78 protein-coding genes and 1 other RNA gene (1 of these 79 only partly in view) are annotated in these 94,886 nt (G+C 45.0%); 53 read left to right on the top strand and 26 right to left on the bottom strand.

Annotated elements, in window-relative coordinates; all coding sequences use genetic code 11:
* The coding region (locus HW45_RS01150; RefSeq protein ID WP_038224062.1) for an RpiB/LacA/LacB family sugar-phosphate isomerase at nucleotides 1–149 on the bottom strand (149 nt) is incomplete at its 3' end.
* 215 nt (nucleotides 150–364) lie between these two features.
* On the opposite strand from HW45_RS01150, the gene HW45_RS01145 reads away from it, so the two are divergent.
* From HW45_RS01145 to arsB, 9 genes are all read left to right on the top strand, one after another.
* On the top strand, nucleotides 365–1,801 hold the full coding sequence (locus tag HW45_RS01145) for a sucrose-specific PTS transporter subunit IIBC (RefSeq protein ID WP_231892981.1): 1,437 nt from the start codon (nucleotides 365–367) through the stop codon (nucleotides 1,799–1,801).
* 46 nt (nucleotides 1,802–1,847) lie between these two features.
* The gene (locus tag HW45_RS01140; protein ID WP_038224058.1) at nucleotides 1,848–3,257 is read left to right on the top strand and encodes a glycoside hydrolase family 32 protein; all 1,410 of its coding nucleotides are present in this window, start codon (nucleotides 1,848–1,850) and stop codon (nucleotides 3,255–3,257) included.
* Between the two features lie 83 nt (nucleotides 3,258–3,340).
* Nucleotides 3,341–4,201 (top strand): SIS domain-containing protein, encoded by an 861-nt coding sequence (locus tag HW45_RS01135; RefSeq protein ID WP_231892984.1) that lies wholly within the window; start codon nucleotides 3,341–3,343, stop codon nucleotides 4,199–4,201.
* Between the two features lie 181 nt (nucleotides 4,202–4,382).
* The gene (locus HW45_RS01130; RefSeq protein ID WP_006072614.1) at nucleotides 4,383–4,706 is read left to right on the top strand and encodes a metalloregulator ArsR/SmtB family transcription factor; all 324 of its coding nucleotides are present in this window, start codon (nucleotides 4,383–4,385) and stop codon (nucleotides 4,704–4,706) included.
* Between the two features lie 53 nt (nucleotides 4,707–4,759).
* Nucleotides 4,760–5,764, top strand: a complete 1,005-nt coding sequence (locus HW45_RS01125; protein WP_038224056.1) for an ArsJ-associated glyceraldehyde-3-phosphate dehydrogenase — start codon at nucleotides 4,760–4,762, stop codon at nucleotides 5,762–5,764.
* A gap of 2 nt (nucleotides 5,765–5,766) precedes the next feature.
* Nucleotides 5,767–6,261, top strand: a complete 495-nt coding sequence (locus HW45_RS01120; RefSeq protein WP_038224076.1) for a phosphatase domain-containing putative toxin — start codon at nucleotides 5,767–5,769, stop codon at nucleotides 6,259–6,261.
* 169 nt (nucleotides 6,262–6,430) lie between these two features.
* Complete coding sequence (gene arsJ / locus HW45_RS01115) at nucleotides 6,431–7,651, top strand: organoarsenical effux MFS transporter ArsJ (RefSeq protein ID WP_038224054.1); 1,221 nt, start codon at nucleotides 6,431–6,433, stop codon at nucleotides 7,649–7,651.
* A 131-nt stretch (nucleotides 7,652–7,782) separates the two neighbouring features.
* A complete protein-coding gene (locus tag HW45_RS01110) occupies nucleotides 7,783–8,091 on the top strand; it encodes an ArsR/SmtB family transcription factor (protein ID WP_051867636.1) in 309 nt (102 codons plus the stop codon).
* Nucleotides 8,092–8,190: 99 nt separating this feature from the next.
* On the top strand, nucleotides 8,191–9,240 hold the full coding sequence (arsB, locus tag HW45_RS01105; protein ID WP_038224051.1) for an ACR3 family arsenite efflux transporter: 1,050 nt from the start codon (nucleotides 8,191–8,193) through the stop codon (nucleotides 9,238–9,240).
* A 43-nt stretch (nucleotides 9,241–9,283) separates the two neighbouring features.
* Here the strand turns inward: arsB and HW45_RS01100 are convergent, their stop codons facing one another.
* The 3 genes from HW45_RS01100 to HW45_RS01090 form a co-directional block, all read right to left on the bottom strand.
* A complete protein-coding gene (locus tag HW45_RS01100) occupies nucleotides 9,284–10,132 on the bottom strand; it encodes a GGDEF domain-containing protein (RefSeq protein ID WP_038224050.1) in 849 nt (282 codons plus the stop codon).
* Nucleotides 10,133–10,353: 221 nt separating this feature from the next.
* Nucleotides 10,354–12,123: a lysophospholipid acyltransferase family protein gene (locus HW45_RS01095; protein WP_038224049.1), complete on the bottom strand. Its 1,770-nt coding sequence runs from the start codon at nucleotides 12,121–12,123 to the stop codon at nucleotides 10,354–10,356.
* Nucleotides 12,124–12,311: 188 nt separating this feature from the next.
* The gene (locus HW45_RS01090) at nucleotides 12,312–14,444 is read right to left on the bottom strand and encodes a TonB-dependent siderophore receptor (RefSeq protein ID WP_038224048.1); all 2,133 of its coding nucleotides are present in this window, start codon (nucleotides 14,442–14,444) and stop codon (nucleotides 12,312–12,314) included.
* Between the two features lie 220 nt (nucleotides 14,445–14,664).
* Between HW45_RS01090 and HW45_RS01085 the strand changes: the two genes are divergently transcribed.
* From HW45_RS01085 to rpoS, 9 genes are all read left to right on the top strand, one after another.
* Nucleotides 14,665–15,318 carry a PilZ domain-containing protein gene (locus tag HW45_RS01085; protein WP_051867634.1) on the top strand — a complete coding sequence of 218 codons (654 nt, stop codon included), beginning with the start codon at nucleotides 14,665–14,667 and terminating at the stop codon, nucleotides 15,316–15,318.
* 116 nt (nucleotides 15,319–15,434) lie between these two features.
* The gene (gene ftsB / locus HW45_RS01080) at nucleotides 15,435–15,716 is read left to right on the top strand and encodes a cell division protein FtsB (protein ID WP_006072631.1); all 282 of its coding nucleotides are present in this window, start codon (nucleotides 15,435–15,437) and stop codon (nucleotides 15,714–15,716) included.
* The gene (gene ispD, locus HW45_RS01075; RefSeq protein ID WP_038224046.1) at nucleotides 15,713–16,423 is read left to right on the top strand and encodes a 2-C-methyl-D-erythritol 4-phosphate cytidylyltransferase; all 711 of its coding nucleotides are present in this window, start codon (nucleotides 15,713–15,715) and stop codon (nucleotides 16,421–16,423) included. Before ftsB ends, ispD begins: the two co-directional genes overlap by 4 nt.
* A complete protein-coding gene (ispF, locus tag HW45_RS01070) occupies nucleotides 16,420–16,899 on the top strand; it encodes a 2-C-methyl-D-erythritol 2,4-cyclodiphosphate synthase (RefSeq protein WP_038224043.1) in 480 nt (159 codons plus the stop codon). Before ispD ends, ispF begins: the two co-directional genes overlap by 4 nt.
* Nucleotides 16,900–16,911: 12 nt before the next feature.
* Nucleotides 16,912–17,889 (top strand): tRNA pseudouridine(13) synthase TruD, encoded by a 978-nt coding sequence (gene truD, locus HW45_RS01065; protein ID WP_038224041.1) that lies wholly within the window; start codon nucleotides 16,912–16,914, stop codon nucleotides 17,887–17,889.
* A 4-nt stretch (nucleotides 17,890–17,893) separates the two neighbouring features.
* Entirely contained in the window at nucleotides 17,894–18,658 is a 765-nt protein-coding gene (gene surE, locus HW45_RS01060) for a 5'/3'-nucleotidase SurE (protein WP_006072638.1), read from the top strand.
* Between the two features lie 4 nt (nucleotides 18,659–18,662).
* On the top strand, nucleotides 18,663–19,286 hold the full coding sequence (locus HW45_RS01055) for a protein-L-isoaspartate(D-aspartate) O-methyltransferase (protein ID WP_038224039.1): 624 nt from the start codon (nucleotides 18,663–18,665) through the stop codon (nucleotides 19,284–19,286).
* Entirely contained in the window at nucleotides 19,287–20,243 is a 957-nt protein-coding gene (gene nlpD, locus HW45_RS01050; RefSeq protein WP_038224037.1) for a murein hydrolase activator NlpD, read from the top strand.
* Nucleotides 20,244–20,358: 115 nt separating this feature from the next.
* Nucleotides 20,359–21,336, top strand: coding sequence for an RNA polymerase sigma factor RpoS (rpoS, locus tag HW45_RS01045; RefSeq protein WP_038224035.1), 978 nt, complete (start codon nucleotides 20,359–20,361; stop codon nucleotides 21,334–21,336).
* Nucleotides 21,337–21,410: 74 nt separating this feature from the next.
* Here the strand turns inward: rpoS and HW45_RS01040 are convergent, their stop codons facing one another.
* The 3 genes from HW45_RS01040 to HW45_RS01030 all read right to left on the bottom strand — a co-directional run bounded on the left by HW45_RS01040 (nucleotide 21,411) and on the right by HW45_RS01030 (nucleotide 24,311).
* Nucleotides 21,411–22,022, bottom strand: coding sequence for a TIGR04211 family SH3 domain-containing protein (locus HW45_RS01040; RefSeq protein WP_006072646.1), 612 nt, complete (start codon nucleotides 22,020–22,022; stop codon nucleotides 21,411–21,413).
* A 221-nt stretch (nucleotides 22,023–22,243) separates the two neighbouring features.
* A complete protein-coding gene (locus tag HW45_RS01035) occupies nucleotides 22,244–23,506 on the bottom strand; it encodes an inorganic phosphate transporter (protein WP_038224033.1) in 1,263 nt (420 codons plus the stop codon).
* Between the two features lie 124 nt (nucleotides 23,507–23,630).
* Complete coding sequence (locus tag HW45_RS01030) at nucleotides 23,631–24,311, bottom strand: TIGR00153 family protein (RefSeq protein ID WP_038222611.1); 681 nt, start codon at nucleotides 24,309–24,311, stop codon at nucleotides 23,631–23,633.
* Nucleotides 24,312–24,516: 205 nt separating this feature from the next.
* Between HW45_RS01030 and HW45_RS01025 the strand changes: the two genes are divergently transcribed.
* Nucleotides 24,517–26,034 carry a CYTH and CHAD domain-containing protein gene (locus tag HW45_RS01025; RefSeq protein ID WP_038224031.1) on the top strand — a complete coding sequence of 506 codons (1,518 nt, stop codon included), beginning with the start codon at nucleotides 24,517–24,519 and terminating at the stop codon, nucleotides 26,032–26,034.
* A gap of 46 nt (nucleotides 26,035–26,080) precedes the next feature.
* Here the strand turns inward: HW45_RS01025 and HW45_RS01020 are convergent, their stop codons facing one another.
* A complete protein-coding gene (locus HW45_RS01020) occupies nucleotides 26,081–26,848 on the bottom strand; it encodes a potassium channel family protein (protein WP_038224029.1) in 768 nt (255 codons plus the stop codon).
* 134 nt (nucleotides 26,849–26,982) lie between these two features.
* Between HW45_RS01020 and HW45_RS01015 the strand changes: the two genes are divergently transcribed.
* Nucleotides 26,983–28,239 carry a methyl-accepting chemotaxis protein gene (locus HW45_RS01015; RefSeq protein WP_038224027.1) on the top strand — a complete coding sequence of 419 codons (1,257 nt, stop codon included), beginning with the start codon at nucleotides 26,983–26,985 and terminating at the stop codon, nucleotides 28,237–28,239.
* 89 nt (nucleotides 28,240–28,328) lie between these two features.
* On the opposite strand, the gene panC is transcribed toward HW45_RS01015, so the two are convergent.
* The 7 genes from panC to sfsA all read right to left on the bottom strand — a co-directional run bounded on the left by panC (nucleotide 28,329) and on the right by sfsA (nucleotide 34,211).
* Entirely contained in the window at nucleotides 28,329–29,216 is an 888-nt protein-coding gene (gene panC / locus HW45_RS01010; protein ID WP_038224025.1) for a pantoate--beta-alanine ligase, read from the bottom strand.
* Nucleotides 29,217–29,224: 8 nt separating this feature from the next.
* On the bottom strand, nucleotides 29,225–30,019 hold the full coding sequence (gene panB / locus HW45_RS01005) for a 3-methyl-2-oxobutanoate hydroxymethyltransferase (RefSeq protein ID WP_006072660.1): 795 nt from the start codon (nucleotides 30,017–30,019) through the stop codon (nucleotides 29,225–29,227).
* Between the two features lie 9 nt (nucleotides 30,020–30,028).
* On the bottom strand, nucleotides 30,029–30,529 hold the full coding sequence (folK, locus tag HW45_RS01000) for a 2-amino-4-hydroxy-6-hydroxymethyldihydropteridine diphosphokinase (RefSeq protein ID WP_038224022.1): 501 nt from the start codon (nucleotides 30,527–30,529) through the stop codon (nucleotides 30,029–30,031).
* On the bottom strand, nucleotides 30,529–31,878 hold the full coding sequence (pcnB, locus tag HW45_RS00995) for a polynucleotide adenylyltransferase PcnB (protein ID WP_038224020.1): 1,350 nt from the start codon (nucleotides 31,876–31,878) through the stop codon (nucleotides 30,529–30,531). The genes folK and pcnB overlap by 1 nt, the downstream gene beginning before the upstream one ends.
* 87 nt (nucleotides 31,879–31,965) lie before the next feature.
* A complete protein-coding gene (gene gluQRS / locus HW45_RS00990; protein ID WP_038224019.1) occupies nucleotides 31,966–32,853 on the bottom strand; it encodes a tRNA glutamyl-Q(34) synthetase GluQRS in 888 nt (295 codons plus the stop codon).
* Nucleotides 32,854–32,919: 66 nt separating this feature from the next.
* Complete coding sequence (gene dksA, locus HW45_RS00985; protein WP_006072667.1) at nucleotides 32,920–33,366, bottom strand: RNA polymerase-binding protein DksA; 447 nt, start codon at nucleotides 33,364–33,366, stop codon at nucleotides 32,920–32,922.
* Between the two features lie 131 nt (nucleotides 33,367–33,497).
* Entirely contained in the window at nucleotides 33,498–34,211 is a 714-nt protein-coding gene (gene sfsA / locus HW45_RS00980; protein ID WP_038224073.1) for a DNA/RNA nuclease SfsA, read from the bottom strand.
* Nucleotides 34,212–34,267: 56 nt separating this feature from the next.
* Here sfsA and hrpB point away from each other — a divergent pair, with 56 nt between their 5' ends.
* From hrpB to acnB, 4 genes are all read left to right on the top strand, one after another.
* A complete protein-coding gene (hrpB, locus tag HW45_RS00975; protein ID WP_038224071.1) occupies nucleotides 34,268–36,733 on the top strand; it encodes an ATP-dependent helicase HrpB in 2,466 nt (821 codons plus the stop codon).
* Complete coding sequence (gene mrcB, locus HW45_RS00970) at nucleotides 36,730–39,120, top strand: penicillin-binding protein 1B (RefSeq protein WP_038224016.1); 2,391 nt, start codon at nucleotides 36,730–36,732, stop codon at nucleotides 39,118–39,120. The genes hrpB and mrcB overlap by 4 nt, the downstream gene beginning before the upstream one ends.
* Before the next feature lie 81 nt (nucleotides 39,121–39,201).
* The gene (locus HW45_RS00965) at nucleotides 39,202–41,520 is read left to right on the top strand and encodes a patatin-like phospholipase family protein (protein ID WP_038224013.1); all 2,319 of its coding nucleotides are present in this window, start codon (nucleotides 39,202–39,204) and stop codon (nucleotides 41,518–41,520) included.
* 302 nt (nucleotides 41,521–41,822) lie between these two features.
* On the top strand, nucleotides 41,823–44,420 hold the full coding sequence (gene acnB, locus HW45_RS00960; RefSeq protein WP_038224012.1) for a bifunctional aconitate hydratase 2/2-methylisocitrate dehydratase: 2,598 nt from the start codon (nucleotides 41,823–41,825) through the stop codon (nucleotides 44,418–44,420).
* A gap of 100 nt (nucleotides 44,421–44,520) precedes the next feature.
* Here the strand turns inward: acnB and HW45_RS00955 are convergent, their stop codons facing one another.
* From HW45_RS00955 to HW45_RS00945, 3 genes are all read right to left on the bottom strand, one after another.
* Nucleotides 44,521–47,907 carry a response regulator gene (locus HW45_RS00955; RefSeq protein ID WP_038224010.1) on the bottom strand — a complete coding sequence of 1,129 codons (3,387 nt, stop codon included), beginning with the start codon at nucleotides 47,905–47,907 and terminating at the stop codon, nucleotides 44,521–44,523.
* Nucleotides 47,908–48,140: 233 nt separating this feature from the next.
* The gene (rsmC, locus tag HW45_RS00950) at nucleotides 48,141–49,163 is read right to left on the bottom strand and encodes a 16S rRNA (guanine(1207)-N(2))-methyltransferase RsmC (RefSeq protein ID WP_038224008.1); all 1,023 of its coding nucleotides are present in this window, start codon (nucleotides 49,161–49,163) and stop codon (nucleotides 48,141–48,143) included.
* A gap of 66 nt (nucleotides 49,164–49,229) precedes the next feature.
* Nucleotides 49,230–50,303, bottom strand: coding sequence for an AI-2E family transporter (locus HW45_RS00945; RefSeq protein ID WP_006072681.1), 1,074 nt, complete (start codon nucleotides 50,301–50,303; stop codon nucleotides 49,230–49,232).
* Nucleotides 50,304–50,473: 170 nt separating this feature from the next.
* On the opposite strand from HW45_RS00945, the gene HW45_RS30150 reads away from it, so the two are divergent.
* Nucleotides 50,474–50,596, top strand: coding sequence for a hypothetical protein (locus tag HW45_RS30150; protein WP_261359919.1), 123 nt, complete (start codon nucleotides 50,474–50,476; stop codon nucleotides 50,594–50,596).
* Between the two features lie 45 nt (nucleotides 50,597–50,641).
* On the opposite strand, the gene hemL is transcribed toward HW45_RS30150, so the two are convergent.
* Nucleotides 50,642–51,934, bottom strand: coding sequence for a glutamate-1-semialdehyde 2,1-aminomutase (gene hemL / locus HW45_RS00940; protein WP_038224068.1), 1,293 nt, complete (start codon nucleotides 51,932–51,934; stop codon nucleotides 50,642–50,644).
* Between the two features lie 303 nt (nucleotides 51,935–52,237).
* On the opposite strand from hemL, the gene erpA reads away from it, so the two are divergent.
* From erpA to ilvN, 5 genes are all read left to right on the top strand, one after another.
* Nucleotides 52,238–52,579, top strand: coding sequence for an iron-sulfur cluster insertion protein ErpA (erpA, locus tag HW45_RS00935; RefSeq protein WP_006072684.1), 342 nt, complete (start codon nucleotides 52,238–52,240; stop codon nucleotides 52,577–52,579).
* 252 nt (nucleotides 52,580–52,831) lie between these two features.
* Nucleotides 52,832–53,947 (top strand): efflux RND transporter periplasmic adaptor subunit, encoded by a 1,116-nt coding sequence (locus HW45_RS00930; protein ID WP_038224006.1) that lies wholly within the window; start codon nucleotides 52,832–52,834, stop codon nucleotides 53,945–53,947.
* A gap of 9 nt (nucleotides 53,948–53,956) precedes the next feature.
* Complete coding sequence (locus HW45_RS00925; protein WP_038224004.1) at nucleotides 53,957–57,106, top strand: efflux RND transporter permease subunit; 3,150 nt, start codon at nucleotides 53,957–53,959, stop codon at nucleotides 57,104–57,106.
* A 424-nt stretch (nucleotides 57,107–57,530) separates the two neighbouring features.
* Entirely contained in the window at nucleotides 57,531–59,267 is a 1,737-nt protein-coding gene (locus HW45_RS00920) for an acetolactate synthase 3 large subunit (RefSeq protein WP_038224002.1), read from the top strand.
* A 1-nt stretch (nucleotide 59,268) separates the two neighbouring features.
* Nucleotides 59,269–59,763, top strand: coding sequence for an acetolactate synthase small subunit (ilvN, locus tag HW45_RS00915; RefSeq protein ID WP_006072691.1), 495 nt, complete (start codon nucleotides 59,269–59,271; stop codon nucleotides 59,761–59,763).
* Nucleotides 59,764–59,830: 67 nt separating this feature from the next.
* On the opposite strand, the gene HW45_RS00910 is transcribed toward ilvN, so the two are convergent.
* Genes HW45_RS00910 through HW45_RS00895 form a run of 4 tightly spaced genes read right to left on the bottom strand, consistent with a single transcriptional unit; the run spans nucleotide 59,831 to nucleotide 63,389 of the window.
* A complete protein-coding gene (locus HW45_RS00910; protein ID WP_171392134.1) occupies nucleotides 59,831–60,529 on the bottom strand; it encodes a BON domain-containing protein in 699 nt (232 codons plus the stop codon).
* Between the two features lie 10 nt (nucleotides 60,530–60,539).
* Entirely contained in the window at nucleotides 60,540–61,130 is a 591-nt protein-coding gene (locus HW45_RS00905; protein WP_006072694.1) for a phosphoheptose isomerase, read from the bottom strand.
* A 2-nt stretch (nucleotides 61,131–61,132) separates the two neighbouring features.
* Nucleotides 61,133–61,522, bottom strand: a complete 390-nt coding sequence (locus tag HW45_RS00900; protein WP_038224001.1) for a YraN family protein — start codon at nucleotides 61,520–61,522, stop codon at nucleotides 61,133–61,135.
* Nucleotides 61,485–63,389 (bottom strand): penicillin-binding protein activator, encoded by a 1,905-nt coding sequence (locus tag HW45_RS00895; RefSeq protein WP_235225328.1) that lies wholly within the window; start codon nucleotides 63,387–63,389, stop codon nucleotides 61,485–61,487. Before HW45_RS00895 ends, HW45_RS00900 begins: the two co-directional genes overlap by 38 nt.
* Before the next feature lie 62 nt (nucleotides 63,390–63,451).
* Here HW45_RS00895 and rsmI point away from each other — a divergent pair, with 62 nt between their 5' ends.
* The 23 genes from rsmI (at nucleotide 63,452) to HW45_RS00785 (ending at nucleotide 92,738) form a co-directional block, all read left to right on the top strand.
* Nucleotides 63,452–64,315, top strand: a complete 864-nt coding sequence (gene rsmI / locus HW45_RS00890; protein ID WP_006072698.1) for a 16S rRNA (cytidine(1402)-2'-O)-methyltransferase — start codon at nucleotides 63,452–63,454, stop codon at nucleotides 64,313–64,315.
* A 30-nt stretch (nucleotides 64,316–64,345) separates the two neighbouring features.
* An RNA gene (gene rnpB / locus HW45_RS28155) (RNase P RNA component class A) lies at nucleotides 64,346–64,752 on the top strand.
* Between the two features lie 153 nt (nucleotides 64,753–64,905).
* A complete protein-coding gene (gene rsmH, locus HW45_RS00885) occupies nucleotides 64,906–65,856 on the top strand; it encodes a 16S rRNA (cytosine(1402)-N(4))-methyltransferase RsmH (protein ID WP_006072702.1) in 951 nt (316 codons plus the stop codon).
* Between the two features lie 11 nt (nucleotides 65,857–65,867).
* Nucleotides 65,868–66,188, top strand: coding sequence for a cell division protein FtsL (gene ftsL / locus HW45_RS00880; RefSeq protein ID WP_006072704.1), 321 nt, complete (start codon nucleotides 65,868–65,870; stop codon nucleotides 66,186–66,188).
* Entirely contained in the window at nucleotides 66,185–67,921 is a 1,737-nt protein-coding gene (locus HW45_RS00875) for a peptidoglycan glycosyltransferase FtsI (RefSeq protein ID WP_006072706.1), read from the top strand. The genes ftsL and HW45_RS00875 overlap by 4 nt, the downstream gene beginning before the upstream one ends.
* Nucleotides 67,922–67,930: 9 nt before the next feature.
* Nucleotides 67,931–69,430 (top strand): UDP-N-acetylmuramoyl-L-alanyl-D-glutamate--2,6-diaminopimelate ligase, encoded by a 1,500-nt coding sequence (gene murE / locus HW45_RS00870; protein ID WP_038223999.1) that lies wholly within the window; start codon nucleotides 67,931–67,933, stop codon nucleotides 69,428–69,430.
* A complete protein-coding gene (locus HW45_RS00865) occupies nucleotides 69,427–70,791 on the top strand; it encodes a UDP-N-acetylmuramoyl-tripeptide--D-alanyl-D-alanine ligase (RefSeq protein ID WP_038223997.1) in 1,365 nt (454 codons plus the stop codon). The genes murE and HW45_RS00865 overlap by 4 nt, the downstream gene beginning before the upstream one ends.
* Nucleotides 70,788–71,870, top strand: a complete 1,083-nt coding sequence (mraY, locus tag HW45_RS00860; RefSeq protein WP_006072711.1) for a phospho-N-acetylmuramoyl-pentapeptide-transferase — start codon at nucleotides 70,788–70,790, stop codon at nucleotides 71,868–71,870. The genes HW45_RS00865 and mraY overlap by 4 nt, the downstream gene beginning before the upstream one ends.
* A 23-nt stretch (nucleotides 71,871–71,893) precedes the next feature.
* Entirely contained in the window at nucleotides 71,894–73,222 is a 1,329-nt protein-coding gene (gene murD, locus HW45_RS00855; RefSeq protein ID WP_038223995.1) for a UDP-N-acetylmuramoyl-L-alanine--D-glutamate ligase, read from the top strand.
* 14 nt (nucleotides 73,223–73,236) lie between these two features.
* The gene (gene ftsW / locus HW45_RS00850; RefSeq protein WP_038223992.1) at nucleotides 73,237–74,463 is read left to right on the top strand and encodes a cell division protein FtsW; all 1,227 of its coding nucleotides are present in this window, start codon (nucleotides 73,237–73,239) and stop codon (nucleotides 74,461–74,463) included.
* Nucleotides 74,450–75,511 carry an undecaprenyldiphospho-muramoylpentapeptide beta-N-acetylglucosaminyltransferase gene (gene murG, locus HW45_RS00845; RefSeq protein WP_038223990.1) on the top strand — a complete coding sequence of 354 codons (1,062 nt, stop codon included), beginning with the start codon at nucleotides 74,450–74,452 and terminating at the stop codon, nucleotides 75,509–75,511. The genes ftsW and murG overlap by 14 nt, the downstream gene beginning before the upstream one ends.
* Before the next feature lie 18 nt (nucleotides 75,512–75,529).
* A complete protein-coding gene (murC, locus tag HW45_RS00840; protein WP_038223988.1) occupies nucleotides 75,530–76,990 on the top strand; it encodes a UDP-N-acetylmuramate--L-alanine ligase in 1,461 nt (486 codons plus the stop codon).
* A 233-nt stretch (nucleotides 76,991–77,223) separates the two neighbouring features.
* Complete coding sequence (locus HW45_RS00835) at nucleotides 77,224–78,018, top strand: cell division protein FtsQ/DivIB (RefSeq protein ID WP_038223986.1); 795 nt, start codon at nucleotides 77,224–77,226, stop codon at nucleotides 78,016–78,018.
* Between the two features lie 110 nt (nucleotides 78,019–78,128).
* On the top strand, nucleotides 78,129–79,391 hold the full coding sequence (gene ftsA, locus HW45_RS00830) for a cell division protein FtsA (RefSeq protein ID WP_038223983.1): 1,263 nt from the start codon (nucleotides 78,129–78,131) through the stop codon (nucleotides 79,389–79,391).
* A 29-nt stretch (nucleotides 79,392–79,420) separates the two neighbouring features.
* Nucleotides 79,421–80,650 carry a cell division protein FtsZ gene (ftsZ, locus tag HW45_RS00825; protein ID WP_031495612.1) on the top strand — a complete coding sequence of 410 codons (1,230 nt, stop codon included), beginning with the start codon at nucleotides 79,421–79,423 and terminating at the stop codon, nucleotides 80,648–80,650.
* A 99-nt stretch (nucleotides 80,651–80,749) separates the two neighbouring features.
* Nucleotides 80,750–81,667 (top strand): UDP-3-O-acyl-N-acetylglucosamine deacetylase, encoded by a 918-nt coding sequence (lpxC, locus tag HW45_RS00820; RefSeq protein ID WP_031494089.1) that lies wholly within the window; start codon nucleotides 80,750–80,752, stop codon nucleotides 81,665–81,667.
* Between the two features lie 495 nt (nucleotides 81,668–82,162).
* On the top strand, nucleotides 82,163–84,895 hold the full coding sequence (secA, locus tag HW45_RS00815; RefSeq protein WP_031494088.1) for a preprotein translocase subunit SecA: 2,733 nt from the start codon (nucleotides 82,163–82,165) through the stop codon (nucleotides 84,893–84,895).
* An 88-nt stretch (nucleotides 84,896–84,983) separates the two neighbouring features.
* Nucleotides 84,984–85,382: an 8-oxo-dGTP diphosphatase MutT gene (gene mutT, locus HW45_RS00810; protein ID WP_038223981.1), complete on the top strand. Its 399-nt coding sequence runs from the start codon at nucleotides 84,984–84,986 to the stop codon at nucleotides 85,380–85,382.
* Between the two features lie 75 nt (nucleotides 85,383–85,457).
* Complete coding sequence (gene dapB, locus HW45_RS00805; RefSeq protein WP_006075634.1) at nucleotides 85,458–86,267, top strand: 4-hydroxy-tetrahydrodipicolinate reductase; 810 nt, start codon at nucleotides 85,458–85,460, stop codon at nucleotides 86,265–86,267.
* Between the two features lie 545 nt (nucleotides 86,268–86,812).
* Entirely contained in the window at nucleotides 86,813–87,952 is a 1,140-nt protein-coding gene (carA, locus tag HW45_RS00800) for a glutamine-hydrolyzing carbamoyl-phosphate synthase small subunit (protein ID WP_038223980.1), read from the top strand.
* 16 nt (nucleotides 87,953–87,968) lie between these two features.
* Nucleotides 87,969–91,193: a carbamoyl-phosphate synthase large subunit gene (gene carB, locus HW45_RS00795; RefSeq protein WP_038223978.1), complete on the top strand. Its 3,225-nt coding sequence runs from the start codon at nucleotides 87,969–87,971 to the stop codon at nucleotides 91,191–91,193.
* 170 nt (nucleotides 91,194–91,363) lie between these two features.
* Nucleotides 91,364–91,861, top strand: coding sequence for a porin family protein (locus HW45_RS00790; RefSeq protein ID WP_038223976.1), 498 nt, complete (start codon nucleotides 91,364–91,366; stop codon nucleotides 91,859–91,861).
* Between the two features lie 97 nt (nucleotides 91,862–91,958).
* Nucleotides 91,959–92,738, top strand: coding sequence for a TSUP family transporter (locus HW45_RS00785; RefSeq protein WP_006072885.1), 780 nt, complete (start codon nucleotides 91,959–91,961; stop codon nucleotides 92,736–92,738).
* On the opposite strand, the gene HW45_RS00780 is transcribed toward HW45_RS00785, so the two are convergent.
* The 3 genes in view from HW45_RS00780 to HW45_RS00770 are tightly spaced (at most 31 nt apart) and all read right to left on the bottom strand, a layout consistent with a single transcriptional unit that may run on beyond the window.
* Nucleotides 92,680–93,534, bottom strand: a complete 855-nt coding sequence (locus HW45_RS00780; protein WP_038223974.1) for a LysR family transcriptional regulator — start codon at nucleotides 93,532–93,534, stop codon at nucleotides 92,680–92,682. The genes HW45_RS00785 and HW45_RS00780 overlap by 59 nt on opposite strands.
* A gap of 31 nt (nucleotides 93,535–93,565) precedes the next feature.
* Entirely contained in the window at nucleotides 93,566–94,150 is a 585-nt protein-coding gene (locus tag HW45_RS00775; RefSeq protein WP_174522830.1) for a flavodoxin family protein, read from the bottom strand.
* 3 nt (nucleotides 94,151–94,153) lie between these two features.
* Nucleotides 94,154–94,886 carry the 3' portion of an ATP-binding cassette domain-containing protein gene (locus tag HW45_RS00770; RefSeq protein ID WP_006072888.1) on the bottom strand. Its footprint extends 722 nt past the window's final position, so only the last 733 of its 1,455 coding nucleotides appear in the window; the start codon falls outside the window, past its right edge; it ends in the stop codon at nucleotides 94,154–94,156.

Here is a 94,886-nt window from a genome sequence, read left to right as displayed (position 1 = left end):
TCAACCGCTTTGCCATATTGAGGGTAGTCTGTTCGCTCGGCAGATTGAGCACCTAAGTCGATCACTTGATGACCTTTTTGTTCTAAGTGACTAATAACGAGAGCTTTGTGTTCGAAACCTACGTGGTCACAACCAATAGAAATGATCATGTTTGTCTGTACCTTAACCGATGAATATGGCTTTAATTTTACGATAAAATTCACGTCTGTAAATATTTAAATTTCATTGAAATCGCCAATAATCATATAAGTAATTGAAAAATAGCGGATAAAAAATTCACAATAAAATTCACAATAGTGCAAATTTCATAAAATAATTTATTTTGTGATGAGGATCGTCGTCTAGCACGTAAAGGGGTGATAGATTGAAAAGCAATTACTCAATAAACAAATCGCAGGATGAAATGATGTCTTATTCGTTGATTGCAGAAGAGTTGGTTAACTCGTTAGGCGGTGAACAAAACATAGTATCGGTTGCGCACTGTGCAACACGCTTACGTGTGATGGTGGCGGATGAAGCCAAAATCGATAAAGAGAGGATTGAAGATACAGACAAGGTAAAGGGCGCGTTCTTTAACAGTGGTCAGTACCAAATTATCTTCGGAACTGGGACGGTTAACCGTGTGTTTGAAGCGGTTCAGAATCTCGATTTATCGACGTCTTCAAAGTCAGAAATTAAACAAGCAGCAAACCAACAAGGTACGGCGCTACAACGAGCGATTCGCACATTCAGTGATGTATTCGTCCCACTGATACCTGCCTTGGTAGCAACAGGATTGTTCATGGGGCTTCGTGGACTTGTGACGCGACCTGAAGTGTTGGCTATATTTGGCCTAACGCCTGATTCTATCCCTGCAAACTTTATCCTTTATACCCAAATTCTCACGGATACGGCGTTTATTTTCTTACCTGCGATGGTGGCTTGGTCGGCAAGCCGCGTATTCGGAGGGACTCCATTGATAGGTTTGGTGCTTGGCCTAATGCTGGTTTCTCCTGCATTACCTAATGCATGGGCGGTTGGTTTCGGTGAAGCAAATCCATTGATGTTCTTTGGCTTTATTCCAGTCGTTGGTTACCAAGGTTCTGTTATTCCAGCATTTATTGCAGGTTTCCTAACCGCGAAGTTGGAACGCCGCATTCGCTCAATCATGCCAGAAGCGTTTGATTTGGTGATGACTCCATTCCTAACGCTGCTTATTATGAGTGCTGTTGCGCTTCTTGCTGTAGGTCCATTGTTCCACATCGTTGAAGTGACTATGGTAGAGGCAACTAAGTACTTGCTTGACCTACCATTTGGCTTGAGTGGTCTGATTATCGGTTTCGTGTGGGATTTGATTGTTATCACTGGTGTTCACCACGTGTTTAACCTGCTAGAAATCCAGCTACTAGCGAACGAAGGCAGCAACGTTTTCAACGCACTTATTACTGGTGCTATCTCAGCTCAGGGTGCAGCGTGTCTAGCGGTTGGTATGAAGACGCAAAGTAAGAAGCTTAAAGCGCTGTGTTTCCCATCAACGGTATCTGCTTTCCTCGGCATTATTGAACCAGCAATCTTTGGTGTGAACCTTCGTTACTATCGTCCATTCGTGTTCGCCCTAGTCGGTGGTGCTGCTGGTGGTTTTGTGGCGCAAATTCTTGGTCTAGCAGCGAGCGGTATGGCAGTAACCGTTATCCCAGGCACGCTACTTTATTTAGATGGTCAGATTCTCTCTTACTTACTCGTTCACGCGGTAAGTTGTGGTGTGGCGTTCTCGTTGACTTATACCATGGGCTTCTCTGACAAGATGCTTGAAAAGAAATAAGCGATTTAATGATAAGCCTCCCTTAATGGGAGGCTTTGGAGTTTTTATGACAGATTCTCAATATTTCCTGCGAACCATCCAATCTTTGCTTAATGCCCCTAAACATGGAGAGCATGATCCATATCGTCCAGTGTGGCACTTCGCTCCACGTGTTGGTTTATTGAATGATCCCAACGGCTTGTCGTTTTTTAATGGTGAATACCATTTGTTTTATCAGTGGAACCCACTCAAATGTGAACATGGTGCAAAGGCTTGGGGGCTAGCAACGTCTTCAGACCTTATCCATTGGCAACATAAACCCTTAGCCTTGGCACCGACTGAAGACTATGAGATATCGGGTTGTTATTCCGGTTCCGCTATTGAAGTCGATGGTAAGCTTGAGCTGTTTTACACCGGTAATGTTAAATACCCAGAGGGTGGTCGAACTGCCTATCAATGTAGAGCACAGCTAGATGAGCAGGGCACGGTAACTAAACTAGGGCCGGTATTGTCATTGCCTGATGGTTATAGCGGTCATGTTCGCGATCCTAAAGTTTGGAAACGTGGCAATCATTATTACATGGTGCTTGGAGCAGAAGATCTGCAGCGGCGTGGCGTGGTGATTCTGTATCGTTCTACTGACCTGCATCAGTGGGAGAAATGTGGTGACATTTACGGTACTGACATTAACGGCAAGCAAGATGCTAACTTTATGCTGGAGTGTCCAGATCTCTTTGCTCTTGATGGTTGCGATGTCATGATTACTTGTCCAAAGACTTGGATAGATATAGAAGGCAAAGCGACAGAAACATTTGATGTTGAGGTCACTTTGGGTGAGCTCGATTACCATCAAGCGCTTTACAACGCTACTGGCAGCCGTTTGATGGACCACGGGTTCGATTTCTATGCGCCCCAAACCTTCGAAGATAACAAGGGACGTCGTATTTTGTTTGGTTGGATGGGCAAACCGGATGAGTTTGAACCTTATCAACCAACTATTGAATATGGTTGGATTCACCAAATGACCTGCCCGCGCAGATTAACCATTCTCAACGGTGAGCTGTTACAACAACCTGTTGAAGAATTGACGACGTTGCGCCGCAACCCACAATCGGGCACCTGCTTATCCACCGCTTTGGTTGGATTAAGTGCAGAATTGTTGCTGCAAGATATTGACGGAGCCACTATCACGATTGAGCTGTCCGACGACTTATCACTGTTAGTCACGCCTTCGAGTATCACAACTCGACGAAAGAACCTTAAAACAGGTTTATGGGAAGATAGAGCATGGAAGGGAAAAGCCTCTTCGTTGCAGCTGATGCGTGACCACTCATGCGTTGAAGTCTTTATCAATGATGGAAAAGCTGTAATGACCAGTCGATTGTTTGGACAAGCAAGTAGCAGTGAGCTGCAATGTGGTTTCCGGTTCGAAAGTGATAAAGCAGTCAGCTACCAGCATTGGACATTAGAAGTTTAGCGATTCAAGTGCACACTCGTCACCGACAGGTGCAGAAAATCCAGTAGTTTTAGGGTTATAATGAAGGAAATACTTTGAGAGCTGTGTTGAAAGTTGTGAACTCGAATCAGGTAATCCCCAATATACGTATGATGATGCCGTCGCTGACTAAGACGGAACAGTCGATAGCGGAAAACTTTTTGCAGCCGCATTTTTTGCAAAAGTCGACCTCGATAAATGAGGTTGCCGAACGATTAAGCGTCTCTCCGGCGCTGATTGTCAAAGTATCGAAGAAGTTGGGGTTTAGCGGCTTTAAACAGCTGAAAGAGTCGTTATATGCGCAGAGCGAAACTCAGTCCTATGCGCCAAGTGAGCGTTTGTTGCCTGATGATAGCGCCGAGAAGATTGTGTCAAAGGTACTGCAAAACTCCATAAATGCCCTAACTGAGATCCTCAATTTTGTGGATGTAAGCATGGTCGATGCGGCTGCAGAGGCCCTGCTAAAGGCTCGAAATATCGAGCTTTTTGCAGTTGGTGGTTCAAGCATCATCTGTGAAGATTTTCAGCATAAGCTGCTACGTATTGGTATTAAATCATCGGTGCCTAAAGATCGTCACTTAATGCTGATGTCAGCGAGCATTATGACAGACCAAGACGTTGTATTGGTGGTATCTCACTCTGGCCAGACGGTTGATCTCATGGATGCTGTGCGTCAGGCAAAACAGTCTGGTGCGACCGTGATTTCTATTACCAATAACTATCACGCAGAGCTGTCATCCTTGTCGGATATCCCACTTTATGCCCCAGCGTCGCCTGAACCTGTACTTGGCAAAAACGGCACTGCACGTTTGGTTAAATTGGCGATGATCGACAGCTTGTATGCCACCATGGCAAGCAAAATGCCATCTTTAGCGGAAGAGAGCTTGAGCAAAACCATCAGAGCAGTAGAACGGCTACATCGCTAAATTTTTGTTAAATAAATAGTTTATTCTGCCAACTGAGCTCATCGACCGTAAGAAGTTGATGGGCTTTTCTATGTATCCCTATCCATTTAATTATGAAGGTTTTATGACAGGTCAAAAAGATCCTTGACTCTTAGTATGTAAAAATTAATATATACGCATATCCATATATGAGTATTTAACTATGCTTCCACATGAGTTTTTCAAATTGATGTCTGATGAAACACGTATCCGAACCTTGTTGTGGGTGTCTGCGAATGAATCAGTCTGTGTGAATAGTCTTGTTGAGGCCTTGGAAGAGAGCCAACCAAAAGTCTCAAGACATTTGGCAATGTTAAGGCAAGCTGGTGTACTAAAAGATACTCGTAAAGGGCAGCATGTTTTTTATAGCTTGGCGGAAGGGCTGCCAGGCTGGTTATACAGAACCTTGAAAGGGCTTGAGCAATCGAACTGCTTGCAAAGCGCTTATCAACTAAACTTTAACGAACTTGTGCCACCTTCTAAGTAGGTATTAGGCGTTAGTTCATCACCGAATGTATTAAGTAATTAAGAGATTGAGTTATGGCTATTAAAGTAGGTATTAACGGATTTGGTCGAATTGGTCGTTTGGCGCTGCGTGCTGCTTTCGATTGGCAAGAATTAGAATTTGTATTGATCAACGATGTCGCAGGCGATGCAACCACACTAGGTCACCTGCTTGAATTCGATTCAGTTCAAGGTACCTGGCATCATGGTGTTACAGTCGAAGGTAATGAGCTTGTCATCGATGGTAAACGCATTAAAACCACGCAAGAGCGCGATATCGACGCGATCGATTGGTCTGACTGTGATGTGGTGATTGAAGCAACAGGTGTGCACCGCAAAACTGAATTCTTGAACAAATACTTAGATCAAGGCGTTAAGCGTGTTGTGGTTTCTGCGCCAGTGAAAGAAGCCGGTATTGCTAATATTGTCGTCGGTGTTAACGACGATATTTTCGACGCTGAAGCACATCGTATTGTTACGGCAGCATCGTGTACGACTAACTGTATTGCACCAGTTGTGAAAGTGATTCACGAAAAATTGGGTATTGAGCAGTCATCATTTACTACGATTCATGACCTGACTAATACGCAAACTATCCTAGATGCACCACACAAAGATCTACGTCGTGCTCGCGCCTGTGGTATGAGCCTTATTCCAACAACGACAGGTAGTGCAACTGCTATCGTTGAGATTTTCCCAGAGCTTAAGGGCAAGATTAATGGCCACGCTGTTCGTGTCCCGTTAGCGAATGCATCTTTGACTGACATTATATTTGACGTTAAACGTGACACCACTGCAGAAGAGGTTAACGCGCTACTGAAAGAAGCGTCAGAGGGTGAGCTGAAGGGAATTCTTGGCTTTGAAGAACGACCATTGGTGTCCATCGATTATAAAGGTGACCAGCGTTCAACGATTGTCGATGCTCAATCTACAATGGTGGTCGGCTCTCGTATGGTGAAAATCTATGCGTGGTATGACAATGAAATGGGCTATGCAACGCGCACTGCAGAATTGGTTCGTAAAGTCGGTCTAGCGGGGTAATGATGATGCATCCAACATGGGAACTTAAAGTAGATAACGCAGCGCTTGTATTAACGCCTTGTCCCGGTACTAAAGATGTGTCTCTGGATGATTCATTAGCGCAACTTAAAACTCAAGGTGTGACTGTGATCGTGACGGCTCTCGATAATCACGAGATGGCGGAAGCAGGAGTTGCAGAGCTTGGTGCAAAAGCAAGGTCATTAGGAATCAAATGGTTTCAAACTGCGATTGAAGATGATCGCGCGCCAAGTGTTGAATTTGCAGCGGATTGGAAAGCAATTTCGCCAGAATTACATCAAGCGGTTGAGGCGGGTGAAAAGATTGCAATGCACTGCATGGGTGGTTCCGGACGTACTGGTCTTCTAGTGGCCAATTTGCTGCTAGAAAAAGGTTGGGATCTTGAGACGATTCGCCGTGAAGTGCAGGCATTACGTCCAGGCGCATTTACCAAACAGCCACAAATCGACTATGTAGAGAAGTTAGCGGCGACGTTCTAGTTGTCGCTCATTTAACTTCCATCACAATTACCGCGTGTCTGTGAAAACGGGAGTCTCGTTTAGATACGCACGCAGGTTGAGTAGACCCCTGCCTTCGCAGGGGTGACGATGCTTTACTGAGTAACTCAACTTTACACGAGTAATTAAACCCTACTCAGGCAGAAGAATTATGTTGTCTAACCTTAGCAAAAGCGTTCGCCAGTATATGCTGGTCACTTTTAACTACTGGAATTTCACTATTACTGATGGTGCGCTACGCATGTTGGTGGTGCTGTATTTCCATGATCTAGGTTATAGCACCTTAGCTATTGCTTCTCTGTTTTTGTTCTATGAGTTCTTTGGTGTTGTCACTAACTTAATTGGTGGCTGGCTTGGGGCCCGCTTGGGGCTAAATCGAACCATGAATATCGGCCTTGGGATGCAGATCTTCGCTTTGTTGATGTTGGCCGTGCCGAGTGTCTGGCTAACCATCCCTTGGGTGATGGCTGCACAAGCGCTATCTGGAATCGCCAAAGATCTGAATAAAATGAGTGCGAAGAGTGCCATTAAGACGTTAGTGCCCGACGAACAGCAAGGTGCGCTCTACAAGTGGGTGGCGATTCTAACTGGCTCTAAGAATGCACTGAAAGGGGCTGGCTTCTTTATCGGTGGTCTACTGCTCTCTGTGCTCGGTTTCCAATATGCGGTTGCTGCCATGGCAGCTGTGCTTAGTTTGGTGTTTATCGGCAGTGTACTTAGCTTAGAAAGTGATATGGGTAAAGCGAAAGCGAAGCCTAAGTTTAAGCAGATTTTCTCTAAATCGGAGAGCATTAATATTCTGTCTGCGGCACGCATGTTCCTATTTGGCGCTCGCGATGTGTGGTTTGTCGTGGCACTGCCTATTTACCTTGGTTCGGTGTTCGGTTGGGACCATACATTAGTCGGTGGGTTTCTGGCTACGTGGGTAATTGCTTATGGCTTTGTTCAAGGCATTGCCCCCAAAATTACCGGTAAAGCTCAAGGGAAGGTACCCGATGGCAGCGCAGCAATGTGGTGGGCATTAGCGCTTGCGGCCGTGACTGGCATAATCGCTTATTGTGTTCAAATGCAGTGGTACCCACAGGCTGTGATTGTGGTTGGATTATTGATTTTCGGTGCTATCTTCGCAGTAAACTCCTCGCTCCATAGCTATTTGATAGTTAGCTATGCCAAAGGTGATGGGGTTTCCATGGATGTAGGCTTTTACTACATGGCTAATGCGATGGGACGTTTAATTGGCACTGTGTTGTCTGGCTGGGTATTCCAAGTTGCTGGTCTTGCAGCATGTATGTGGGTCTCTTTTGCCTTCCTTGTGCTGACGACCATTATTTCGATACGCCTGCCTGGTGCGCCGAAAGCGATGGCTCAGTAAGCCATAAAATATCCACTTTAAAGAGTTAATCGTTAAAAGGCGATTGACTCTTTTTTATGTCAGGCGTATATTTATCGTCAAAATACGATAGAGGGTAGAATGTGACGAATTGTACAGTGGATAATACTGAAATGTTTATTGCATCAGATGAGCAACTGGCTCAAGAGAAAACGCTGGCGGCACAAGCTAAGGCATTGTCCCATCCTGCTCGTATTCGTATCTTACGAATTCTGTCAGACCTAGAACGAGCCGGTGGTTGTTTAAACAGCGATCTGGTTTCTCAATTGGGTCTCGCTCAATCAACGGTATCTGAGCATTTACGTATACTCAAAGTCGCCGGTTTTATTAGTGCTGAGCCGATGCCACCGAAAGTGTGTTATCGAATCCAGAGAGAGGCGCTCAGTGACTTTGCGCGTCTAACACAATCAGCCTTTGATTAAGCAAGCTTCTATCATTCTTTGATTATTGAGTCGGCATTGCCGACTTTTATTACTATAATTTAATCGTTATTCGACGATTGACGATATTGGAGAGTTAACATGTCTGAGTTAGCTATTGAACAACCGAAAAAGCTGGGCTTCCTTGATCGCTTTCTTACTTTATGGATCTTTTTGGCGATGGGAATTGGGGTGGTTCTGGGAGTTGCATTTCCGAGCCAGATTGAGAACTTGAATGAGTCAATGACGGTGGGTAGCACTAATATCCCTCTCGCCATTGGCTTGATACTGATGATGTACCCGCCATTGGCGAAAGTGAACTACGGCCTGATGGGCAACGTGCTCCAAGACAAAAAGGCCGTGACACTTTCATTGGTTATGAACTGGCTGGTTGGCCCAATTCTTATGTTTGTGCTGGCACTGACATTTCTGGGTGATGAACCCAGCTTAATGACAGGTGTCATTTTAATTGGTCTAGCTCGTTGTATTGCTATGGTGCTGGTATGGAATGACATTGGTGGTGGTAACAAAGAATACGGCGCAGCCTTAGTCGCACTGAACAGCGTATTCCAGATTATCACGTATAGCTTTCTTGCTTGGTTATTCATTACGGTGTTGCCACCAAAATTTGGTTTCCAGGGGCAGGTCGTGGATATCTCAATGGGTGATATCGCTGAAAGTGTAATGATTTACCTAGGTATTCCTTTCTTAGCTGGATTTTTAAGTCGCAAGATCTTAGTCGCGAAGAAAGGAGAGCAATGGTACAACGAGACCTTTATTCCTAAGGTTTCACCGATGACGTTAATCGCACTACTGGCTACCATCGTACTCATGTTCAGCCTTAAAGGTGAGATGATAGTTGAACTACCAATGCAAGTAGTACGCGTAGCGATTCCACTTACGATCTACTTCTTTATGATGTTCTTTGTGAGTTTCTTTGTTGCTAAGAAGATGGGTGTCCCTTTCGATAAGAATGCGTCAATTGCCTATACCGCGACGGGTAATAACTTTGAACTGGCTATCGCCGTGGCTATTGCCGTATTTGGCTTGAATTCACCTGAAGCATTCGCGGGGGTTATTGGTCCTCTAATTGAGGTGCCAGTGCTGATCGCCTTAGTGAACTTCACATTGAAAATGAAAAAGCGTTACTAGCGCTCAAATAAAAGTGAAAAGCTGAGCATTGGGCTCAGCTTTTTTATAATAGGACTTTAGGCTTTTTCGCGCGTTTATCGTGCTTACTTTGGTACATAGCAAGGTCGGCTTTCTTCAAAGTGATTCGCAAACTGGACTGGAATGCCGAATAGCCAATACTGTGGCAAAGTTCAGGGTAGGCTTGGAAGTCATCAATAAATAACCGATGCAGTTTGCCAATAGCTTGCTTTAATGTGTCTTCATTTTCATAGTGCGTTAAAACTACAAATTCATCCCCACCATATCGGACAATCACATCCTTATCAGAAAAGCTCTGTCGCAAGCAACGCGCGAACCTAAGTAGAACCAAATCGCCTTCACTGTGACCCAAATTATCGTTAATTTGCTTAAAGTTATCGAGATCAATAACGACGCAGAATCCTTTTTTCCAGCGAATCGAGCTGAGATAAGTCAGGTTTCGCAGTTTAGTTAATGGATCGGTATACGCTTTCTTTTCGAAGAACTTTGCTTCTTGATGCAGTTCAGAAACATCGAAGCTGGTGGTATAGATGAAAGACTCGCCTTCAATGTCGACTTTAAACTTCAACACATTGTAGTAAAAAGTGGAATGTAAGCTTTGAAACTTAACGATTTTTGGAATGCATTGGCCGGACTCAATATAATCGATACTCGCGTCATGACATTCTTGAAGCATATTGGCTACATTTTCAGGAACCACTTGAGCCAGTGCGGTTGCCGTCATCCCTATTGGATTGATGTCGGTATACTGGCGCAGCCAGACATTAAATTTATCATTGATATAGACGTATTCGTGGGACGAATTTCTAATCGACAGAAACCCCGGAAAATGGCGAAATAGTTCATTCGCTTGGTGATATGTCAAATCTGTCACTGCTAAATCTCACTCAAGTAAGTCCGATCTTCCTACAGCTGAAAAGCGGTCGATGTCGTTATCGTTTTTTCAGCCGTTTCTAGCATGCTCCTACCATAAGAACTGTGATGCACATCCTCTTGTTGATAGTTATTGTAAAAGAATGACTTAGTTCTCAAGGATGAGACGGTTTGAGAGAGGATAAAGCAGCCTAAGCTGCTTTGAAGAAGGTAACGTAGGCACTAAATGGACAGAGCATTGTGCTTGTTTAGATACTGTTTAGCGTATTCAGATCCCATATAGCGAGCTAAGGATTTGTGAGGTACCGAGGTGAGATCGACGACGATCAAACCATCCAATGCGTCATTGAAATTGGGGTCTACGTTAAAACAGACCAACTTGCCGTTTAAGTTTAGGTATTGTCGTAATAAGACCGGTACGCTTTTTCCAGTGTCCAGTCTTGAGATAACGCGCGATAACAGTTGAACGTCCGCTAGAGCACTCAGTGTTTGAGGGCACCACTGTCTATGGCGATTTTGTTTAGGAGGATTAGACGCACTTACATATCGTGCACTGTCATTATCGTAATGGTGCAAGGTCATTGTGTCGGTGAGGAGCTGGCGAGCGATGTCGCTATAGTCATTGCTAATACTCACCGGACCAAATAGATGAGTGTAGTTGGGATGTCGACGTACAAATTCCGCAATACCTTTCCACAGCAGTAGTAGCGCGCTCATGCTTTTTTGGTATTCTTCAGCGACGACACTGCGTCCCATTTCAATGGATTTGCCCATTGTATTTAAGAAGGAGTGCTCGAAGTTAAACAGGGTGCGAGAGTATAGGGCGCGTATATCCCCTTGCTTAATGAGCTCGTCAACGAGACCTAGACGATAAGCGCCGACCAACTTTTGTTTTTCTTTGTCCCAAACAAATAGATGTTGATAGAGCTGATCAAACTGATCGATGTCTAAAGATTGCCCCGTTCCTTCTCCAACTTGTCGAAAGTTTATTTCCCTTATTCGTCCAATTTCTCGCATCACCGCAGGAATGTAATCCATGGAGGTACAGTAAACCTCAAACTCACCGCTAGTAAGGAGTAAGTGCTCTTGAGGGAGGAGTTCGATGTCCTCAAGCAGTTCGCTGAGGTGAGTTTCTGAGGCTATGGCTTGATCACGTTGATGAGAAGAAAGCGAGCTATGGTTTCTTTCAGGATGTTGCTGATTGAGCAAATAGGTATTAAGGCGCAGATAACTAACAAGCTGCTGGCTGTCTAGCGAACTCACTTCTTTAAACTTGATTTTGTTGCCAATTGAAATTCGGATGGCGGTGTTCTTTTTATTGAGAAGCTCGCGACCTAACATAGCAGTTCTTAGCATCGGGTGGACTTTTCCTGCCAAGTAGAAGTGTTTGGAGTTAACGCCGCCGATATGCACTGGCACCGTTGTTGCCTGATTTCTTTTGATAAGGGTACTTACGGAGCGGCTCCACTGCTTATCCTCCAGTTGAAGCGATTTTCTGTCAACCAGTTGTGACACTTCGCCTGCAGGAAATACAAGCAGAAGGCCGCCAAGTTCTAAATGCTGGTTGGCTTGTCGCAATGCTTTGGAGTTTGATCGATGTGCATTGGTTCCGTTGAACACATCGACACCGATAAACAAAGGCTCCAGCTCCGGAACCAGTTTAAGAAATTCATTGGCAAGAATTTTCACGTCCTTGCGAATCTGCAGTAGCACCTCGGCCAAAATGACACCTTCAACACAACCTAGGGGATGATTCGCTACAATGATGGTTGCTCCAGTTTTAGGTATCGTCTCACTACTGCCTGCTTCGATGTGATAATCAATACCTAGGATATCCAACGTGAAACGCAAGAAAGACTCGGTATCACAATCTGCAGGACGTTGAGCGTATAATCTGTCTAAAACTGACAGGCCAGTAGCCCACTCAGTAACGTTTTCGGCTAGGCCTAGTGGAGACCTGCGCGGCAGACGAAAAGGACTGGTAGTATCCATAGCAACCTCTGAATATAAGCCAAATTGATGTGGCTAAAATGCTATGACGTTGATATGTCAAAATGGCGAACAACAGATGGAAGATGGATGACGTGTTGATGTCAAAATCGTGACATCGAATTAGAGGGAAATGAGACTGTGAGAAGAAAAAGCCCAGCGATGAGATCGCTGGGCTCGATTTAGTTAGCTTAGAATGTTGCGTTCACGGACAGTTTGAAGCGGCGTTCATTCCCGAAATGAACATCGTTGATCACGCCTGTCGAGCTACCTGATTTAGTGATATATTCGCCACCACCACCTGTGCCAGCAACATACTCTTTGTCAAAGAGGTTTTCGATATTGAATCGGAAATCCCATACGACATAATCGCTCTTAATTTTGTGAGATGCTCCAGCATCAAAGCGCACGTAACCATCCAGTTTTACGGTGTTAGCATTATCAGCCCAGCGCTCACCTTGATAGAACATACCAAGATTAAATGCCGTTGTATCAGTCATCGCATAGCGAGTCCATGCAGAGCCACTCCACTCTGGAACGTTAGCTGGACGCTTATCTTGGTACTTATCATGTTTGTCGAAGTTTGCATCTAAGTACATACCTGTTGCCATCACAAACCATTTATCGGCGATTTGACCTTGTGCACCAGCTTCCACACCTTTATGACGCTGAGTACCATTTTGCGTGGTGATACCGTTTTCTGTGATACTGATATTTTCCTTCTCAATGTCAAATAGGGCTCCAGTAAGCAGTAGGCGATTATCCATTAGCTCCCACTTTGTACCTAACTCGTATTGACGACTTTTCTCAGGTTCGCGTTCTGTCACTGAGTTGTCATCGTTAACCACGTTTGAGACTGGATTGAAGCTCTCCGAGTAGTTAGCATAAATGCTGCCGTTGTAGCTTGGATGGAAGATTAAGCCAGCTTTTGGTGAAAATGATTGGCTGTCATTAGCACCACTGATGATTTCGCCTTTTGAGTTTTTTCCATCGGCAAAGTACATATCATATCGACCGCCTACAAGTGCTTGCCATTGGTCATTGAAGGTGATGAGGTCTTGAGCATAAAAACCGTAGAAATGGTTGTTGCTCTCATAGGTAGACGTGGCATTGTTGTAGTCTAGACCCGGGTTTGTAGGGTTCTCACCAGGTTGCACACTAATTGAGCTGCCTTTCACTCTCTGCTGAGCATAGTCATAGAACTGGCCGTTAGTACCAAGCAAGACTTGGTGATCCACATTGAGAGCAGTGAAGTTACCGTGAAGATCTGCATGGAAAGCTTGAGTTTTCCAATGATCATGACGATCAAATGGGCTCATGGTGTAACTGCCATCAACGAGCGTATTAGAGTCTGGTGTCGGCATCGAATCATAGCGATGACGCTTCATGTCTTGTAAGTTGTAGCTTAGTTTGGCTTCCCATTGTGTATTGATATACAGATTAAGATCAGCACCAAAGTTTTCTACATCGTTGTTGATGAATGACCAGTGAGCGTCTCTGATGGTTTCTTTATCGCCAATTCGATTTCCATTTAGATCCAACCAAGAGCCTGAGTCGATCGGTGCATTATCTTGAGTCTTTTCGTAGTTGAAGGAGAGTAGGCCCCAGTCGTAAAGATCGGCTTCAATGACGCCATAACCTAGAAAACGATCGCGTTCTCGGTTATCACCCGTTGCGTACTTTCTACTTTCAACACTGTCTTGTTTTACTAGGACAGTACGGCCACGAAGTGTCCCTGATTCATTCAATTTACCGGATGCATCAACGTGATAGCGCGTGCTACCTAGATCGTCAAAATCTGCACCTACGTTGACTTTTGGAGTCGCAGTCGGCTTTTTTGACACCATATTAATCATTCCGCCTGGCGCTGAGTTACCGTATAAAAGGCTGGATGGACCCTTTATAACTTCAATGCGATCTAAGGTTTCAATTGGCAGCATGTAGTGAGTGAATAGCGAGTGACCATTGCGCAAGTAACCATTGGTTGATGACAACTCAAATCCACGCAAGTAGAACGTTTCTCTATTCCATTTCTGTGAGCCTGCGCTGACACTAGCATCGTTTTGCAACGCTTCACCTAATGTGGTTGCCAGTTGTTCATCCAAAACAATCTCAGGAATCACGTTTACAGATTGAGGGGTTTCTAACATAGAGGCATCGGTGCGCATAGCACCTGAAGCACTGTCAACTTTATAGTCATCAAAGCTTTGCGCATGTACGACGAGTGTTTCATCCACACTCGATTTGTTTTGTTCGGCAAATGCTGGAGAGGTGTTAAGTGCGAGTACCACGGCACTGCAAAGTGTGGTCACTTGAAATTTCATTCTGGGCTTTCCTTGCTCGTAAAAATCGAGACAAATTGAATAATTTATTATTGGTATATGACATCATATTAGTAGCGGGGTGAATGCTAATGCTATTTATTATCATTTACAATATTGCTAAGTGTAACAATCTGTATCTTTTGAAATTTAAGCTGATGGATTGCATCAAACAGGTAAATAAGGTGTAATTAATTTGTTGATAAACAAAAGGATAACGTCAGTGGAATGGGGACAACAAAAACAATATGAATGCTATCGTTACCTTAAAACAGGCATGAAACTCAGTCTTTCTGTTACAGGTGAGGAATCGCTCAAAGGGCTACCTGCATCTTTAATCGGCTTTAAATTTGATAACTATCTGGTTGTGGATGCGCAAGAACTGGAACAAGAGACGATTTGTGCCTTGAGAGAAAAAGAAGTGATTGTCAGAGGATTGACGGATACGGGATACGGACATGTGGTGGCTTTTACTTGTCAGTGTATTGCCGATTATAACGTACCTAGTAAACAGGTTTATCTTTCACCTCCTAATAACTTCGTGACTAAGCCCATTCGAGAGCATTCGCGTTATAAGCTTGCAATTCCTTGCTCTCTTTCGCTGGGTAAAGCGCAAACCGAAGCAACGATGGTGGATTTCTCGTTGTCTGGTTGTGGTATTTTTATCGCTTCCGAACATGATTTTTGCAAAGGGCTAGAGGTAAAAATAGATTGTGAGTTGAATCGATTTTTACCCGCAGGAATTACCTTCGAAATTGCGAGTATTAAAAAGCATGGCGTAGGTTCGTTAATCGGAATTCAATTCAACCAGCAGGTGTTAATGTCAAATAACCTAAAAATGACACTTGCCGAATGGTCTCTTCAAGCCAGTCATTAGGGCGAGTAGGCACTTACTTTTCACCTTAGTCGCGAACAAGGCTTTCTCTTCGCTTATTTCAAGGTGTAAACTGTGCTATATAAAGAGCAGATTTTTTCGATGGAACGTGCCAGTTTATGCGTATCTTTACCCTAGTGTTGTTAGTTGTTTTTTCTTGGTTGCAATATACTCTCTGGTTTGGAAAAAACGGTATCGTCGACTTCAATCAAGTTGAATCAGAAATCCAAGTGCAACAGCAAGTGAATCAAAACCTACAGACACGTAATAATGAGATGTTTGCGGAAATTGATGACCTTCGACAAGGGCTTGATGCCATTGAAGAAAGAGCACGACATGAACTTGGAATGATTCAAGACGGAGAGACGTTCTATCGCATCATAGGTGAGGACAACCAATGATACCTGAACACCATCCTATCATCGCTATTGTGCCAGCTGCTGGCGTGGGCAGTCGTATGCAAGCTGACGTCCCAAAGCAATACCTTAAGATTAATGACAAAACTATTTTAGAGCATACGGTTGATAAGTTGCTGTCACACCCAAGTGTCGAAAGCGTCATTGTCGCTGTTAGTGAAAATGACCCTTATTATTCTGGACTGTCATTTTTATCGGAAAAGCCAGTAGTGCGTGTTGCTGGTGGCAATGAACGTGCCGACTCGGTACTCGCTGCCATCGACTACGTTAAACAGCGTATCCCTAATGCGTGGTGTTTGGTTCATGATGCCGCTCGCCCTTGTATCACCTTGGCAGACATCAGTAAGCTGATTTATGAAGTGTCCGTGCACCCGGTTGGCGGAATTTTAGCTTCGCCCGTGAAAGACACCATGAAGCGAGCCGATGACGTCAATGGTATTGACCATACTGTAGAGCGAGTGGGTTTGTGGCATGCGTTGACGCCACAAATGTTCAAAGTAGAGCTACTTCATAGTGCACTTACTAATGCACTAGAGGAAGGGGTTTCAATTACCGATGAAGCGTCTGCTGTTGAGTGGACCGGGCTTTCTCCATTGCTAGTTGAAGGGCGTGGAGACAACATCAAAATTACTAGGCCAGAAGATTTAGCTCTGGCTGAATTTTATTTAATGAAAGAGGAAGTACAACAATGAGAATAGGCCATGGCTTTGACGTTCATAAGTTTGGTGGCGAAGGTCCTGTAATCATTGGCGGTGTGGCCATTCCTTACGAGCAAGGATTGATCGCACACTCTGATGGTGATGTTGCACTTCACGCTTTATGTGATGCCTTACTTGGGGCTATCGCCGCAGGAGATATTGGTCGTCACTTCCCAGATACTGATGCCGAGTGGGAAGGAGCGGATAGTCGCGCTCTACTTCGTGATGTGTACAGTAAAGTGAAAGCGGAAGGCTACGAACTGGTTAATGCGGATATCACCATCATGGCGCAAGCTCCTAAAATGGCTCCTCACATTGACAGCATGTGCCAAGTCATTGCACAAGACTTAGATACCGATATTGGTAACGTCAATGTGAAGGCAACGACAACTGAAAGATTAGGCTTTACAGGACGTAAAGAAGGAATTGCCACTGAAGCAGTGGTATTGATTAGCAAAATTACGTCTTAATAGGCAGCGATGATGACTGATGTTTTACAACACTTAGCCTACCTATACGGTAAGCCAACCACGACAGCCAAATTTAAAGCGACCAATGAAGATTTTGTGGTTCGCGAAGTACTTGGCTTCGAGTTCACAGGAGAAGGCGAGCATTTGATGCTACGCGTTCGCAAAAATGGTGAGAATACCAGCTTTGTTGGCAACGAACTGGCAAGGTTTTGTGGGGTCAAGTCCAAAGATATAGGTTGGGCAGGTCTTAAAGACAGACATGCTGTGACAGAGCAGTGGTTGAGTGTGCATCTGCCGAAAAAGAATGTCCCTGACTTTGCCGACTTTCATAAGCAATATCCTAGTATTGAGATAGTAGCAACTGACTGGCATAACAAGAAGTTAAGGCCTGGTGATTTGGCCGGGAACGAGTTTGATATTCGTCTTACGGATGTTTCTGATATAACGGAATTGAGCGCGAGATTACAGCAAGTCGAAGCAAGTGGTGTTCCTAACTATTTTGGTCAGCAACGATTTGGTAGAGATGGCGGCAATGTCACCGAAGCAAGACGTTGGGGACGTGAAAATGTACGAACTCGTAACCAAAATAAGCGCAGCCTATATTTATCGGCGGCTCGCTCTTGGGTTTTCAACGAGATTGTCTCTAAGCGCATCGAAGCTCAGTGTTTCGAGAGTGCAATCGCGGGTGATATTCTGGACGATAATGGCGTGATTACCGCTGCGCTAGCTGGTGATAACGCACTGCCGACAGAGCAAGATGCTTTAACACTTGAGCAAAACGCGGTAGATCAAGAGCCTGACCTCATGATGCTGATGCGTGGTAATCGTATGCGACACGATCGCCGAGCTATCTTACTGAAGCCTGAATCATTAAAAAGTCAGCTAGAAGATGATGCCGTGACGCTTTCTTTCTTTTTAGACTCAGGTAGCTTTGCAACATCAATCTTACGAGAGCTGGCTCAAATAGAAGAAGTGGAACGACAATTCTAAACACATGGATATGAGTAAAAAACTTAGCATTTTAATCAGCAATGATGATGGGGTGCATGCCGAAGGCATTCGAGCACTAGCGAAAGAACTTAGTGATATTGCGCAAGTAACCATTGTTGCACCAGATCGCAACCGATCTGGTGCCTCCAACTCATTGACGCTAGAACAGCCTCTGCGCGTTAATCAAATTGAGCCGGGTGTGTACTCTGTGCAAGGCACACCTACGGACTGTGTGCATTTTGCACTTAATGAGTTGATGAAAGATGACCTGCCCGATCTCGTGCTATCTGGTATTAATCATGGCGCAAACCTTGGTGACGATGTTCTGTATTCCGGAACGGTTGCCGCAGCTATGGAAGGGCACTTTCTTGGAGTTCAATCCATTGCATTTAGCTTGGTAGGCAAACAGAACTTTACCGCTGCGGCGATTATCGCTCGTCAGTTTGTGGAGCGACATCTTAAGCAAAGAGTCCCAACTAATCGCTTGTTGAATATCAATATTCCAGATTTTCCATTAGCGCAATTAGGTCAGGTTGAGGTGACTCGATTAGGCGCGCGCCATCATGCTGAGAGTATGATTAAACAGAAGGATCCACGTGGTCACGATATCTATTGGCTAGGTCCTCCGGGGAAAGAGCAAGATGCGGGTATAGGAACGGATTTCTATGCAATAGAGCATGGCCATATTTCCATCACTCCACTTCAGGTGGATTTGACCGCGCATGAATCAATTGGTGCAATGGAACGTTGGATAGCAGGGAGAGATTAAGGTAATGAATCCGCAAGCGGAACGACTCGTTGAGTTTATCAAAGGGCATGGCATTACCAATGGTGCAGTATTGGAGGCGATTCAATCTGTACCGAGAGAACAGTTCGTGTCTCAAGCGATGATACATCAAGCGTATGATAACAATGCGTTGCCTATTGGCGCTGGCCAAACAATATCTCAACCTTATATTGTCGCCAAAATGACCGAGCTTTTAGAGCTATCAAGAGAAACTAAAGTACTCGAGATAGGAACGGGTTCTGGCTACCAAACTGCAGTTTTAGCTCAAATAGTTGAGCACGTCTTCTCGGTAGAAAGAATCAAATCTCTTCAATGGGATGCTAAACGTCGCCTAAAGAGACTCGATATTTACAATGTCTCGACTAAACATGGTGATGGTTGGCAAGGGTGGAAAGCAAAAGGTCCTTTTGATGCGATTATTGTGACAGCGGCAGCGGCGACAGTCCCTGACGCGTTACTGTCTCAGCTCACAGAAGGTGGGCGACTTGTAATTCCTGTTGGTGATGATGAACAACAACTATTAAAAATTACTCGAAAAGGTGATAGTTTTAATAGCGAAGTTATTGAATTAGTAAGGTTTGTTCCTTTGATTGCAGGTGAATTAGCGTAAATGCAAAGCCGTTTGAAGGCCGTGGGTTCCGTAATTATGTTGTCCAGTGCACTTGTTGGGTGTGCTGGGCGTTCGCCTGCACCTGTCTCAGATTTGGGAGGCAGGTACGATAATGTCTCTCGAGGGAGCTATCGCGGTAGTTATTACGAAGTGCAAAAGGGTGACACCCTCTATTTCATCGCCTACAAAACGGATAAAGATGTTAAGGAACTGATTCGACTTAATAATCTTCGTTCTCCTTACACCATTCATCCTGGTCAGCGCCTCAATTTGTGGCGACCTGTTTATACTCCTCCTGCGTACGCTGGCTCTGGTGCTGGGGAAGTGGCTGCGGCTTCTACTGCAACAGCTGCCGCGGGTTCTACCACCGCTAAAGCTAAGTCTTCAAACTCGCAATCCTCCAAAGCGAAGACGGGTAGTTCATCAACGCAAAATAGTCAAAAAACAGCCACTAAGAAGGTTGATCAATCAAAAACAAAGGAGTATGGTGACTCTAAAGGTAAACAAAATGTTAATAACACAAAACCCAATACGGCAAAACAGAGTACTGCTCAAACTAAGCCGAAGCCACCACCTAGCTCTAGCGGCAAAGTAACGAGCTGGCAATGGCCAACCAAGGGACGTGTAATAAAGAACTTTTCTGCAGGGGACCAAGGAAATAAAGGTATCGACATTGCAGGCCAAAGAGGCCAAGCAATTGTTGCCACTGCAAAAGGAACCGTAGTTTATTCGGGTAATGCACTCAGAGGTTATGGAAATTTGGTTATTGTTAAGCATAACGATAGCTACCTCAGTGCCTACGCACATAACGATCGGTTATTGGTATCAGAAGGGCAAAGTGTAAAAGCCGGACAAAAAATCGCAACAATGGGAAGCTCCGGAACCAATAGTGTAAGACTGCACTTTGAAATTCGTTACCAAGGTAAATCGGTAAATCCTAAGCGTTACTTACCGTAATTACCGTATACGTATTTACAATACGAAAGCTACTTGCAATTTGATTGACGTTATCAGAGAAGGTTAGCGACATAGTTTGTAGTCATGTTTTGCTAACTCGCCAGGGGGAGGCGCTATGAGTATCAGCAATGCAGTAACCAAAAATGAAAACTTCGACGTTGAAACGGAATCAACGGAGGTTGTCGAAAACGCACTTACCAACGATGAATCCATTTCTGAAGATAAAGATATGTATGACGCATCGGCGAAAAGCCTGGATGCGACTCAGCTTTACTTAGGCGAAATTGGTTTCTCTCCATTACTTACCGCGGAAGAAGAAGTCCTGTATGCGCGACGTGCCCTAAAGGGTGACGAAGCCGCTCGTAAACGTATGATCGAAAGTAACCTACGTCTGGTGGTGAAGATCTCTCGACGTTACAGTAATCGTGGGCTGGCGCTGCTTGATCTTATTGAGGAAGGAAACCTTGGTTTGATTCGAGCAGTCGAAAAGTTTGACCCAGAACGAGGCTTCCGTTTTTCTACTTACGCCACTTGGTGGATTCGACAAACGATTGAACGTGCGTTAATGAACCAGACTCGCACCATTCGTCTTCCGATTCATGTAGTGAAAGAACTCAATATCTATTTGCGTACTGCTCGTGAGTTATCACAGAAGCTAGACCATGAGCCTACAGCAGAAGAGATTGCACAAAAGCTTGATAAGCCAGTCAGTGATGTGTCTAAGATGCTACGTCTAAATGAACGTATTAGCTCAGTAGATACACCGATTGGCGGTGATGGTGAAAAAGCACTCCTAGATATTATTCCTGACTCAACGCATTCAGACCCTGAAGTATCGACTCAAGATGATGATATCAAGTCTTCGCTGATTCACTGGCTTGACGAGCTAAACCCTAAGCAGAAAGAAGTACTAGCACGACGTTTTGGTCTGCTCGGTTATGAGCCATCGACACTAGAAGAAGTAGGACGTGAGATTAATCTGACCCGTGAACGCGTGAGACAGATTCAAGTTGAAGGCTTACGTCGACTTCGCGATATCCTGATCAAACAAGGGTTGAATATGGAGTCACTGTTCAATTTCGATGACGATTAAACTTTTCGTCTCATGAACAAAAAAATACCGCCAAATGAGGCGGTATTTTTGTCTGTGCGTAATGCTGAACTGTCTTATGCCCAGCCGTTTGGACTCTTCTTACGACGAGGAATGATGTGTGGAAGAATCAAACCAAACAACAGACCTGCTCCAGCAACACCACCGCCATACATAAAGTAGCGCAGCAGTAGGTCTTCTTTCTGTGTATCCAGTTTTGCGCGCAGCTCACGGATTTCAGTTTGAGATGAGGTTAGCTGCGAGCTGATATCTGAGTAGTTTTGCTCCAGTTCAGCAATTTGCTTGTTACGTGCTTCTAGAGAGCTCACTAGACCATCTTTTTCGCTGTTCGCTGTTTCACGAGCGTTAGCCAGTAGTGATTTCGCTTCAGTCAGTTCTTTCTCAAGACGCGGAAGACGCACTGCCATGCTCTCTTGAGTGGTCACATACTTAGTTTCAACCCAGCCTTTGCGGCCACGGCTATCTTGAACTTGAGAGTAACCATTCTCTCTGTTAGTGGAGAGTAGTCGAACTTTGTCACCAGCATTGATGCTGCCAATGATTCGATATTGGCTGCTAGGGCCAGAATGCATGTAAGTAAATAGCTTGTCAGCAATATAACGATCCTGCGCCAATGCAGCAGGGGCTGCCAATAATGACACCATGATCATGCAGATCAGTTTTTTCACAGTAAGTCCCTTAAGTGTTTCAATGGGGAATGAACAAGAAAGTATCGTTCGCTTTGGTCGCGGAGACGTACTCTCAATTTGTAAATTTTTAAGAATGGGCAAATAGTATGAAGTTTCTTAACGGGGTGCAACAAAGAAGGGAGGCAAAGCCTCCCTTTATTTGAATTTGAGTCAAATATGACGTGAGCTTCACATCTCTCTGACTTTATTGCACATCGTGCTTATGCACCAAAGATGGCTTGCATAGCGTAGAAGAATACGACCGCTAGTAGTGCACCTGCTGGTAACGTCACAATCCAAGAAGCTACGATGTTACGAACAACACCTAAGTTTAGTGCAGCAATACCGCGAGCAAAACCAACACCTAAAACCGCACCTACAAGTGTTTGCGTGGTCGAAATAGGAAGACCTGTACCTGAGGCCAAAACAACCGTACAAGCTGTTGCTAGCTGTGCAGCAAAGCCACGGCTTGGTGTTAGTTCGGTAATACCGGTACCAACAGTCGCCATTACTTTGTGGCCCATTGTTGCAAGACCAACAACGATACCGATACCACCTAATGGAAGAATCCACCAAGCGATAGAGCTTTTCGCTGTAATTTCGCCCATGTGTTCAACGGTAGATACTACCGCAGACAGTGGACCAATTGCGTTAGCTACGTCGTTCGAACCGTGTGCGAATGCCATTGCACAAGCTGTGATAACCATTAGAACACTGAAGATACCTTCAACGCCGCTAAAACCATGATCTTCCTCACGGTCAGCAAACTTACGTTGGATATAGATGTAACCACCGATCATAACGAGTGCAGAAACACCTGCAGCCCAGAACCACGCTTCCATACCTTCTAGGTGCAGACCTACGTGCTTAAGACCTTTTTTAATCGTTACCAGGGCGATAACCATGGTAGTAATGAACATGTAAACTGGCACAAAGCGCTTTGCGTTAAACAGTGGTTTTTCAGTATCAAATATCAGTCGTTGTGCACTGATAAATATTACGTAAGCAAAAAAGCCAGAAATAACAGGGGTAATAACCCAGCTACCTACGATGCCTTTAACTGAGCCCCAGTCTACCGCTTCAGTACCGACTGACACACATGCGAAACCAATGATGGCACCGATGATTGAGTGTGTCGTTGATACTGGCCAGCCCATGTAAGAAGCTAGAAGTAGCCATGTACCTGCGGCAAGTAGAGAGGACATCATACCGTAGACAAGAATGTCAGGTTGATGGGCGAACAGTGACGTTTCAATAACACCTTTACGAATCGTGTCAGTCACTTCACCGCCGGCAAGGTATGCGCCAGCAAATTCAAAGATCATCGCGATGATGATCGCTTGCTTAACTGTTAGAGCTTTAGAGCCAACAGAAGTACCCATTGCATTGGCAACATCATTTGCACCAATACCGATTGCCATAAGGAAACCGAATACTGCTGCAACAATAATTAGGATAGTGCCGTAGTTTGCAAGAATATCCATTGTAATACCTAGTTTTGTTTCATAACAAGCGGAGCAATTCTTTAGGCGCAGGGCAAACTCTTAAGCATTGTCTGTGCTCAACGCCTAATTCATCCTTGCTCTTTGTTACTTAGTTAACGTTCGATTAAGACCTAGACAGCATCACTTCAAGACGAGCGCCTACACGCTGTGCTTGATCTGCAATACCGCCGACCCATTCAAAAATCTTGTAGAGGAACATGACATCAATTGGATTCATGTCGTGCTCAATCGTCATCAATTGCTGACGAAGTTGGATCTGCATTGCATCAGTGTCATCTTCGATGATGTCTAGCTGATGAATCATTTCTGCTACAAGCGTGACTTCGCGGCCTTTAAAGCCAGTCTCTAACAGTTCATCAAGCTCGTTAATTACTTTTTGAGCTTGGTTAGCTGCATCAAGACAACGCTTCACATATGCGATGAAGTTTTCTTGCAGTGGAGCTGGAATGACGAGTTGTCGACCGTATACACGCCCGGCAATGTCTTTTGATAGGTTCGCTAACTTATCTTGCTGTGTAAGTAGCTCAAGCATGTCGCTACGATCCACAGGCATGAATAAACCGCGTGGTAGTTTTAGGCGTATTTCACGCTTAAGTACGTCCGCCTCTTTCTCTAGGTGAGAAATCTGCGCACGGATCTCTGCTGCTTTCTCCCAATCGCCTTGAGCACTAGTCTCAAAGAAGTTGATAAGATGAGAACAACATTCTGTTACGCACACTACGTGGCGCTGCAAAGGCTTAATAGGGGACTTTGCAAATAACCCCATAATTGTATTTACTGGCATGGTCATTCAACCTAATTAATATAACCTGAAATAAACATACACCAATTCATGGTGAAATGTTGAGCGATGGCTATAAAGGCGCGCATGGTAACCCATTAAAAGTCTGATTTAAACTGTTTTAGATCATCATTTGGGTGATATTTGTCACTTGCTGAACGCATCGATTGCTCATATCCTGTTGTGAGTGTCCCCGAAAGGTAAAACTATGGAAACCGAGATAGAACTGAAGTTTTTTGTTTCTCCTGAATTTTCAGAAACTTTGCGTAACAAAATTTCTGAAACAAAAGTACTTCAGCACAGTTGTCGTGAGTTAGGAAACACTTACTTCGATACTCCTGATAATTGGTTACGCCAACATGATATTGGCTTAAGAATTCGCCGTTTTGATGATGTTTTTGTTCAAACTGTAAAAACATCTGGACGCGTGGTTGCAGGTTTGCACCAACGTCCAGAATTTAATGCAGAACACACTTCCAACTCTCCATTGCTCACTCTTCATCCAGTCGATATCTATCCTCAAGGAAAAGATATCGATGTATTGCAAGCAGAACTGACACCTATTTTTGCGACAGACTTTACGCGTGAACAGTGGTTGATTGGTATGGCTGATGGTAGCCAAGTGGAAGTGGCCTTCGATCAAGGAGTGGTCTCTTCGGGTGATAAAACTTATCCCATTTGCGAAGTGGAGCTGGAGTTAAAATCAGGTCAGACCGATGCGCTATTCACATTGGCTCGCTCATTTATTGAAAACGGTGGTATTCGTTTAGGTAACTTAAGTAAAGCGGCGAGAGGTTATCGCTTGGCAATGGATTACGAAGGTGATCCCGTCAAGACAATGGATCTAGTCGACACAGTAGAAAGCGATAATGTTGAAACCTGCTTTATCCAGTCTCTCGAACATGCTCTAGCTCACTGGCACTATCATGAGCAAATTTACGTTGAGCATGAGTCCATAGAAGCGCTGCATGAAATTAGTCATGCACTAAGCTTTATTCGCCAGATTCTTACTGTTTACGGTGGTATTGTTCCTCGCCGTGCTAGTGCAATTGTACGACAGGAATTGAAGTGGTTAGAAGAGGAGCTAAGTTGGCTTAAGAGTTATGATCATTTCGAAACGTTACTTGAAGATAAAGGGCATGTTCTAAGAAAACTGGATGCAAGAAAGTATTTGGTTGCTGAGCTCAAAGAAATGGAGCAAGAGCTACCTGATCGTGAAGACATGCTGAAATTGATTCACTCGGCACGCTATGCAGGTCTATTATTAGACTTAAGTCGCTGGATTTTATCGCGAGGCTGGCAGCCGTTTCTTGATGACAAAGCTCGCGATAAGATGGCGCAAAATATTAAGCCGTTTTCCATCAAACAGCTTGCACGCACTTGGGCTGAATTGATTGAGGCTTTCCCGCCTGAGAAACTTCTCACTCGACAGGATTACATCGACCAACAATATCGTTTGATGAGGAATCTCTACACCGGTGTTGGCTTTGCTAGCCTTTATAATACGGATGAGCGCAATAGTTTCCGGCTTCCTTGGGCTGATTTACTTCAGGGAATTGACGACTTACTGATGTTGGAGCCTTTGGAGCGCTTAGTCACAAAATTAGAAGGCGAAGAACAACAGCAACTAGAACGTTGGTTGAAACGCCAGGAGAGCTCCATACTACATGCGATGGAGCAAACGCGACAAATCAGTATTGAAGCCCAGCCTTACTGGCAGGATTAGTGGCTAATTAACTGCTACAAAAAAGAGGCGTGCTGCCTCTTTTTTGTTATTTATTGGAGTCCAGTGAATCCATTTTCTTTTCGATTTTCTCTAGCTTATGTAAGATGATTTCTTGTTGGTTTAATACCTTCTGTAGCATCACTTCTTTATGTTTAGAACGCCTTTCATCCATTGAGCTTGGTGAAGAAAGCAGCGAGGTAATCAAACCTGATGTCATACCAAACAAACCAACACCACAGATGATAATCACCCCAGCTAGTGCTTTCCCCAAACCCGTAACAGGGTAATGATCACCATAACCCACCGTTGAAACGGTAACAAAAGCCCACCAAACGGCATCACCGATATGCTGAATATTTGCTTCGGGATCATCTCCTTCCGCCCAGAGCATAAGCCCGGCACCTGCGGTTATCAGCAAGATCAGTAGCAATAAAATAGAGGCAATGGTGGTTTCGTGCTTATTTCGCGCCAGTTGTCTTAGTAGGGCTTCACCAGAACGGATAACCAAGATAACTCGAAAGATATGAAACACTCTGGCAAAACGTAGCGGCTCGATCATAGGTACACTAGCGACAAAATCGATCCAGTGGGTTTTCATAAATTGCAGACGATCTGTGGAGCGGATCAGATCTATGAAAAGCTGCAGCAGAAATAAACTACAGATTATAAAGTCTAGGCCGATAAGGACGGTACGCTCATCGCTATTGATAGGCGCAAACAACAAGGCTGAGATCACAAATAGTGCCATAAACGACAGAAAAAGTGACAATAAACTCAGAGGCTTAGTTTCAGTTTTGGTATCATTTGCTTTCATACGAGGCTCGAAATAAATAACTTGGGCTCATGCGTGCCATTTCCTTTAGCGAAGGTAACGTACAAGTAAATGACGTTGGCATCAAAGTTAGGTAAAGACACCCTAACTATATAATAAATAATGGAGAACGGATAATGACCACACTGGCATTTAAACCTTGGGAGCGTGTAATAACGGACGTGCGCTTAGTTCCTAAGATGTTGATGTTAATGATATTTAGTACGGTTCTGTTGGTTAGCAAGCAATTATGGGATGCCAGTACATTTTATGATTCATTGCTTGCTGCGACGCAAAGTGCAGAGGTCGCGCAACAGCATTATGAAGCCTACTTAGTTCAAGTGGTTTGGCAAACAGCATTGATGATTGTGCTTTTTGTCGCGCTCTTGTTATTCGCCGCTAAAACGATGTTAAAGCAAACTACATATCTTAGCGATGCTATCAAACGTATGGCGGACAAAGATCTTACCGTACCGGTCAATATGGATTGTAAAGACGAGTACGGTGACGTTGCTAGAGAGCTAGAACGCACTCGCGTTCAGCTACAAGATATCATTAAGACTCAAGTGGTTACTTCTCAAGAACTCGCGACACTCACTGAAGTGATGACATTAAGCATGTCTGAGACCAAAGAGTCTTCTCAAGAAGAGTTTAACGAAATCGATCAGCTTGCCACGGCAATGAGTGAAATGAGTTCAACGGTCCAGACGGTTGCAGATCACGCTCAGAATGCTTCTCAGCTAACAGAACAAGCTTCAGGGCAGGCATCGACAGGTCAACGTTTTGTTCAAGGCACTGTGACTAAAATGAGTGAGTTGTCGGATGATATCGCAGCTTCTGCGCAAGCGGTAAACCAAGTTGAAGAACGTGTTGAGTCAATCGGCAGTGTTGTGGGCACCATTCAAGGTATTTCAGAGCAGACTAACCTTCTAGCGCTTAATGCCGCTATTGAAGCTGCACGTGCAGGAGAGGCAGGCCGAGGCTTTGCTGTTGTTGCGGATGAAGTGCGCAATCTCGCTCAACGCACACAGCAGGCGACAGTAGAAATCCAAGAGATGATTTCTCAACTGCAATCAAGCGCCAATTCAGCGGTTGAATTAATGGAAAAGAGCGTGGTCGAAGCGGCCGACGGTGTAGAACTTGTCACCAACGCCGGTGTAGAGCTTGATGGCATTGTGAATCAAGTCAATCAGATAAATGACATGAACTTCCAAATTGCCACAGCAGCGGGTCAGCAAAGCAGCGTTGCCGAAGAGATGAATCAAAACCTGACCAATGTTAGAGAGCTGGTTGAAGCATCGGTTGTGGTAGTTACTGAGCTGTTGGAAACGTCGGAAATGATGCAGAATAACGCAACGGAACTCGATGGTAAGATTCAATCGTTTAGAGTTTAATACGCAATAATAGAAAAGGGGTCACTGATGACAGTGACCCCTTTTTGTATCCAATGAATGTGTGCTCTGTAGCAACAAAAACTACAGTGCTAGCTTTCTTCTGCTGATTCGGTTTCCGCTTGTTGCTGCTGTAATTCTAAGACTTGGTTGTCAATTAGACGCGCTTTTCCTAAGAAAGCCGACATCAAAATAACCGCGTGCGTTGAATCACTGCTAATCGGTTGCAAGCTGTGTGCGTCACGAATGAAAATTTCGTCTGGCTGAAGACCAGCTGCACGTAATTGATCACTTGCGTCTTCAACAATGGAAGCGTAATCATCACGACCACCGCGAATTGCACTGTTAATCCAACGCATGGTTTTTGCTAATACAGGCGCACGCTGACGTTCATCCATAGTCAGATAGCCATTGCGTGAGCTCATTGCCAAGCCATCCATCTCACGCACTGTCGGGACACCGACAATGTCAATATTCATGGCAAGATCGCTCACCATTTGACGGATAAGCGCCAATTGCTGGTAATCTTTTTCACCAAAGCAAGCTACGTCTGGCTGAACGATATTGAACAGCTTAGTGACGATAGTTGATACGCCTCTAAAGTGCCCTGGACGTGAAGCACCTTCAAGCATGTGAGAAATGCCTGGAACCTCAACAAAGCTCTGTTTATCCAAGCCTTGTGGGTACATAACTTCTGGTGTTGGCGTGAATAATAAGTCGACACCTTCAGCCGTCAACTTCGCAATATCTTCGTCAAGCGTGCGTGGATAGTTGTTTAAGTCATCTGCACGATCAAATTGCATCGGATTAACAAAAATGCTCGCGACGACGACATCAGCATGTTCGCGTGCTTTGCGCATTAAAGTAAGATGGCCTTCGTGCAAATTACCCATCGTAGGAACAAAGGCAATTCGACGCTGTTCACGCTTAAGTAGTGCAATTTGCTCTCTAAGTTCAGCAATATCAGCTAAAGTTTGCATGATTCCCCCTAGGCAATCGTATGAGCGTCATCAGGGAAAGCGCCGCTTTCCACATCAGCGATGTACTTCGCGACAGCACTGCGCATATCACCAGTTTCTGCGAGGAAGTTTTTCGAGAACTTAGGCATGTAGTTCGCCGAAATACCAAACATGTCATGCATCACTAAGATTTGGCCATCAGTAGTGTTACCTGCACCGATACCAATAACAGGGACATCGAGCGCTTCTGTGATACGTTTTGCGAGCTCTTGAGGAACGCATTCCAATAGAACGATTTGAGCGCCAGCTTCTTGAAGAGCCAGTGCGTCACGTACCATTTTGTCTGCATTCTTCTGATCGCGACCTTGAACTTTATAACCACCAAAAATATTGACGCTTTGCGGCGTTAAACCTAGGTGAGCACAAACTGGAACAGCACGTTCAGTCAGCATTCTTACGGTATCAACGAGCCAATCACTGCCTTCAATTTTAACCATGTTAGCGCCTGCACGCATCAGCTTTGCCGCATTCTCACAAGCTTGCTCTGGAGTGGCATAGCTCATGAAAGGCATGTCGGCCATAAGAAGACAGTTTGGGCTGCCTGCACGTACACTACGAGTATGATAAACAACGTCTTCTACTGTTACAGGAAGTGTGTCGTTGCGGCCTTGAAGCACCATACCTAGTGAATCACCCACTAGTAGAACTGGCATTTCTTGGCTTTCAAATAAACCTGCAAAGCTCGCATCATACGCGGTTGACGTTGCAAATTTACGACCTTCTTGTTTCCATTTAACAAGATCGTTGATGGTGATTTTTTTCATTTTTAATCCTTACTTAGGGGTTGGCTGCGATTGCCAAACTCTGAGCCCATTACGTGACACATTGTCCACCAGTGTTTTGAGCTCAGTCCCGTCAGGGAGTTGTAAATTTGGTGCGATTTCCAGAAGCGGATAGAGAACAAATTCTCTCTCTTTCATCCCATAATGAGGAACGGTTAGGCGCTCGGAATCGATCACCTCATTGCCATAAAGAATAATATCGAGATCAAGAGTTCTTGGGCCCCATCTCTCATCTTTACGGACACGCCCTTGTTCCAGTTCGATCGCTTGTGTGCAATCGAGGAGCTCAAGTGGCGTTAATTCGGTAGAAACTTGCGCGACAGCATTAATATAATCAGGCTGATTTTGTGGTCCCATTGGTGTGCTGCTATAAAGCGAGGAGCAAATCGTGAGCTTACTCTTTGGTAAGTCCTTAAGTGCTTCAATCGCTTCGTTAGCTTGAGCTACGGGATCTGACAGATTGCTGCCAATCGCTATAAAACAAGTAATCATTACTCAGCGCTCTTAGATTTCTTCGGTGTTCTTCTGCGACGAGAACCAGAACGAGAGCTTGAACCACCAAGGTCATTGACCATGGCTTGACGCATATTACGACCCGCTGATTGGAACGTTGCCCACCATTTTGCCAAAGCAGCTACTTCACCGCCTTCAATTTCACCACGCATTTCGAGGAAATCAAAGCCCGCTCGGAACTTGTTAAGCTCCATCAGTCGGTAAGCTCGCTTGCCTGAACGACGAGGCAGTCGCAATTGCAGTTGCCATATCTCGCGAATCGTTGCGGTATGACGGCGCGGGATCGCTGTCGATTTGACTTGCTCATCGAGAATGCTATTGCTAGCTTCCATGATGGCGTCGTACTCAGACATGCCTTTTGACATTAATCGAGTGGCGTATTCCATCATTGGGTACCAAAGCATTGCGGCAAACATAAACGCTGGGTTTACGCGTTTACCTTCTTCGATGCGCTCATCGGTAGCGTCCAACACCAAGTCTAAGACTTGTTCAGTGCGAGAAGAATACTCTTCTGTAAAGTGCGGCGCTATGATTGGGAACAATTGTTGGAATAAATTGTATTCCCTTAATAGGTGATAGGTTTCTAGCCCATACCCAGACTGTAATAGCTTTAATGACTCTTCATATAAGCGAGCAGACGGGATATCACGCAATAATGGTGCAAGTTCTTCAATCGGCGCTGCTGTGTCTTCTTCAATGTCAAAATCTAATTTGGCAGCAAAGCGTATAGCGCGCAGCATACGAACAGGATCTTCGCGGTAGCGAACTTCAGGCTCACCGATAAGACGAATTAAACGATCTTCTAGATCTTCCATTCCACCTGCATAGTCGTGAATGGAGTAGTCGCCGATGTTGTAATACATTGCATTGATTGAGAAATCACGACGTTCTGCATCTTCATCAATAGAACCATAGACATTGTCGCGCAGTAGCATGCCTTCTTTGCTCTGTTGAGAAACGTTTTTCTCTTGTTCTTGATGGTGTCCACGGAAGGTAGCGACTTCAATAATATCGCGACCGAACATAATGTGTGCAAGACGAAAACGTCGACCAATGAGACGACAATTCCTAAATAGTTTTTTGATCTGCTCTGGCGTTGCGTTAGTGGCTATATCAAAATCTTTAGGTTGTTCTCCAAGCAGCAGATCGCGCACGCCGCCGCCAACGAGATACGCGTCATATCCTGCACCATTAAGGCGATATAAGACTTTTAACGCATTTTCGCTGATCTGCTTGCGCGAGATGTTGTGTTCGTCTCGGCTATAAGTCTGCAATGAAAGCTCGTGATAGACCGGTTGAACTTTTTGGGAATTTTCTTTTTTATTCATAATATTAACGCAATTTAGGTTCGCGAAATGACGCGGTTTTGGCGTACATTTCGTGCCTGACGCATGAAATTTGCCGCTTATGATAGCTTAGAGAGCCTCATTTGAGAATGGTGGTTTGATTTTGAGCTCATTTGGAAGTTGTAAAAGCTGCCAGTTTTCCACGCCCCACTGGATGATAGTCTCTATGTTTTCTGTTTCAATATGGCTATCAATGTTGAAACCAAGAAAACGCATTGCATTGAGTAATGTGGGTCTTGGATTGCCTAAATCAATAGCTGTGGCATGATTTTGTTTGGATAACTTGTTGCCATTATCATCAATTGCCAGCGGAAGATGCAGGTAGCTCACTGGTTCCACGTCTAATGTCTTATATAAGCTGATTTGACGACCTGTCGGTTCAATAAGATCAGCACCGCGAACGACTTCGGTGATGTTCTGATAAATATCATCGAGCACCACCGCAAGGTTGTAGGCAAACAACCCGTCACGACGCTTAATAATGAAGTCTTCTTCAGCTAGCGCTTTAGGGATATCCAGTTGGCCATATCGTTGGTCGATAAAGGATTCAACCGGGTGGTGCATTTTGAGGCGGACCGCGCACTGATTGCTTGAACTCAGTGCTTTATCTCGACACGTACCTTGATAGTAGCCACCCAGTGCTTTTATTTGCTTTCTGGTGCACTCACATAAATAAGCTTGCCCTTGATGAAGCCAATGGTCGATTTGAGCCTGATAAGCGTCCAACCGAGAACTTTGATAAAGAACATCACCATCCCAGTGCAATTGATAGGCTTCCAGTGTTTTTAAGATAAGCGAGGCTGCTCCAGCCACTTCACGAGGAGGATCAATGTCTTCTATTCGAACTAACCACTGGCCTGAATGGCTTTTGGCTTGGAAATAACTTCCCAAAGCGGCAATTAAGGAACCAAAATGGAGTGGACCTGAAGGAGAGGGGGCAAATCGACCTATGTACATAGTATTTGTTTCGTATGAAGTAGTGGATCAAAAAAGGGAGCGCTTGCTCCCTTTTCTTATCGCTTATTAGCCTTGCATTTGTCTTTCTTTGATTTCTGCAAGAGTCTTACAGTCGATACATAAATCGGCAGTAGGACGAGCTTCTAAACGACGGATACCGATTTCGATACCACAAGATTCACAGAAGCCAAACTCATCTTCTTCAATCTTGTTTAGTGTCTTCTCAATCTTTTTGATTAAGCGACGTTCGCGGTCACGATTGCGAAGCTCAAGACTGAACTCTTCTTCTTGTGAAGCGCGGTCAACGGGATCAGGAAAGTTAGCTGCTTCGTCTTGCATGTGGTGCACAGTTCGATCAACTTCTTCCCTAAGTTGGTTGCGCCAAGCGCTCAAAATTTTTGTAAAGTGATCCATTTGAGCTTGTGACATGTATTCTTCACCAGCTTTCTCTTGATATGGTTCAACACCTGCAATGGCTAGGATGCCTAGCGCTTTTTTCTTAGTTTCTGGCATGCAGCATCTCCTACTTACACCTAGTCAACTGTGCGTACAGTTAATTTTAAGGCGGGTATCTATAGCAAAAAGAAATGCTGGTGGCAAATGAAGTTTGTTAAAGTTCTTATCAATGTGAAGTGAAATCACTTTTAGCTGTAATCGACCTTCGATAAGAGCGTAATTTCATTATCAAAAAACGCTGCCTTGTAACAAATTACCTCTACCCCTGCTTCCTCTGCTTGCTTGAGTAATTGTGAATATTTCGCATCTATATGGTGTGCCGCTGACACTTTTTCAATCCCTGAATGCAAAACAGCGAAAAATAATACAGCTCGATGTCCGGTTTGAACCATTTCTGTGAGCTCTCGCAAATGCTTTTGTCCTCTTGTGGTTTGTGCATCTGGAAAGTAGCCCTGACCGGTGGTGCTTGCATCATCAAACAGTGTGACACTTTTTACTTCAATGTAGCAATCTGCGCGATCACTATCTTGTAATAAAATGTCGATTCTGCTGTTTTCTTGACCATACTTCACCTCGGTTCTCAACGATTGATAACCATTAAGCTCCTCAACAATGCCATTTTCTATTGCTTCAACAACTAAAGTATTAGCCCTAACTGTATTAACGCAAATTTTATGACCTGAGACGGTTTCCGTTAGCTCCCAACTATTAGGGTATTTTCGCTTTGCATTGTCAGAGGTGGAGTACCAAACGGTAGAGTCTGGGTCGGCGCAACCAGTCATTGCCCCGGTGTTTGCGCAGTGGATAGTGAGCTGTTCTTTGTTGCTTAAATGGATATCAGCAAGAAAGCGTTTGTATCGTTTTATTAGCTTTCCTTGCTTTAAAGGAGGATCAAAGTGCATTTCGAGGCCATTTTTTATTAGAATGAGTGGCCACATTACAACATAAGGTCAAAGCGTTGTCACAGCTCCCTATAGAACAAGTGTTGCCTTCAATATTTGAAGCGATTTCCTCATCGAATCAGATCATACTTAAGGCGGCGACTGGTGCCGGTAAGTCAACGTACTTTCCTGAAAAGCTTGTTGAAAGTGGACTGATAGATGGCAAAATTATTATGCTCGAACCGCGACGTATTGCGGCGAGAAATATTGCCATGTACGTAGCATCGCAGCGTAATGAAACGGTTGGTCAAACTGTAGGCTACCGAGTACGTGGCGAGAGCAAGGTGAGCAAGGGTACAAAGTTAGAAGTTGTGACAGAAGGTATCCTAACTCGTATGCTGCAAGACGACCCTGAGTTGACGGGCGTTGGAGCGATTATTTTTGACGAGTTTCATGAGCGTAGCCTCCATGCAGATACTGCTCTAGCTTTTACTCTTGAAAGCCAAGAGGCGCTGCGAGATGACTTGAAGCTGATAGTGATGTCTGCAACGTTGGAGGCCAATGACCTTCAACGTGTTTTACCGACGGCGACCTTTATAGAATCCAGTGGACGCTCTTTCCCAGTGGAAACCCATTATGTGCCAATAAGCCGCAATGATAATCTGCCAATATTTATGGCAAAACAAATAGAGAACCTGATGTTACGTGAATCAGGCTCTTTGCTGGCTTTCTTACCAGGCGTTGGCGCCATCAAAAGAGTTGAAGAGCTTTTGCTACAAGCTGGTATCGAAGCAGATGTTTGTCCTTTATATGGGCAATTGGATTTTAAAGCGCAGCAAAAGGCTATCCAGCCAGCTAAATCCGGAACACGAAAAGTCGTTCTTGCAACCAATATTGCTGAAACTTCCCTGACCATTGAAGGTATTCGCCTCGTCGTGGATTCTGGATTAGAAAACCAATCTTGGTTTGATTTAAAAACGGGTGTTTCGAGACTTGAGCAAACCCGCATTGCACAGTCCTCCGCGATTCAAAGGGCAGGACGTGCAGGTCGAATTGAGCCAGGGCTTTGTGTACGTTTATATAGTGAAACTCAGTTCAACTCACAACCTGAGCAAAGTACGCCAGAAATTTTACGTAGTGACTTGTCCGCATTGCAATTAGAACTGACCAAATGGGGCTGCTCTGATGCATTGGATTTAGCTTGGATAGACCCTCCAAAGTCCACGCATCTACAGCAAGCCCAGTCGCTTCTTATCAAGCTGCAACTTATTGATGAGAAGGGCAAACAAACCGCACTTGGACATCAAGCTCATGAGTTAGGTGTCGAGCCTCGCCTTGCTAGCATGTTGCTACAGGCTAAGCAGTTAGGGTCTGAGATGCTCAATGTGGCAATAGCCGTATGCTGCCTAATTGAAGAGCCCGAACGCAATGAGCTGGATCTTACCCATTCATTAACGCGCTGGCAGCAAGGCACTCACTCTCGCCGTGGTTCTCTTTCCCAAAGAGCTTCTGTCTTGGCGCAACGTTTATCGCATCGTTTTGTATTAGAGGTGACGAATGAATCTTTACTCGGATTTGTCGCAGTGCTCGCATTCCCAGATAGAATAGCGGCAAGTCGCAGTGCTGCATCGGGACACTATTTGTTAGCGAATGGGCATGGAGCGAGTGTCGATAATCAGCAACCATTAGCGAAGTCACCTTACTTGGCCGTTGTTGATTTAATGAAAACCGGTCAGGGAAGTAGTCAGATTTTTAAGGCGTTGCCGCTGGATATTGAGCTGCTTTCGACAACAGCACCGCAATTAATTGATGAACTCTCTGTGGTGGATTGGGATGATCAGAAAGGTCGCTTAGTTGCCAGTGAACAACGAAAAATTGGCGCGATTGTTTTGCATCACAAAGAGATTCCCGTTCCAGAAAAAGCGGATGTTGAAGCTGCGCTGCTTGGCTATGTTAAGCGTAAAGGTTTAGTTGCGTTAGACTGGAACTCTGACGCGCAAGCACTTTGTACGCGCGTCATATGTGCTTCGGACTGGCTCCCAGATGAAGGTTGGCCGGATATGTCTGAGCAAGCATTGTTCGACGAGCTTGAGACGTGGTTATTACCCTTCATGACTGGCATCAAGAATGCCAAACAACTTAAGAAGTTGGATGTAATGGCCGCATTACAAGCCCGCTTAGGTTGGGATAAACAACAACGACTCAATGAGTGGCTCCCGACGCATTTGGTAGTTGCCTCTGGCGGAAGAAAGAAAATACATTACCAAGTTGGTGAAGCTCCGACGTTGTCGGTGAAGCTGCAAGAAATGTTTGGCGAAAAGTCGTCACCTACTATTGCGCTAGGGAAACAAGCGATTGTGTTAGAACTGTTATCTCCAGCTCAACGTCCGTTGCAGATAACCAGAGACTTGGCGGCATTTTGGCAAGGTGCCTACAAAGAAGTACAGAAAGAGATGAAGGGGCGTTACCCGAAACATCCTTGGCCTGATGACCCAATGAATCATCAGGCAACGAGTAAAACTAAAAGACAATTGAATTCATGACAGTAACGAAAAAGTTGGCACCTAGTGGTAAAAAGCCAGCACCAAGAAAGACCACCACAAAATCGGCTCCTAAATCGAAAGCCAAAAGCACCAAACCTAAGCGTAAACCGAGCCGGAAAAAAGCGAAACAAGGGTGGGGGAAACGTCTGCTCTCAATCGGTTGGAAACTAGCTCTGGTTGGCGTGGTCGCCCTTGGCGCGGTGTTTTACTATCTCGATCAAGTGGTTAAAGAGCGCTTTGAAGGTAATTTATTCGAGTTGCCAACAGTGGTTTACGCTCGTGTGCTCAATCTGTCTGTCGGCGACAATATTACGATAGCTCAGTTACGTAATGAACTGGACGTATTAAACTATCGTAAGGTATCTCAACCGCGCCATCCAGGAGAGTACTCCTCGTCTTCCACCAAGATAGAACTGATTCGTCGTCCCTTCGAATTTGCCGACGGTCCAGAACCCGATCGTCATGTGATGTTGTATTTTAACGATGGGTCATTGTCTAGAATTCAGTCGTTGGAAAAGAAAGGCGATCTTGGCTTTCTAAGAATTGAACCTAAGATGCTTGGGATGCTCGAGAAAAAAGCCGATGAACAACGCTTGTTTTTAAGGCGTGATCAATTTCCAGAAATCATGATCGACGCGTTATTAGCAACGGAAGATCGTGATTTTTACCAACATGATGGCATCTCTCCTACTGCCATAGCTCGTGCGTTTTTTGCTAACATTCGTGCAGGCCGCACGGTACAAGGGGGCAGTACGTTAACACAACAGTTGGCTAAAAACCTGTTCCTCACCAGTGATAGAACCTTATGGCGTAAAGTAAGAGAAGTGTTTATCGCACTCATCCTTGACTATCGCTATAGCAAAGACCAAATCTTAGAAGCATATTTAAATGAAGTTTACCTTGGCCAAAGCCGCGGTGAGGCTATTCATGGTTTTGGGCTAGCGTCTCGTTTGTATTTTGGTCAGCCATTACAAGAGTTGAGAATTGACCAGCTTGCGTTATTGGTGGGCATGGTAAAAGGACCATCGTACTACAACCCTATTCGTCATCCAGAGCGAGCTAAGCAGCGCAGAGACTTAGTGCTGCGTTTAATGATGGATCAGAACATGCTGACCGGACGTGAGTTTGAAATGGCAGCCTCTCGTGATCTCGACTTGCAGAACAATCCACAAATTGCGAGCCGCCAACCAGCGTATTTTCAGCAGCTTAACCGTGAGCTGAATAGCAAGCTAGGCGATAAGCTACGTGGTGGCAAAGGCATTCGAATCTACACCTCTCTGGATCCTGTTTCACAGGACAAGTTAGAAAAGGCCATTGCTAAGCGGGTACCTCAGTTAGAGAAAACATCCGGTAAAGGTCTTGAAGCGGCTGCCGTCGCGGTGGACAGAAATACTGGCGAGATCCGCGCTATGGTGGGCGGTAAGCGTACTGGTTACAGTGGTTTCAACCGAGCGTTGAATGCGAGTAGGCCAATTGGTTCGTTAGTCAAGCCTGCTGTCTATCTTACTGCGTTGGAACAGCCGCAGAGCTATGATTTGGCATCGACACTTCAAGACACTCCGATAACTTTGAAAGGCAGTCAAGGTAATGTTTGGCAGCCACGAAACTACGACCGTAAGTTCCGTGGTGATGTGCCGCTCTATCAAGCGCTTGCAAAATCTCTTAATGTCCCGACTGTGCGTTTAGGTATGTCTCTCGGCATTAAACCGGTTTCCGAGACATTAGTGCGCTTAGGTGTAGATGCGAATGAGATCAGGCCTGTTCCATCCATGTTCCTTGGTTCGCTATCGTTGACGCCGTATCAAGTCGCTCAGATGTTCCAAACCATCGCCAACTCTGGACGACAAGCCGAGCTATCGGCTTTACGCTCAGTCGTTACTGTGGACGGAGAGGTGCTCTATCGATCTCTACCTAAAGCGCAGCAGAAGGTCCCTCAACAAGCAGCATGGCTTACCACCTTTGCGATGAAAAAAGGGGTAGCTGAAGGAACGGGACGTTACCTGAATAGTCAGTTTGCATGGGCAGCACTGGCAGGAAAAACGGGTACCAGTAATGATACTCGTGATAGTTGGTTTGTTGGTGTTGATGGACGAGAGGTGACGACAATTTGGGTTGGGCGTGACGATAACAAGTCGACTAAACTCACAGGCTCAAGCGGTGCGTTGCGAGTGTATTCAGACTATTTGAAAGCTCGAATTCCAGAGAAGTTAACATTGCCTTGGCCTAAAAACATCAGCATGATTGGTTTCTCTAAGCAGCGTAGTGGTGCACTGGAGCTTGATTGCGGTAGCCAATTTGAATTACCCGTCTGGGATGAAGGTGGAAAACTGAAAGCTTCCTGTGACAACCAACCCAAACAGTGGATAAAAAACCTATTTGACTGGTGATTTCAACTACGTTTAATTATGAAGAGAATTTGCTAATTACCTGATATATTGGATTAACCATAGTAAAAAGTGCTTTTAGGGATGAATGTGAAACGCCTGATTCAGTGGCTAGTAGCCGTCGCTCTCCTGTCCTGCAGTGGACGGGTGTTAGCAACCGAAAATACCGATAACAACGCAAAGGAACTTGACCGTCCTAAAATAGGATTGGTTCTGGCAGGTGGCGGCGCGAAAGGGGCTGCACACATCGGTGTTCTAAAAGCACTAGAAGAAATGCAGATTCCTGTTGATATCATCACGGGCACGAGCATGGGGGCCTATGTGGGTGGCCTTTATGCGACCGGAATGAGTGCTGACGAGATAGAAAGCTTCATCTATACCGTGGATTGGAATAATGGATATCGCGACCGCGTCAGCCGCAGTCAACGCAGGGTTCGCGATAAGGAGTCGGAAGATCGCTACCAAATCCGCACCGATATCGGTTTACATTTTGGATCGATAGAAGCCCCAAAAGGGGTGGTACAAGGCCAGAATATGTTACGCATTCTGCGCAAAACTACGGGCAACCTTCCTGAGTTCAAATCGTTTGATGATTTGGCCATTCCTTATCGTTCGGTGGCGACGGACATATTAAAACTTGAGCCTGTTGTACTGGATAAAGGTTATCTCGTGGACGCGATGATGGCGAGTATGTCGGTACCGGGCGCACTGCCACCTTACGAGCTAGACGGCTATTTACTGGTTGATGGTGGGGTGACTAATAACATGCCTGTCGAGCTGGCTAAGCAGATGGGTGCGGATATTATCATCGCGGTTGATATCAGTAGCGACTACAAAACCCGAGAAGATTTCAGTAGCTTCTTGACCGTTGGCGAACAGCTATCCAATTATTTGGTACGTCGCAGTACAGAAGAACAGATGCAAGCTTTAGATGACAATGACATCCTTATGCATCCAAACGTGGGACAGATCGCCACCACCGATTTTTCAGCGATGCCGAAAGCGTATGATTTGGGTTATCAAGCGGCTTATCGTAATGAGAAACAGCTTAAGGCGCTCACCGTAAACAGTGCTAAGTTCCAACATTATATCGATGCTAAACAGCTAGCACGTAAAAAGCTAGTGTACGGTGATGAGAACGTAATCGATAAGATAGTGATCAATAACCAAAGCCACTACAGTGATGAGCTAATCAAAAGCCGCTTAGGGTTGGAAGCGGGCGAGATCCTAGAAACTGATGAGATAGAAAAGCATATCGAGGAGCTCTATGCTCTCGATCGTTTCGAATTGATCACATACCATTATGATGACAGTAAGGGAGATACCGAGCTCGTCGTTAATGTTAAAGAGAAATCTTGGGGTCCAAATTATATGGACTTTCGTTTCTATCTTGAAGAAGACTTCAATGCGAACAGCTTCTATTCGATAGGTGTTACTACCAACTTTACCGATTTAAACGATCGCGGTGCTGAACTGAGAGTGAATGCTGACTTTGGTACCGATAAACGTGTGGAAGGTGAGCTTTACTCACCGTTCATGTTCAATCAGGACTTTTTCTTATTGGCAGGTCTGCGTTACAACAGTGATAAGCGTAACGTACTTTGTCAGTTAAACAGCAGCGAAGATGGCTGTGTTGACCCAGCTCTTGAAGGTAGTGATGACTTTGTTCCGGTGACCTACAGAGAATGGGAAGGTGAACTTGCTGTTGGGTATCAACCCACATTGTGGCAAGAAGTAAAAATTGGTGCGCGTTATACCACTGGAGAATCATTCGTATCACCGCTCCCATCATCTGGAACGTTTGATTTTGATCGTCGAGGCTTTTTTGCCAGCTATAAACTGGATACGTTAGATGATTACAGCTTGCCAACCAAAGGCTGGTTGGTGAGCATGGAGTATTTGCTATCGAGAGACAGTGGCGACCAAAACATCCAAACTGAACCCTCAGAATTTTCTGATAATGCCTATGAAATTAGCCTTGCTACTAAATATGCAAAAACCTTCAATCGCAACACTTTTGTAGGCTCATTCGATTATGAAATGATCGAGACGGAAAACGACTCGTTACCTGTAAGTCCAAGAGAGCTGGGTGGCTTTTTGAATATGTCGGGGATTCCTCGTAATAGTTTGATTGGCCAGAACAAGCTCTATGGCAGCCTGGTGTATCGCTATCGCTGGTTCGACAACGACTTTGGTATGTTCCAATCACCGGTTTACTTAGGAGCAAGTGCTGAGTATGGCGGTGTCTGGAATGGCGACCGCACTTTGTCTAATGCACCATTGTATTTAGCGGGGTCAGTATTTGCTGGTATAGACTCCCCTGTCGGGCCTATTATGCTGTCTTATGGTCAAGTAGAAACAGGGTTACGCTCGTTCTATTTGATTATTGGAGCCGCTTACTAAACGACATTATCACTCCAGATTATGTTGAATATAAATACTCTAAATGAAGGGTAGTATTGCAGCGACCTGCTGCAACTTTAGTCGCAAAATGCTTGTTTTTACTCAAACTTGCAATGTTGGTCAAAATGATAAGATTTTAATCTAACGTTAAATTTGCTATCCTTCGCCCCACAGTTTGGCCTCTCTGGCACTGCTGATTCAGTTACTTGATGACGAGATAAGGCGAGGGAGAGCCAAGTTTCCAAGGATGTCCACTCCTAATTCTAATTATTAAGGAGGGACCGCAATGAGAGGAAAAAGTCGTGCTTGAAGCCTACCGTAAACACGTCGAAGAGCGTGCTGCCGAAGGAGTTGTCCCAAGACCCCTAGACGCCGAACAAGTTGCTGGACTTGTTGAGCTATTAAAGAACCCACCTCAGGGTGAAGAAGAGTTTATTCTAGACCTCCTCGAGAACCGTATTCCACCTGGTGTTGATGAAGCTGCTTATGTTAAAGCAGGTTTTCTGACGGCTGTAACTAAGGGCGAAGTAGAATCGCCACTAGTGAGCCGTGAAAAAGCAGCTGAACTCCTAGGCACTATGCAAGGTGGTTATAACATTGAATCACTGATTGCCTTGCTGGACGATGCAGCGCTAGCGCCAATTGCCGTTAAAGCACTGTCTCATACGCTACTAATGTTTGACGCTTTCTATGATGTAGAAGAGAAAGCAAAAGCGGGTAATGCCTACGCAAAACAAGTTCTAACCTCTTGGGCTGAAGCGGAATGGTTCCTGTCTAAACCAGAGCTACAAGAGAAAATTACGTTGACAGTATTCAAGGTGACGGGTGAAACCAACACTGATGATCTGTCGCCTGCACCTGATGCTTGGTCTCGTCCAGATATTCCAGTACACGCCCTAGCGATGTTGAAAAACGTACGCGATGGCATTGAGCCGGATCAACCAGGTTCAATCGGCCCAATCAAACAAATTGAAGCACTTAAAGGCAAAGGTCATCAACTTGTTTATGTTGGTGACGTGGTCGGTACAGGTTCTTCTCGTAAATCAGCAACCAACTCTGTGTTGTGGTTTATGGGTGATGACATTCCAAACGTACCAAATAAGCGTGCTGGTGGTTATGTATTGGGTGGCAAGATTGCGCCAATCTTCTTCAACACAATGGAAGATGCAGGGGCACTGCCAATCGAAGTGGATGTAACTAAGCTGAACATGGGTGACGTGATTGACGTGTATCCATACCAAGGCAAAGTATGTAACCACGACTCAGGTGAAACCCTAGCAGAGTTTGCACTAAAAACAGACGTACTGATTGATGAAGTTCGTGCAGGTGGTCGTATTCCACTTATCATTGGTCGTGGTCTAACAGATCGTGCTCGCCAATCTTTAGGTCTTGAGCCGTCAGAAGTTTTCCGCCGCCCAGTAGCCGTTGAAGAGTCAGATGCTGGCTATACATTGGCTCAGAAGATGGTTGGTAAAGCGTGTGGCGTTGAAGGTGTTCGTCCGGGGACTTACTGTGAGCCTAAGATGACGACGGTTGGTTCTCAAGATACGACAGGCCCAATGACACGTGATGAGCTAAAAGACTTAGCATGTTTAGGCTTCTCTGCAGACCTAGTAATGCAGTCATTCTGTCACACCTCAGCGTATCCAAAACCAGTCGATGTGAATACTCATCATACATTGCCTGATTTCATCATGAACCGTGCCGGTGTTTCACTGCGTCCAGGTGATGGTGTTATCCACTCTTGGTTAAACCGTATGCTTCTACCTGATACCGTTGGTACAGGTGGTGACTCACATACTCGTTTCCCTCTAGGTATTTCTTTCCCAGCAGGTTCTGGCCTGGTCGCGTTTGCTGCGGCAACCGGTGTTATGCCTCTTGATATGCCAGAATCTATCCTTGTTCGCTTTAAAGGTGAAATGCAACCAGGCATCACACTTCGTGACCTTGTTCATGCGATTCCTTACTATGCGATTCAGCAAGGTCTATTGACGGTTGAGAAAGCCGGTAAGATCAACGAGTTCTCTGGTCGTATCCTAGAGATTGAGGGCGTTGAACATCTAACTGTTGAACAAGCATTCGAACTTTCTGATGCTTCGGCTGAGCGTAGTGCTGCAGGTTGTACCGTTAAACTGTCTCAAGAGTCCATCGAAGAGTACTTGAACTCAAACATCACTATGCTTAAGTGGATGATTTCAGAAGGCTATGGTGACCGTCGTACTATCGAACGTCGTATTGTTGCAATGCAAGAGTGGCTTGCTAATCCAGAACTGATGCAAGCGGATAGCGATGCAGAATACGCACATGTTATCGAGATTGACCTTGCAGACGTGACGCAGCCAATTCTTTGTGCACCAAATGACCCAGATGATGCTCGCCTACTTTCTGAGGTGCAAGGAACAGAAATCAACGAAGTCTTCATTGGTTCTTGTATGACTAACATTGGTCACTTCCGCGCTGCTGGTAAGTTACTTGATAAGTACAATGGTCAACTAGATACTCGTCTATGGATTGCTCCGCCAACGAAAATGGACCGTGACCAGCTAACAGAAGAAGGCTACTACGGTATCTTTGGTCGCGCTGGGGTTCGTATCGAAACACCGGGATGTTCTTTGTGTATGGGTAACCAAGCGCGTGTGGCTGACGAAGCGACAGTTATGTCTACGTCGACTCGTAACTTCCCGAACCGTCTTGGTACTGGTGCTAATGTATACCTTGCGTCAGCTGAGCTTTCTTCAGTCGGTGCAATCCTAGGTAAGATTCCAACGAAAGAAGAATACCTAGAGTACATGAAGCAGATTGACCCAACGGCTGCAGATACTTACCGCTATCTAAACTTCCACCGTATGGGGCAGTACACAGAGAAAGCAGACACAGTCATCTTTCAAGAGCCTGCTTAATGGTGAATTATAGGGCTCGATAAGAGCTCTATGCTGAATAGCAAAACGGCCACTTTGAGTGGCCGTTTTTTTATGCGCTGAGTTAGTGATTTGATCTAGGCTAATTGGTCAGCAACTTTTGTAGCTTGTCGCGTAGAGCAATAATATGGTCGCGCTCTGGGCCTTGGCGGTGACAATGGTCGAGTATGTATTCTACTGAGCTTAGTACTGTACGCCAACGAGGTGTTTTGGGTAACGTCTCTAAGCGCAAATATTTATCCAATGTGCGCGTTTGCAAGGTGCTGCGGTCTAAGTAAACACGCCACAAGCCACTTTGTTCAGCAAAGGCAAACTTGGTTTGTCCAGTAACACCTTCCCAATACTCCAACGCATTGGTCATGGTATCTACCAATAACTCGCGCATCAATTCAGGACGAGACTTCTCTTCATCGACGGCTTTATCCGCCAATTGAGTAAATTCTCCGCCCAGCTCTTTGAGCTCGAGCAGTTTCGCCTTATCACCTTCAATCGCATATCGAGAAAGCGCATCAATAGCGGTCTCTAGGTTTTTCACGCGCGTTTGATCGAGAGACTGCCCTTGTTCGAATATGTAGATGCTCTTTAACCCCGAACCTTCAGGTAAGGTGAGAATGTCAGTATTTATATGTTGGCGTACATCATCGACAAAAATATCGATATCTCCGCAATAATGCTCTTGAGACAAGTGAATAAATTTAGGCGCAATAAGCTCTTCAACATTGGAGCGTTTGAGTTGCTCAACACTACGTTTAAACATACGTCCGGCACTTTGGTTAGCAAACTGTACCTTCAAGTCTTCTCGTATACACAGAATGGCTTCTGGCGCACTATCGAGTTGCTCGATCAAACGCCCTTGTGTTTCTAACAAACTTGCTTCAACCAACGCACGTTGCTTGATTTCATACTTGAGAAGTTGATTTTCAGCGCGTCTCTCTTCAGCTTTGCTTGCTTGAAGGTGAGCGGCGATACGTGCTGCCAGCTCCGGTTTACTGAACGGTTTTGCAAGATAGTCATTGGCACCGAGCTCAAAACCACGAACTCTGTCTTCTGATTGATTCAAAGCGGTGAGCATTATGATAGGCAGCGCGGCATGATCATATTGTTCACGAATGGTTTCACACACTTCAAAGCCACTCATTCCAGGCATCATAATATCGAGCAGCAGTAAGTCTGGTTTTTCATGCTCAATAATATCCAGTGTTTCTAAGCCATCTTTGGCCAGTTTCACTTGATAGCCTTCTAGTCTTAAAAAGCTCTCTAGGATACGTAAATTCACTGGCTCATCATCCGCGACAAGCAGTACTGGTCCATCTGGATTCTCAGGAAGGACTTCCTCTTCTTCGGGATTGATCTCAGTCGGCTCGGCGATATGGAAGTGACTATTCTGTCCTAATTGAGACATATGCTCTATTTCTTCCTGTGTCGCTAAAGGAAGAGTGAAGCTGAACGTGGTGCCAACATGAGGCTGACTACTGACATATAGAGAACCGCCCATTAACTCAATAAGCTGTCGACTTATCGATAAGCCAAGCCCTGCACCTTGGCGATAATGACCTGAATCATGACCCGCTTGAACTAACGGCTCGAAAATATGTTCAAGCTGCTGAGCAGGAATCCCTTGGCCAGTATCTACTACTTGTACACGAATATGATCATCCATGGCGGTGGCCGATAATACGATCTTACCTTCATTGGTGTATTTGATGGCATTACCTACAAGGTTATAAAGTACCTGTTCTAAGCGCTGTGGATCGGCTGAGACATAAGGCAATGGCTCGAGGACTTGATTGATAATTCGAATCTTCTTTTCACCAAGCAAGTGATGTGACAGCTCCAAGACCAGCTGTGTTGCACCAGTTAAGCTGATAGCAGAACGTTCAATATCTAAGTTGCCGTAACGCATCTTGTGATAATCGAGAAGATCATCCACCAATCCAGCAAGGCGCTGGCCACTGTTAACGATGATATCAAGCTGATATTTATGGTTAGCGCCGATTGGCCCATTGGCACCTGAGATCATTGCCTCTGCAATCCCAATCATGCCGTGAAGTGGAGTGCGGAGTTCGTGAGAGGTGGTTGCAAGGAATTCATCTTTCAGCTTGTTTGCTAGCTGTAATTCTTCATTTTGCTTTTTAATCGTGACTAAATTCTGCTCTAGCTCTTGATTCTGACTCTTAATGAGCTCGATTTTCTCTTTTATTGAGCGCCTCATACGCTCGAAACTCAGAGCTAATCGGCCAATCTCATCTTTACGGTCTGCGCTAATAATCGAAGGTTCTAAGTCTCCACCAGAGGCTCTTTCGGCTGCCCAAGTAAGCTTAAGCAGTGGCGACGTAATAAAGTTAGAAAGGTAGTGTGAAGCAATGACAACCAGCACAATCGCGGTCAGCATTGCAATAACAAACAGTTTTTCTAGTTGCTTAACGCTAGCAAAAGCGATGGCTTCTGGTGTTTCTGCAACCAGTGCCCAATTTGTTTCATTGAGTTGAATAGGAGTGAATGCCGCAAAGTAGTCTTCGCCTTTGGTATTGGTGTAGCTACCCACCATGGTGAGACCCGATAAGGCTTGTGAGATAACTTCGTTGCTGTTGTCTATGGTGTCTTGTTCAAGCCCAAGTATCTTGGCGGCATGGTCACTACCGACCAGCAACAGCTTAATATCATCTGGTTTGCCGTCAGTGATGAGTTTAGTGATTCCCTTGATGGGAAGCCTGAACATGGCATAACTGTGAAGATAACCTTGCTGGATAATCGGTGCACCAAGCCACGCGTACTGTTGGTCATCTTGTAGGGCAAAATCGGAAATAACCACCGGGGTGTACTCTTCGTTTTCTTTGCGCTTGTGAGTGACTTCAGATTTCAAACGATCAAAGGTTTCGCCAAGGATCTGAGTTGAAAACTCGCCCGTTTCTAAATTTGTGCCGTAATAGCGATTTTTATAGACGGAGTAGGTGACGTTGCCTGCAAGATCGACCAGTATGATGTCATCAAAATCTGAGCGTTTCAGGTGCTCCATAAACGCCCTATGATAGCGCTTGTGTAGAAGACGGTAGCGCTCACTTCCTACATAACTACTAGAGTCTGGAAGGATTGCTGTTTTTACTTGATTGCCTGAACCTTGAATATAGCGTTCTTGCGCATGTTCTCTTGCTTGTTCTATATCGTCACCGAGGCGCTGGAACGCATTTACCAGTCCATAGAATCGTCCTCCACTGGCATAAGCGAGTTCTGAACGTACGAATCCCATGACTTCAGACTCTTGAGCTTGAAAGTAGTTGATCAACTGTTGTTTTTTAGTATCTCTTATCGATACCAGATGAGAGGTACTTTGATCTTTTAGATCCTGACTGTGTGCGTTGAGAAAGAATAGCGCGATGACCGTCAAGGGTGTAATGCTGAGCACCAAAAAAGCCATCATCAAGGTGTTTTGCAGTCGCTTGAATTTCTGTTTTCGATACAACTTGAACATATTTATCGCTTAGCTCTCGGTATGACGAATTAAGAAAGAGTTAACCTTAGCAATTTAATGACTTTTTTTTCTTTGACAAGTAAGTTGGCGATAAACCGTGTTGAGTAACACAAAAATAACGTATGCAAGCAGCTTTGCTGTGTAAGAAAGGGCCTAGTGAAGCGAGTTATTTAAATGAATTCAATTGGTTGGTAAAAGGCTTGAGAACACCAACCAATTGGATTCTTGATGACTTATTTTGTTGCGTGATAGATAGCAAACTTACGATTTTTATCGACTGTATGACAGTGACCAAATTGCTGCTCAATAATAGGGGGGTATTTGAGGAAGCTATTAGCAACAATCATTAACTGCCCGTTGTTATTCATATAGTTAGGTGCCTCAGACAATAAGGTTTCTGTTGCTGAATAACTGGTATCTAAGCCAGCGTGAAACGGAGGATTACTGATAATAAAGTCGAGTCCCGGCGTGACATCTGAGTAGACGTCTGACGCAAATACCTGACCTTCTAAATTATTTGCTAATAGAGTTTGCTTGCTCGATTCAATGGCAAAGGCATTGATATCACACATATTGAGTTCAATATCGTTATATTTTAGCCCCATGTAAGCGCCAATAACACCGGCACCACAACCAAAGTCGAGCACTTTACCTTTCAGTTCAGGTAGGTTGTTCAGGAGCAACTGACTACCACCATCAAATTCACCGTGACTGAAGACGCCTGGCAGGCTTTTAACTGTGATGGGTAATCCATTGAGCTCTACGTGGTAGCTTTTAAACCAGTTTTCAAGCTCAAATGACTCAGGCGCTGATTGACACATGCCCCAGTAAAAAGAGCAACGTCGAGCTGAGTCATATTTGTTCATTGGTCCGTAAGGCTTGAACATTTTTTCGATGCTCTTTACGCCAGAGCGATTTTCACCTACAACAGCAATCTCAGTGTCGTTGCCAAGTTTTGCTAGTGCCATTTCCAGTAGCATTTGCGCTTCGGCTTTCGCTTTTGGCCAGTAGAGTAAAATCATATCGGCATCAATGTCACTCGATAATAAAGCGCCGAACAACGTCGTGATTTTACTTGAAGAGCTTAACATGCGGTAGGTGATGTAATTACTGGTAAATACTGTCACCTTGTCGCAGTGTTTACTAAGCTCGATAGGGAACTGATCTTCTATTTCGCCGATGACCAATACACGCTTTTGTGCGAAGTATTCGAGTTGCCTTTCCGCGATTTGACTAGGTGCGATGTAGGTTGCCATGACGAGTTATCTCTGGAAGTAAAAAGGGAGGGGATTCTCTCACAAAGCCCTCCCTGAAAAAAGTGTCTAGCTGTTATCTTGTCCGTCTAAGAAGTCTTTAAATTCTTCTTCGTACATATTGAACAGAACCATAGTGATGGCAAAGATAAGAGGGCCGTAAATTAATCCAATTAAGCCAAATAGATGAATACCACCTAAGAGAGAGAAGAATATCATCAGAGTATTCATACCCGCACTTCCCTGCATTAGCAGCGGGCGTAGTACGTTATCAATAGAGCCGACGACAGCGATGCTCCAGACAGCTAAGAACAAGCCCCATGTGGTATCGCCAGTAATGAGCAAGTAAGCGGTAGCTGGTATCCATATAAGTGCGGTCCCTACAACAGGAATAAAGGACGCAAAGCCCATCATTGTGCCCCAAAACAGCCCAGGGAACCCTGCCATCCACATACCAAAACCACCTGCAGCTCCTTGAGCTATCGCGGTCAAGAATGATCCCATGACCGCTGATTTAGACACTTTTTCAATCTCATTTAATAGGCGATCTTCTTGACTGCGCGAGAACGGCAGAATATGGCGAATCGCAGCGATGATTTTGTCGTGGTCACGCAATAGGAAAAACAGAACAAATAACATCAAGAAGAAGTTCATCAGGAAGTTTGTTGCGTCACCAAGAATTTTTGCACTAGTCGCAACTAAATTCGAACCTAGCGAAGTCGCAAATTCAGCCGCTTTCTGAGCAATATCTTGTGCGTTAATTGCGTCAAAAGGTAGGTAGTCATTGATAAAAGACAACCCTTTCTTTACCCAAGGGTGCGCGATAACCTCTTGAATACCACCGCCAGTGACCCATTGATACATGTTTTGAGAGAACACGGAACCCTGTTGAACGATAGCACTAAACACCAAAAGTAGAGGCATAACGATAATAAACGTCAATACAATACATGAGAGCAAGGCGACGACGTTCTTGTGCTTCGGCATTTTGCTCTCAATCCACTCATGAATTGGGAACATCAACAGAGAAAGGATGAACGCCATAACAATGGAGTTCATATAGGGTTCAACTAATAAATAACAAGCAAACGCTGCAAACAGAAGGGCAAGGATCAGTACCCAGTGGCTAGCAGTCACATTCATTTTATTTTTCACAACGTTTCCTCAGACCTTCTTAAAGAAGGGGTAATGACTTTATGACAAACACCTACAGACGAGGCGTTTTTACTTAGTTATAGTGGTCATATAATGGACGCAAAATGTTGATCGATCAACGTTAATTACTTTTCATTCATTGGCTTTACGGAGGGGATATGGGGTGTTGTAGCGACGACAAGAAGTGTCAATCGAATAAGCGTCAAAAACGTGCTATTCCTTGGTTTTCTCTGACCATTGCAGTGCTCATTATTCTGGCGCTGTTTAATTGGCAGGCATAAAAAAGGGCTGATTAATCAGCCCTTAAGATATTTTTCAATGCTTGCTTATGCTTCGCTAGCAATGATGGCGAAACTGCGATCAGCTGCTTCTAATGTCGCATCGATTTCTTTAGAGCCGTGTGCCAACGATGTGAAGCTGGCTTCAAATGCTGATGGGGCTAGGTAAACACCGTGGTCTAGCATTAAGTGGAAGAAGCGTTTGAAACGTTCAACATCACACTTAGCCACCTCTTCATAGCAAGTGATAGTTTCTTGCTCAGTGAAGAAGAAGCCGAACATGCCACCTACTTGGTTCACGACTAGTGGTACACCGTGTTTGTCAGCAAGTTGCTTAAAGCCATCAGCAAGTTGTTTGGTCTTGTTCGCTAGGCGTTTTTCATTACCTTCTTCAGAAAGTAGCGTCAAACAAGCGTAACCTGCCGCCATCGCAATTGGGTTACCTGACAGCGTACCTGCTTGATAAACAGGACCTGTCGGTGCGATGTATTGCATCACTTCTTTACGACCACCGAAAGCACCAACTGGCATACCGCCACCAATGATTTTACCGAGCGTGGTTAGGTCTGGCTTAATGTTGTAATGTGCTTGTGCGCCACCTTGAGCAACACGGAAACCTGTCATTACTTCATCAAAAATAAGTAGAGCACCTTCGTCATCGCAAATCTGACGTAGACCTTCATGGAAACCCTCCACTGGCGGAATACAGTTCATATTGCCTGCAACAGGCTCTACGATAATACAAGCGATTTCGCCTTTGTTTGCTTCAAACAGAGCTTTAACGGAATCTAGATCGTTGAAACGTGCAGTCAGTGTGTATTTAGCAAAGTCAGCTGGTACACCTGGAGAGCTTGGTTGTCCAAGTGTTAGTGCACCTGAACCAGCTTTAACCAATAGACTATCTGCATGACCGTGGTAGCAACCTTCGAATTTAAGAATTTTGTCACGACCAGTGTAGCCACGCGCTAGACGAATCGCACTCATGGTTGCTTCTGTACCAGAACTTACCATGCGCAGTTGTTCCATTGATGGAACCAACTTGCGAACTAATTCCGCCATGTTGATTTCCATTTCAGTTGGTGCACCGAAACTTAATCCACGTTGCGCTGCATCAATCACTGCATCACGAATTGCAGCGTGGTTATGGCCTAGAATCATAGGACCCCATGAACCTACGTAATCAATGTACGCTTTACCATCAGCATCAAAAATCAATGGACCATCGGCACGTTCGATAAAAATAGGTGAACCACCTACGCCGTTGAAGGCACGAACCGGAGAGTTAACACCGCCCGGGATGGTCTGTTGCGCTTTTTCATACAGCTCAGCTGATTTGGTCATGGAAAGTTCCTCTTTGCTTGTTCGGACCAAGTTGAGCAGCATTGTACATCTCCGCACAGATTCTAGTAGTGTTTTGAGCACATTTTCGTAAATTAGCGTTTGAATCTGCTGTAAAGCTAATTTGCTTTTGCGTAATACTTGAACGAAGCAGTCAGGTATTAGATAATCTGGTGCAATAACTTTAAAAATTATATGCAAGGTCTGGTGAGCAACTGGGCCGTCGTTTTTCATCGCAGGGGATATCTGCCCATCATTAGGTTGTGGTAGGGTGTTATTTGCGATTGAGTAGCAAGAGAGGTTCCCGTGAGTGATGTAGCTATTCCTTTAGATTTTTCAGATGCCGCGGCAACGCGTGTACAGACCCTAATTGCAGAAGAAGAAAACCCACAGCTTAAGCTTCGTGTTTATATTACGGGTGGCGGTTGTAGTGGCTTTCAATATGGCTTTACGTTTGATGAGAACGTGAACGAAGGGGACACGACTATTGAGAAATGTGGTGTAACTCTAGTGGTTGATCCAATGAGCCTGCAATATTTAGTCGGTGGTGTGGTTGATTATACTGAGGGACTAGAAGGTTCTCGTTTCTTCGTGAATAACCCAAATGCGACAACAACCTGTGGATGTGGCGCATCGTTTAGCGTATAGCAGATAAAAAGGCGAACCATGTGTTCGCCTTTTTTGATCTAGCTTTCAACACTGTGAAAATTCCCCCATCAAGAACAGATTAGGAGAGAAGTTTAGTTGTCTATTTCTCTAGGCTGAGTAAAGTAGTTCAGTCACCACATTAAACATAGGATGTCGTTTAATGTTTGATTGCTAATAATTTTTTAGAACTAGTTGCCCTAGAGCAACGTACCTAACCGTTAGCGTCAAAAACACAATTATAAGGAAATGATTATGCCAATCAGTCAATCTGGCAGTTTTTTTTCGAAACGTCCTTGGCTTATTTCTCTGCTCTGTATCTTCATACTTAGTGTGTGGCTAGGTTTAGGCGTGTTAAAAGCTGAAGAAAATCAATCTACCGCACCTTCCGATGATCCTGCGCCTCTAGCTCGCGTCGTATATCAAACTTTTAATGCTCAACAAGTCGAGAAGAAAATCGATCTCTACGGCCGAACAGCGCCAGATCGTACCGCGAAATTGGGTGCTGAGATTGCAGGTAAGATCACTAAACTGAATGTACGAAAAGGTGATTCAGTTAAAGCAGGTCAGTCAATCGCTCAAATCGATCTCGGTGATTTGCAGATACGCTTAGAGCGTGCTCAAGCGATGCTAAATGTCAGACAGCAAGAATTCAATGCCTCTAAATCTTTAAAAAGCAAAGGACTTCAAGGAGAAGTGGCTTACTCAACCGCTGCCGCAAATTTAACTGAAGCGAAAGCTATGGTGAGTGCGGCGAAATTGGCATTACGCAATACATCAGTCAAAGCTCCATTTACCGGTATTGTCGACCATCTATATATTGAACTTGGTGATTTTGTTTCGGTTGGTGATCCTGTGGCGACGCTGATTGATTTAAAAACGTTGATCATCGAAGCGGATGTTAGTGAGAGACATATTCAGCAATTGGTCACTAGCCAGCCATCGCAAATCCGCTTTATTAGCGGTGATGAAGTGACCGGAAAATTGCGTTATATCTCTCGAGTCTCTTCTGAGTCGACGAATACTTTCCCGATTGAAATTGAAGTGCCAAATCCTAATCAACGTATTCCTGCTGGTGTCAGTGCAGAGGTTGAACTTGCGTTAGATGAGCAACTAGCGATCAAGATTACGCCTGCAATGTTGGCGCTAGATGAAAGCGGCAACCTAGGGGTGAAAACTCTCAAGGAAAATAGAGTCGCCTTTATACCGATTCAGCTTGTTAAAGCTGAACAAGATGGCGTTTGGCTGACCGGGCTGGGTAAACAAGTAGATATTATTGTGCTCGGACAGGGGTTTGTTCGTGATGGTGACAGCGTTGAAGCGATCAGTGTTGAACAAGCCAATCAAATCGCCCAGCAGCAAGAGCAATAAGGAGCTGCCATGTTTGCATTAATTGATGCGGCGCTGTCTCGCTCCAGAACCATGTTGAGCTTACTGGTTCTAATCTTGATTGCTGGTATTGCGACTTATAACTCGATACCAAAAGAATCGAGCCCAGACATTACCATTCCTATCATTTATGTTTCTGTTAGCCACCAAGGTATTTCTCCTACTGATAGTGAACGACTGTTAGTTCGTCCTCTTGAAAAAGAGATGCGCTCCGTAGAGGGGGTGAAAGAGATGACGGCAACGGCTTCAGAAGGACATGGCTCAGTGACGTTGGAATTTAACGTCGGTGTCGATCTAGCCAAAGCGATGGCCGATGTCAGAGATGCGGTGGATTTAGCGAAACCTAAACTGCCTGATGGCAGTGATGAGCCGACGGTAAACGAAGTAACCCTTGCCTCAGAGCAACCTGTGTTATCAGTCGTTCTTTACGGTACTGTTCCAGAGCGCACCATTGTTCAACTCGCTCGCCAATTGCGCGATAAGTTGGAGAGCTATAGGCAGATCCTTGAAGTGGATATCGCGGGTGACCGTGAAGACATCGTTGAAATCGTTGTCGATCCATTGTTGATGGAGAGCTATGGCTTAGATCAGGGCGATATATACAATTTAATCGCATTGAACAATAAGGTGGTGGCTGCGGGTTTTGTCGATACTGGATATGGACGTTTTTCCGTTAAAGTGCCTTCCGTATTTGATAGCTTGAAAGATGTATTGGAGCTACCAGTTAAGGTCGATGGCAAACAGGTGATTACTTTTGGTGATGTGGCGACAGTGCGCCGCGCATTTAGAGATCCTGACAGCTTTGCTCGTTTAGATGGTCGTTCAGCAGTGGTACTTGATGTCAAAAAACGCTCGGGTGAGAACATTATTGAAACGGTAGATCTCGTTAAAGAGGTATTACGCCAAGCGCAAATGCTGCCGAAGTGGCCAAATAACCTTCTGGTGAAATTCACCAAAGATGAATCGAAAGACGTAAAGATCATGCTTAATGATCTCCAAAACAATATTCTTTCGGCCATCATTTTAGTAGTGATCGTCATTATTGCTATTCTTGGTGTACGCACGGCCTTGTTGGTAGGGATATCAATTCCCGGCTCTTTCCTAACGGGCTTATTGGTGCTCTCAGTATTTGGTTTAACGGTCAACATTATCGTGCTGTTTTCACTAATCATGGCCGTGGGGATGCTGGTTGATGGGGCCATTGTTGTAACGGAGTTTGCTGACCGTCGAATGCAAGAGGGTACGCCTCGTAAACAAGCTTATCGTGACGCTGCAAGGCGAATGGCTTGGCCAATTACAGCCTCAACGGCCACTACGCTAGCAGCTTTTGCGCCGCTATTATTCTGGCCGGACACCACCGGCGAATTTATGAAATTCCTACCGTTGACTCTTATCGCAACCCTTACTGCATCGCTTGTCATGGCACTGTTGTTTGTACCTGTGATCGGTGGTTTGATTGGCAAGCCTCAGTATGTTTCACAGAAGCGCCAGCAACAGATGGTTGCGTTACATAACGGTGAATTTGATCAAGCAACCGGTATCACTAAGCTCTATTACCACACACTAGATATTGCCATCGGTCACCCATTGAAAATACTGTTGTTGGCGATTTTGATGGCGATAGGGGTCGGGTTCGCCTACAACAAAGCGGGTCTAGGTGCCGAGTTCTTCCCTGAGGTAGATCCTCCTTACTTCAATGTAAAAGTGCGTTCTCACGGTGACTTATCGATCAAGGAGAAAGATGAAGTGATGAGAGTGGTGGAACAGGTAATGTTTAACCACAAAGAATTTGAGAGCGTCTATACCAAAACCGGTGGTAAGGATGAAATTGGTACGATTCAGATCACTCCGGTTGATTGGCAAGATCGTCGCCGTGTGAATGTTATTATCGAAGAGCTAAAGCAGACCACGGATCAGTTTGCTGGTGTCGAAATCGAGTACAAATTCCCAGATGCTGGACCGCCTGTTGAACACGATCTAGAAATTGAGCTCTCAGCGCGTTTCCCAGAAAAGCTCGATGAAGCCGCTAAAATGATACGTCGCTGGGCTGATGTTAACTCTAAGCTGACCAATATCAGTGATACCTCGAATAAGCCGGGTATTGATTGGCAAGTTGATATCAGTCGCGATGATGCATCACGGTTTGCTGCAGATGCGACTTTGGTTGGAAATACGGTACAGTTTGTCACTAATGGATTGAAAATTGGCGACTATTTGCCTGACGACTCGACGGAGGAGGTGGATATTCTCGTTCGATTCCCAAGTGACAAACGAGATATTGGCCGATTTGATGAGCTCCGTATCAAAACCCCAGCGGGATTGGTGCCTATTACCAACTTTGCAGAGATAACTCCTCAGCCTAAACAAGATACGATCAACCGTTTAGATGGCGTTCGTATTATTAGTGTTAAGGCTGATATGGCTGAAGGGTATAACCTCGCGGTCGAACTGCCAGGGTTTCAGCAGCAACTGAGTAATATCGATTTACCAGCCGGTATCGATTATAGAATTCGTGGTCAAAACGAAGAACAGAAGAACTCATCTGAATTCCTGCAAAGTGCGTTTTTGGTTGCACTAGCGGTGATGGCATTGATACTGATAACTCAGTTTAATAGTTTCTATCAAGCCTTCCTTATCTTAAGTGCCGTTATATTCTCGACAGTGGGGGTATTTGCAGGTCTGCTTATTTTCCAGCGACCATTTGGCATTATCATGTCGGGAATTGGGGTTATCGCTTTAGCTGGGATCGTCGTGAACAATAACATCGTGCTGATCGACACATATAACCAACTGCTAAAACGAGGTTTAGACAAGCGAGATGCCATATTGAGAACCGGAGTGCAGCGTTTGCGTCCCGTCTTATTGACTACAGTAACGACCATACTCGGCCTTATGCCAATGGTGCTGGAGATGAATGTCGACATCATTAACCAAAAAATAGAGTTTGGGGCTCCGAGCACTCAGTGGTGGTCGCAGTTAGCAACAGCTATCGCTGGTGGTTTGGCATTCGCGACAGTATTGACATTAGTATTAACCCCTTGCTTGTTAATGTTGGGCAAGCGAGAGGAGAAGCAATCTAAACCATCGATTTTCAAGCGTTGGCGCTTTAGTAAGAGAAAGCCTCCAGCAAAAGCGGCTTAAAAACATAGAGCCTTCAAATTTAAAAGCCTCCTTTGGGAGGCTTTTGTTATTTCTGCGGATAGCTTTGTTGTGAATTATCCAACTCAACGATAGGTTTGCGCGGTTTTTGGGGCTATTTGAAAGAATTTAATACTGAATTTTCATTAATATCCTTGTTGATCGTTTGGCTAGTGGTTCAAGCTTGTAACAAATGTTTGCAAAACGACTCATAAAAAGTGGAGTGTGTTTTTTGAGAACTTGATAGGGTTAGATCTTGTGCTAAGAAAGAGTTAAAGTTGTTGCGTAAACGAATGGTTTGTTATGACAAGCTAGGCGTGACATAGCCGAAAGTGAGTAATTTCGATTTAGGCTACGAATAAGACCTAACTATGTAATGCCAGCTCAGCAATAACCAAATTGCTGCGATAACTGGTAAGGAGACAATATGGCAGATTCAACCCCAGAAATGCTATCTGGTGCAGAGATGATCGTACAATCTTTGATTGACGAAGGTGTTCAACAAATCTTTGGCTACCCAGGTGGTTCCGTTCTCGATATCTACGATGCGCTGCATGAAAAGCGCGAAAATATTCAACACGTACTCGTTCGTCACGAACAAGCTGCGACTCATATGGCTGATGGCTACGCACGTGCAACCGGTAAACCTGGCGTTGTATTAGTGTGTTCTGGTCCTGGTGCAACTAATACGATTACTGGTATTGCAACCGCATACATGGACTCTATCCCTATGGTTGTTATCTCTGGTAACGTACCAAATAACCTGATTGGTAATGACGCATTCCAAGAATGTGACATGGTGGGTGTATCACGTCCTGTGGTCAAACACAGCTTTCTAGTACAACGTGCAGAAGATGTACCCGAAACATTAAAGAAAGCGTTCTATATCGCCTCTTCAGGTCGTCCAGGTCCAGTTGTTGTTGATGTTCCAAAAGATGTTATGAATCCGCAAATTAAGTTTCCTTACGAGTATCCGGAAACGATTAAGATGCGTTCTTACAACCCGACAATGACGGGCCATAAAGGACAAATCAAAAAAGCACTAAAAGCGATTCTAGAAGCGAAGAAACCAGTGCTTTATGTCGGTGGTGGTGCGGTAATGTCAGAAGCCGACCAGCATATTATTAAGCTAGCTGAAACGCTTAACTTACCTGTTATTAGTACTTTGATGGGGCTAGGCGCGTTCCCTGGTACCCACAAAAACGCACTAGGTATGCTGGGTATGCACGGTACCTACGAAGCGAACTTGGCAATGCATAATGCTGATCTGATTTTTGGTGTAGGTGTACGTTTTGACGATCGTACAACTAACAACCTTGATAAGTACTGCCCTAATGCCAAAGTGGTTCACATCGATATCGATCCATCGTCGATTTCTAAAAACGTTCGTGCTGACCTGCCGATTGTTGGCTCTGCAGATGTGGTGCTTGAGACCATGCTTAGATTGCTTGTGGAGCAAGGCGGAACGAATGATGAAGCTGCGCTTAATGCTTGGTGGGATGACATTGCAGGATGGCGAGCGCGCAACTGCTTAGGTTATGAGACCTCAGAAGAACGTATTAAACCACAACAAGTTATTGAAGTGTTGCACAAACTGACTGGCGGTGATGCGTATGTCGCGTCAGATGTTGGCCAGCACCAAATGTTTGCAGCGCTTTATTACCCATTCAACAAACCTCGTCGTTGGATCAACTCTGGTGGTTTAGGAACCATGGGCTTTGGCTTCCCAGCAGCCATGGGCGTGAAATTTGCACATCCCGATGAGGAAGTGGTGTGTGTCACCGGTGACGGCAGTATTCAGATGAATATTCAAGAGCTGTCGACGGCGATGCAATATGATGTGCCAATTAAGATCATTAACCTAAATAACCGTTTCTTAGGAATGGTAAAACAGTGGCAAGACATGATTTATCAAGGTCGTCACTCAAACTCATATATGGACTCTGTTCCAGACTTTGCTGCGATTGCAGAAGCTTACGGCCATGTAGGGATTCGAATCTCTAACCCAAGCGAGCTTGAGTCTGGTTTGAAGAAAGCGCTAGAAATGAAAGATCGCTTAGTATTTGTCGACATCAATGTTGACGAAACAGAACATGTTTACCCAATGCAAATTAAAGGGGAAGGCATGGATAAGATGTGGCTAAGCAAAACGGAGAGAACATAATATGAGACATATCATTTCACTACTAATGGAAAACCAACCGGGTGCACTTTCTCGAGTGGTAGGTTTGTTCTCTCAACGTGGTTATAACATCGAGTCACTCAACGTATCACCAACAGATGATGAAACCCTATCTCGTCTTAATATCACGACTGAGTCAGACGAAATGGAACTTGAACAGATTCAAAAGCAGCTCCACAAACTTATTGATGTTCTAAAGGTTCAAGAAGTAACTGAATTTGACCATATTGAGCGTGAGCTGATGATGGTGAAAGTAAAAGCCAGTGGTTTCGCTCGTGCGGAAGTAAAGCGTACTGCAGATATTTTCCGTGGTCAGATTGTTGATGTGACGGCTTCTCAGTATACCGTGCAACTAGCGGGCACCGCAGAGAAGTTGGATGCTTTTGTTTCAGCACTTTCTGAAGTGACTGATGTGGTGGAAGTTGCTCGAAGTGGTATCGTAGGTATTGCTCGTGGTGAGCGAGCACTTAAGCCATAGAGTTAAAGACGAACCACAGATATTAAAAAAGCGAGCACCAAGCTCGCTTTTTACGTTTAAAAGGACTTTAACCTTCTATTTCATGAAAAGGTGCAGGCTCTTCAATAATTGGTCTCATTTCTTCTTCAGGTTCGGCATTTTTAACCGGAGCTTCTGGCTGTTTTGTCTCTTCTACTGGAGCCTCGGTATTGAGTTTGTCTTGCTGCTCACTAAATTGGAAAGCACGAATAACTTGGTTTACCCCAGAGACGTTACGAGCGATTTCAGTGGCAACATCTGCATGCTCTTTAGAAACGTAACCGAGTAAGAACACTTCTTTGTCTTCAGTGATGACTTTAACTTTTACACCGTTAAGGCGCTCATCGGTCAGCAACGCTGACTTCACTTTTGTCGTTAACCAACTGTCATTACTGACACTAGTGAAGCTGATCGGATCTTTAATTCGAATTTGGTTATAAACTCGTTTAACGCCTTTTAAGCCTTTAACTTGCGCTTCGAGTTGGTTGCTTAGTGCTTGGGTCTTAGCTTGTCCCATCAGAACCACGGTACCGCGTTGAGAACTTGCAACCACACGTACTTGGCCTACGTAGGGGGCTTTATTACTCATCCCCGCAACTTCGGATTCTAATGAGTTATCGTTCCAAATTTCTTTTGTGGTTCGAGTATCAGTCACTAAATTGACAGTGGTTGCAGCGCCAGCGACAAACAAGCCCGCACATCCAGACAACATGATGCTAACCAATAGCAAAGTCAGAACTTTGTACATCTTCATGGTATTACTCTTCGTGGGAAGGGAACAGAACTTGGTCAATAAGATCGCATAAGCAATGCAGAGTTACCATATGCACCTCATGAATGCGTGCGGTTCTGTGAGATGGGATACGGATTTCAACATCATTCTCACCCAGCAGACCTGCCATTTCGCCGCCGTCCTTACCAGTAAAGGCGATGATGGTCATATCTCTAGTTACTGCGGCTTCCATCGCTTTGATGACGTTTTTACTGTTACCACTGGTAGAAATCGCAAGCAATATATCTCCAGCCTGACCAAAGGCGCGTACTTGCTTGGCAAAGATATCTTCAAAGTTATAGTCATTTGCTACTGCCGTCATAGTGGTGCTATCGGCAGTTAGAGTCATAGCGGGTAAGCTGGGACGTTCAGTTTCGAAGCGGTTCAGTAAACAAGAGACAAACTGTTGGGCGTTGGAAGCTGAGCCGCCATTACCACAGCAAAGAATTCTGTGACCGTTGAGTAGTGTTGCTACCATGGCTTGTGCAGCGTGGGTAATAACGTCAGGAAGCGCTTCTGCAGCCGCAATTTGAATTTGAATACTTTCAGTGAAACTTTCTTTAATGCTATCGCGCATGGTTATCCTTGAGTGATCGCGTTCTTTATCCAGTTAATGTCATTGCCTTGCTGATGAATGGCAACGACATCGAATCGAAAATCAGTATCGTAAGGCGATAAGCCGTTTTGCAGCAACCAAAGGGTGGCGGCTTTTTGAAGCTTTCGTGCTTTAGAGGGCGTCACCATCTCTTGAGCTAAGCCATACTGAGTGCTTTGACGATACTTTACCTCGACAAAGACAAGAGTGGAACCGTCTTGCATGATGAGGTCCAACTCACCGCATTTAGCGGTGTAATTCTCCGCTAAGGCTACCAGACCTTGTCGACCTAGATAGTCCTTAGCGAGAATTTCGTAGTTTTTGCCAACCGCTCTTTTATTGGCTGATCGGTTGTTCCACGGTAGCAGTGCCATCCGTACCTTCTTCCGTGTTAGGCGCTTGTGTCTCAGAGGCTTCCGTTACTTGAGTTGGCTTTTGACCATATACACCCCATGAAATTTGGCGCTGTACAACACAGTCAGAATCAACGCTCAATGTGCCAGTTTGGCCATCTACAGAATAACCTTGAACGGCTTTTAACTGCGGTAACTCTTTAGTTAATGAGTAAGCATCCATTCCCAATGCTTGCAGACGTTTCTCTGCATTCGAGCTCTTCGGCCAGAACTTGGTCATTTGTGCGTCAAGCTGAGGATCTTGGTCAATCAGCAGAGGGATATCACTGTAGACTACGCCAGTGAGATCCTCGTATTGACGTTTACTAGTGTGGCTGTGTGAATCAGCAAACAATTGAGGTTGCTTCGCATCTGGGTTAATCGCCACTTCAATAAACGGTTTGATCAACGTCAGATCTGCACTGTTAGCAACGATGTAAACAGAGTCAATATCACGGCGGCTACGTGGTTGATTCTCTAGCTTCATGCCTGTCAACGCTTCCATCTGGGCAATGCGTTGCTGACTTTGCTGAAGACCGAATACATTATTGATGGTTTTTTGCAGCTGAGCGCGATTTCCATATTGTGCAATAGCCACTTTGTTGTCACTGACTTTTGCCCACTCTTCTTCAAATGCTTTCACTACGCGGTCACCGAGGTTGCCTCTTGGTGCTAGGACTAGAGGATACTCATAGTTACCTTCAGAAAGATGAGCAGCGGCTTGCGCCACTTCTTGCTCTGGGGAAAGCGTTAGGTAACACATCATTTGTGATGGCTCTAACTCGCTAGGAATATTGAGTGCGAGTGCTGGAATTGGCGTTTCAGATTGTTTTTGTGCTTGCTGCAGTTTCTCAACGTTTTCTTTGATAAGTGGGCCAACAATGAAGTCCACTTCATTGGCAATTAGTTGTGCCTTGATATCTGCTGGAGCTGTTTCATTAGTATCGATAACGGTAAAAATCGCTTCTGGGTCGCGCTGCTCATCGTCCATCATTGCCATCATAAACCCATCACGAACCAGCTGCGCTTGTTTCGCATATTTGCCCGTTAATGGAAGCAACAGTGCAGTGCTGTGAGGCGTCGTGATCTCTAAACTTAAAATGTCTAAGATACTTTGCGGGGTATATTCAGCAGCGGGATGGTCTGGGTTCTCGGCCAACCAGTTCTTTAAGGTATTTTGTAGCTGTGGAAGGCTACCACCTAGTGCTTTCATATAAGTTGCAAGCTGTAACCAGCCATCAAGAACTTCTTCTTTAGGTTCTGCGACTAGGGTTGAAAGCTGCTCAGCAGAATACTGGTTGAGGTTATTCCAAATCTCATCATTGATGCCTTGCTGCTCTTCGCGTGGAGCGAAACCTGACATGGCAATCAATTCTCGGCTAGCCTCAAAGTAGCGGCCTAATTGGGCCAGACTTTGCGCTCTTAACTCGTAGTAACGTTGCCATTGCTGTTGGGCAAGAGGCCATTCCGCAGGGAAGTTCAGTTGTAGATACGCATCCTGTGCATTGCCTTGCGCTAGGTTAAGCTCGGCACGAGCTAACTGCCATTCTGCTTGCTGAATAACGGTTAGGTTTTGTTTGGCTAGACGATTAGAAAGTCGCTTAGCTTGTTCGTAGTTGCCTTCTTGAATCGATGCTTTGAACGCTAGAATTAGCCATTCATTAGCAAAACCACCTTGATCGGCATCGGCACGCATTAAGTACGTTTCAGAAGATGCGGTTGGAGCAAGGGTGATATCAACACTCGTTGGGGCGCTTGGCTGAGTAGAACAAGCGGCAATGGACAAAGCCAATGCAATTGGAGTCAGTAGGCGTGTTACACTATTTCTCTTTGGGTTCATCATTGCCATGAGCTCTTTAATCACTATTCGTGTAAAATCATTATATTAATCGTTGAAGTGCTGGTAAACAAATGACAAGCAACAAAACCACTTATATTGAGCAACCAACGCTCTTTATTGTACCGACTCCTATTGGAAATCTCGGTGATATCACACAAAGAGCGCTCGATGTCTTAAACAGCGTCGATATTATTGCTGCTGAAGATACTCGTCATACGGGTAAACTTTTATCGCACTTCAATATTCAAACTAGGACATTTGCGCTCCATGATCACAATGAGCAGCAAAAAGCACAAGTTTTAGTCGATAAATTGTTAGCGGGCGAATCCATCGCATTGGTTTCAGATGCGGGTACGCCACTGATCAGCGATCCAGGGTACCATTTAGTGTCTCAATGTCGTCAAGCGGGCGTTAAAGTTGTGCCATTACCTGGTGCGTGTGCCGTAATAACTGCCTTGAGCGCCTCAGGTCTACCATCTGATCGATTTAGCTTTGAAGGTTTCTTGCCTGCAAAAAGCAAAGGTCGTAAAGACAAGTTTATGGAAATCGCTAAGGCAGAGCGTACCTGTATTTTCTATGAGTCACCACATCGAATCACTGAGTCGTTGGCAGATATGCTTGAAGTTCTTGGTCCGGAGCGTGAAGTTGTATTGGCACGCGAGCTGACAAAGACTTACGAAACCATACAGGGCCTGCCATTAGGTGAATTGGTTGAATGGATTGAAGAAGACGAAAACCGCAAGCGCGGTGAGATGGTTTTATTGATTCATGGATACCGCGAACCCGTGACGGACACGCTACCAGACGAGGCGACTCGAACCTTAGCGATCTTAGTTAAAGAGCTACCATTGAAGAAAGCTGCGGCAGCGACGGCAGAGATTTATAACCTGAAAAAGAACGCATTATACAAATGGGGTTTAGAAAACCTTGAGTAATTGCTCGCGCTCCGCTACAATCCGCGCCCTGAAGTTGACTGGATAGTCGCTGCTTCGTTGACGTCCCCTTGAGCTTGTCTTGGGGGAGACTGACGGAGGGGAGGAACGTCCGGGCTCCACAGAGCAGGGTGCCAGGTAACGCCTGGGGGGCGTGAGCCCACGACAAGTGCAGCAGAGAGAAGACCGCCGATGGCTCCATTTCTTCGGAAGGAGCACAGGTAAGGGTGAAAGGGTGCGGTAAGAGCGCACCGGACGACTGGTAACAGTTCGTTGCAAGGTAAACTCCACCCGGAGCAAGACCAAATAGGCTTCCACATTGCGTTGCTCGCGTATGGAGGCGGGTAGGTTGCTCGAGCCAGTGAGCGATTGCTGGCCTAGACGAATGGCTATCACCGCTTCGGCGGATACAGAACCCGGCGTACAGGTCAACTTCACCTATTATAAAAAAACCCATTACAAATTGATTTTGTGATGGGTTTTTTGCTTTTTTATCACCTATCTTTACGTTAGGCTGAACTTAACCAGATGACGTTACTGAAGGAAATCAGTACACTTGTCTACTTTGCCTTTAGCAACTCTCGAGATCACCAATGAGCGAATCATTCCAACACATTTCGGTACTACTTCATGAATCTATCGATGGCTTAGCCATTAAACCTGACGGTATCTATATCGATGGGACGTTTGGACGTGGTGGTCACAGTCGTCAAATTCTTTCACAATTGGGTGAAAATGGTCGCCTTTATAGTATTGACCGAGATCCTCAAGCGATTGAAGAAGCGGGTAAAATCGATGACCCACGATTCACCATTATTCACGGCCCGTTTTCTGGTATGGCAGAATATGCGGAACGCTATGATTTAGTTGGTAAAGTTGACGGTGTGTTGCTGGACTTAGGTGTCTCTTCACCACAACTGGATGATGCGGAACGTGGTTTTAGCTTTATGAAAGATGGCCCACTGGATATGCGCATGGACCCAACATCAGGTATGCCGGTTTCTGAATGGTTGGCTCAGGCTGAGCTAGATGATATCACTTGGGTTATTCGTGAATTTGGTGAAGATAAGCACGCTCGTCGAATCGCTAAAGCGATTGTTGCTCATCGTGAAGATGAAGAGAAAGAGCCACTTACTCGCACAGGCCAGCTAGCGAAGTTAATTTCTGACGCGGCACCAAAAAGCTTCAAAGAGAAGAAGCACCCAGCGACACGTTCATTCCAAGCGTTTCGTATCTATATCAACAGTGAACTTGAAGAGATCGATACTGCTCTAAAAGGAGCGGCAAGCATTCTAGCACCAGAAGGTCGTTTATCTGTTATCAGTTTCCACTCGTTGGAAGATCGCATGGTAAAGCGTTTTATGCGTAAAGAAAGTAGAGGCCCTCAAGTGCCTCACGGTATTCCGATGACGGAAGATCAAATTCGTGCCTTGGGGAGTGCAAATCTAAAAACAATTGGTAAAGCACTTAAACCATCCGATCAAGAAGTTGAAATGAACACGCGATCACGCAGCTCTGTACTTCGAGTTGCAGAAAAACTGTAGCGGACAAGTGGATGTCTAACGAGCCAAAACACAACTTAGCCAAACTCATCGGGATAGATATCATAACGGTGGGTCGAGTTCCTTTAATGGTACTGCTATTAATATTCGCGTCAGCGATGGGGGTCGTCTTTGCTACTCACCATACTCGCCAGGCAATAAACCAAAAAGATGTGGCGCTCCAAGAGCGTGAAAGGCTTGATAATGAATGGCGCAACTTACTTCTTGAAGAAAATGCGTTGTCTGAACATAGTCGAGTCCAAGCGATGGCAAAGCAAGAACTGGATATGAAGCGTCCTGATGCTGACAAGGAAGTAGTGGTTTCCCTGAAATGAAAGGCAAAAAAGTTGTAAAACCCTCCAACAAGAAGAAAAGTACACAAACTGCGGAAGCTCCAACGCTGATTGCATGGCGCTTTCGTCTCATCTTAGGTTGTGTGTTATTAATCTTCACTGCACTGGTAGCCAGAATCGGCTATATCCAAGTTATCGAACCGGATAACTTAATCAAGCAAGGTGATTTACGTTCGGTTCGCGTTAAAGCACTTCCCTCTGCCCGCGGCATTATTTCAGATCGCAATGGCGAGCCCTTGGCGGTCAGCGTTCCAGTTCAAGCGGTATGGGCAGATCCTGCTACGATATTTAAAGATAATGGTTTGGCAAAACTTGACCGTTGGCATGCCCTAGCGGATGTACTCGGTCTTGACCGACAGGCCCTTATCAATAAGATTGAGAAAAACAAAACTCGCCGCTTTATCTATCTGCAACGCCAAGTCAGCCCTGCCATGGCAAAGTACATCAAAGAGTTAAAACTCTCGGGAGTTGGACTGAAAGCTGAATCTCGTCGCTATTACCCTGCTGGTGAAGTCAGCGCGCACTTAGTTGGGGTCACTGGCATTGATGGTCATGGTCTCGAAGGGGTGGAACGCAGCTATGATAAATGGCTGACAGGTGAGGCGGGTAAACGCATTATTCGTAAAGACCGTTATGGTCGAGTCGTAGAAAATATCTCTCTAGAGGAGCGCGAAGAAGGTAAGCCGCTCGAACTTACTATTGACCAGCGTTTGCAAGCGATTGCTTATCGCGCAGTAAAACAAGCCGTTGCTGATTACCGCGCGACCTCAGGCAGTGCAGTGATTATTGATGTGAAGACTGGCGGTGTGTTGGCTATGGTCAATGCACCATCATACAACCCTAATAATCGCTCCTCTCGTCAATCCTTTACCATGCGTAACCGAGTGATAACCGATGCGATGGAACCGGGTTCGACTGTTAAACCGTTTGTTGTGTTAGCCGCTTTAGAAGCGGGTGTAGCCGATGAAAATACCGTGATTGATACCGGTAATGGCATCATGCAAATTGGTGGGAGTCGTGTTCGTGATACTTCAAAAGTTGGTAAGGCTAACTTGGCGAAGATTCTTCAAAAGTCCAGTAACATCGGTGTGGCTAAACTTGCGTTGGAAATGCCACTGCAAGAGTTATTGGGAATGTATAGCTCGATCGGTTTTGGCCAGCTTTCTGGGTTGAACTTAGTCGGCGAAACCACCGGTATTTTCCCTAACCGTCGCCGTTGGTCTCAATTTGAAATAGCCACACTTGCCTTCGGCTATGGTATTTCGATTACTCCACTGCAATTAGCGCATGCCTATGCGACATTAGGTAATGGTGGGTTGTATCAACCAGTGCATATTATTGAGAACAACCAGCAAGATCTATCGAAGCAGGTCATAGACCATCACTACGCGGTTGAAGTATTACACATGCTAGAAGCGGTAACTCAACCTGGTGGTACAGCGACGCGTGCTGCCGTTCCTGGGTATCGTGTTGCAGCCAAAACAGGTACATCACGAAAAGCAGCCGCTGGTGGCTATAGTGACGAATACGTGGCAATTACGTCGGGTGTTGCTCCTGTGAGTGACCCTCGCATTGCGCTTGTTGTGGTGATTAACGAACCACAAGGTGATCAGTATTATGGTGGTGCTGTTGCAGGCCCAGTATTCTCAGAAATTATGAAAGGCTCGCTGCAAATATTAAATGTAGCGCCTGATGAAAATCAGTTTCAAAAATAGGTGAAAACAATGTTGACCTCTTTGACATTGGCAAAACTGCTAAAACCTTGGATTAGCGAAATGGAAAGCTCAGTGAGCTACTTGTCACTTGATGACATAGTCGTTTCCAATTTGGAATTAGATAGCCGGGCTATTAAACAAGGCGATAGCTTCGTCGCGATCATTGGTCATACTGTCGATGGCCGTCTGTTTATCGAAAGAGCAGTGCAAGCAGGCGCTACGTCTGTGCTGGCTCAAGCAGACAGTGAGCATAAGCATGGCGAAGTGACCTATATTGGTGAAGTGCCAATTCTCCATCTCTACCAACTCGACACGCTGCTTTCTGTCATCGCGGCACGCCTATATCAATATCAGCAACAAGTCATTGGTGTAACTGGGACGAATGGCAAAACCACCATCACCCAGCTTATTGCTCAATGGATTGATTTACTCGGTGATAAAGCCGCTATTATGGGCACGACGGGCAATGGCTTCTTAGATCAGCTTGAAGAGGCAAAAAACACCACAGGCAGTGCCATTGATGTACAGCGAATCTTAGCAAAGTTAGATCAGCAAGGTGCGAACTATACAGCGATGGAAGTGTCTTCTCACGGCTTAGTTCAAGGTCGCGTTGCCGCTGTGCCATTTAAGTTAGGTATTTTTACCAATCTGAGCCGTGATCATCTCGATTATCATGGCACAATGGAAGGATACGAAGCCGCCAAGAAGCTCCTGTTTACCGGCCATCATTGTGAACATGCGGTTCTCAATATTGATGATGTCGTTGGTCGCCGTTGGTTGACGGAACGAAGTGATGCCATCGCGGTGTCTGTGGAAGGACGTCAAGAAGGTGAAAGAGGGCTGTGGGCAACAACAGTAGAATACAGCGATAGCGGAATCTCACTTGAATTCGATGGTTACTTTGGGCAAGGCAATCTGCATGCACCACTGATTGGTCAATTTAACGCTAGCAATCTCATGTTGGCGTTTGCGTCGTTATTAGCGCTTGGCTTTGATATCGAACATCTGCAACAAACTGCGCCGAAACTGCAACCAGTGCTTGGCAGAATGGAACTATTCCAATCCACCAATAAACCTAAAATAGTTGTCGACTATGCTCACACTCCCGATGCTCTTGAAAAAGCGCTGTTGGCGTTGCGAGTACATTGTGAAGGTAAACTTTGGGTGATTGTCGGCTGCGGTGGTGATCGAGATAAAGGTAAACGACCAATGATGGCGGCGATCGCTGAACGCTTAGCTGACTACGTTATTCTTAGTGATGATAATCCTCGAAGTGAAGACCCTGCTGCTATTGTCGAAGATATGTTGGCCGGTATGAGCCAACCGCAAGCTGCTATTGTTGAACACAAACGGTTTGATGCGGCGCAGGTGGCGATGAACCAAGCTGAGGCATCGGACATTATTTTACTCGCCGGTAAAGGTCATGAAGACTATCAGGTTGTTGGTACCGAAACGGTGCATTACTCAGACAGAGAATCGGCCGCAACATTATTGGGACTTACATTATGATTGCATTAACACTATCTGACATTGCCAATATTGTTGAAGGTACGCAGAGTGGCGGTGAGGTTCAAATCCTAGAAGTCACGACAGATACTCGTGCGATTCAGTCTGGAGCACTGTTTATTGCGTTAGTTGGTGAGCGCTTTGATGCTCACGATTTTTGCCAGCAAGCTGCTGATAAAGGTGCCGCCGCACTTATTGTTGAACGTCAACTGGATATTGATATTCCGCAGGTTATCGTAGCAGATAGTAAAGTTGCACTTGGCTTATTAGGGGCTGAAGTGCATCGTCGTTGTGGGACAAAAACTCTTGCCATTACTGGTAGCTGTGGCAAAACCACAGTAAAAGAGATGGTGGCGAGTATCTTATCTGGCCTTGGACAAGTGCTATACACAGCTGGCAACTTCAATAATGATATTGGTGTTCCACTGACATTACTTCGCAGCACACCACAAGATGACTTTTCTGTTATCGAACTAGGTGCGAATCATATTGGCGAGATTGCTTACACCACGGCGCTGGTGAAACCTGATATTGCCATGGTTAATAATGTGGCAGAAGCGCACCTAGAGGGCTTTGGTTCTCTTGATGGCGTGAAAACTGCGAAAGGTGAAATTTACCAGGGTCTCACAGCCAACGGGACAGCGCTAATCAATCTCGATAGTCAAGGTGAGTCGATTTGGTCAGAAGTTTTACAAGATAAAAACCTTATAACGTTCTCTAAACAAAACACTAACGCCGATTTTTATGGCTCTGACATAGCGATGTCATCAGAGGGCTATCCGTTATTTACACTGCACACACCAATCGGCAATGTCGAACTGCAGTTGTCATTGCTAGGTGAGCATAATGTGGCGAATGCCGTTGCTGCGAGTGCTTTGGCGATTCAATGTGGTGCGACCTTAGAGCAAATCAAAATAGGTTTGCAATCGCTAAGTAAGGTTAAACGTCGTGTTGATGTCGAAAAACTTACTGAGCACATTACCTTAATTGATGACAGCTATAACGCCAGTGTGCCTGCGATGAAAGCGGCGGTTGACTTGCTTGCACAGTTTAAGCAAGGGCAGCGCTGGTTGATTCTGGGTAATATGGCAGAATTGGGGCATGAAAGTCTTGCACTTCACAAAGAAGTCGGACAACATGCTGCTCCTTTCGCATTTGAACATGTTTTGACCTATGGTGAAGATGCGAAGGTTATCAGTGACCTATGTGGTGGTATGCATTTTCAGAGTCACGACAGCATGCTTGAATATATCGAGCGCAATTTAACACAGCTAAACCAGACCTCTCATACCTTATTGGTGAAAGGGGCACTAAGTGCAGGCATGTACACCATTGCTAATGCACTGAAGGAGACTTACACATGATTATTTGGCTTGCGGAATTACTACAGCCATACTTTTCTTTTTTTCGACTGTTTGAATACCTGTCATTCAGAGCCATAGTCAGTGTGTTAACCGCTTTAGGGTTGTCCTTATGGATGGGACCTAAAATGATTGCTCGCCTGCAAATGTTGCAAATCGGTCAAGTTGTTCGTAACGAAGGTCCTGAATCGCACTTTAGTAAGCGCGGAACGCCAACCATGGGCGGCGTGATGATCTTGTTTGCGATTACATTAACAGTGTTGTTGTGGTCTGACCTAAGCAATCCTTATGTTTGGGCTGTATTGGTTGTTTTACTTGGCTACGGCGCAGTGGGTTTTGTCGACGATTATCGCAAAGTTGTCCGTAAGAACACTGATGGTTTGATTGCTCGTTGGAAGTATTTTTGGCAGTCAGTTATCGCTCTGTTCGTGGCTTTCGCTTTATATGCCCATGGACAAGATACGGCTGCAACTCAACTGGTTGTGCCTTTCTTCAAAGACGTAATGCCGCAGATGGGGCTGTTTTATATCGTCTTCACCTATTTTGTTATTGTAGGCACAAGCAACGCTGTAAACCTGACGGATGGTTTGGATGGCTTGGCTATTATGCCGACAGTACTTGTAGCGGCGGGTTTTGCGGTTATTGCTTGGGCTACGGGCAACGTTAACTTCGCTAACTACCTACATATTCCTTATATCCCATATACCTCAGAGTTGGTCGTTGTATGTACCGCAATGGTTGGTGCTGGCCTTGGTTTCCTTTGGTTTAACACGTATCCAGCACAAGTGTTTATGGGTGATGTTGGCTCACTGGCACTTGGTGGTGCACTTGGTGTGATTGCGGTGTTGGTTCGTCAAGAGTTTGTGCTTGTTATTATGGGCGGTGTATTCGTAATGGAAACGCTGTCGGTTATTCTTCAGGTAGGTTCATACAAACTGCGTGGCCAGCGTATTTTCCGTATGGCGCCTATTCACCACCACTACGAGCTAAAAGGATGGCCGGAACCACGTGTTATTGTTCGTTTTTGGATTATTTCAATCGTACTAGTTCTTATTGGATTAGCCACTCTTAAAGTACGTTAGAAACGCAGTAGGACAATCAGTTCATGGATTCTTGGCAAGACATAAAGCAAGTCGTTGTAGTTGGGCTCGGTATTACCGGGCTCTCTGTCGTTAATCATGTTAGTAAAAACCATCCTGACGTGACTGTTCGTGTGATGGACAGTCGGGAGAACCCTCCCGGTGTTGAGCAGTTGCCAGAAGGAGTAGAGCTGCATGCTGGAAGCTTTAATACTGAGTGGTTGAGTCAAGCAGACCTGATTGTTTGCAACCCTGGTATTGCTTTGGCAACACCAGAAATTCAGCAAGCACTGGACAAAGGTATTCGCGTTGTTGGCGATATCGAACTGTTTGCGTGGGCAAATACCAAGCCTGTTATTGCTATTACGGGCTCTAACGGTAAAAGTACAGTGACCGATCTAACAGGGGCAATGGCCAAAGCTGCGGGTATCAACGTCGGTGTTGGCGGTAATATTGGTGTTCCTGCTTTAGATTTGCTGGAACTGAATGCTGACTTGTATGTCCTAGAGTTATCTAGCTTCCAACTCGAAACAACCTACTCACTAAAAACCAAAGTATCGACATTTTTGAATTTGTCCGAAGATCATATGGATCGCTACTATGGGATGGAAGACTATGCGCAAGCGAAACGACGTATTTTCTTCAATGCTGAATATGCTTTGGTGAATCGTGATGAGCCAGAGACTTCCCCTGAGCATGCCGAACTTCCTGTAGCAACGTTTGGTTTCAATGAGCAAGACTTCGGTCTGTGCGAAATCGACGGACAAGTCTGGCTAGTCGATAACGGTGAAACCATTATTTCCACCGACCAGCTTCGTTTGGTTGGCAAGCACAATTGGTCTAATGCGCTGGTGGCCTGCGCACTGCTCAAACTGAGCGATATCGACTACCGAAAAGGTTTGGCGTGTTTGGCTGAGTACACTGGTTTGAGTCATCGTTGCCAAGTGGTTGCAGATGAAAAGGGCGTCAAGTGGGTGAATGATTCTAAGGCTACTAACGTTGCGAGCACACTTGCAGCGTTATCTGGCTTAACCTTAGCGGGTAAACTGTATCTTTTGGTGGGTGGTGTTGGCAAAGGCGCTGACTTTTCTGAGTTAGCCAAACCCCTGTCTGAGCTGAATGTGAAGTTGTGCTGTTTTGGGAGAGATGGTGAGGAGTTCATGACGTTGCATCCATCGGCGGTTCGATATGACACGCTCAATAATGTCCTAGCCGACATTACACCCGAACTGCAAAAGGGTGATATGGTTATGTTATCTCCAGCTTGTGCAAGCTTTGATCAGTTTGCCAATTTTATGGCTCGTGGAGATGACTTTACTCAGCTGGCTCAGCAATTTTCAAAACAAGTTAGTTAAACGGACTCGCTACTATGTTCCATCAATTTCGACAAAGGGTAACAGGTTGGTTTTCACAACCAGCTCCTGATGCCCTCTATGATAGACAGTTAGTGTGGTTAGCGTTTGCATTGATGATTACCGGTTTGGTCATGGTAACATCGGCTTCTTTTCCTATTAGTTCAAGACTCACTGATCAACCATTCCACTTTATGTTTCGACATGCGATTTTCTTGGTGCTAGCGCTTGGGACATCGTCTATTGTTCTGCAAGTACCAACGGAAAAATGGTTTCGTTACAGTACTTATTTGCTTGCGTTGTCGATATTTCTTCTGGTCGTCGTATTGGCCGTCGGGAAGTCGGTTAATGGTGCCTCGCGCTGGATCCCTCTTGGGCTCTTTAACTTGCAGCCTGCTGAAGTCGCTAAATTGTCACTGTTCATTTTCATGTCGAGCTATCTAGTTCGCAAGCAAGATGAGGTAAGGCAATCCTTCTTTGGCGGCTTTATCAAACCTATCATGGTGTTTACTACCTTTGCTATTTTGTTGCTTGGTCAGCCTGACTTAGGAACCGTGGTGGTAATGTTGGTGACCCTATTTGGTATGCTGTTTATAGCGGGTGCAAAGTTGTCTCAGTTTATCGCGTTATTGGTGGCTGGTGTCGGTGCGGTTATTGCCCTGATCTTGGTGGAGCCCTATCGTGTTCGCCGAGTGACATCTTTCCTTGACCCATGGGAAGATCCTTTCGGAAGTGGCTACCAGCTAACACAATCATTGATGGCGTTCGGCCGTGGTAATTTGATGGGGCAAGGGTTAGGCAACTCGGTGCAAAAACTGGAGTACCTGCCTGAAGCGCATACTGACTTCGTATTTGCAGTTTTAGCTGAAGAGTTAGGTTTTATTGGTGTGCTTTTTGTGTTGATGTTGGTGTTTGCTTTGGTGATTAAAGCGCTGTACATCGGCAAGCGTGCTTTTGAGAAGAAGCAACTGTTTGGAGGTTATCTCTCTTTTGCGATCGGAATTTGGTTTGCTTTTCAAACGTTAGTCAACGTTGGTGCTGCTGCTGGTATGGTTCCTACCAAAGGTTTGACATTGCCCTTAATCAGTTATGGTGGTTCCAGTCTTATAATTATGTCCGTTGCGGTGTCGATACTGCTACGTATCGACCATGAATGCCGTCTGTTACCAGACATAGATGAACCTACACCTCAGGAAGCGCCTCCTGAGAAAGATAAGAAAAAAGCCAAAGATGAAAAAGAATAAACGTTTGATGGTGATGGCTGGTGGTACTGGTGGTCACGTGTTTCCAGGGCTTGCTGTTGCGCATCGACTACAGGAACAAGGTTGGGAGATTCGCTGGTTAGGAACGGCTGATCGTATGGAAGCCGACTTGGTTCCAAAGCATGGTATTGAGATCGATTTCATTAAAGTGAAAGGTCTACGAGGACAAGGAATTACCAAGCTTATTAAAGCGCCATTTCAGATATTTAGCGCTATATTACAGGCTAGAAAGCACCTAAAAAAATGGCAACCGGATGCCGTGCTAGGCATGGGTGGTTATGTGAGTGGCCCTGGTGGTATTGCGGCTTGGACCATGGGTATTCCAGTTGTATTACACGAACAAAATGGTGTAGCAGGATTAACCAATCAATGGTTGTCGAAAATTGCCAGGAAGGTATTTCAGGCGTTTCCAGGTGCATTTCCCAATGCTGAAGTAGTTGGGAACCCAGTAAGACAAGATTTAATTGATACTGAAGAACCGCAACAGCGACTTGAAGGCCGCGAAGGTGATATTCGTATTCTTGTCATGGGTGGCAGTCAAGGTGCACGTATTTTAAACCAGACGTTACCTCCAGTAATGGCAGAGCTTGGTTCAGGCTACATAATCCGTCATCAAGCAGGTAAAGGTAATAGCGAAGAAGTGGCTGAGCTATATCGCTCCAATGCAGTTGACAATGCAGACGTTACTGAGTTTATCGACGATGTTGCCCAAGCCTATCGCTGGGCTGACCTAGTAATTTGTCGCTCTGGTGCTTTGACTGTCTCTGAACTAGCGGCGGTCGGCGTAGGTGCCATATTTATTCCATTTATGCACAAAGATCGGCAGCAAGCGCTTAATGGTGATCACCTGGTGCACAGTGGCGCTGCCTATATGATTGAACAGCCGGATTTAACGGTAGAAAAATTGGCGCAACAAGTAAAACAGCTCGATCGACTGCAACTGCTAGAGCTTGCGAAGAATGCACGAAAAGCCGCTAAACTTGATGCAGATACACGCGTCGCCCAAGAAATTATCGAATTAACAAAATAGATTGACGAGATTTAATCCATGACACAGCAACATACTCAAGACCTAGCACAAATACGGGCCCTGATACCTGAAATGAGACGAGTGAAGTGTATTCACTTTGTCGGAATTGGTGGTGCTGGCATGAGTGGTATCGCAGAGGTACTGCTTAATGAAGGCTATCAGATTACCGGCTCAGATCTTGCTGAAAATGCTGTGACAGAGCGTCTGACTCAAAAAGGTGCCACTGTCTATATTGGCCATCAGGCGAGTAATATTGAAAACGCAAGTGTGGTAGTGGTATCTACGGCTATCGATCCAGAAAACCAAGAATTAGTTGCTGCAAAAGAGCAGAGAATTCCTGTAGTTCGCCGTGCTGAAATGCTAGCGGAACTGATGCGTTTTAGACATGGTATCGCGGTGGCTGGTACGCACGGTAAAACCACTACGACCGCACTGGTTACTCAGATTTATTCGGAAGCTGGAATGGATCCGACGTTTGTTAACGGTGGCTTGGTAAAGAGTGCTGGTACTAATGCTCGATTAGGCTCAAGTCGAATATTGATCGCTGAAGCGGATGAAAGTGACGCGTCTTTCCTTCATCTGCAACCGATGGTGAGTATTGTGACTAATATTGAAGCTGACCATATGGATACCTATGGTGGTGACTTTGATACGCTAAAACAAACCTTTATCGATTTCTTACATAACCTGCCTTTCTACGGTCAGGCGGTGATGTGTGTTGATGATCCAGTAGTTCGTGAATTGATTCCAAGTGTTAGTCGTCAAGTGATTACTTATGGTTTTTCTGATGATGCAGATGTGCGAATCGAGAACTACCGTCAAGACGGTCAGCAAGGTAAATTCACGGTTGTCAGAAAAGGCCGAGAGAACTTAGAGATTACTCTGAATATTCCAGGTCAACATAATGCTCTTAATGCAGCAGCGGCGATTGCTGTTGCAACGGAAGATAACATTGCCGATGAAGCTATCGTTAATGCTATGTTAGGGACTGAAGGTACTGGCCGACGTTTTGAACACCTTGGTGAGTTTGACACTGGTAATGGTAAAGTGATGTTAGTGGATGACTACGGTCATCACCCAACAGAAGTGGATGTTACGATTAAAGCGGCGCGCAATGGCTGGGCTGAAAAACGCTTAGTGATGATTTTCCAACCTCATCGATATAGTCGTACTCGCGATTTGTATGATGACTTTGCCAATGTGCTGGAACAAGTTGACGTTTTAGTGATGTTGGATGTTTACTCGGCAGGAGAGGCTCCGATTGCTGGGGCTGATGGACGCTCACTATGTCGTACTATTCGTACAAGAGGTAAGTTGGATCCTGTTTTTGTTCCAGACGTGAATGCGTTACCATCTGTTTTATCGAATCTTTTGCAAGAAGGCGACCTTCTTCTGACGCAAGGTGCTGGTGATATCGGTAAAGTAGCCAGGAAGCTTGAGCAGATGAAGTTAGATATCCAGCTAATGCAGAATAGTTAGCAACGTCAGTTCAATTAGTAAAAAACTTAACTGTTCGACCGAGCTATCGAGAATTTTGATCGCTTAGTCGAACATTTTTGTTATTTCAATGTGTAAAAGCCGATATTTCTTAGGTTCAGTGTTTGATAGTTTGATATTCATTAGTATAATCCTAAGGTTAACAATATTAGATTAGACTCTTATTCCACTATCTTAAGGAAAGGCGAAGAGAAGTTAATAAAGGACCAAAGAGTTTGACTGAAACTTCAGAGAGCAGTGCAGAATCAACGCGTCGAATTACCTTGTTTTCTAAACATGGGGTCGGGGCTGTTTTTTTATTAGCTGTAATCACCGTAATAGGTTCAACACTTTATTCCACCATTAGCTGGATGTGGGACGACCAGCGCCTCCCTTTATCAAAGATAGTGTTGCAGGGCGATTTGACTCATGTAACTGCCAAGGATGTGCAACACGCATTTGCCAACCTTGAACACATTGGCACTTTTATGTCGCAAGACATCAATGTGCTGCAGCAAAGTGTCGAGCAAATCCCTTGGGTATCTCAGGCCTCCGTTCGCAAACAGTGGCCAGATACAGTAAAAGTCTTTCTTACAGAGCATCAGGCTAGTGCCATCTGGAATGGTATTGATATGTTAGACACAAACGGTGTTGTGTTTAGCGGTGATGTGTCGGCAATTGAAGAGCAGAAAGTAAAACTTTATGGGCCAAAAGGCACTGAGTTACAAGTACTTCAAACTTATCGAGACAGCAACGGGCAATTAGCACCGCTTGGGTTATCCATATCATCATTGGTACTGAACGAACGCCGAGCTTGGCAAGTTATTTTGGACAACGGTATCCGTTTAGAGTTGGGTAAAGACTCGATGCAGGAGCGCTTGGAGCGCTTTATTTCGCTTTATCGAAAGCTGGGCGATCAAGTCTCTAAAATTAGTTATATCGACTTAAGATATGATACCGGTGCTGCGGTTGGTTGGTTCCCTGCGGAAGAGGCTGGAACCTCTCACGCAGAGAGCAAAAAAGTAGGATGACTGGTATTACGTATCGGTAGAGCAATTTATCGATACCTAAGTTCAGTTTGGACATTGAGCAACAAGATTGTTCGCTGGAAATTGAAATATCTATAACAAAGAGAGTACAGATGACGAAGACCACGGATGACAATATTATTGTCGGTCTTGATATAGGCACTGCAACTGTATCTGCGTTGGTCGGTGAAGTATTACCCGACGGTCAGGTCAATATCATTGGTGCTGGCTCCAGTCCTTCTCGAGGCATGGACAAAGGCGGTGTAAACGACCTAGAGTCAGTGGTTAAATCCGTGCAGCGTGCTATCGATCAAGCTGAGTTGATGGCAGAATGCCAGATTAGCAATGTATTTATTTCTCTTTCAGGCAAGCATATTGCGAGTCGAATTGAAAAAGGCATGGGAACCATTTCTGAGGAAGAAGTGTCACAGGATGATATGGACCGAGCGATTCATACCGCGAAATCCATTAAAATTGGTGATGAACAACGTATTCTTCATGTGATTCCTCAGGAATTTACCATAGACTATCAAGAAGGGATAAAAAATCCGCTTGGTTTGTCTGGTGTTCGAATGGAAGTGAGTGTTCATCTGATTTCTTGTCACAATGATATGGCAAGAAATATCATCAAGGCCGTTGAGCGTTGTGGATTAAAGGTAGAGCAGCTGGTTTTCTCTGGATTAGCTTCCAGTAACGCTGTTATTACTGAAGATGAACGAGAGCTGGGCGTTTGTGTCGTAGACATTGGCGCGGGAACCATGGATGTCTCTATTTGGACCGGTGGTGCACTTCGACATACAGAAGTGTTCTCCTATGCTGGCAATGCTGTGACCAGTGATATTGCATTTGCATTTGGTACACCTCTTAGTGATGCAGAAGAAATAAAAGTAAAGTATGGTTGTGCTCTAAGCGAACTAGTGAGCAAAGATGATACAGTTAACGTTCCAAGCGTTGGCGGTCGACCATCTCGTAGTTTGCAACGCCAAACATTGGCAGAAGTGATAGAACCGCGCTATACAGAGTTAATGGGACTAGTAAATCAAACCATTGATAATGTTCAAGCTAAACTAAGAGAGAATGGTGTAAAACATCATCTAGCAGCAGGCGTGGTCTTAACGGGCGGCGCAGCACAAATTGAAGGGGTTGTGGAGTGTGCAGAGCGCGTCTTCCGCAATCAGGTTCGTGTAGGCAAGCCTTTAGAGGTTAGCGGTCTCACGGACTATGTAAAGGAGCCGTATCATTCTACGGCCGTTGGATTACTTCATTACGCAAGAGACAGTCAGATCAATGACGACAATGATTATAACGAACCAAAACGTCAATCGGTGTCGACAATCTTTGGAAAGTTGCGTAATTGGATACAAAAAGAGTTTTAACCTGAGTTGCAGGAAAACGGAGATAACAAATGTTTGAACCGATGATGGAAATGTCTGACGAAGCAGTCATTAAAGTAGTTGGAGTCGGCGGTGGCGGTGGTAACGCTGTAGAACACATGGTTCGTGAGTCAATCGAAGGGGTTGATTTCATTAGTGTGAATACGGATGCTCAGGCACTTCGCAAAACGAGTATCAGTCACGTCATTCAAATCGGCGGCGATATTACAAAAGGCTTGGGTGCGGGTGCAAACCCACAAGTTGGACGTGATGCAGCTCTCGAAGATAAAGAAAGAATTAAAGAAAGCATTACTGGCGCCGATATGGTATTTATCGCAGCTGGTATGGGTGGTGGTACCGGAACCGGTGCAGCTCCCGTTATTGCTGAAGTAGCGAAAGAGCTTGGTATTCTTACTGTTGCGGTGGTGACTAAACCATTTAGCTTCGAGGGTAAAAAGCGTCTTGCATTTGCAGAACAAGGTATTGAAGAGCTATCAAAGCATGTTGACTCTTTAATCACTATTCCAAATGAAAAGCTACTTAAAGTACTAGGTCGTGGCGTTACGCTTTTAGAAGCCTTTGCAAGTGCGAACGATGTTCTTAAGAATGCCGTTCAAGGTATTGCAGAGCTAATTACTCGCCCAGGCATGATTAACGTCGACTTTGCGGACGTACGTACTGTGATGTCTGAGATGGGTCATGCGATGATGGGTAGCGGTGTTGCTAAAGGCGAAGACCGTGCAGAAGAAGCCGCTGAAATGGCGATTTCTAGCCCGCTTCTAGAAGATATTGATCTTGCTGGTGCTCGTGGTGTTCTAGTGAACATTACTGCTGGTCTGGATATGCGTTTAGACGAGTTTGAGACAGTCGGTAACACAGTGAAGGCTTTTGCTTCTGATAATGCAACAGTGGTAATTGGTACTTCGCTAGACCCTGACATGAGCGACGAAATTCGCGTGACTGTGGTTGCTACTGGTATCGGTAATGAGCGCAAACCTGACATCACGCTTGTTGCAGGTGGTAAAACACCAGTAACAGCAAGTCAGCCACAACAACAAACGCAAGCTCCAGCTGCGAAAGTTGAAGAGAAAGTGGCACAAACTTTGCCTGTAAATAGTCAGGACAAGGTTGAAGTGAACACACCGAGTCATTCGGGATCAAATGCACCTGCATCTGGCGCGAATACTAGTGCTGCACCTAAACCTGAAAAGGAAAGTGGCTACTTAGATATTCCAGCATTTTTGCGTCGTCAAGCAGACTAAGCTGTCTGCTTAAATTTGACACAGCTCAAAAATCTGGTAGGATTCGCGGTTGCTTACATAATCAACCGTGATTTGTAGCGTTGAAGAAGAGGTTTGTAGATGATCAGACAACGTACGCTTAAAGAAATAGTGACTACTGTAGGAGTGGGTCTCCACTCTGGCCGTAAAGTAACACTAACTTTGCGTCCAGCGGCTGCTAATACTGGTGTCGTTTACCGTCGTACTGACGTGAATCCGCCTGTGGATTTTCCTGCGGATCCTCTTTCTGTGCGCGACACAATGCTATGTACTGCGCTTGTTAATGATGACGGTGTTCGTATTTCAACAGTCGAGCACTTGAATGCAGCATTAGCGGGTATGGGCATTGATAACATCATCGTTGAAGTTGATGCGCCTGAAATCCCTATTATGGATGGCAGTGCAAGCCCGTTTGTATACTTGCTACAACAAGCCGGCATCGAAACTCAGAATGCACCAAAACGTTTCATCCGTATCAAGAAACCAGTGCGTTTCGAAGATGGTGATAAGTGGGCAGAGCTTCGTCCATACAACGGTTTCCGTATGGATTTCGAGATTGAGTTCAACCACCCTGCAATTGATGCTGATGAACAGCGTCTGCAGTTTGATTTCTCGTCGCAAGGCTTTATCAAAGATATCGCTCGCGCTCGTACTTTTGGTTTCATGCGTGACATCGAGTACCTACAATCACAAAATCTTGTGTTAGGTGGTAGCTTCGATAATGCTATCGTTCTTGATGAATACCGTATTCTTAACGAAGAAGGTCTTCGTTTCGATAATGAGTTTGTTACTCACAAAGTATTGGATGCGATTGGCGACCTCTATATGGCTGGTCACGCGATTGTTGGTGAGTTCTCTGCGTATAAATCAGGTCATGGTCTAAATAACCAACTACTGCGCGCGGTATTGGCAGACCAAGAAGCATGGGAGTGGGCAACATTCGAAGAGCAAGCTGGTTCTCCAGTTGCTTTTGCAGAACCAAATATGGTTCTTGCTTAAAAAACTACTAGTGTTTAAAAAACCAGACCTTGAGTCTGGTTTTTTTATGCCTACTAAACAGTGATGTGGCAGTTTGTTGCCTGTTGAACTTTACTTAATAGTGGCAAAGATCTGCAGTGGATCTTCGTGATCTTGCAGTTTGGCTGCTTTAAATGAAACTCGCTGCGCAGTTTAAGTTTTCACTTTTGATGTATGCTGCCGCTATCTCCGTTTAGAAATATCCGCCACAATGCTGCGCTGAATGCGGCTTTATATGACAAAACTTCCAAACACATCAAACTAATTACGGTTAGTTTGTATTGAAGCTTGGTTGTTAGGGCAAAAATTCCTTAAACTATGTGCCATTAATTGGTATATCTGCCTTGAAATTTAACAGCTTGAACTCAATATCAGTTGGTATAGATTTTATCTCAGTTAGGTCAGTAGACCCTAGTCGAGACGGAAGGCAATTTTAATAGGTCGATATGATCTAATGGTAGAGAGAATAAAAACACAATGATTACTAACCTACTGACAAAGGTCATCGGTAGTCGTAACGACAGAACACTGCGTCGACTAAGAAAAATCGTAAAGCAGATCAATAACTACGAGCCACAGTTCGAAGCATTGTCTGACGAAGAACTGAAAGCAAAAACAGTAGAGTTTCGTGAGCGATTGGATAAAGGTGAAAACCTAGACCAACTTCTGCCAGAAGCATTTGCTACAGTTCGTGAAGCGTCTAAACGTGTCTTCGGGATGCGCCATTTCGACGTTCAGCTTATCGGTGGCATGGTGTTGAACTCTGGTCAAATTGCAGAGATGCGCACTGGTGAAGGTAAAACGCTAACAGCAACTTTGCCTGCTTATCTAAATGCTCTACCGGGCAAAGGCGTTCACATCGTAACCGTGAATGACTACTTAGCAAAACGCGATGCTGAAACAAACCGCGCTCTATTTGAATTCCTAGGCATGAGTGTTGGCGTGAACGTGCCAAACATGCACCCACAAGAAAAGAAAGAAGCTTATCAAGCGGACATTCTATACGGTACCAACAACGAATTTGGTTTTGACTACCTACGTGACAACATGGCTTTCCGTGTGGAAGACCGAGTTCAGCGTGAGCGATTCTTTGCTGTTGTCGATGAAGTGGACTCAATCTTAATTGATGAAGCTCGTACTCCACTTATTATTTCAGGCCCTGCTGAAGACAGTTCAGAGCTATATACACGTATTAACACGTTAATTCCTCAGCTTGAACAACAAGATCAAGAAGACTCAGAAGAGTACCGTGGTGATGGTCACTACACGGTTGATGAAAAATCAAAACAGGTTCACTTAACCGAAACAGGTCAGGAGTTTGTTGAAGAACTATTGATCAAAAATGGTTTGATGGAAGAGGGTGACACACTTTACTCGCCAACCAATATTAGCCTATTGCATCACGTGAACGCAGCCCTTCGTGCTCATGTTTTATTTGAGAAAAACGTTGACTATATCGTTAACGAGCAAGGCGAAGTAGTTATCGTTGATGAGCATACTGGTCGTACTATGCCAGGCCGTCGTTGGTCTGAAGGTCTTCACCAAGCTGTTGAAGCGAAAGAAGGGGTGAAGATTCAAAACGAAAACCAAACACTCGCTTCTATTACGTTCCAGAACTACTTCCGTCTTTATGAAAAACTGTCGGGTATGACAGGTACGGCAGATACTGAAGCGTTTGAGTTCCAGTCTATCTATGGTTTAGAAACAGTTGTTATCCCAACCAATAAACCAATGGTTCGTGATGACATGGCTGATGTGGTTTATCGTACTGAAGTTGAAAAATTCAACGCGATTATCGAAGACATTAAAGAGCGCAGTGCAAAAGGTCAGCCTATTCTGGTTGGTACGGTTTCGATTGAGAAGTCAGAGCTGTTATCTAATGCGTTGAAGCAAGCTAAGATCAAGCACAACGTTCTTAACGCGAAGTTCCACGAACGCGAAGCTGAAATCGTTGCTGAAGCGGGTACGCCAGGTGCCGTAACTATCGCAACTAACATGGCGGGTCGTGGTACCGATATCGTATTGGGTGGTAGCTGGCAGTCTAAAGTTGAACAGATTTCTGAGCCTACGCAAGAGCAAATCGATGCCATTAAAGCAGAATGGAAAGTGATTCATGATCAAGTTCTTGCTGCTGGTGGTCTGCATATCATTGGTACAGAGCGTCATGAATCTCGCCGTATCGATAACCAGTTACGTGGTCGTTCTGGTCGTCAAGGTGATGCTGGTTCGTCTCGTTTCTATCTATCAATGGAAGATCAACTACTCCGTATATTCACTTCTGATCGTATGGCTAGCCTTATCCAAAGTGGTATGGACGAAGGTGAAGCGATTGAAAGTAAGATGCTATCACGCTCTATTGAGAAAGCTCAGCGTAAAGTGGAAGGTCGTAACTTCGATATCCGTAAGCAACTGCTTGAGTTTGACGACGTAGCTAATGACCAGCGTAAAGTAGTCTACGAGCTTCGTGATGAATTAATGACGGCAGAAGACATCAGTGAAATGCTTGAGCAAAACCGTGCTGATGTGTTCACTTCTGTTATCGATGAGTACATCCCACCTCAGTCTCTAGAAGATATGTGGGATATCGAGGGTCTAGAAGAACGTCTGAAGAACGACTTCGATTTAGAGCTTCCAATCAAAACTTGGCTTGATGAAGATGACAAGCTCTATGAAGAAGCACTTCGTGAGAAAATCCTTGATACAGCAGTAACGATTTATCAACAGAAAGAAGAAACTGTTGGTGCACAAGTACTTCGTAACTTTGAAAAATCGGTCATGCTGCAGACTCTAGATACGCTATGGAAAGAGCATCTAGCCGCTATGGATCATCTACGTCAAGGTATTCACCTTCGTGGTTATGCTCAGAAGAACCCGAAACAAGAATACAAGCGTGAGTCGTTTGAGTTGTTTGAGCAACTGTTGGATTCTCTGAAATTTGACGTGATCACTATACTTTCAAAAGTACGTGTGCAACAGCAAGAAGAAGTTGAGCGTATGGAAGCTCAGCGTCAAGCGCAAGCAGAGGCGGCAGCAGCAAAAGCACATGCTCAACACGCGGATGCTGAGAACCAACTTGCTGATCACTCAGAAGAGTCTGGTGATGATTCACAACAGCCTATGGTTCGTGAAGAACGTAAGGTGGGGCGCAATGAGCCATGTCCTTGTGGATCTGGTAAGAAATACAAACAATGCCATGGTAAGATTAACTAAACCATGATGTAAAAATGAAGAGTCGCATTATGCGGCTCTTTTTTTTAATCTGAATTTACGAGAAACACAGAAATAGGTGGGGAAAAACGTGAAGCGAGTTCATATCGTTGCCGCGATCATCTTTAACCAAGATAAGTCGCAAATCTATATCACTAAACGTCCTGATAATCTTCACAAAGGCGGCTTTTGGGAGTTTCCTGGGGGTAAAGTCGAGTTAGGAGAATCAGTCGGCGAGGCGATAACTCGTGAGCTGTTCGAAGAGATCGACATAAAAGTTAAAGAGTTTGAGTTGTTCGAGCACCTACTTCATGACTACCCAGAAAAATCGTTGGAGTTTGATTTTATCTCGGTGACGTCGTTTGACAATGAACCATACGGAAAAGAGGGACAGGAAGGCTGTTGGGTAAATATTGCCGATTTACCGAATTATGCATTCCCCGAAGCGAATGTACCCATCCTAAATAAAGTGGTCGAAAAATACCGTTAAAATCTGTAACGACTCTGGTAGCCCTAGTGTCTTTGCGTTACATTGGTAGCAACATAAACAACGGAGAATAACGCAATGGTAAGAATTGCGATTGCAGGAGCAGCGGGCCGCATGGGTCGCAACCTAGTGAAAGCAACGTTTCACAACAATCAGGCTGAAGTAGGCGCAGGTTCTGAACGCCCAGAGTCATCTTTAGTTGGTGTTGATGTTGGTGAATTGTGTGGTGAAGGGCGATTTGACGTCGCTTTGGTGGATGATCTTAATAAGTCTATTGATGACTTTGACGTTATCATCGATTTCACTGCGCCAAAAAGTACCCTTGCGAATCTAGAGCTATGCAAACAGCATGGCAAAAAAATGGTGATTGGTACAACTGGCTTTAGCGAAGAAGAGAAGGCGATCATCGATGAGGCTGCTCAATCTGTGCCAGTGGTTATGGCGCCGAACTACAGTGTTGGGGTTAACCTAGTCTTTAAGCTTCTTGAGAAAGCTGCGAAGGTTATGGGCGATTACTGCGACATCGAAATTGTTGAAGCACACCACCGCCATAAAGTAGATGCTCCATCTGGTACTGCTATAGGTATGGGAGAAGCAATTGCAGGTGCAATGGGTAATGAACTCAACGATGTAGCCGTCTATGCTCGTGAAGGCATCACTGGTGAGCGTACTCGTGACGAAATTGGCTTTGCAACGATTCGAGCTGGCGATATTGTTGGTGAACATACCGCTATGTTTGCTGATATTGGTGAGCGCGTCGAGATTACCCACAAAGCGACCGATCGCATGACGTTTGCCAATGGGGCCGTTAAAGCTGCGGTATGGCTCAATGATAAGCCTGCGGGCTTTTATACCATGACTGAAGTTCTCGGTCTCGATAGCATTTAACGAAAAGCGCCAGTTGGCGCTTTTTTTATATCTCATTGAGTCGAATCTCAAAGCTCAATTGTTTTACATAATTATTCTCAGAGTCAATATTGATTTAGGGTATGAATGGCCATCTCGCTAAATCGAACAAAAACACAAAAACTGTACAAAACGAATGGATTTGTATGTGAATTTTGTAGCTTTGAGGTGAAATGCATTCTCTATGTCTTGTTTTTTCATGTTAACTTGTTTCGGTTAACGTTTGCGTAGTGATGAGGTAAAAATTGCAGGGTTGTTATTAACTTTGCTAGCACGAAAAACTATGCGGAATCATAACTGATTGATTTTTGCTCTTTAAATGTGTTTTTTTGAGGGTTTAGAGTAAAAAAATGGTCAATGGCGATAAAATTTAATTTTATTTTTCAGCAGTTGTTGACACTTGTCACGGGCATCATTAGAATACCGCCAATTTGTCTGAACTACCTAAAAGCGCTTATTTATAGCGAAGAGGAAGGCAAATCTGCAATTTAATTTAAAATTTATGCATTTTTATTCTGGAGGTTGTCTTGAGTAAATCAGCACTGTTAGTCCTAGAAGATGGGACAGTGTTCCACGGTGTTTCCATTGGAGCAGATGGTTTATCCGTTGGTGAAGTTGTTTTTAATACCTCGATGACGGGGTACCAAGAAATCCTCACTGATCCTTCCTATTCTCAACAGATCGTAACTCTTACTTATCCTCACATTGGCAATACTGGTACTAATAAAGAAGACGAAGAGTCTTCAGCAATCCACGCACAAGGCCTTGTGATTCGCGATCTTCCTCTTATCGCATCAAACTTCCGTAACGAACAATCCCTTTCAGGCTATCTCAAGTCTCAGAACATCGTTGGTATTGCTGATATCGATACACGTAAACTGACTCGCCTTCTTCGTGAAAAAGGTGCGCAGAACGGTTGTATCGTAGCGGGCGATAACCTAGATGAAGCTCTAGCACTTGCTAAAGCAAAAGAATTTCCTGGCTTGAAAGGTATGGATCTTGCGAAAGAGGTTACAACAAAAGAAACGTATCAATGGAAACAAGGTTCGTGGACGCTCGAGGGTGGACTTCCTGAAGCGAAAGACGACAGTGAATTGCCATATCACGTTGTTGCCTACGACTTCGGTGCCAAGCGTAACATCTTGCGCATGCTTGTTGACCGCGGCTGCCGCCTAACGGTGGTTCCAGCGCAAACTTCAGCGGAAGAAGTGCTCGCGCTTAATCCAGATGGCGTGTTCCTATCGAACGGCCCTGGCGACCCAGCACCTTGTACTTACGCTATTGAGGCAACTAAGACTTTCCTAGATAACGGACTGCCTATTTTCGGTATCTGTCTGGGTCACCAAATTTTGGCGCTAGCATCAGGTGCACAAACTGTAAAAATGAAGTTTGGCCACCACGGTGCCAACCATCCGGTAAAAGATCTCGATCGCAATGTAGTGATGATTACCTCTCAGAACCACGGTTTTGCTGCTGATGAAGAGACGTTACCTGAAAACCTGCGTGCGACGCACAAGTCTCTATTTGACGGTACGCTTCAAGGTATCCATCGCACTGATAAGCCGGCATTTAGCTTCCAAGGTCACCCTGAAGCAAGCCCAGGTCCACACGATGCTGCACCATTGTTTGACCACTTCATTGAACTGATTAAAAAACACAAAGCGTAATTCGGAGTAGTTGAGAATGCCAAAACGTACTGACATTAAAAGTATTCTAATTCTTGGTGCTGGCCCGATTGTTATCGGTCAGGCTTGTGAGTTTGACTATTCTGGCGCACAAGCGTGTAAAGCGCTACGTGAAGAAGGTTATCGAGTTATTCTAGTGAACTCGAACCCTGCAACAATCATGACTGACCCGGACATGGCGGATGCGACGTACATCGAACCTATTCAGTGGGAAGTTGTTCGTAACATCATCGCTAAAGAACGTCCTGACGCGGTTCTACCTACAATGGGTGGTCAAACCGCGCTGAACTGTGCACTTGACTTAGAGAAGCACGGCGTACTTGAAGAGTTCGGTGTGGAAATGATTGGTGCAACAGCCGACGCTATCGATAAAGCAGAAGACCGTTCTCGCTTCGATAAAGCGATGAAATCAATTGGCCTAGAATGTCCACGCGCTGATACTGCGAAAACTATGGAAGAAGCGTACGCGGTTCTTGATATGGTTGGCTTCCCTTGTATCATTCGTCCTTCTTTCACTATGGGTGGTACTGGTGGCGGTATCGCATATAACAAAGAAGAATTCGAAGAAATCTGTCGCCGTGGTTTAGACCTTTCTCCAACGAACGAACTTCTTATCGATGAATCCCTTATCGGTTGGAAAGAATACGAAATGGAAGTGGTTCGTGACAAAGCGGACAACTGCATTATCGTTTGTGCGATTGAAAACTTCGACCCAATGGGTATTCACACGGGTGACTCAATCACAGTCGCACCAGCGCAAACTCTGACAGATAAAGAATATCAATTGATGCGTAACGCTTCTCTAGCGGTACTGCGTGAGATTGGTGTTGAAACAGGTGGTTCAAACGTTCAATTTGGTATCAACCCGAAAGATGGTCGTATGGTTATCATCGAGATGAACCCACGTGTATCTCGCTCTTCTGCTCTAGCGTCTAAAGCAACGGGTTTCCCTATCGCTAAGATTGCAGCGAAACTAGCGGTTGGTTTCACACTAGATGAACTGATGAACGATATCACGGGTGGTGCCACACCAGCATCGTTCGAACCAACTATCGACTACGTAGTAACTAAGATTCCTCGTTTTAACTTCGAGAAGTTTGCTGGCGCTAACGACCGTCTAACAACACAGATGAAGTCAGTTGGTGAGGTAATGGCGATTGGTCGTAACCAACAAGAGTCGCTACAAAAAGCGCTTCGTGGCCTAGAAGTTGGCGCGACTGGCTTTGACGAAATGGTTGACCTTGATGCTCCAGATGCATTGTCTAAAATCCGCCACGAACTGAAAGAAGCTGGTGCTGAGCGTATTTGGTATATCGCTGACGCATTCCGTGCTGGTCTATCTGTAGATGGTGTCTTCAACCTGACACAAATCGACCGTTGGTTCCTAGTTCAAATCGAAGAGATTGTGAAACTAGAGCAAGGGTTGCGATCGAAAGGTTTTGAAGGTCTTGATAAGCAAGAGCTAAACAAGCTTAAGCGTAAAGGTTTTGCTGATGCGCGCCTATCTAAGATTCTAGGTGTAGCGGAAAGCGAAATTCGTCGCCTACGTGACCAATACGATATCCATCCAGTTTACAAGCGCGTTGATACTTGTGCGGCTGAGTTCTCTTCTGATACCGCTTACATGTACTCCTCTTATGATGACGAATGTGAGGCGAATCCAACAGATAAAGACAAAATAATGATCCTAGGTGGCGGTCCAAACCGTATCGGCCAAGGTATCGAATTTGATTACTGTTGTGTACACGCGTCTCTAGCACTACGCGAAGACGGTTACGAGACCATCATGGTTAACTGTAACCCAGAAACGGTTTCTACTGACTACGATACGTCTGACCGTTTGTACTTCGAACCAGTTACACTGGAAGATGTATTGGCTATCGCTCGAGTAGAGAAACCGAAAGGCGTAATCGTTCAGTACGGTGGTCAAACGCCTCTGAAACTGGCTCGTGCTTTAGAAGCTGCTGGTGTGCCAATCATTGGTACTAGCCCTGACGCTATCGACCGTGCAGAAGACCGTGAGCGTTTCCAAGTAGCGGTAGACCGTCTTGGCCTTCTACAACCAGAAAACGCAACAGTAACGACAATGGAGCAAGCGGTAGAGAAATCTCGTGAAATTGGCTTCCCATTGGTTGTTCGTCCATCGTATGTACTAGGTGGTCGCGCAATGGAAATCGTTTATGACGAGCAAGACCTACGTCGTTACTTCAACGAAGCTGTGAGTGTTTCGAACGAGTCTCCTGTGCTACTAGATAGCTTCCTAGACGACGCCGTTGAAGTTGACATCGATGCACTATGTGACGGTGAGCGAGTGGTTATCGGCGGTATTATGGAGCATATCGAACAAGCAGGTGTTCACTCTGGTGACTCAGCATGTTCACTTCCTGCATACACGCTAAGCCAAGAAATCCAAGATACAATGCGTGAGCAAGTTGAAAAGCTAGCGTTTGAGTTGGGTGTTCGTGGTCTAATGAACACTCAGTTTGCGGTTAAGAACAACAAGGTTTACTTGATTGAAGTTAATCCACGTGCCGCGCGTACCGTTCCGTTTGTATCGAAAGCAACAGGTGCACCTATTGCTAAGATTGCTGCTCGTGTTATGGCGGGTCAATCTCTAGAGTCGCAAGGCTTTACTAAGGAGATTATTCCTCCTTACTACTCAGTGAAAGAAGTGGTACTGCCATTCAACAAGTTCCCTGGCGTTGACCCACTATTAGGTCCAGAAATGCGTTCCACTGGTGAGGTAATGGGTGTCGGTGCGACATTTGCTGAAGCTTATGCGAAAGCAGAGCTAGGTTGCGGCAATGTTTACCCTGAAGGTGGTCGTGCGCTACTGTCTGTTCGTGAAGGTGATAAAGAACGCGTAGTTGACCTAGCTTCTAAGCTAACTAAGCTTGGCTACCAACTAGATGCAACACACGGTACAGCAGTAATCTTAGGTGAAGCAGGTATCAACCCTCGTCTTGTAAACAAAGTACACGAAGGTCGTCCACATATCCTAGACCGTATCAAGAACAACGAGTACACCTACATCGTTAACACGGCTGCAGGTCGTCAAGCGATTGAGGACTCAAAAGTTCTACGTCGTGGCGCGCTAGCGGAGAAAGTGAACTACACCACAACGCTAAATGCAGCGTTTGCAACCTGTATGTCTCATACCGCAGATGCGAAGTCGACAGTGACATCGGTTCAAGAGCTTCACGCACAAGTAAAAAGTGCTTAATAGATAAAAACTAAGAAGCAGGTCTGGCGCCTGCCTTTTAGACAACCTCATTGCCCGCTCATTTGAGCGGGCTTTTTTTTTGTGTCGCATTCTTTATTCAGAGAGTGTTTTTTAAACAATTCTTTTAGCCGTTATATTCCTACTCCTAATTAGAACGTAGGAAATTAGCAGTGAAAATTAAACATACTTTATCCATATTAATGGCAGCAATGACATTATCTTTTTCAGCTTCGGCTGACGATAGTTTTTACCTAGGTACCATATTTAATACGGTGCGAGCATCGGATGAGAGCGTTAACAAATCGACTTCCAATATTAGTAATTTAGGACTTCAGGCCGGGTACTCATTCAATCAGCATTTTGCCCTTGAGGGGCGATATTTCTATGCACTCAATCGTTCAAGTTCTTTGCCTCAACACCAGTCGCAAATTTATGCCAAAGCAAGCTATCCACTCAGTGACACTTTTTCGATCTACGCCTTAGCTGGGGTCAACTTTGCGAAAGAATATTCCGCAAGTAGTCAAACTAAAGGGTATTTTTCGGGAGGTGCCGGTGTCTCTTATACCTTTACGGATAAACTTAAAGGGTCATTAGAATATGTCTCTTTAGCTCAAAGCAAGTTCTATAAAGGTAATGCTGTCAATATCGGCTTAAGTTACTACTTCTAATTGATTCCTTAAGGGAATAGGTTTGTATCCATGATTTCGCTAGTGTTGATATTTGTCGCGAGTAAAATGAGACGATATTTAACGTTGAGTTAGCATAATGGAAGTTACAATAGAAATTCTTGGGCTCCTTTTCCTGGTCGCAGGATTAGCGGGCTTTATTGATGCGATGGCTGGTGGTGGCGGGTTACTTACTCTTCCTGCTCTCCTGTCAGTCGGCGTTCCCCCAACTCAAGCATTGGCAACTAACAAGTTACAAAGCTCATTTGGTAGCTTTTCGGCAACTTGGTATTTTGTGCGCAATGGTATTGTTGACCTCAAGGAAATGCGACTTGCGATTCTATGTACTTTTATAGGATCTGCAGTTGGTGCTGAATTAGTACAGCATATTGATGCAGGGGTGCTGACGAGCTTGATTCCAGTTTTACTGCTGGGGATTTCTCTGTACTTTTTGCTGGCTCCACAAGCAGGAGAGGGCGGTGGCAAACCTAAAATGTCAGAAACCCTATTTGCCTTTTCCGTAGGTACTGGTGTCGGATTTTACGACGGCTTCTTTGGACCGGGTACCGGTTCTATCTTTACCATTTGTTTTGTCGCCATCGCACAACTGTCGATTGTTCATGCGACAGCAAAAACCAAAGTGCTTAATTTTACTTCCAATCTAGCCGCATTAATCTTTTTCATTATTGCAGGCTTACCGGTTTGGGAAATCGGCTTAGTTATGGCAGTGGGCGGTTTTTTGGGTGCCAGAATGGGAGCTAAGGTCGTTGTATCTAAGGGGAAAAAATTCATCCGCCCATTGGTTGTGATCATGTCAATGGTCATGGCATTGAAGCTACTTTGGGAACAGCATCCTCAATGGTTTCAATCACTGTTCTAACTCGTTCTAATTTCAGTGCCGAGGGACGATAAACAAGGTGCACGGGACGTGTCAACGTAGCAAGAAAATCGAAGTCAAAGCAAAGCCCTTCATCAATGTGAAGGGTTTTTATAATTGATAATGGAACCAAAGCGGCAGAGACACCTTTGATTGCCAACTGCGCTGCTGCAGTATAAGAGTCCATCTGCATGCTAGGAATAATACCCGCTTGCTGAAGCAAGCCCGCTTGATAGGTATTGGCCGGATTGTTGAGGTCGTTAGTGATGAGCTTAGCGGGCGGTGCGGTAAGCGGTTGATGGCTCACGACTCGAAACGGTTCGTTGAATAGATGGGTAGCATGCAGGCCAAGACGACTATTAAGATGCCCTGCACAAAGTCCAATCGCCGCGTCCCCAGCTTTAACGTGTTCAATGATTCGGGGCGTATGGTTGGTGGTAATGGTGAGGAATGGGTCTTTAAGCAGCAACGTGGGAAATACTTCACTGAGATAACCTGCCACTAAGGTTTCCGAACAATCCACGCGAATAATCGTTTGATCATCAAGGGTCTGCTCTTCAGCAATTAATCCGCGAAGCTCATGCAAACTTGGACCAACACGGTCGATAAGAGAGAGAGCGTCAGGAGTTAGTTTTATTTGCCTCCCTTCTGGCTCGATTAACTTTTTACCAAGTTTTCTCTCTAGATTGGCTATTCGCTTACTGACCGCCGACTGGCTGATATACAGTCTGCTGCCAGTACGGCTCATGGTTTTTTCTTGTGAGAGCACGAGTAAGGTTTCAATGCCTTCCAATAGCATACACTTTGATGAAAATTGGGAATGGATTTTATTATTCTAACATAACCTGACGACGACGTTGGTAGGCTAAGTCAGCAATTCGGCGACCAAAGTAATGTGCAGTTTCTAAGTCATTAGGATGAACTTGCTCATTGTCATCGTAGCTTGCCACTAAGCCAATTGAGGAGCCTGTGCGGTTCAAAGCTTTGTTATCTGTGTGTTTTGAAACATCTAACCCTGCCCAAATCATACCGTGCTGGCAGGCTAAGGCAAAGAAACCAAGCAGCGTTTGTTGTTGCTCACCATTGAGACTACCGCCCATGGTAAATCCTGCGGCAAGCTTATTACGCCAATTGAGTTGGACATATTCATCGCTACTCGCATCCATAAACGCCTTAAATTGAGCGCTGGCCGAACCCATGTAAGTAGGACTTCCGAAAACAATAGCATCGAAATGCTTTAGTGATGAAAGTAAATGATTATTGACGTAACGACCCTCTTCAATATCACAGCTCTCAATCTCAAACAGAGTGGCACTATAGAGCGCACACTCGATGCCACTTTGAATGGCTTTTGCGAGTGCTCGTGTCGCTCCACTCTTAGAGAAGTAAACAATAGCGATGTTTGACATCTCAATCTCCTACATAGGCTGTGTGAGTTCAACGCGATAGTATTCATCGTCTTCATCTTTAATAAAATCGACAAAATGGTGAATGCTGTCTAGTTCATCTTCCACATAATGTGAGACATAGAGCAACTGGCTTAAGTTTTCTTTGGCTATCATATCGAGGGCATTCATTACCAGCTTACGACCTAGAAAATCAAGCCCTTGATAAGGCTCATCCAAGATAAGGATAGTAGGCTGCTTGATGATAGCTCGAGCAATTAAAAGGAGTCTTTGTTGACTATATTCGAGGGACTTAAAAGAACGGTCGTGCAAGTGCTCCATATGAAGCAGCGTTAACCACTCTTTCGCCGCATCTATCTGATTTTGGCTAGGCTTATCATAAAGTCCGATAGAGTCGAAAAAGCCCGATAGCAAGACTTCCAAGGCGCTGCAACTGACACGATATTGCAAGTGAAGTGCAGAAGAGACCATGCCAGTATGCTGCTTGATGTCCCACACGGTTTCTCCGCTGCCGCGCTTCAAACCATAAATCAGAATGTCATTGCTATAACATTGTGGATGATCGCCAAAGATCATGCCGAGCAATGTACTTTTTCCACAACCGTTTGGTCCACGAACTTGCCAGTGCTCTCCATTGTTAATCTGCCAGTTCACGCCGGAGAATATTTTTTGGTCGACGTATTCTACGTGTCCGTCGGTAATTTTAACCAAGGGATCTGGAAACTTCGATTGATGTTGATGCTTA

This window comes from Vibrio sp. ER1A, assembly GCF_000733315.1.
Lineage (GTDB): Bacteria > Pseudomonadota > Gammaproteobacteria > Enterobacterales > Vibrionaceae > Vibrio > Vibrio mediterranei.
The sequence above is the reverse complement of the archived record's forward strand: the minus strand, read 5'-3'. Positions and strand labels throughout refer to the sequence as shown.

Excerpts from the sequence above, each read along its gene's own strand:
- HW45_RS01140 (WP_038224058.1), top strand. The coding sequence starts at position 1,848 with ATGACAGATTCTCAATATTTCCTGCGAACCATCCAATCTTTGCTTAAT.
- HW45_RS01130 (WP_006072614.1), top strand. The coding sequence starts at position 4,383 with ATGCTTCCACATGAGTTTTTCAAATTGATGTCTGATGAAACACGTATC.
- HW45_RS01125 (WP_038224056.1), top strand. The coding sequence starts at position 4,760 with ATGGCTATTAAAGTAGGTATTAACGGATTTGGTCGAATTGGTCGTTTG.
- HW45_RS01120 (WP_038224076.1), top strand. The coding sequence starts at position 5,767 with ATGATGCATCCAACATGGGAACTTAAAGTAGATAACGCAGCGCTTGTA.
- arsJ (WP_038224054.1), top strand. The coding sequence starts at position 6,431 with ATGTTGTCTAACCTTAGCAAAAGCGTTCGCCAGTATATGCTGGTCACT.
- HW45_RS01110 (WP_051867636.1), top strand. The coding sequence starts at position 7,783 with ATGTTTATTGCATCAGATGAGCAACTGGCTCAAGAGAAAACGCTGGCG.
- arsB (WP_038224051.1), top strand. The coding sequence starts at position 8,191 with ATGTCTGAGTTAGCTATTGAACAACCGAAAAAGCTGGGCTTCCTTGAT.
- HW45_RS01095 (WP_038224049.1), bottom strand. The coding sequence starts at position 12,123 with ATGGATACTACCAGTCCTTTTCGTCTGCCGCGCAGGTCTCCACTAGGC.
- HW45_RS01090 (WP_038224048.1), bottom strand. The coding sequence starts at position 14,444 with ATGAAATTTCAAGTGACCACACTTTGCAGTGCCGTGGTACTCGCACTT.
- ftsB (WP_006072631.1), top strand. The coding sequence starts at position 15,435 with ATGCGTATCTTTACCCTAGTGTTGTTAGTTGTTTTTTCTTGGTTGCAA.
- ispD (WP_038224046.1), top strand. The coding sequence starts at position 15,713 with ATGATACCTGAACACCATCCTATCATCGCTATTGTGCCAGCTGCTGGC.
- ispF (WP_038224043.1), top strand. The coding sequence starts at position 16,420 with ATGAGAATAGGCCATGGCTTTGACGTTCATAAGTTTGGTGGCGAAGGT.
- truD (WP_038224041.1), top strand. The coding sequence starts at position 16,912 with ATGACTGATGTTTTACAACACTTAGCCTACCTATACGGTAAGCCAACC.
- surE (WP_006072638.1), top strand. The coding sequence starts at position 17,894 with ATGGATATGAGTAAAAAACTTAGCATTTTAATCAGCAATGATGATGGG.
- HW45_RS01055 (WP_038224039.1), top strand. The coding sequence starts at position 18,663 with ATGAATCCGCAAGCGGAACGACTCGTTGAGTTTATCAAAGGGCATGGC.
- nlpD (WP_038224037.1), top strand. The coding sequence starts at position 19,287 with ATGCAAAGCCGTTTGAAGGCCGTGGGTTCCGTAATTATGTTGTCCAGT.
- rpoS (WP_038224035.1), top strand. The coding sequence starts at position 20,359 with ATGAGTATCAGCAATGCAGTAACCAAAAATGAAAACTTCGACGTTGAA.
- HW45_RS01035 (WP_038224033.1), bottom strand. The coding sequence starts at position 23,506 with ATGGATATTCTTGCAAACTACGGCACTATCCTAATTATTGTTGCAGCA.
- HW45_RS01030 (WP_038222611.1), bottom strand. The coding sequence starts at position 24,311 with ATGCCAGTAAATACAATTATGGGGTTATTTGCAAAGTCCCCTATTAAG.
- HW45_RS01025 (WP_038224031.1), top strand. The coding sequence starts at position 24,517 with ATGGAAACCGAGATAGAACTGAAGTTTTTTGTTTCTCCTGAATTTTCA.
- HW45_RS01020 (WP_038224029.1), bottom strand. The coding sequence starts at position 26,848 with ATGAAAGCAAATGATACCAAAACTGAAACTAAGCCTCTGAGTTTATTG.
- HW45_RS01015 (WP_038224027.1), top strand. The coding sequence starts at position 26,983 with ATGACCACACTGGCATTTAAACCTTGGGAGCGTGTAATAACGGACGTG.
- panC (WP_038224025.1), bottom strand. The coding sequence starts at position 29,216 with ATGCAAACTTTAGCTGATATTGCTGAACTTAGAGAGCAAATTGCACTA.
- panB (WP_006072660.1), bottom strand. The coding sequence starts at position 30,019 with ATGAAAAAAATCACCATCAACGATCTTGTTAAATGGAAACAAGAAGGT.
- folK (WP_038224022.1), bottom strand. The coding sequence starts at position 30,529 with ATGATTACTTGTTTTATAGCGATTGGCAGCAATCTGTCAGATCCCGTA.
- pcnB (WP_038224020.1), bottom strand. The coding sequence starts at position 31,878 with ATGAATAAAAAAGAAAATTCCCAAAAAGTTCAACCGGTCTATCACGAG.
- gluQRS (WP_038224019.1), bottom strand. The coding sequence starts at position 32,853 with ATGTACATAGGTCGATTTGCCCCCTCTCCTTCAGGTCCACTCCATTTT.
- dksA (WP_006072667.1), bottom strand. The coding sequence starts at position 33,366 with ATGCCAGAAACTAAGAAAAAAGCGCTAGGCATCCTAGCCATTGCAGGT.
- sfsA (WP_038224073.1), bottom strand. The coding sequence starts at position 34,211 with ATGCACTTTGATCCTCCTTTAAAGCAAGGAAAGCTAATAAAACGATAC.
- mrcB (WP_038224016.1), top strand. The coding sequence starts at position 36,730 with ATGACAGTAACGAAAAAGTTGGCACCTAGTGGTAAAAAGCCAGCACCA.
- HW45_RS00965 (WP_038224013.1), top strand. The coding sequence starts at position 39,202 with ATGAATGTGAAACGCCTGATTCAGTGGCTAGTAGCCGTCGCTCTCCTG.
- HW45_RS00955 (WP_038224010.1), bottom strand. The coding sequence starts at position 47,907 with ATGTTCAAGTTGTATCGAAAACAGAAATTCAAGCGACTGCAAAACACC.
- rsmC (WP_038224008.1), bottom strand. The coding sequence starts at position 49,163 with ATGGCAACCTACATCGCACCTAGTCAAATCGCGGAAAGGCAACTCGAA.
- HW45_RS00945 (WP_006072681.1), bottom strand. The coding sequence starts at position 50,303 with ATGAATGTGACTGCTAGCCACTGGGTACTGATCCTTGCCCTTCTGTTT.
- HW45_RS30150 (WP_261359919.1), top strand. The coding sequence starts at position 50,474 with ATGGGGTGTTGTAGCGACGACAAGAAGTGTCAATCGAATAAGCGTCAA.
- hemL (WP_038224068.1), bottom strand. The coding sequence starts at position 51,934 with ATGACCAAATCAGCTGAGCTGTATGAAAAAGCGCAACAGACCATCCCG.
- HW45_RS00930 (WP_038224006.1), top strand. The coding sequence starts at position 52,832 with ATGCCAATCAGTCAATCTGGCAGTTTTTTTTCGAAACGTCCTTGGCTT.
- HW45_RS00925 (WP_038224004.1), top strand. The coding sequence starts at position 53,957 with ATGTTTGCATTAATTGATGCGGCGCTGTCTCGCTCCAGAACCATGTTG.
- HW45_RS00920 (WP_038224002.1), top strand. The coding sequence starts at position 57,531 with ATGGCAGATTCAACCCCAGAAATGCTATCTGGTGCAGAGATGATCGTA.
- ilvN (WP_006072691.1), top strand. The coding sequence starts at position 59,269 with ATGAGACATATCATTTCACTACTAATGGAAAACCAACCGGGTGCACTT.
- HW45_RS00910 (WP_171392134.1), bottom strand. The coding sequence starts at position 60,529 with ATGTACAAAGTTCTGACTTTGCTATTGGTTAGCATCATGTTGTCTGGA.
- HW45_RS00905 (WP_006072694.1), bottom strand. The coding sequence starts at position 61,130 with ATGCGCGATAGCATTAAAGAAAGTTTCACTGAAAGTATTCAAATTCAA.
- HW45_RS00900 (WP_038224001.1), bottom strand. The coding sequence starts at position 61,522 with ATGGCACTGCTACCGTGGAACAACCGATCAGCCAATAAAAGAGCGGTT.
- HW45_RS00895 (WP_235225328.1), bottom strand. The coding sequence starts at position 63,389 with ATGGCAATGATGAACCCAAAGAGAAATAGTGTAACACGCCTACTGACT.
- rsmI (WP_006072698.1), top strand. The coding sequence starts at position 63,452 with ATGACAAGCAACAAAACCACTTATATTGAGCAACCAACGCTCTTTATT.
- rsmH (WP_006072702.1), top strand. The coding sequence starts at position 64,906 with ATGAGCGAATCATTCCAACACATTTCGGTACTACTTCATGAATCTATC.
- ftsL (WP_006072704.1), top strand. The coding sequence starts at position 65,868 with ATGTCTAACGAGCCAAAACACAACTTAGCCAAACTCATCGGGATAGAT.
- HW45_RS00875 (WP_006072706.1), top strand. The coding sequence starts at position 66,185 with ATGAAAGGCAAAAAAGTTGTAAAACCCTCCAACAAGAAGAAAAGTACA.
- murE (WP_038223999.1), top strand. The coding sequence starts at position 67,931 with ATGTTGACCTCTTTGACATTGGCAAAACTGCTAAAACCTTGGATTAGC.
- HW45_RS00865 (WP_038223997.1), top strand. The coding sequence starts at position 69,427 with ATGATTGCATTAACACTATCTGACATTGCCAATATTGTTGAAGGTACG.
- mraY (WP_006072711.1), top strand. The coding sequence starts at position 70,788 with ATGATTATTTGGCTTGCGGAATTACTACAGCCATACTTTTCTTTTTTT.
- murD (WP_038223995.1), top strand. The coding sequence starts at position 71,894 with ATGGATTCTTGGCAAGACATAAAGCAAGTCGTTGTAGTTGGGCTCGGT.
- ftsW (WP_038223992.1), top strand. The coding sequence starts at position 73,237 with ATGTTCCATCAATTTCGACAAAGGGTAACAGGTTGGTTTTCACAACCA.
- murG (WP_038223990.1), top strand. The coding sequence starts at position 74,450 with ATGAAAAAGAATAAACGTTTGATGGTGATGGCTGGTGGTACTGGTGGT.
- murC (WP_038223988.1), top strand. The coding sequence starts at position 75,530 with ATGACACAGCAACATACTCAAGACCTAGCACAAATACGGGCCCTGATA.
- ftsA (WP_038223983.1), top strand. The coding sequence starts at position 78,129 with ATGACGAAGACCACGGATGACAATATTATTGTCGGTCTTGATATAGGC.
- ftsZ (WP_031495612.1), top strand. The coding sequence starts at position 79,421 with ATGTTTGAACCGATGATGGAAATGTCTGACGAAGCAGTCATTAAAGTA.
- lpxC (WP_031494089.1), top strand. The coding sequence starts at position 80,750 with ATGATCAGACAACGTACGCTTAAAGAAATAGTGACTACTGTAGGAGTG.
- secA (WP_031494088.1), top strand. The coding sequence starts at position 82,163 with ATGATTACTAACCTACTGACAAAGGTCATCGGTAGTCGTAACGACAGA.
- dapB (WP_006075634.1), top strand. The coding sequence starts at position 85,458 with ATGGTAAGAATTGCGATTGCAGGAGCAGCGGGCCGCATGGGTCGCAAC.
- carB (WP_038223978.1), top strand. The coding sequence starts at position 87,969 with ATGCCAAAACGTACTGACATTAAAAGTATTCTAATTCTTGGTGCTGGC.
- HW45_RS00785 (WP_006072885.1), top strand. The coding sequence starts at position 91,959 with ATGGAAGTTACAATAGAAATTCTTGGGCTCCTTTTCCTGGTCGCAGGA.
- HW45_RS00780 (WP_038223974.1), bottom strand. The coding sequence starts at position 93,534 with ATGCTATTGGAAGGCATTGAAACCTTACTCGTGCTCTCACAAGAAAAA.